We start from the raw sequence: 110286 nt of genomic DNA, 5'->3' as shown, positions 1-110286 counted from the left end.
CATCCGGGGGGCTCCCCCCCCCCCAAACCCCCCAACCCCCCCCCCCGGGGGGGGGGCGCCCCCGGGGGCCCCCCCCCCCCGCACGTCGCTGGTCCCGGGTGAAAGAATCACGCTTAACTATGCATTAATATTATCTAAGTACCTTTTGACGAATGTCGGCTTTAGCGTCATTTCGGCACGACGTCCCGTCGTCGATCGTTGTCTTCCTGATCGCCATTCCGTTGTCGCTCGGCATCGCTGCCGCCTCCGGGGCACCGCTGCTGGCCGGGCTGATCGCCGCAGTCGTGGGTGGAATAGTCGCCGGTACGCTCAGCGGCGCACCGCTCCAGGTCAGCGGGCCAGCGGCCGGGCTCACGGTGATCGTCGCGGGGACCATCGCCGAGTTCGGCTTCGCCGGCACCGCCGCGATCGTGACCGTCGCCGGGCTGCTGCAGATCCTGCTCGGCATCACCCGCCTCGGGCGGGCCGCGCTCGCCCTGTCGCCAACAGTCGTACACGGGATGCTGGCCGGCATCGGCCTGGTCATCGCGCTGAGCCAGGTCCACGTCGCGCTCGGCGGCGCGCCCCAGAGCTCCGCGTGGGCGAATCTCCGTGACCTACCCGGCCAGATCGCCGACTACCACAGCGTGTCCGTGCTGCTCGGTGCGCTGACCATGACGCTGTTGCTGGTCTGGTCACGTCTGGTCAAGACCACGATGCTGCCCGCGACCCTGGTGGCGGTGGTGGTCACCACCGTGGTCGCGACGGCCCTCAATGCCGACGTGGATCGGGTGGATCTGCCGGCCGATCCCCTGGGCGCGATCACCTTCGCCCGCTGGCCCGACTCACCGCCGTGGGAGGTTCTTCCGGCCGTCCTCACCATCGCCCTGGTGGCGAGCGTGGAATCTCTTCTCTCGGCGGTGGCCGTCGGCCGGATGCACCACGGCCCACGGGCGAACCTCGATCGTGAACTCATCGCCCAGGGCGCCGCGAACGCCGTGTCCGGCACGCTCGGCGGTCTCCCGGTCACCGGCGTCATCGTGCGCAGCTCGGCCAACGTCGCGGCCGGCGCACGCACCCGCGCCTCGGCCATCCTGCACGGGGTCTGGATCGCCGGGTTCGTGATGGCCGGCGCCGTACTGCTGGAGATGATCCCGATGGCCGCGCTCGCCGCGGTCCTCGTGGTGGTCGGCGTACGGCTGGTGAGCCTCGCGCAGATCCGCACCTACGCCCGGCACCGGGAGCTGCCCATCTACGTGGTCACCGCGGTCGGCGTGGCCGCCACGGACCTGCTCATCGGGGTCGGGCTGGGCATGGCGACGGCGGTGCTGTTCATGTTGTGGCGGTTGGCCCGGTGCGAGATCCACGTCACCGAGCCGAATCCCGGTAGCTGGCTCGTGTCGATCATCGGCACACTCGCCTTCGTCGCCTCCGGACGGCTCACCCGCCGACTCGCCGCCCTGCCCCCGCGGCAGCACGTCGAACTCGAGCTGCACCTGGACTATCTCGACCACGGCGCGTACGAGACCATCCGCGACTGGCAGGCGTCCTACACACGGGCCGGTGGCACCGTCCACGTCGACGAGGTACACGGCTCCTGGCTTCATCGTGCAGGCACCGACGGGCTCGGCACCGGCAAACGCACCTCCCCGTGCCTGACACGGGATCGTCGGTCTGCGGATGCGCAGGGGCCGACCCGTCACGAGTTGCCGCCACCCCGGTCCACTCCGATCCCGTGAGGTCGGGGCATCTCGCGCCGGGGACACCCCGACTTCCGGGAAGTCGAGTCGATCAAGACGGGGCGGGGCGCGTCACCCCGGGGCGGGGCGGGTCACGCCGGGTCAAACCCGGGTGAGGCGTACGGCGTCGGCGATGACCAGGCCGGTGGTGTTGCTCCACCGGCTCACGCCGACCCGGTTGGCGTCGCCCGCCGGCAGCGTGAACGTGCCGAGGACCCGCCACTGCCCGCCGGTGGCCCGTTGGTCGACCCGGACGGTCTGGTTGCCGGCGCCGGTGGCGACGATGTACGGGGCAGCGCTGTTGTAACCCGCGTTCGCGGGCCACCATGCCTCGACCCGGTAGTTGGCGGTGGCCGGGACGTTGAACCGGTACCACGCGACGTCACTGGCGGCGACCGGGTCCGCGTAGCGGTAGTCGGCGCCGTAGCGCTGACTGGAGTACGACGACACGCCCCAGTTGGCGCTGGCGGTGAACCGACCGCTGGTGGTGTTGTCGACTGTGGAGGACCACGCCGTGCCACCGCCGGCCATTCTCGCCGCCACGTCGGCGCGCATGACGTTCAGGTCGATGAAGGATGGGTCGATCTTGCCGGTGGTGCTGGTCTCCCGGTGGCCTCGGGCGTAGCTGCTGTCCCGTCCGAGCCGGGTGAGCACGGCGGCGGTGGCGGCGAGCGACGCGTTGTACTGCGCGGCGGTCATTTCCTGGTTGACGCCGTTGTAGTCGATCTCCCACCCGATCATCAGGGTGTTGCCGTCCCCGGCCGGGATCGGTCCGCTGCCGCCGCTGACTCCGGCGTGGTTGCACCGGCCGGCGGAGATGACGTGGAAGACACCGTTGTAGTCGACGAGCGCCTGGCACAGCGGGCCCGGCAGGTCGGACCGGCCGTTGATGCAGATGCCGAGCGCCGGGTGCGGGTTGCTGGCGCTGGAGGTCGAGGCGGTGTGGTGCCAGAGCACTCCGATGGGGTCGAACGAGCCGGGCCGCATCCGGTTGAGCCAGTCGCCCTCGACCACCACCTGGACCCCGGCTGCGCGCAGCACGTCCACCAGCCAGGGAATCGTCGCCATCAGGCGTCCTGAAGCAGGTCGGCGAGGCACTCGGCCTTCGGCGCGGCGCTCGCGGCGGCGGGTCGGGTGACGACTGTCAGCGCGGCGACCACCAGGGCGGGGATGCCGAGCACCCCACGGCGGGGCAGACGGATGGACGGGGTTCGGGCCATGGCGATCCTCCAGCGACGGCGGGTACGAACGGATCGACGAACGTGATGACGGGACGCTATACCGTCACGTACGTCGATGTCGATACCCTTCATTGCTGGGCCCCGCGCTGAAGGAATTCGCCGATTCAGACCTCGCCGAGCGCGTCGATGTCGCGCATCTCCTCCGCCGTGAGCGAGAAGTGGAAGACGTCGAAGTTCGCGGTGATCCGCTCCGGGGTCACCGACTTCGGGATCACCACGATCTCGTGGTCGATGTGCCACCGCAGCACCACCTGCGCCGGGGAGACGCCGTGCGCGCCGGCGATCCTGGTCAGCACCGGGTCACTGAGGTCGCTGGTCTTGAACGGGCTGTACCCCTCCAGCACCACGCCCCGGTCCCGGTGCTCGGTGTGTCGCTGCCGGTCGTACAGCGACGGGCTCCACCGGATCTGGTTGACGGCCGGGTTCTCCTCGGTGGACTGGATCAACTCGTCGATCTCCGCGGTGCTGTAGTTGCTCACCCCGACCGCCCGGGCCAGGTTCTCGTCGCGGGCGGCGAGCAGCTCGCGCCAGAGCGGGATGCTGTCCCCCGGCGACGACGGCGGCCAGTGGATCAGCCAGAGGTCGACGTACTCGACGCCGAGCGCCTCCAGGCTGGCCTCCAGCGTCGCGCGCTCCCGGCCCACCCGGTCCGGCGGGAGCTTGGTGGTGATGAAGAGGTCCTCCCGCCGCAGCCCGCTCTCCCGTACCGCCCGGCCGACCTCCCGCTCGTTGCCGTACACGGTGGCGGTGTCGAGGTGCCGGTAGCCGGTGTCGAGCGCGGCCAGCACGGCGTCGTAACCGGCCTGGCCGGTGGCCTGCCAGGTGCCGAAGCCGAGCAGGGGCATCCGCACGTCACCGGGGAGCAGGGCGGTGGGCTGGTCGGTGAGGTCCATGAGGTCCGTTCTACCCCGCCGCGCCCCCGGCCGCCGAGCGAACCGGACACTCCGACGTCCAGCGCACCGGTCCGGTCTGCCGGACAATGCGTGTGTGACCGACCGGCTGGACGAGTACCGGCGACGGCGGGACGCGGCCCGCACACCCGAGCCGGTGCCGTCGGAGAGCCCGTCGCCGGCCAACTCCGACGCGGCCCGCTTCGTCATCCAGCAGCACCACGCCCGCAGCCTGCACTGGGACCTGCGCCTGGAGCACGAGGGGGTGCTCGCGTCCTGGGCGGTGCCCCGCGGCCTGCCCCGCGATCCGGGTCGCAACCACCTCGCCGTGCACACCGAGGACCACCCGATGGAGTATCTCGACTTCGCCGGTGAGATCCCGGCCGGTGAGTACGGCGGCGGCCGGATGCTGATTCACGACCGGGGCACCTACCGCTGCGAGAAGTGGCGCGACGACGAGGTGATCGTGACGCTCTCCGGTGAGCGGACCGCCGGCCGCTACGTCCTCTTCGCCACCGGCGGACGGGACTGGATGGTCCGCCGCACCGACCCCGCGCCGCCGGGCTGGACGCCGATGCCGGAGCTGGTCCGGCCGATGCACACCACGCCCGCGGCCGGGCTCCCCCGCGACCGCGCCGCCTGGGGGTACGAGCTGCGCTGGGACGGTGTCCGGGCGATGGCGTACGTCTCCGGTGGGCGACTGCGGCTGCTCTCCGAGACCGATGAGGAGATCACCGGCGGGTATCCGTGGCTGCGGGCGATGGCCGAGGCGCTCGCGCCCACCGAGGCGGTGCTCGACGGTGTGCTGGTCCGCATCGACGGTGCCGGGCGGGTCCGCCCGGTTCGGCCGGCCAGCGGCAGCCGGGTCCCCGCCGGCGCCCAGTACCTGATCGTCGACCTGCTGTGGTTGGAGGGCGTGAGCAGCGTCGACGTGCCGTACGCGCAACGCCGGGAGCTGCTCGATGGGCTGGTCTTGTCCGGTACGCACTGGCAGACTCCGCCGTGGTTCCCGGGCGCGGGCGACGAGGCCCTGCGTGCCGGGCGGGAACAGGGCCTGCCGGGCGTGGTCGCCAAACGACTGGACTCGGTCTACCAGCCGGGGCGGCGCAGCCGACACTGGCTGAGCATCGACGCGGTGTGACGGCGAGGAGCGACGTGTACCTGACTCACCTGGACTGCCCGCGCTGCGGCAGGGAGTACGCCGCCGACCGGTTACAGAATCTCTGCGAGTGCGGATCGCCGCTGCTGGTCCGCTACGACCTGCCGGCCGTGGCGAAGGTGGTCACCCCGGAACGCTTTCCGCTGCGCCCTGCCGACCTGTGGCGCTACCGGGAGCTTCTGCCGGTCGCCGACCCTCGGCACGTCACCACGCTGGGTGAGGGCTGGACGCCGCTGTTGCGGGCTCCGGCGTACGGCACCGAGATCGGCGTCGCGGACCTGATGGTCAAGGACGAGGGGCTGATCCCGACCGGCTCGTTCAAGGCCCGGGGCGCCGCGGTCGGGGTGAGCCGGGCCCGCGAGCTGGGCGTCGAGCGGATCGCGATGCCGACGAACGGCAACGCCGGGTCGGCCTGGGCCACGTACGCCGCGCGGGCCGGAATGCGCGCGACCATCGTCATGCCGCTGGAGGCGCCGAGCATCTGCCGGCGCGAGTGCGTCGCCGCCGGTGCCGACCTGCGCCTGATCGACGGGCTGATCGGGGACGCCGGTCGGCGGGTGGCCGAGCTGATCGCGGAGTCGAACGGGGCGATCTTCGACGCCGGCACGCTGCGCGAGCCCTACCGGTTGGAGGGCAAGAAGACGATGGGGTACGAGATCGTCGAGCAGCTCGGCTGGCAGACGCCGGACGTGATCATCTATCCGACCGGCGGCGGGGTCGGCCTGATCGGCATCCACAAGGCGCTGCACGAGCTGCGTGAGCTGGGCTGGATCGGCGACAAGCTGCCCCGGCTGGTGGCGGTGCAGTCCACCGGTTGCGCGCCGATCGTGCGGGCCTTCGCCGCCGGCGAGGATCGGGCGCAGCCGTGGGCGGGCGCGCACACTGTGGCGTTCGGCATCACGGTGCCGGCCCCGCTGGGCGACGAGTTGATCCTCGCGGCGCTGCGGGAGTCCTCCGGCACCGCGGTCGCCGTCGACGACGCGGACATCCTTGCCGATCTGCGGGACTTCGCCGCCCGGGAGGGGCTGCTGCTGTGCCCGGAGGGAGCGGCCTGCCTCACGGCGGCCCGGCAACTGCGCGCGGGCGGGTGGATCCGGGCCGGCGAACGGGTGGTGGTGCTCAACACCGGCGCCGGGCTGAAGTATCCGGACACCGTCGACGTCTCCGGCGTACCCCTGATGGGGTGAGCTGACGGCGCCCCGCGGACCGTGCGGTCCGCGGGGCGCCGTCGTGCCGGTCTACTGGTAGGTGATGTCGGAGGGCGAGTAGAGGCAGTTGACGCCGTCGGCGCCCTCGCCGATCTCGGTCGGCTCGCTGCCCTTCGGCACGCCCTTGTACTTCACGCAGATCGAGGTCTCGCGGTCCGGGTCGCCGACGATGGTGATCCGGCTGAACCGGGCGGTGTCGCCCCAGTTGGTGTTGATGCCGGCGATCGCGTCGGTGTTCCGGACGATGACGTTGTCGATCACCACGTGCCGCTGGTACGACGTGGAGCAGTTGCCGCAGGCGCGGTAGAGCTTGCCGGCGTTCTCCACCCGGAAGTTCTTGATGTAGACGGTGCCCGAGCCGTTGTGCTGGAAGACCTTGTCGCTGGCGGAGCGGGCCCCACCGCCGTCGACGGTGTACGTGGTGCCGCCGCGGAAGGTCGCCGCGTCCTCGCCGACGTCCTCCCACCAGACGTTGATCAGGGTGCAGTTGCCCTCGCAGTGCACGCCGTCGCCGGCCGGGGCGCCGATGATCACGTTGCGCAGGGTGGCGCCGGCGGCCAGCTCGAACATCGGGTCCTGGCTCTCACTCTGCCCGCCGTCACCGATGCCGTAGTAGCGCTTGAGCCCGCCGTCGAACGAGCCGGAGACCGGGATCGTGGCGTCCACCTTCTGGTTGCCGGTGGGCGTCGGCCAGCCAGCCGGCGGCGGTGTGGTGGTCGGCGGCGGCGTGGTGGTGGGTGGCGGAGTGGTCGTCGGTGGCGGAGTGGTCGGGGTGCCTCCGCCGGACGAGTCGACGAGCACGTCGTCGAAGCCGCCGCTGGCGTACGCGGTGACCAGGCCGATCCGGCCCGCACCGGCGAGGCTGTTGCTGCCGGACGCGATCTGGGTGCCGTTGACGAAGCCGCGGATGGTGCTGCCGCTGGTCTCGATGCGCAGGTTGTACCAGGTGCCGGTGCCGATGCCCAGCGCGGCGGAACCGATCGCCGTGACGGAGCTTCCGTTGACCGCCTGCAGCTCGGCCCGGCCGGAGCCGAGCAGGGCCAGCCGGTACATCTTGGTGCTGCTGGTGGAGCGGGCGGCGAGCCCGACCAGGGCACTGGACGAGGCGAAGCTCGTCGGCCTGACCCGGGCCTGCACTGAGTAGTTGGTCCAGCTGGTCTGGCCGGCGAACTGGCGGGCCAGCTCGCTGCCGGCGTTGGACTGGTTGAGCACGCCCGAGCCGTCGACGGCCCAGGTGCCGCCGGACTTGGACCAGCCGGAGGTGTCGCCGTCGGTGAAGTCGTCGCTGAAGACGGTGGCCGCGAAGGCCGAGGTCATGCCGGCGGCGAGGGCCGCCGCTGTCACCCCGGCGCCCACGGCCAGCAGGAGTGGTCGGCGGCCGGTGAAGCGTCTTTTCTGCACAGGTGTCCTCCTTGACGCATGTGGTGGTGATCCCTCGGCGGCCGTGGCGAGACGTGTCGGCACGGCGTGCTGCGCTGAACGGGATCGGTGTGCGCCCCCGCCGGACGCCCGGATCCGAAGCGGGGTGAAGCGGGATCGAAGCCCTGGGGAAAGGGCTTTCCAGCTCCTTCGAGGCTAGGACCGCCCAAGCACCAGCGTCAATGCCTGGCGCTTGCAGGTCTGTTGCAGGATTCCGACCGGGGCGGCACGCCCACCGATCAGTAGCTGTCCGGCCGGGTGATCCGCCAGGCCGCGTTGATCAGCCCGATGTGCGAGAGCGCCTGCGGCATGTTGCCGAGCTGCATCCCGGTGGACAGGTCGATCTGCTCGCTGAACAGGCCCACGTCGTTGGCGTGCCCGACGACCCGCTCGAAGAGCGCCTCGGCGCGCTGCTGTTCGCCGGTCATCACCAGGCACTCCACCAGCCAGAACGAGCACAGCAGGAAGCCGGCCGGGTCGGTCGTCCAGCGCCGCAGCAGCCCATCCTCGGTGCCCAGCTCGCGCTCGACCATCTCGATCGTCGAGCGCATCCGCGGGTCGGTGGCCGGCAGAAAGTGGGTGACCGGCAGGGCGAGCACCGAGGCGTCCAACTCCGCCGATCCGAACGCGCCGGTGAAGGCCCCGATCCGCTCGTTCCACCCCTCGCGCAGCACCGCGTCGCGGATCTCGTCGCGGACCGTGGCCCAGCGATGTGGGTCGGCCCGGTCGCCGAGCCGGTCGGCGAGCCCCACCGCCCGGTCCATGGCGAGCCAGCAGGCCACCTTCGACGAAACGTAGTGGCGCTCCTCGTCCCGGGTCTCCCAGATGCCCCGGTCCGGCAGACGCCACGTCGCGGCCACCTGCTCGGTCAGCCCGAGCACCATCTCCCGCAACTCGTCCTCGAACGTCGCGCCGAGGTAGTCGCGCAGCCGCCACACCGCCGACATCACCTCACCCGGCACGTCGAGCTGCCGCTGCCGCCAGGCGTCGTTGCCGACCCGCACGGGCCGACTGTCGCGGTAGCCGCGCAGGTGGTTGCAGTGGTGCTCGGAGAGGTCGCGCTCGCCCTCCAGCCCGAAGAGCACCGGCACCGGCTCGTCGCCGAACCGGCCGATCGAGCGGGTCGCCCAGGCGAACAGCCGGGACGTCTCGTCGGGGCAGGCCGCCACCCACAACGCCCGCATCGTCAACGAGAAGTCCCGCAGCCAGGAGTAGCGGTAGTCGTAGTTCCGGTCGCCGCCGATCTGCTCCGGCAGTGAGGAGGTCAGCGCCGCGGCGACCGCGCCACTGCGGGCGTACGTGAGGCCGGTCAGCACCGTGGAGCTGTGAGTGACGAGTTCGGGGTAACGGCCGGAGTATCCGTGCGTCTCCCGGAACGCCTGCCACGCCTGCGTCGTCTCGGCGAGGGTGGTCAACGGGTCCACCTTTGCCGGCGGGTCGCCGTACGCCTCCCCGAACGCGAGGTCCATCCCGATCACCTGACCGGCGGAGACCTCGAACTCGTGGGTCACCCGGTCCCTGCCCGCCCGCAGGTGCAGACCTCCGGCGCGCAACATCAGCACCACCGGGCCAGCACCGGCCAGCACCCCACCGTCGGGCTGCTCGTGCAGGTACGGCGTGAGCAGGCCGTACTCCGGGCGGGGCGCGAAGTCCAACGCCATCCGTACCCGCCCGGAGAGCCCTTCGACCACTCGGATCAGCACGGCGGGTGAATTCTTGCCCAGCTCGTGCGCGCGGGCCCCGACCTCGGCGGCCAGCGCGTCGGTGACCGCCACGCTGCCGTGTGGGGTGTGGTGCACCGTCCGCAGCACCAACGAGTCCGGCAGGTACGCGCGCTCCACCCGGTGACCCGGGCCGCCGACCCCTACCGGCGCCAGCCGGAAGTGACCAGCTCCCGGGTCGAGCAACCGCGCGAACACTGACGACCCGTCGAACCGGTGCGGGCACCACCAGTCGATCGAGCCGTCCTTGCCGACCAGGGCGCCCGAACGAGAGTCCGAGAGGAACCCGTAGTCGGAGATCGGCTGCTGCTCCACCCGCCGGGGGTACCCGCATCGGCCCGGATCAGGCCGGAGGCGATCACTCGGTCGGTGGCTCGTCCTCGCCCGCCGCCTCGGCCGCGTCGGCCTCTTCCTTGGTCTTGTGCACTGCCTTGTCGGCGTGCTCCGGCGGCCCGTAGACCGTGTACAGCACCAGCGGGTTGGGACCGGTGTTGACGAAGTTGTGCTTGGTGCCGGCCGGCACCACCACCAGGTCGCCCGCGACGACCTTCCGCTTCGCGCCGGCGACCCGCGCCTCGCCGACACCGCTCACGAAGGTGAGGATCTGGTCGATGTCCTCGTGCACCTCCTCGCCGATCTCCCCATCGGCGGGGATGGTCATGATTACCAACTGGGTGTGCTCACCGGTCCACAGCACCCGCCGGAAATCCGGGCTCTTCTCGGCGACGGTCGCGATAGTGAAATGCTCCATGTCCACGCTCATACCCCGTCCGGCGGCAACCCACGCCGGGACTCACGAATGGTGGAATTCCCCACGCTGGGAGGGTTTGGATCCACACGGACCGGGGATCGAGGAGCGGACCGGCGCGAACGGCCGGTCGAGCCAGGTCCCCGCCGACGTACCGCCGAACGGCTGCGGTGGTGGGAGACGGCCAGAGCGCGGCGACGTTCCGACCACGGAGCGGCGCCGCGCGCTCTTGTCCGCCTGCGGGCCTAGCGGTGCAGCCAGCTGAGCAGGTCGGGCGGGGCCAGCGCCGCGACCCGTTGCCGGTAGCGGGCGAGGCCGGCCTCGTCCAGCAGGTCACGTCCCTGGCCCGAGCCTCCCCGGCGAAAGAACGCCTGCCGGTCACGCAGCACGCCGAGCGTGTCCGGTGCGAGCCGGTCGGCGCGCTCCCGCATCCGACCGAAGGTGGCCGCTTCGACCAACTCCGGCCCCGGGCTCGGAAGTTTCCACGTGTCGGCCAGCCGGCGCATCTCGCCGCCCAGATCGGCCAGCAGGTCGTCGTAATGCACCAGCTCGACGTTCGGCTCGTGTCGGCGGGCCCACGCGTCAGTGAGGTGCATCAGCACCCCGGGCAGCGAATCCAGCTCGGCGCAGGGGTCCACCTCCCGGTTGACCCAGCTCAGCAACCACTCCCGCACCGGTGGCCGCTCTCTGGGTGGCCCGGTCGGGGCGGGTTGGCCGGTCAGCTCGGCGATGCGTGCCCGGTCCAGGTTGGCGCTCTGGTGGTAGAGGGAGACCGCCATGTCCAGCGGGTGCCGGGCCACCACCACGTAGTGCGCCCGAGGGTCCGACGGCACCCCGTCCAGCGGGGTGTGCGTCTTGATGAACCGCCGATGTGGCTGGGCGGCCAGCCGGTCGTACACAGTGGCCTGCGGCTCACCCAACCAGTCGAGCCACGGCGACAGCACTGTCAGCGGCGCCGGCAACTCCGCGCGACGAAGCACCAGCAGCGCACAGATCATCTGCATCCAGGTGGTGCCGCTCTTGGACCGGGTGCTGATAACGATGTCGCCGTCGCGGAACGGGAAACCGGTCCACCGTGCGCTGTCCTCTTCGTCGGACTGGTAACGGTGAATCGACGTGGGCATCGGTGGATGGTAGTCGCCGAACCGACAGTCGAGCAGCCGAATTCCGGCTTACATTCCTGGGGCACGGGCGTATGCCTGGCTAGATTGAATTATGGTGCCCGCCCACGGGGGCCGGGCGGCGGCACCGGTCTACCGCCCCATCCTCGCCAACCGACGGGGCGAGCTTGAAGCCCTGAGCCACCTCGATCCCGCCCATGCCGCACTGGTCGCCCCGGTCCTGGAGATCGGCGCGATCGGTCGGTCCACGATGGACGCCATTCGCCGGCTGCCGTCCGGGCTGCTGCCCGCCATCGACGTCAGCGCACTGACCGACATCCCCGAGGCGGAGCTGACCCGTTGGGGCGTGCCGGTGGTGCCGGTGATCGGGCTCTCCGAGAGCGACCACCGGCTGGTCGCGCACGGCGCGGCGGCGCGGTCGTACGGCCGGCGCGCGCTCATCCGACTGCGGGCCGGCCAGGACCGGGCCGGGCCGGACGCGAGCACCACCGCCGTGGAACGGATCTGGCGGTTCACCAGCCTCGCCCCGGAGGAGTGCGACCTGCTGGTGGACGCGGGGGACGTCTGCTGCCCGGCGGACGTGCGGACCGCAGAGCCCCGGGTACGCCACCTGCTGGACTGGGCACGCCGACACGCCTGGCGGTCGGTGACTGTGGCGGCGGGCGGTATGCCTCCGACGCTGTCCCGGTTGCCCACCGACGAGCCGGTCCAACTGGACCGCTGGGACTGGCAACTGTGGCGGCGACTGGCCGACACCGGGGTCGACTACGGCGACTACGGTGTCCACCCGGCCGGGCCGGCCGCCGGTGACAGTGGCGACCGGTTGCCGACGGTGCGCTACACCGACGACGGCAGCTGGTGGGTCTACCGCTGGGCGCGACGCGGCGGCCGGGGCGACGACAGGTTCGCCGACCTGTGCCGCACGCTGGTGTCGGCACCGCACTGGCCGACCACCGGTGCGGCCTTCTCCTGGGGTGACCATGAGCTGCTGCGCCGGGCCCGCCGTGGCGCCGGGGCCGGCTCGACCGCCAACTGGGCGGCGTGGAGCACCTCGCACCACCTGGCCCACGTGCTCGGCACGCTGTTGCATCCAGCCGGCGACGGCGCACCACGGTGGCACCCTGGGCAGGGGCCGCCACCGCAGCGGGGACGATCGCCACGCTGAAAGCCGGATCTACTGCTTCTCGGTGAAGCCGAACTGGATGATGCCCTCGTCGTCGACGGTGGCGTCCACCGACGCGTCGCCGAGCAGCTCGGCGGCGTCCTCATCCAGGAAGATCCGCGCGCCCTGGTTGTCGACCACCCGATCGCCCTGCACCGGCTCGGGCACCAGCTCGACGGTGAGCGACCCCGCATCGGTGTCGGCGGCGATACGCACACCGCCGTCCTGGGCGACGTCCTGTTGGTTGGCGAGGTCACGGATGACGAGCACGGCGTTATCGGTCATGGTGAGCATTTGTGGAACTCCTCGTGGATTGTCGGCTCGCTGTCGGATACCGCGCGGACCGGACACTCGGCCCCGCCTACGAGCACACGTGGGAGGCGACAGAGGGGCGAACGATCATCGCCGTCGCATCGAATCGGGGCAGCTGACGGCCCCGTCACTCCCACCGTGCCCGCTGGCCGACCATCCGTCAAATAGAGCCAGGTCAGTGGAGAGCGGCGGCCGGCGCCAGCCAGGCGCGAATCTCGTTGACCGCCGCGCGGCCGGCCCGGTTGGCCCCGATCGTGCTGGCCGAGGGGCCGTACCCGACCAGGTGAATCCGAGCGTCGGCGACCACTCGGGTGCCGTCCATCGTGATACCGCCGCCCGGCGCGCGCAGCCCCAGCGGGGCGAGATGGTCGATGGCCGCCCGGAAGCCGGTGCACCAGAGGATCACGTCCGCCGACACGTTCCTCCCGTCCGTCCAGGCCACCCCGTCGGGCGTGATCCGGTCGAACATGGGTAGCCGGTCGAGGACGCCGCGCTCGCGCAGGTGGCGTACCTCCGGGGTGACCGGAAGCCCGGTCACGCCCACCACACTGCCCGGCGGCCGGCCGGAGCGGACCGCCTGCTCCACCCGGGCCACGGCGGCCCGACCCAGTTCCGGGCCGAACTCCTCCTCGTTGAACGTCGGCGGCCGGCGGGTCACCCAGGTGGTCGCCGCCGCGACGGTGGAGACCTCGCCGAGCAGTTGCACGGCCGAGGTGCCGCCGCCGACCACCACCACGCGCAGGCCGGTGAACTCGGCGGGCCCTCGATAGTCGGCGGTGTGCAACTGGCGTCCCCGGAACGTCGACCGGCCCGGGTAGTGCGGCCAGAACGGTCGCGTCCAGGTGCCGGTGGCGTTGATCAGGGCCCGGGCGGTCCAGGTGCCCCGGTCGGTGCGCACGTCGAGTCGTCCGTCCGGGCGGGAGTGCACCCCTCGGACCCGCACCGGCCGCCGCACCGGCAGGTCGAAGGCTCTCTCGTACGCGGCGAAGTAGGCGCTGACCTGCTCGGAAGCCGGGCGTTGTGGCTCGGTGGGCGGGAGCGGCAGCCCGGGCAGGTCATGGAAGCCGTGCACGCGGTCGAAGACCAGCGTCGGCCAGCGGTGCTGCCAGGCGCCGCCGGGCCCGTTGTCGGCGTCGAGGATGACGAAGCCGCTGTCGGGCGCGAAGCCGGTGCGGTGCAGGTGATAGCCGGCGCTCAGGCCGGCCTGCCCGGCACCGATCACCACGACGTCCGCGGAGTGGGTGTCCACGTGGGGCTACAACGCGCCGGATGCCGCCGCTGTGCCCGTCCTCGACCGTCACGCCGATCACAGACTGCTATTCCGGCTTCGACCACCTGACCTGCGCCTACGCTGAGTTGATGAGCGACTTCCGTCGGTATGCGGGCGAGTTCCTCGGCACCCTGTTGCTGGTGTTCTTCGGGGTGGGCAGCGCGGTCGCCGCACGGGTCCAGGGCGGTGTGGTCGTGGTGGCACTGGCCTTCGGGTTCGTGATGGTGGCCCTCGTCTACACGATCGGCCCACTCTCCGGCAGCCACGTCAACCCAGCGGTGACGCTCGGCGTGCTGCTCTCCGGCAAGATCTCGGTGCTCGGGGCGGTGGCGTACTGGATCGCGCAGTTCGTCGGCGCGACGGTCGCGGGCTTCGTGCTCTGGGCGCTCACCCGCTGGGGTGACGTGGCGGACCAGACCGGGGCCCTGGGCACCAACGGTTACGGCGCGCACATCAACCGGGGCGGCGCGGCGGTGCTGGAGGTCGTGCTGACCTTCCTCTTCGTGCTGGTAGTTCTGGTGGTGACGAGTCGGAGCGAGAATCCGGGCACCGCCGGGCTGGCCATCGGGTTGGCCCTGGCCGTGACCCAACTGGTGGGCGTGACGCTGACCGGCGCGGCGGTCAATCCGGCCCGCGCGTTCGGTCCGGCGGTCTTCGAGGGCGGTGTGGCGCTACGGCAGCTCTGGGTGTTCATCGTCTTCCCGCTGCTCGGTGGGGCACTCGCCGCGCTGGTCGCGCCACTGGTGATGGGGGCGCAGCGGCACTACTGGGGTGGGCACGAGAAGACGGTCGGCGGGCCGAAGTAGCCCAGACGGCAATATCTTTCGCCTGAGACCCTTCTCCGGCGAATATCTCCGTGACAGCATCAGCGGATGCATCGTCGTCACTTTCCCCGGGCCCTCGCGCTGCTCGCGCTGGTCGCGACCGCGGCCACCGCCGCCGCGCCCGGCGCCACGGCCGAGTCGCCCACCCCCGCGACGACCCACCTGCGTGCCACCATCGACACGATCCTCGCCGACACCCGGCTGGCCGGCGCGCAGGCGTCGGTGGTCGTGGTCGACACCAGCACGGGACAGACGCTCTACGACCGCAACGGGGACCGCCGGCTGGTTCCCGCGTCCAACACCAAGCTGCTGACCTCGACGGCCGCCCTTGAGCTGCTCGGCCCGGGCCACCGCTTCAGCACCGACGTCCGAGCCAGCGGCAAGCGCCGTGCGGGCCTGCTCTCCGGCAACCTCTACCTGCACGGCGGAGGCGATCCGACAATGCTCGCCGCCGACTACGACGCGCTCGCCGCGCAGGTCGCCGCCGACGGCGTGCGGGTGGTCACCGGAAACCTGGTCGCCGACGACACCCGCTACGACCGCACCCGACTCGGCCCCGACTGGACCTGGGACGACGAGCCCTACTACTACGCCGCCCAGGTCTCCGCGCTGACAGTTGCCCCGGACACCGACTACGACGCGGGCACCGTGATCGTGCACGCCGCACCGGCCGACCGGGCCGGCGCCCCGCCGGTGGTCACCACCACCCCCGCCACCGGGTACGTCCGCGTCGACAACCGCGCCCAGACGGTCAGCGACGGCGAGACCTCGATCTCGATCGAGCGCGAGCACGGCGGCAACACCGTCGTGGTGACCGGTCAGATCGCCGTCGGCGACGAGCCCGCCAGCGACTGGGTCACCGTCTGGGAACCCACCGGCTACGCGGCGGACGTGTTCCGGGCGGCGCTGCACCGACACGGCGTCCGGGTGCTCGGCCGGACGGTGCTCGGCCAGCCCACCCCGGAGACGGCCCAGCCGGTGGCGCGTCACGACTCGATGAGTCTGGGCGAGTTGATGACGCCATTCTTGAAGCTGTCCAACAACGGGCACGCCGAGGTGTTGACGAAGGAGATTGGCCGGGTGCTCTCCGGTTCGGGCACCTGGACGGCCGGTCTCACAGCGATCAGCGAGTATGTCGCCGACACCGGAATGGACACCGGGAGACTGCGCCAGCGTGACGGCTCAGGGTTGTCCCGGCGCAACCTGATCCCGGCGGCGGAATTCGTCGACCTGTTGAGCGCCGTCCGCGCCGAACCGTGGTTCGCGACCTGGTACGCGGCACTGCCGATCGCCGGTCAACCCGAGCGGTTCGTCGGCGGCACCCTGCGCAGCCGGATGGCCGGCACGCCGGCCGCGGGCAACGTGCACGCCAAGACCGGCAGCCTGACCGGTGTCTCCGGGCTCTCCGGCTACGTCACCAGCGCCGATGGTCGACTGTTGGCGTTCTCCATCCTGCTGAACAACTACCTCACGGCGTCGGTGAAGTCGCTCGAGGACCAGATCGCCGTGGCGCTGGCCGGTTTCCGTGAGGGTGGTGCGTCGACGGCACGGGTGGCCCGGCCGACGGTGCCGGAGACGCCGCGCACCCCGGAGGGCATCGAGTGCTCCTGGGTGAAACCGATCACCTGCTGAGCGACGGCCGGGAGGCGCGAACGCGCCTCCCGGCCGTCCGAGCGCTCAGGCCGGACGGTCCGGTGGGGGGACCACCGCCGTCGGGTCACCGCGTTCGATGAGCGCGTCGATCTCAGCGGCCCGCAGCCCGCGCAGCGCCAGCACCCGGGTGCCCCAGCGGTGCAGGCGGCACGGGTGCGGGCTGGCATCGTTACGGCAGACCACACCCCCGGACCAGCGACGGGGGGCGTGCACCACCACCGCCCGTACGGCGAACTGGGTGTCCTCGCCCGTCACGTACGGCGGCAGGGGGATGTCGCGAAGAACCTCCCCGGACGCTTCACCGGTGCCGGACGAAGCGGCACGACGGACGCGGTGGGCGGTGCTGCTACTCATCTCCGCTGCCTCCACACTGGATGCTCGGATGGGGACAGCAGAAAAGTACGACCCATTCGACAGTCCGCGACGGACAAATTGTCCTGCCGTCCGACGCGCAGCGATCAGTCAGTCAGTCAACGCACCGTCACGGCCTGGAGGCCGACGTTGCCGCAGTGCGACGTGAAGACCTTCTCGACGGTCCAGTTCAGCAGCAGCCGGGCACCCTTCGGCGCTGTGAAGCGGATGGTGAACTGGGCGCTCTGACTGGTGTACGGGTCTTCCAGTCGCGCGGTGCTGGCAGGCCCGCCGGTGGACAGCCGCGCGTCCAGTCGCCCCCGCGCCATCCAGATGCCACCGTAGAGCTGGACCGTGCGCGGCTCACCACTGCCAGCGACGGCAAGGCTGAACCCGTTCCCGGCACCGCAGGCGTAGACGCCGTTGGAGCTGCCGTTCGTCGACCGTTCCGGCGTGCCGTCGGCCCAGCGCACGTACTCCTGGTTGCCGTCCCAACCGACCCGCCGGCCTGGGCCGCCCCCGTCGATGATCTCACCGGAGCCCGACCGCTTGCGGTTCGTCGACCTGCCGCCACGCTCTCCCCAGTGCACCCAGTCCCGGGCGCCCACGGCAGTGAGGTCGACGATGGCGGGCATCTCGCCCCGGCTCACCGTCAGCGCCGGCGAACCGGGCTTCGGCGGTGGCGGGGCGGGCGCGCTGGCCGACGGCGTCGGGTCCGGCGAGGGTGGGCGCTGGCGCGGACGCAGGCCGGGCGTCGCCGGCCCCGCCTCGCCGGTGCGCACGTCGGCGGCCGGGAAACCGGGGGAACGGGCGGGCACTCCGCCCGGACCGGCCTGCTCGTCGTCGGGCGCCGGACCGGACCGGGTGGCGAGGTACGAGATCAACACCACCAGGCAGGCGAGTACGGCGGCTCCCTCCACCGCCCAGCGCCGCCGCTGTCGGGCACGGCCCAGCACACTGCGGATCTTCCCAGCGGTAATGGCACGCGGACGGTGCCTCGGCGGCGCGTTGCCAGCCCTCGAACCAGCCCGCGTGCGGTCTTCGTCCGCCACCGACCCCTCCAACTCCGCCGCCCGGCCGTTTTGGACCGCCGAGGACCACACCATTCACTGTGGGCAGTTTCACGTTTACCCGGGCGTGGACGACACGCTAGATCCGGACTGCCGGATGTGTCCAGCCCACAATGGGACGCTGTCGGACATCCCGGCTGCCCGGACGGGCACTTGGGCAGACCAGGAGCCCCTTTCGGGTCAGCCGATCCGGAAGCCGAGCAGTTGTGCGACGACCACTGCCTGCTCGACGTCGATCACGGCACCGGCCCGTTCGACGACCGTCGGGTCCAGCGCTGTGAGGTCGCTGCCCCGCAGGTCGGCGCCGCCGAGCCGGACATTGGTCAGCTGCGCCCCGGAAAGATCGACACCGGTGACCGTAGCACCGGTGAGATTGGCCCTGGTGAGGTCCACCTCGCGCATGCGCACCCCGGTCAGCCGGACGCCACGCAGGTCGGCGCCGGGCAACGCGACGAAGGACCAGTCACCGCCGTCCACCGTCAACGGACGCAGATCGCACTCGCTGAAGGTGCTGCCGACCAGCTTGCAGCCGGTGAACTCGGCCTCGAAGAAGTTGCACCGCCGAAACACGCAACGGGTGAAGGCGGAGTCGACATGGCGGGAGGCGTTGAACGCCACGTTGCCGAACGTGCACCCGGTGAAGACCGAGCCCCTGCTCACCGCCTCGGTCAGATCCACACCGAAGAACTCACAACCCACGAAGTGCCGGTCGGTCAACTCCTCGCCGTACCAGTCCTCGTTGCGGAAGGTCACGTCCTCGGTCAACTCCGGCATCCGGCCAGGCTAGTGGGCGCCGCCGACAGCCGACAGCCGGCAGGCCGACCCCCTTCCGGCGTCGGTGTACCGGCGAGTACGTTCGGCGGCGTGAGTGTGGCTCGGAGCAAGGACCCGGATCAGATCGGTTTCGACAGGGCGCGGCTGTCGCGGATCGACGAGCACTTCGGCCGGTACGTCGACGACGGCCGGCTGGCCGGCTGGCAGGTGGTGGTCACCCGTCGCGGCGAGGTGGCGCACTCCTCGACGTACGGGCTGCGCGACCGTGAGTCGGGCGCACCGGTCGAGGCCGACACCCTGTGGCGGATCTACTCGATGACAAAGCCGGTCACCTCGGTCGCGGCGATGATGCTGTGGGAGGAGGGCCGGTTCGAGCTGACCGACGAGATCAGCCGCTGGCTGCCCGAGTTCGCCGACCTGCGGGTCTATTCCAAGGGGTCGGCGCTCAAGCCGTACACGGTCCCGGCGGTCGAACCGATCCGGGTCTGGCACCTGCTCACCCACACAGCCGGCCTGACGTACGGCTTCATGCAGACCTCGGTGGTCGACGGGCTCTACCGGGCCGCCGGTTACGACCTGTACCCGCCGGCGGACGTCGACCTGGCCGGCGCCTGCGCGGCGTTCGGCGAGCTGCCGTTGCTGTTTCAGCCCGGCTCGGCGTGGGGCTACTCCGTCGCCACCGACGTGCTGGGCCGACTCGTCGAGGTGGTCTCCGGGCAGAGCCTCGACGCGTTCTTCGCCGACCGGATCTTCGGCCCGCTGGGCATGACCGACACCCGCTGGTGGGTGGAGGGCGACGAGGCCGACCGGCTGGCCGCGCTCTACGTACCGGATCCGCGCAGCGGCAGGGCCGTCCGCTACGACAGCCTGGGGTCGCTCGCGTTCAGCAAGCCGGCGCTGCTCTCCGGCGGTGGTGGCCTGATCTCCAGCGCCGCCGACTACCACCGGTTCACGCAGTTGCTGCTGCGCGGCGGGGAGCTGGACGGCGTCCGGCTCCTGGGGCCGCGCACGGTGCGATTCATGACCCGCAACCACCTGCCCGGCGGCCAGGACCTGGGCACCCTGTCCACCGGTGGTTTCGCCGAGACCACACTGGACGGGATCGGCTTCGGCCTCGGCTTCGCGGTGGTCGACGACCCGATCCCCAGCCGGGTGCCCAGCAGCGTCGGCGAGTACTACTGGGGTGGGGTGGCCAGCACGGCGTTCTGGGTCGACCCGGCCGAGGAGATCACCGCGCTGCTGTTCACCCAGCTGATGCCGTCCAGCACCTACCCACTGCGCTCCCAGCTGCGCCAACTGGTCTACGCCGCGCTGACCGACTGAGCGGTGTGGGGCCCGTCGCCCGCGGCCGACGGACCCCACAGCTCGGGTCAGCGGAGTTGCTGCGCCTCGATCGCCCGGATCTTCGCCGGCTTGGTGGCGGAGAGGTTCGAGATCAGGTACGCGCGCACACTGCCGTCCGGGAACACCGCCCACAGGTCGGCCACGCCGTCGGCGTTCAGGTCGGCGGTGGTGAGGCCGCTGATCGCGACACCGGCGTTCCAGCCCGAGGCGAGCCGGTACTGCGTGTAGGAGAGCGTGCCGGTCCCGTCGCCGTTGTCGGTCATGGTGACGCCCTGCCAGAGGTAGAGGTCACCGGTGGTGGCGTTGCGCAGCACCAGCGCCGCCCCCGAGGCCAGCTCGGTGCTGGCCAGGGTCCAGTTCTGCCAGTCGGTGCCGCCGGTCGGGGTGGCGTTGCTCAGCGGCAGACGAGGGAAGTAGAGGCTGGGCGCCCCGATGTTCGGGTAGTAGGTAAGGCGGTAGCCGTTGGTCGAGTCGCCGACGATGCCCAGCAGATCCGCGATGCCGCTGTCGACGCCGTCGGCCGTGTACCCGTTGACGAGTTGGACCGGAGAGTTGTCGTACTCGTCGACGAAGTATTCGCGGATGAGAGTGACCTGTCCGCTGCCGCGGTACGGGTTCACCATCGTCCCGTCGCCGACGCCCGCGATGAAGCTGCCGCCTCCGGCGTTGACGCCACCCGGGTAGTAGGCCAGGAAGTCCTGGTTCGCGGTGCCGAAGAAGCGGCCGGTGATCACCTGGGCGCCGTCGAAATCCGCGGCCGGGTCGTCGTTGCCGGAGACCCCGTTGCCATACACGCCGATGTTCACCGCCGGGACCTTCACGCGGCCGGTGCCGACTCCGGTGGTCGCGTTGACCCGACCCCGCGCCGCCCACACGCCGGAGTCGAGCCCGGCGGTGCCGCCGACGACCACCAGGTCCGGTACGCCGTCGCCGTTGAGGTCCTTGTCGACCGGGCCGGCCGCAGCCGGGCTCGGGGTGTTGGCCGGTGCGGCCTGGGCCGGCAGGGCCGGGGCGACAAGGGCGAACGCGAGGGTGGCGGGCACCGCCCAGGCGAGCAGCCGGCGAGGAGCAGAAAGGTTGTTCATGGGTCCCCGTTCGGGTCAGTGGATCTTGCCTGGCTCACCGTAGTCGATGCGTACCAGCGGGTGGATCCACCGAACGAGGGTCAGTCGGCGAGGCGGGCCGGGAAGCCACCGGTGGCGATCGGACCCCAGGTGTCGATGGTGACCCGGATCAGCGACTTGCCCTGGCGCACCATGGCCGCCCGGTAGTCGTCCCAGTCCGGGTGCTCACCGGAGATGCTGCGGAAGTACTCGACCAGCGGCTCCAGCGCCTCGGGCAGGTCGAGCACCTCGGCGGTGCCGTCGATCTGCACCCAGGGGCCGTTCCAGTCGTCGCTGAGCACGCAGGCCGACACCCGGGGGTCGCGGCGGATGTTGCTCACCTTGGCCCGCTCCGGGTAGGTGGAGACGACCAGCCTCCCCTGCCCGTCGACCCCGGCGGAGACCGGGGAGGACTGCGGTCGCCCGTCGGCCCGGGTGGTCATCAGCACGACGCGGTGTCGCGGCCGGAGGAAGTCGAGCAGGCCGTCCCGGTCGACACTGGTGTTCCTTGCGATGCTGGGTGCCATTCCCCGTTCCTACCAGGGTGCGGGCGCAGCGCCGGCGGCGGGTCAGCGGGGTCGGGCCGCGGCGCGGTGCACCGCCTGGGTGGGCACCCGGGGGCGGCCGGACGGACGCCAGGCCCGACCGTTGGCGTAGATCACCCGAAAGCCGAGGTACGACGCGAGCGGCGCCCAGTGGGCTGAGCCCATCCGCAGCTCGGCGGCGTTGTGTCGCTGGCCGTTGGCGAGCACATCGAGGAGCACGGTTTCGAAGGCCGCCGATTCGACCCAGTCGACTTCCCGGGTGAAACCGCAGATCAGAGCGGCTCCGGTGACCTCCAGGAACTCGCGCAGCACCGCGTCCGAGGCGCGCAGCACCGAGCAGCTGCCGAAATAGAGTCGCCGCCCCTCCGCGCGGCCGGCCATCAGCTCGGCCACCTCGTTCAACTCCACCGACTGCCAGTCGGTGAGGCAGAGCCGGCTCGGCTCACCGTGCATGGCGAAGAAGCCGACCCGGTGGTCGGCGTACTGCTTGAGTAGCCAACGGTCCAGGAAGTAGAACAACTCGTCGCGGGTGGCCGCGTCCTTGTGGATGAACCGGATCTTGCCCAACCGCTCCAGCAGCTCCAGCGTGGGCAGCACCGAGCCCCGCTCGTTGAGGTCACGGTGCCATTGACCCTCGACACAGAAGACGCCACCGCGTGCCACGCGCACCTCCGCCAGTCCGCCGACCCGGAGGTGACGTTACCGGCCACCATCGCCCCGGGAACATCGCCCTCCGTGTAGCAGATTGCGACGTTCGGTGTTCTTCGCCGTAGGAGGGGCGATCGGTCGGGAATGGCTGTTTCGTAAATCAGCCGAATTCCCAGCCAATACCCAGGGACAGCGGATTGTGAGCACAATTCTCGTTAACCACCGCCAACGGCACCGATCAGTGCGAGGGTGGAAATCACGGGACTTCTCGGTCGATGTCCTGGAGCCACCCCATTCGCTCTCCTATCGGGAGGACTTCTGTGCGCGTAAACACCTTGAAGCGGGTCGCCGTCGCATTCGCCCTGGCACTGCCCGGGGCCGCAATCGCCACGGTGATCGCCGCACCGGCGGCGTACGCGGACGGCTGTTACACCTGGAACCGCACCCTGAGCCAGGGGCGCTCCGGCGACGACGTCCGCCAGTTGCAGATCCGGGTCGCCGGGTGGGCCGGCTACCGGGACATCGTGGAGAACGACGGCCGCTACGGGCCGAAGACCGCCGCCGCGGTCAAGCGGTTCCAGCAGGCGTACGGGCTGCGCGCCGACGGCATCGCCGGCCCGCAGACCTTCGCCAAGCTGTACCAACTCCAGGACAACGACTGCACACCCGCGCACTTCAGCTACAGCGAGCTGGACAACGGGTGCGGCGGAAGCGGGTGGAGCGGTGGCCCGCTGTCGGCGAACCAGACCAAGCAGAACGCGCTGCGCACCATGTGGAAGCTCGAGGCGCTGCGCAAGGGCCTCGGCAACAAGCCGCTCTACGTGTCGAGCGGGTTCCGCAGTCGCGCCTGCAACAACCAGGTCGGCGGCGCGTCCGACAGCCAGCACCTGTACGGCAACGCGGCCGACGTGACCTCACGGACGTCCTCGCTGTGCCAGGTCGCCCGCGGCGCCCGTAACAACGGCTTCAGCGGGATCTACGGGCCGGGCTACCCCGACCACGACGACCACGTGCACGTCGACTCGCGTCGGGAGAACAACAGCGACAACAGCTCGAACACGACGAGCTGGTCCGCCCCGGACTGCGGGGTCGGCAACTGAGCCCACCCGCTCAGAGCGACGTCGGCCCGACGCGGAGGGGGAATCTTCGCGCCGGGCCGACGTCGTGTCGCCCCGGGCCGGGTGGGCGGAGGGGTAGCGCGCTCAGCTCGCCCGGGGCCAGCGCGGCGCGGTGACGGGGGGAGTCACCGGCCGGCCAGCAGCGGTTTGCCGTACCCCCTGGGGGACGACCCGCGCGGCCTGTTGCCGCGACGGCCCGGTTGCCGTGAACGGAAACGGCACGTGCACGAACGGATTGCCATGCCGGATCAACGCCTCGATCTGCCGCTCGTTGAGCCCGTGTGTCTCCAACACCCGACGCCCCCAGCGGTGCAGTCGGCACGGGTAGGAAGCGCCGTCGTTGCGGCACAGCGGCCCGGTGGGCCACTCCTCGGCGGTGTGCACTACCACCGCCCGGACCGCGAGCCGGACATCCTCCGGGGTCAGTGGTGCCGGCATCGGCACCTCACCCAGTACCTGATCGATGGGATCCGTCGACTGCTCACCAACTCGCACGGCAGGCCTCCCGCAGTTCGGCAGCGGTACGGCGGACCTACCGCACCGACATCCTCGGCCATGGATACGGCGGACACCGGACGAAAGTTCAATTCCGGTACGCGGTAAGCAGATCCTCCGCCGACAGCACCCGAACGCCGTCCACTGCGGTGCCGCTGCGCGACACGGCAACGACCGGTACCGACTCGTCGGCGCCGGGAAGCAGAGACCGGTGCAGGAGCAGCCGGCCCAGGTCATGCGCGTCAAAGGGTCGGCTCTCCTGCCACTTGACCGATCCGACGAAGCTGATCCTTTGAGCGACTGGCGCACGGTCGGCGCCGACTATGTCGATCTCCGGGTCGTTGGTCCGGGTCCAGTAGCCGCCGATCGTCGTCGCCTCGGCCGGGAGATGGTCACCGGGCAGCCGGCGCAGCGCCTCCCGGACGACAGGTTCGATGGCCCGCCCCCGCCAGGACGTCCACGACCGGTCGATCCGGTCCAGGGTCAGGTCGCCACGGCCCCGCTCGATCTCGGGGAGGTGCGGCCCCAGGAACGACAACCAGAAGCGCAGATACGGATCGGCCACCGCGTACCGGGTCTCCCGCGACGGCTTGGTCGACAGCGGGACGGCGACCTCCACTGCCCGCTTCTGAATCAGCAGGCGCAGGGCGCGGTTGAGCGACGCCTGCGGAAGGTTCCCTGCCGCGCGGGAGATCAGCGAGAAGGTCCGTTCACCGGAGCCGATCGCCCGCAGCACAAGACCCGCCTGGGACTGGGGCGGGAACTCCGCGGCCAGTGCCCGCTCACCGCTCACCAGCAGGGCAGAGGTCGGATCCCGTACCGCGTCGGCCAGATAATCGTGGACGGATGCACCGTTCGGCCACTCGTCGAGGATCAGCGGCAGACCGCCGGAGACCAGGTAGGCGTCGAAGGCGTCGGCGGCGGACAGGCCGAGCATGTCGCTGACGTCGGCCGGGCTCAGCGGCGGAATGACCATCTCCGTGGCGCGCTGGTGGAACGGCCGGCCGTAATCGTTGAGGGCTTCCATCATGGCCAGGTCCGATCCGACGCAGATCAGGAGGACCGGCCGTCGGGACAACTCGCGATCGAAGACCTTCTGCAGCGTTCCCTCGAAGCCCGGGTCGCCCGCGATGAGGTACGGCATCTCGTCCAGGACGACGACGCTCGGCCGGTCGGACGGCAGCGCGGCCGCGAGCAGGGTCAGCGCGGCGTCCCAGGTCTGTGGTTGCTGTTCACGCAGAATCTGAGCGCCCGGCAGCGTCGAGGCGGCCGCCTCCTCAACGAAGAGGGCGAGCTCGGCGGCGACGGCCGGCTGCGCGGAGGCGGTGAAGAAGAGGTACGGCACCCCGGCCCGCTCCACGAACTCCTCGACCAGGCGGGACTTTCCTACCCGCCGGCGACCTCGCATGAGAAGGGCTCGCCCGGGCCGACCGGCACGGCCACCCTGTTGCACGCGGGACAGCATGGCGCCCAGGAGGTGGAGCTCACGGTCCCGCCCGACAAAGCCGTCCACGGTCACTCCTGACACTACCAACGATGAAACAACCAAAAATGAGTGTAACCTCGTCCGTGTTGTGCGCACGCCAATCTGGCCTGGTGCGACCGCTCGTCAGACCAGGCCGGCGTCGTGCACGAGCAACGCCACCTGGACCCGGTTGTTCAGCTCCAGTCGGGTCAGCAGCCGGGAGACGTACGCCTTCACCGTCGCCACGCTCATGAACAACTCCCCCGCGATCTCCGCGTTGGTGTGCCCCCGCCCCAGCGCGACAGCCACCTGCCGCTCCCGCTCGCTGAGCCCGGTGAGCTGTCGCAGCGCCCGTGCCCGGCGCGGATCCGGGCCGACCGGGCCGGGGGCGGCGGCGGTCACGTGGGCGATCAACGTCCGGGTCACCGTCGGCGAGAGCGTCGCCTCGCCCGCCGCGACCCGGCGTACGGCGTGCACGATCTCCGCCGGTGGGGTGTCCTTGAGCAGGAAACCGGCCGCCCCGGCCCGGAGCGCCCGCAGCACCTGCTCGTCCGCGTCGAAGGTGGTCAGCACCAGCACCTCCGGCGGGTGCGGTTGGGCACGCAGCGCCTCAGTGGCGGTCAGCCCGTCGACCCGGGGCATCCGGATGTCCATCAGCACCACGTCCGGGGCGTACGCGGCGACGGCAGCCGGCACCTCACCACCGTCGGCCGCCTCGCCGACCACCGTCAGGTCCGGCAGACCGCCGAGGATCATCGAGAGCCCCGCCCGGACCAGCGCGTCGTCGTCCACGATCAGCACGCGCACCGGCGGCACATCCGGGCCGGCCGGCCCGGCCGCGTCCGGCGGCCCGGTCACGCCGGCCACGGCAGCCAGGCGGCCAACCGGAAGTCACCGCTGTCGTCACGACCGTAGGCGAGCCGCCCGCCGGCCAGTGTGACCCGTTCGCTGATGCCGACCAGGCCGGTGCCGGCACCCGGCAGTATGCCGCCGGCCTGTGACCCGACCGGCCACCGGTTGCCGATCGCCACTGTCAGCCCGGCGCCCGGACCGCCGGCCACGTCCACCCTGACGGCCGCGCCGGCAGCGTGCTTACGGGCGTTGGTCAGCCCCTCCTGCACGATCCGGTACGCGGCCCGGCCCAGCGCCGCCGGCACCTCCCCCGGGCTGGCGACGCTGTCGCTGACGTTGACCCGCACCCCGGCCGACCGTGATTCCGCGATCAGGGCCGGCAGGTCGGCGAGGGTGGGCTGCGGCGGCTCGGGGGCGTCGCCACCGTCGTCCTCGGCCCGGAGCACCCCGATCACCTCCCGCAGGTCCTGAAGGGCGGCGTGCGCGCTGCCCCGGATCACCCCGGCGGCCCGGGCCACCTCGTCGGCCGGCGCGTCCGGGCGGAACTCCAGCGCACCCGCGTGCAGGCTGAGCAGCGAGATCCGGTGGGCCAGCACGTCGTGCATCTCCCGGGCGATCCGGGTGCGTTCGAGGTGCCGGGCCTGGGAGACCCGCAGTTGCTGCTCCGCCTCGGCCCGCTCGGCCCGCTCCCGCAACGACACGATCAACTGACGGCGCGCCCTGACGAACATCCCCCAGGCCAGCACCGCGAAGCTGAACACCACCCCCCACAACGCGGTGGCCCAGTACGGCATGTTCGGGTCCGGACGTGTCCAACTGAAGACCAGGTTGGTGACGAGACCCGCACCGGTGACCGCGATCGCGATGGCGGTCCGTCGGTGCACCACCACGGTGAAGTAGAAGATCAACAGCGGGATGGCGGCGGCCATCGAGAACATGGTCAGCGGTGTCGTCGCCACCATCAGCCCGAGTGGCCACCGGCGGCGCAACCACAGCAGCCCGCAGCAGACCAGCCCGATCAGGGCATCCGCGCCGGTCATCCAGTCGTGCGGCAGCGGCTCGGCCATCGCCGGGTTGGGCGACAGGGCGTCGGCGGTGACGAAGAGCACCCAGAGCAGCGAGACCAGGAACGCGAGGCTGTCCACGATCCAGTCGCGGGTGGTGCGGCGCGGACGCTTGCGCCCACTGTCGGCCGGCACCACCAGCTCCCCTGGCAGCAGCCAGGGGTGCTCCGGGACGGCGATGCTGGTCACGACGCCATGCTAGGCAGGCGAAGGTCGACACGACCAGCTACCAAAGTCGAGAGCCACCGGTCGACCAAGGTCGACGCGGCACCGACCGCTGGCCGCAGCGGATGGCCGGGTGGCGCGGGCAGGCTCAACCGCATGATCACGGTAGAGAACCTCACCAAGCGATACGGGCCACACCCGGCCGTGGACGACGTGTCGTTCCAGTGCGAGCCAGGCACCGTCACCGGCTTCCTCGGACCCAACGGGGCCGGCAAGTCGACCACCATGCGCATGATCTGCGGGCTGACCGCGCCGACCGCCGGCCGCGCCACCGTCTCCGGGCACCCGTACCGGGAGCTGCCCAACCCGGGGCGGGAGGTCGGGGTGTTGCTGGACGCCTCCGCCCAGCACGCCGGGCGCACCGGCCGCGAGGCGTTGACGCTGTCCGCGTACACGATGGGTCTGGACCGGCGCGAGGTCGCCGCGAAGCTCGACCTGGTCGGGTTGAACGCGGTGGCCGCGAAGCGTCGGGTACGGGCGTACTCGTTGGGCATGCGCCAACGGCTCGGGCTGGCGCACGCGCTGCTCGGCGACCCCCGGGTGTTGATCCTCGACGAGCCGGCCAACGGCCTGGACCCGGAGGGGATCTTCTGGATGCGCGGCCTGCTGCGCGACTTCGCCGACAGGGGCGGCACCGTGCTGCTCTCCTCCCACCTGCTGCGCGAGGTGGAGGCGGTCGCGGACCGGCTGGTGGTTATCGGGGGTGGCCGGATCGTGGCCCAGGGCGACAAGAACGAGTTGCTGGCCGGCGGCGGCACTGTGGTCCGGGCCCGCGACAGTGCGGCGCTGCGCCAGGCGCTGGAGGTGGCCAACCTGAGCGCCGCCGACAGCTCGGAGGGGCTGCTCGTGCAGGCCGACGCCGAGGCGGTCGGCCAGGCCGCCGCCGATGCCGGCGTCGCGTTGGCCGAGCTGCGCCCCGCCAGCGGCGGCGGCCTGGAACAGCTCTTCCTCACCCTGACCGCCGGCGAATCGACCAAGGAGGCCGTCCGATGACCACCACCACCGCGCCCGCCGCCGGTGCCGTCGCACCCCGGCAGCACACTGCGGTACGCCGACCGTCGCTGCTCCGGCTCAGCGCCGTGGAGGTGCGCAAGCTCGTCGACACCCGGGCCGGTCGGTGGCTGATGATCACCATCGGTCTGGTCACCGCCGCGATCGTCACCCTGCAACTGATCTACGCCGGGGACGCCGACCAGACCTTCCTCAACTTCTTCGTCCCCTCGCTGCTACCGGTGTCGGTGCTGCTGCCGGTCCTGGGCATCCTGTCGATCACCAGTGAGTGGTCGCAGCGCACCGCACTCACCACGTACGCCTTGGTGCCCCGCCGGGAGCGGGTGGTCGCCGCGAAGCTGATCGCCGTGTCCCTGACCGCGCTCGCCTCGGTGCTGGCCAGTCTCGCCGTCGCCGCCGTCGGCACGCTGGTGGCGTCCGCCACCGGCGGGGCGGGCACCTGGCAGTTCGACTGGTCGCTGGTCCTGAACGCGGGCATCCTCCAGGTCACCAGCGTGCTGATGGGCGCCGCCTTCGGTCTGCTGCTGCTCAACCCGCCGCTGGCGATCGTCGGCTACCTGCTGCTGCCCACGCTGTGGGGGGTGCTCGGCGAGATGGTCAAGCCGCTGCGCGGTCCGTCCGAATGGCTGGACACCAGCAAGACCATGGAACCGCTGTTCAGCAGCGACGCCGTCACCGGCGAGCAGTGGGGCCGGGTAGCTGTCTCCCTGCTGGTCTGGATGGTCCTCCCGCTGGCCGCCGGCCTGTTCCGGACGCTGCGCCGCGAGGTGTCCTGACCATGGAGATGGCCCGCTACCGTCCGCGCACTGTGGTCAGCGGCGGCCCGCTGGAGCTGGCGGTCCTGTGGGGTGGCTTCCCGCTGCTCGGCGCGGGCGCCGGATGGCTCCTCGCGGCGGCGACGGGCTGGCTCGCCCGGCTGCCCTGGGTGCCGTTCAGCGACCTGATCGAGTGGTTGGACCGGCTGCCCGAGCCACAGGCCACCGCCGCCACCATCGGTGTGGGCGTCCTGGCCGGCCTGGTCATCGCCGGGATCGGCACCGCCGAACGGCTGATCGTCACAGTCGACGGGGCGCAGGTCCAGCTACGCCGCTCCGATGAGAACCGCACCATCGCCCGGGTCGACACCCGGGTGGTCTTCCTCGCCGACAAACATCTGGTGCTCCTGGACGCCGACGGCGCGGAACTGGTCCGGGAGTCGACGGACCTGCCGGCCGCCCAACTGGCCGCGGCGTTCCGGGAACACGGCTGGGGCTGGGCGGACGACGACCCGCACCGGTCGGCGTACCGGCTGTGGGTTCCGGACCTGCCCGGGTTGCCGGCCGGCGCGGACGCGCTGCTGCGCGCCCGGGACCGGGCCATCGAGCGGGACCGCCGCGACGACACCCGGGAGTTGCGCCGCGAGCTGGGTCAGATCGGGGTGGTGCTGCGCGACGAGGGCAAGCGGCAGTACTGGCGGTTGACCACACGAGCCCTCGCCTCCGGGCCGGAGCGGCCGACTTCGGCCGAGCGGGAGGCGGACGGGCGGTAGCGTCTGTCCCAGCAGACAGTGGGAGCCGCGCGATGACCGAACAGCAGCCGTACCGGGTGGTGTCCCGACACCCCGGCTTCGAGCTGCGTCGGTACCCGGCCCACCTGGTGGCCGAGATGCAGATCCAGGCGTCGTTCACCAGGGCGCCGATCGAGGCGTTCCGGCCGCTGGCCGCGTACATCGGCGGTGCCAATCGGGCCCGGCATCCGATCGGCTCCGCCACGCCCGCGATGGCGGCGGCCAGCGGTTCGGAGAAGATCGCCATGACCGTGCCGGTGGTGCAGATCGAGGGTGAGTGGCCGGGCGCGTACCTGATCCAGTTCGTCATGCCGGCCAGCTTCACCGCCGCCACAGTGCCCGAGCCGGTGGACGCGCGGGTGCGGATCCGCGCGGTTCCGGCGCGGCTGGCGGCGGCGATGCGGTTCTCCGGGCGGTGGACGGAGCAGGCGTTCAGCCAGCGGGCCACGATGCTCGGCCGGTCGGTGACCGCGGCCGGGCTGCAACCGACCGGCGCCATCCGGTACGCGCGCTTCGACCCGCCGTGGAAGCCGTGGTTCCTGCGCCGCAACGAGGTGGTGCTGCCGGTCGTCGAGTGAGCTAGCGGAGCAGCCGACGGTCCTCGACCCTCGGCCGAGCCAGCAGCAGGGACATCGCCAGCCCGGAGAGCAGCCCGAACAGGGACAGCAGCACGTCGGAATCCGCGGCGTTGATCGGGCTGTTGCCGGCGAGCGCGGTGAACGTCGCGCCGATCGGCAGCAGGATCATGATGGGTACGGCAATGGCCACCAGGAACACCAGCGGGCCCACCAAGGCGATGAGAGCGGCCAGGGCGTGGTGCCACCAGATCGGCCGACCGCCCGGCCAGTCCCAGGCCAGCAGGGTGACCCCGGTGAGCAGCACCGCCCCGAGAGCGGCCTCCGGCAGCAGTCGTGTGCCGGGTGCGGCGGCACGGACCAGCCCGACGCCGAGCAACGCCACAACGGTGAGACCGAGCGCCAGCCCGACGCGAGCCCGGGTCCGCGCCGGGGCCGCCGCCAGCGCGGCACCGACGGCCGCTGCCACCAGCAGCGCCGCGGTGGCCAGGGCGCCCTGGTTCAGCTCCGGCTCCCGGTCGGTTGGTGACTCGATCCCGACAGCCACCAGCATCAGCACCCCGGCCAGGCAGGCCGTACCGGTCAGCCTCTTCCGATCGGCGGCCAGCGGCCCGCCACGCTCCCGCCACAGCAGAACCGTCGCGAGCACGCCGAGCACGCCGCAACCGGCGACGGCGAGCAGCACGGTCGCCTCGATGCCGGACGGGTCGGCCCGGTCGATCGCTATGTCGGCGGCGACCCAGCAGCCACCGAGCGCCACCGCCGGTTGACTCCAGCGCAACTGCCCCCGGCCGGCCAGCACCAACCCGAGCGGCACCGCCATGATCGCGATGAACCGCAGGTCGCGCGCCCAGTAGGCGTTGTTGCCCGGCAGGCTCTCCGACCACGGGCCGAGCGGCTCGGTCAGCGGCTGCCAGGTGGTCATGCCGTACGCCCAGAGCACGACGGCGGCGGCGGAGAGGAGCAGCCCGACCGGGCGCGCGGATCGCATCAGTGGACGGTAGCGGGCCCTTCGGCCGCGCGGGGGGCACTGTCATCCGACGAGGCTGACCGGTGACCGGGCGGGACGGTGGCGCAACAGCCGCCACGTCGGCAGCACACTGGACAGCACCGCGAGCAGCAGGCACAGCCCCACCACTCCGGCGACCACCGACCACGGCATCACCAGGTCGACGGGGGCACCGACCTGCTCGGCGAGGCCCGCGCTGATGCTGAGCAGGCCGACGAACGCGACAGCCCCGCCCAGCAGCGCGCCGATCAGGACCACCAGGGCGGACTCCGCGGTGACCAGCCAGATGACCTGCCGTCGGGTTGCCCCCGCCAGCCGGATCAGCCGCAGGTCCGCGGCGCGGCCAGCGGCGGCCAGCAGCAGCGTGTTGGCCACCGCGATGGCCCCGTAGCCGGCGGACACCCCGATCAGCAACAGCGTGAAGAGCCAGACGAGGCGGTCCTCGGCGGCGTCCGCCTCGGCCGCCCAGGCCGGGACGTCGAGGATCCGCGCGCCGACCGGGGGATCGATGCGGTCCCGCACGTACACGGTGGACGTCAGCGCGGACGGGTCGTGCGCCCGCACCACGGCCCGGGGCACGAGCAGGTCGCCGGGGATCGAGGTGTCGTCGACCACCGCGACGACGCGCAACGACACAGTCGTCCCGTCGGCGAAGACCACCGGGTACGGCTCGGACGGCAGCCGGTTCGCCGAGGCGGTGACCACCACTGTGTCGCCGCCCCTCAGGTCGTTCAGCGAACCGGCGACGACGGTGAGCACCCGGTTCGCGGCGGCGAAGCCCTCCGGATCCACGCCGAGCGCTGTCATCGGCCGGTCCGGTGGCGACGTTCCGGGGTCGGTGCGGTAGACGGTGGTCGGCAGGAGCGCGGTCCCGCCGGTCGCGGCGACGGCCCGGTCGGACAGGCCGGGTGCGCGGTCCGGCACGACGATCCAGCCGGCGTTCACGTTGTCCGCCCGTCCTGCCGCGTACGCGGCGGTGCTGGTACGCACCATCCCGGACACCAGCACCGCGAATGCGACGGTGAGCAGCACCGGCGCGGCGACGGCGGCGGTCCGGCGGGTCGCGGTCAACGCCCCGCCCCGGACCAGCATGCCGATCGCGCCACCGGGCCGACGCAGCGGAGAACGCAGCAGCCACACCAGCGGACCGACCACCACCGGGGCGAGCACTGTGGTGCCGGCCACCAGCGCCATCACCGCGTAGAGCGCGTACTGCGCCCCCACCCGCGCCTCGTCGGAGGTCGCCGTGGCGAGACTGAGCGCGGCCCCCGCCGTGAGGAGCAGCACCCCGGTGGCGGCGCGCAGCCGCCCGATCGGTCGCTGTTCCACAGCAGCCTCGCGTAACGCCTCCAACGGACGGATTCGCGCCGCCCGGCGGGACGCCGACCAGACGGCCAGCAACGCGATCACCGGCCCGGCGGCGAGCGAGACCGCCACCGGCCAGAGTTCGTAGCGGACCCGGAAGGTCGACGGTTCGTAGCCGACGTCGACCAGCAGCCGACCCAGCAACGGGGCGAGCGCCGCGCCCACCAGCAGGCCGACGAGTCCCGCCGAGACGCCGACGGCGAGCGCCTCGGCGTACACCATGCGACGGACCTGGCGTCCGGTGGCGCCGACGGCGCGCAGCAGGCCCAGCTCACGGCGGCGCTGTGTGATGGTGAACGCGAAGGTGGAGGCGACCACGAACACCGTGACGAAGCCGGCGAGGGCCGCCGTGGCGGTGAGCACCTGCATGCCGATCCACCGGGTACGGGCGTCGCCGCGCGGTTCCAGCGCACCACGGGCGGCGCCGGTGAGCACCTGTCCGCCGTCGCCGACCACTCCGCGAGCCGCAGTGGCGACCCGCTCGGGATCGGCGTCCGGGGCGAGCACCAGGCCGATGGCCCGGACACCGGGCGCGAGCGCGGCGGCGACCTCGTCCGCGACATGGACACCCGGTCCGTCGACCAGACCGGTGACCGTGTACGACTCCGGGCCCACGGCTGTCAGCAGGGTGACCGGTGTGCCGGCGCGCAGTCCGAGCGCGCTGTCGACGACCACCTCGCCGGGCCGGCGGGGTGGCTCGCCAGCCGTGAGGCGCAGCCCACCCAGTTGGGCGCTGGACCAGCCGTGCCCCTGGTGGGCGTCCTCCCGCCGGGTGTCGGCGGCCGAAGGCCGGCCGTCGACGAGCGGTTGCGCGTAGAAGGTGCGGTCCGGCACCGCCGCCACCACGTCCGGCAGACCGGACAGCCTGCCCACCAGCTCCGCCGCCGCGCTGGCGGACCAGGGCCGGGTCGGCAGGAACTCCTCAGCTGACGCACCTGCCTCGGGGCTCTGCACCACGACCGCCGCCCGTGCCAGTCGGTCCGGCACCTGCGGACGGCCGGAGGCGAGCAGCACTGTGGCCGCCGCGACCAGCGTGACCCCGATGACGACGGCCACGAACGCGCTGGCCGACCGCCGGACGCTCAGCACGACGACTCCGCGACGGTCTCGCGCTCGGCGATCCGGGCGGCGACGGCGGCGGCGGTGATCCCGCCGGTCAGCTCATCGACGACGCGGCCGTCGGCGAGCAGGAGGACCCGATCGGCGTACGCGGCGGCGGCGGGATCGTGCGTCACCATCACCACCGTCTGCCCGTGGTCGTCGACGAGCGCCCGCAACAGCCGGAGCACCTGCCGGGAGGACGCGCTGTCCAACGCCCCGGTCGGCTCGTCGGCGAAGACCACCGCCGGACGGGTGAGCAACGCTCGGGCCACGGCGACGCGTTGCTGCTCCCCCCCGGACAGCTCACTCGGCCGGTGCCCGGCCCGGTCGGCGAGGCCGACGGCGTCGAGCGCGGCGGCCACGTCCCCGGCCGACGGACGGCGACGGGCCAGGCGCGACGGCAACTCGACGTTCTGCGCGGCGGTCAACGTGGACACGAGGTTGAACGCCTGGAAGACGAAGCCGATCCGGTCGCGCCGCAGCCGGGTCAGCTCGTCCTCGCCGAGGTCGTTGAGGCTGGTGCCGTCGATGGTGACGATCCCCTCGGTCGGGCGGTCCAGCCCTGCCGCGCAGTGCAGCAGGGTGGACTTCCCCGAGCCGGAGGGGCCCATCACCGCAGTGAACGTGCCGCTCGCGAAGCTGGTGGTCACGCCGTCGAGCGCCGCCACCCGCCGGGTTCCGGTGCCGTACACCGCGCGCAGCCCCGTCAGGGTCACAGTGTCTGTGGTCATGACCGTTACGGTGCCGAATGGGGCGGGTACAGCGCGTCGGGCCGGGGCGGGCACTTTCCGGCCCTCCTCCGGGTGGACTCCGGGGCCCGTAACCGCCAGCGCGTCGTCCTGCGGGATGACCACCCGCAGGCGGACGCGGCGAACCCGGCCCGGCCGTTACCGTTCCACGGGTGACCGCTCTCCTGCTGACCCGACGACTGCGGCCGGTGGACCTGTACACGGTGGACGCCCTGCTGGCTGTTGCCGTCGGTGGACTGCTCTGCCCGTACGCGGCGTTGGAGTCGCCGCAGAACGGCGGCGTACACGAGCCGCTCTGGGTGTCGGTGCTGGTCGGGATGGCCCTCGGGCTGCCGTTGGCCGTCCGGCGACGGTGGCCGATGACGGTGGCCGTCGTGATCAGCTCAATCGCCACCGTCTCCCTGATCACCGCGGTGATACCCAACTTCGCCGCCGCCGCGCCGGCGTTCGCCATCAGCCTGTCCTTCTACACGGTGGCAGTGGCGACGCCGACGCGTCGGTCGCTGCTCTGCGCCGCCGGTTGTCTGGCGCTGGTGAGCGTCGGCCTGGTGCTGACAGCGGGCGACCTCTGGTCGCGGACCGGCGCTGTCGTCTACGCCGCCGTCATTGTCGCGCCGGCCTGGATGCTCGGTTGGCAGATCCGGGAGCGACGCGCCCTCGCCAGCCGGCAGAGTGACCAGTTGGTCCGTCAGGCCGCCACCGAGGAGCGGTTGCGGGTGGCACGCGAGCTGCACGACGTGGTCGCGCACACGCTGAGCCTCATCGTGGTGAAGGCGGCGGTCGCCAACCACGTCGCCGAGGCCGACCCGCGCGAGGCGGGCGCCGCGCTGCGGGTCATCGAGGAGACCGGCCGCACCGCGCTGACCGACGTACGTCGGGTGCTCGGCGTGTTGCGTGAGGACAGCCCGTACGCGCCGACACCCGGACTGGACGAGTTGCCTCTCCTCGCCCGACAGGCGGCGATCGGCGGCGTCGACGTGCAGCTCGACGTGCGGCGGGACGAGCCGGCCGGCGCGGTGCCGGACTCGGTGGGCCTCGCTGTGTACCGGATCGTGCAGGAGGCGGTGACGAACGTGGTGAAGCACGCCGCGCCGGCCGCCTGCCGGGCCACTGTGACAGTTCTGCCCGACGAGGTGCGGGTGGAGGTGACCGACGACGGCCAACGGCCGGTCCTGCTCGGCGGGGAGGGGCACGGGTTGATAGGCATGCGGGAACGGGTGGCGTTGCACGGCGGGGAGTTCCGCGCCGGCCCGCGCTCCGACGGCGGCTTCGCGGTGACGGCCAGCCTCCCCTACCGGGTGGCCGCATGATCCGCGTGCTGATCGCCGACGACCAGGCGTTGCTGCGCGGCAGTTTCCGGCTACTGGTCGATCTCAGCCCGGACTGCACCACCGTCGGTGAGGCGGGCACCGGCGTGGAGGCTGTCGCGTTGACCGAGCAGCACCGGCCCGATGTGGTGCTGATGGACGTCCGGATGCCGGAGATGGACGGCATCGAGGCGACCCGGCGGATCTGCGCCGACCCGGCGACGGCCGGCACCCGGGTCATCATCCTGACCACGTTCGACCTCGACGAGTACGTCTACGGGGCGCTGCGCGCCGGTGCCAGCGGGTTCCTGCTCAAGGACACCCCACCGGCGGACCTGCTGACCGGAATTCGGGTGGTCGCGGCCGGGGAGGGGCTGCTCGCGCCGACGGTGACCCGCCGGCTGATCGACGAGTTCGCCAGGCAGCCGGAGCCGACCCGACCGCTGCCCCGGCAGCTCGACGGGGTGACCGATCGGGAGCGGGAGGTGCTCGCGCTGATCGCCCGGGGCCTGTCCAACGCGGAGTTGGCCGCGCACCTCAACCTCAGCCAGGCCACAGTCAAGACGCACGTCGGGCGGCTGCTGACCAAGCTGGCGGTACGCGACAGGGCGCAACTGGTCATCGTGGCGTACGAGACGGGCCTGGTGGGGCCGGGCCGGTCGGGATAGCTCCGACGGGTGGGCGCGGGAGCACCCGCCAGGGGTGCCCCCGCGCTTACCGCGATCAGCTGACGTACACCGACGCGCTGGTCGCGGATTGGAAGTCGGTCGGAGTGCCCGGGTAGACGACCCGCCAGAAGCCAGCGGTCTTCTTGTAGACCGATGTGGCGAAGTCGTAACTGCCGCCGGCGTAGATGGTGGCCGGGGTGCTCCAGGTGCCGTCGTCACCGGTGGCCGAGAACTGCACCTTCAGCGGCACCGTCCCGGGGGACATACCGCCGGTGAACTCCATCTCGCCGCTGAGCGTCACCGTCGTCGCGTTCTCCCGGACCGCCGAGAAGTTCCGGAACGCGGCCGGCTGCAGCACGGCGACGTTCGTGCTGGCGATCGCGGGGCTGACGAACTCGTCGCCCATCGAGTAGCCGACCTGGAGGCGGCCGCTCTGGTACGGCGAGGCGGTCAGCGAGTATCGACCGTCCGCGTCCGTGGTGGCGGAGCCGAGGTAGGTCTGGCAGTAGTCGACGCTGGAGCAGAGGGAAACCCCTGGCTGGACATTGGGCACCGGCACCCAACCCTCCGGCGTCCGCCAGGTCAGCTGGCCGCTCACAGTGACCGTCTCATCCTTGAGGATCTTGGGTCGATCCGCCCCGATGGTGATCCGCATCGGCCGCTTGTTGATCTCGATGGTGGTCTCGGCCGAACGCGACGAGCCGTGGAAGAGATGGTCGTTGTCATAGTTGTAGGCCGCGTACACCCGCTCGTCCTTGCGGCCGATCTTGACCGTGCCGGTGAAGGAACCGTCGGTCCTGGTGGTGACCGCGTCCCAACTGAAGTCGGCGTTCACCGTCATGGGGAATCTCCCCAGGGACCTGATCTCGCCGCTGCCCGGCCAGCGACCCTTGAGCCATCCCCGCACCGTCACGTTGCGGTTTTCATAGGTCACAGTGGTGCGGTTCAGCGTGACGTTGTCGAAGAACGTGACCACCGAATAGTCCAGGTCGCCGGCATCGGTCTGGGTGACGTGGTGACCGGCCTCGTCGGTGACCTCCACGTCGACCCGGTAGTAGCCGAGCTTGTCGAGGACGATCGGGTTGGATCGCCACACGCCGTCACGCTCGGTGCCGGACTGGAGGTAGAAGTCTTCCTGAACGGCGACCTCCGCCCCGGTGTTGTACTCGCGAATGTGCGCGCGGACGTCGGTGACGTCGCTGGGCGACGTGATGGACACCAGCAGCGTGCCCCGATCGAGGTCGTAGTCGCTGTGCGCGGACGTGACGACCGGAACTTCATCGGCATGTGCGGCCGTGGGAAGCCCCACGACAGCCGTCGCCGCGGCGACGGCGATCGCCACGGCAAAACGGGAACGGATCAAAGCTGACCTCCAGGAAAGGCCGGCGATTCGCTAAGTCGCGGCCGGCATTGGAAGCCTATCGATCCCGTCCGACAGATCCGCCCACACCGCTAGGCTGACGCCGTACCGATGTGGACAGAGGAGGACTTGATGACCCGGTACGTCGCCCTGCTGCGCGGGGTCAACGTCGGCACCACCAGGCTGGCGATGGCCGACCTGCGCCGGATCGTCACCGACCTCGGGCACGAGGACGTCACGACGTACCTGCAGAGCGGCAACGTGGCCTTCGGCAGCACTGTGCGCGACGCGGAGAAGCTGGCCGCCGGCATCGCGCGGGCGCTCACCGACGAGCTGGCGTTGACGGTGCCGGTGCTGGTGCGCAGCGGCCGGGAGTTGGCGGCGATCGCCGGCGGCAACCCGTACGCCGACCGGGAGGACGACCCGACCCGGCTGCTTGTGGCCTTCCTCGCCACCGCACCGAAGAAGTCCGCCGTGGACGCACTGGCCGTGCCTGGTGCCGAGAACGTGGCGTTCACGGTGACCGGTCGGGAGGTGTTCCTGCACTACGTCGACGGCGGTTACGGGCGGTCGAAGTTCACCAACGCGTACCTGGAGAAGAAGCTCGGCGTGGTGGCCACCTCCCGCAACTGGAAGTCGGTGCGGGCGCTGGCCGAGCTGGCCGCCTCCTGAGCCCGCTGGGGGTCGCCGCCCGACGACCCCCAGCGGCGCTGCTCAGAAGTGGTACGCGGTCTCGTACTCGGGCACCAGCACCCGGCTGCGCGGCGAGATCCGGCGCACCGCCGCGATCATCTCGTTCAGGCGGGTGCGGTCGGTCGGGGCGACCGGCGGCGGGTTCCGCAGCTCCGTCTCGAAGTTGTCGTAGTGCACAGGCACCACTACCTTCGGGTAGTCGAGGCCGGCCAGCAGCCGGGGCAGGTAGTCGCCGGTGGTGGTGGCGTTCTGCATGGCCACCATCGCCACGTCGGGCGCGAGGCCGGTGAGGTTCCGCTCGGCGACGTCGCTGGCCCCGGTGAAGTAGACCGACGGGCCGCCGTCGACCCGCAGCAGGTAGCCCAGCGTGTCACCCTCCGGCAGGTCGGCGATGGTGGCCGGCTGCGGCGGCGGGCTCACCCGCACCCCGGGAAAGGCCACCGAGTACGACGGGTTGCGGCTGTGCAGCGAGCCGACCACCTCGACGCTGTGGTCGCCGAAGTCCAGCACCTCCCCACCCTTGACGGCGCTGAGCTGCGCCGACGGCACTCCGTAGGCCAACCCCAGGTGGTACGCGGTCAGCGTGCCGAACACCCGCGCCCCGGTGCGCTTGGCGATGTACGGCACGTCCATGAAGTGGTCCCAGTGGGTGTGCGTGACCAGCACCGTCGTGGCCCGGTCGACCCGCGGGTCGATCATGTCGGTGCGCACCGTCAACGCGGTGTCGGTCCTGAACGGGCCGGTGAACAGCCCGGTGTCGATCCGGCTCAGGAACGGGTCGACGAGGACGGTGCGGTCGCCGATGTCGACGCGCCAGCCGGCCGTACCCCACCAGCGGAAGCTGACCGCGCCCTTGCGGCGAGCGGTCGGCGTGGGCGCGGCGGTCGAGGGCGCGGCCTGGGCCGGGGTGGCGACACCGGCGGCGAGGCCACCGGCGGAGACCAGGGCGGTGGTGGCGGCTGCGTCGCGCAGGAAGCGTCGCCGGTCGAGACTGGGCATGCGGATCTACTCCCCGTGGTCGGGTGATGTGTCGACCACGAGCCAACCAGCGGCACCGGGCAGCGGTCCAAGATCAAGCGCCGTCGGATTCGATACGTCAGCGGATATCGGTACTGCTCAGAAGGGGTGCGGGGACGCTCGAAGTGTCACGAAATCAGTTGCCGCGCAGCGCCTCGACGGCTGTCCGGGCGGCCTCCCCCATCGCCAGGTCCACGTCGATGCGGCGCGGGGTCAACTGTTCGGCGCGGGCGAAGACGGCTATCGCGTACCGGCCGCCGTCGGGGTATTCGGCGACCCCGGCCTCCAGGTGGAACCCGGGCAGGGTGCCGGTCTTTCCGGAGACCCGGACGCCGGGCGGGAAACCGGCGGCCAGCCGGGTCCAGAAGATCTGCTGGGCCATCCAGGTGCGGACCATCGCGCAGGCCGCCGCCGGCCCGGCCTCGTCCCGCCAGATCAGCGTGAGCAGCCGGGTGATCTCCCGGGCGGTGCTGGACGTGGTGTGCGCGGGGTCGAAGACCCGCATCGCCCGGACCCGATCCGCCGGCAGCGTGGGGAAGATCCGGGCGAACTCCGCCTCGGTCCGGGCGCCCACGTCGGCGAGCATCATCTCGACCAGTTCCCGAGGGCCACCGAGGACCCGGGTACGGGCCATCCCCAGCTCGACGGCGAGCATCGGCAGCAGGTCCGGGCCAACCCGGCGCAGCAGCAGGTCGGCGGCCGTGTTGTCGGTGACCGACATGGCGAAGTACGCGAGGTCGCGCAGGGACACCTCGGCGTCGTCGGCGCAGCCGGCCAGACCCCACCCACCGAGCCGGTCGGCGGCGGTGACGACCACCCGCTCGGTCGGGTCAAGCTGACCGGCCTCGACCTGCCGGGCGAACTCCAACACCAGCAGAATCTTGAAGATCGAGGCGATCACCACCTGCTCGTCGGCCCGCACCCCGACCTCCCGAAGACCGCCGCCCGGTCCGCCGCCCTCGACGGCGCTCAGGTCGACGGCGTCCAGGTCCACGACGTGCAGGCTGGCCGTCACCCCGACGGCGGCGAAGATGGCTCCGATGCGTTTCTCCACGTCCACGGCAGCACGGTATCCAGCGCCGCCGTGGCGGCGCTGGCGTAGGGTCCCGGCCGTGGATCTGCTCCGGCACCTGCGGCACTTCGTGGTGGTCGCACACGAACTGCACTTCGGGCGGGCCGCCGAACTGCTCGGGATGGCCCAGCCGCCACTGAGCCAGTCGATTCAGCGGCTGGAACGGGAGCTGACCGTCGAGCTGTTCGACAGGTCCCGCCGCCAGGTACGCCTCACCACCGCCGGTGAGCTGCTGCTCGGCGAGGCTGAGGAGTTGCTCGCCGGCGAGGGTCGACTCCGCAGCCTGATGGGGCAGATCCGCGCCGGTGAGCTGGGCGTACTCCGGGCCGGGGTGCCACCGGAGACCCCCGCCGTGACGCTGCGCTCACTGCTGGACGGGCTCACCACCCGGGCGCCCGGCCTGGACGTGGAGTTGCACGAGCTGACCACCGCCGAGCAGGTGCGGATGCTCACCGAACGGACCCTGGACGTGGGGCTCGTGCATCACCCGGTGACGGCCGACGGACTGCGCTTCGGCGCCCCTGTCGACGTACCCCTGGGGGTGCTGCTGCCGCGCACCTCGCCGCTGGCCCGCGACCGCGAGGTGACGCTGGCGTCGCTGGCCGGTCTGGATCTGGTGGCCGCTCCCCGCGCCACCGCCCCCGGCTGGCACGACCACCTGCTGGCGGTGTGCCGGCAGCACGGGTGGCGCCCGGCCCGGGTGCGTCCGGCCCGCAACCCGGAGTTTCTTTGCGGGCTGGTGCTGGCCGGCGGCGGGGTGGCCGTGGAACCAGCGGCGGTGGCCCGCCGGGAACCCCGGATGGCCTGGCGGCCGATCACCGACGCGCCGCTGGCCAGGCGCACCTCGGCGGCCTGGCCGGACCGGGCGGCGCACCCGGCGGCGGCGATGTTCGGCCAACTCGCCGCGGAGGTGCTGGCCGACGCCGAGCCCGTCACGCCCGCGCCGCCCGCGACGTCGGTACCGGCGGCACGGCCGTGGCCGGTGCTGTTCGACACGACCGGGTGAACCCGTCCGCCGTTGCGTTCGTCACCCCCGGTTGGGCGGTGGATCGTCCACCCACCCGGGTATGGATGACGGGTAACGAAGACGCGAAGGAGCCGCAGTGGCAAACACGATTCCCGACATCAGCCTGAACGACGGCACCACCATTCCGCAGCTCGGCTTCGGGGTGTTCCAGATCGAGCCGAAGGACACCGTCGCGGCGGTGACCACCGCCCTTGAGGTGGGCTACCGGCACATCGACACCGCCGAGATGTACGGCAACGAGGCCGAGGTCGGCGAGGCGGTCCGGATGTCCGGCCTGGACCGGGGCGCGGTCTACGTGACCAGCAAGCTGAGCAACGCCTTCCACCGCCCCGACGACGCCCGCAGGGCGTTCGACTCGACGCTCGCGGCGCTGAAGATGGACTACATCGACCTGTTCCTGATCCACTGGCCGCTGCCGACCCTGTACGACGGCGACTACGTCTCGACCTGGAAGGCGCTGGAGGAGTTCCAGCGCGACGGCCGGGCCCGCTCGATCGGCGTGTCGAACTTCCAGGTGTCACACCTGGAGCGGCTGGCCGCCGAGGCGAGCGTCGTGCCGGCGGTCAACCAGATCGAGGCGCACCCGTACTTCACCAACGACGAGGTCCGCGCCTACGGCCGTGAGCACAACATCCTGACCGAGGCGTGGTCGCCGATCGCCCAGGGCAAGGTGCTCGACGACCCCACGGTCGTCGACATCGCCGGGCAGCTCGACCGGACCCCGGCGCAGGTGGTGCTCCGCTGGCACGTGCAGCGCGGCGACATCATCTTCCCGAAGTCGACCACCCCGAAGCGGATCGAGGAGAACACCCGGATCTTCGACTTCGAGCTGGACGACGCGGCGATGGAGCGGATCACCGTGCTGGACAAGGGCGACGCCGGCCGGCAGGGCCCGAACCCGGACACCTTCGCCTACCTGCCCAACTGACCTCAGCCGCCGGCCTCCCGGCCGACGATGTCCCGAAGAGCGCTGTACCGCACTGTCGATGTCGACGCTGAGGTACAGCGCTCTTCGGCGAGGTCAGGAGCCGACGCGGCCGGCGATCCGGCGGAACACCGCCTGGGTCGGCGAGTCGGGCTCGGGGACGTAGACGATCAGCCGCTGCTCGGTCTCCGGCACCAGCAGCACCCGGCACTCGAACTCCAACGGCCCCAGGCGGGGGTGCGGCACCTTCTTGATCATCGGACGCCGCTCCTCGACGTCGTGTTCGGCCCACAGCTGGGCGAACCGGGGCGAGGTGCCGAGCAGTTCGGTGACCAGCTCACGGATCGCCGGGTCGGCGGGGTAGCGACCGTAGGCGGCGCGCAGGTCCGCCACCGTGCTCTGCACGAAGCAGCGTGCGTCCGCGTCGGTCCAGTGGGCGTCGGTCACCGGCTGCCGGAACGTCCAACGGATCATGTTGCGGTCGGCGTCCGGCACGGCCGCGAGATCACCCACGAAGTACGTGGCAAGGTGGTTCCAGGCCAGCACGTGGTACGCGGCGTCGACGAGGTACGCCGGGCTCTCGGTCATGGCATCGAGCAGGTGCCGCAGTCCGGGCGTCACCTCCCGGCTCGGGCCGACGGTACGCGGCGGGTTCTCCCCGGCGATCCGGAACAGGTACTCGCGCTCGTCCCGGCTCAACATCAGCGCCCGGGCCATCGACGCGAGCACCTGCCGCGACGGGTGCGGTCCGCGGCCCTGCTCCAACCGGATGTAGTAGTCGATCGACATCCCGGCGAGCTGGGCCACCTCCTGCCGGCGCAGCCCGGGGGTCCGTCGGCGTTCACCCTCGGGGAGCCCGACCTCGGCGGGCCGCAACCGGGCGCGGCGGGTGCGCAGGAACGCCGCCAGTTCATCACGCTGCAGCCCGCTGCTCGTCATGTCCCCAGCATGCCCCGGGCCGGGCCGGCGAGGGTGGTACCACCGGTCCCAGCCTCGGCCCGGCTCTCCCCGGGCGCGGCCGGCCCGGCGAGGCTCGACGGCATGACGAACATGATCGCCCTGATCACCGGGGCCAACAAGGGGATCGGCTTCGCCACCGCCCGGCAGCTCGGCGCCCTCGGGATGACAGTGCTGGTGGGGGCGCGCGACGCCGAGCGGGGTCGGGCCGCGGAGCGGGAGCTGCGTGACGGCGGCGCGGACGCGGTGTTCCTGCCACTGGACGTCACCGACGCCGAGTCGGTGGCGGCCGCCGCGAAGCGGGTGGAGGCGGAGTACGGCCGGCTGGACGTGCTGGTCAACAATGCCGGCATCATCCTCGCCGACGGCGCTCGGGGGCTACCCAGCGAGACGGCCGTGGCGACGCTGCGCCGGCTGTACGAGACGAACGTCTTCGGGGTGGTGGCGGTGACCAACGCGCTGCTGCCGCTGCTGCGCCGGGCACCGGCCGCCCGGATCGTCAACGTGTCGAGCGAGGTTGGCTCGATCGCCGTGATGACCGACCCGAACGGTGCGCTGTTCGAGCTGACCTCCGTGCCGTACCCGTCGTCGAAGGCGGCACTGAACATGCTCACCGCCATGTACGCCAAGGAGCTGCGGGACACGCCGATCACTGTGAACGCGGCGAACCCGGGCTACTGCGCCACCGACCTCAACGGCAACAGCGGCTTCCGCACCGCCGAACAGGGCGCCGAGGTCAGCGTGCACCTGGCGACCCTGCCGGCCGACGGGCCGAGCGGGCTGCTCTGGGGCTTCCAGATGGACGCCGGCGGCGGGTACGGCGTACTGCCCTGGTGACCGAGCGCTTGACCTGGAGCGCGCTCCAGCCGGCACTGTGACTCGTGCGCCCACCGGTAGGGCGCACGAGAGGAGATCCCCATGCGGTACCGCACGATCGGCACCGACCCGGCGACCCGGCGCGAGGTCAGCGTGCTCAGCCTGGGCGCGATGCTCTTCGGCAGCGCCACCGACGAGGCCACCTCGTACGCGATCCTCGACCGGTACGTCGAGGCCGGCGGCACGTTCGTCGACACGTCGGACAACTACGCGTTCTGGGTGGACGGCGGGCAGGGCGGGCAGAGTGAGGAGCTGCTCGGCCGGTGGCGGCGCAGCCGCGGCGTCGGCGCCGAGATCGTCATCGCCACCAAGCTGGGCGCCCGACCGCTGGCCCCGGGGACCAGCTACCTGAACAACGCCGAGGGCCTCTCCGCAAAGGTGATCCGCGAGTCCGCGGAGCGCAGCCGGGAACGGCTCGGGGTGCAGCGGCTGGACCTGCTCTACGCGCACATCGAGGACCGGACCGTGCCGCTGCGGGAAACCGTGGAGGGCTTCGCCGAGCTGGTCGCCGAGGGCACCGTGGGTCTGCTGGGCGCCAGCAACCACCGGGCCTGGCGGGTGGAGCGGGCCCGCGCGTTGGCCGCCGCCGCCGGCCTGCCGGGGTACGAGGTGCTCCAGTACCACCGCAGTTACCTGCCGAACCGCACCGACATGGTCAGCGAACTGGACCCGGACGGCGAGCCGGGCGGCGTCAGCGGTGACCTGCTCAGCTACCTGCGTGCCGAACCCGAGCTGACCCTGGTGGCGTACTCGCCGCTGCTCAAGGGCGCGTTCACCCGGGCGGACAAGCCGCTCAGCTCGGCGTACGACCTGCCGAGCGCGCCCCGGCGACTGGCCGCGCTGCGGGAGGTGGCCGGGCAGAGCGGCGCGACAGTCAACCAGGTGGTGCTCGCCTGGCTGCTGGGCGGTGAGCTGCCGTCCATCCCGCTGGTGGGCGCCTCGTCGGTGGCGCAACTGGAGGAGAGCCTGGCGGCGGTCGACCTGGAACTGACCGCCGAGCAGCGGCACCGCCTCGACACCACCTGGTGACAGTCACCGGCCGCCCCGCCGACCTCAGCTCACTGTCGGTGGGGCGGTCAGGTCGAGCTGCCAGTCGTTGGCCCGCATCATCTGCCCCGGCGGGTATTCGAAACCGGTCTCACCGAGCAGCGTGAAGCCGGCCTTTCGGCACACCGCGTTCGAGGCGGGATTGTCCACCGAGGGGTAGGCGTGGGCGTAGTGCCGGTCCCGTCGGGCGCGCGCCACGTCCACCACCGCGCGCACCGCCGCTGTCGCCAGCCCCTGCCCCCGGTACGCGGGCAGCACCGCCCAGCCCAGCTCGTACACCGGCTGGTCGCGCCACTCGCGGGCCCAGTAGCCGACGCTGCCCGCCCGTGCCCCGTCCGGCAGCACCAGCGTGAACATGCAGCCCTGCCCGGTGCCGGAGAAGTGCACGTACCGGTCGTGGCGGGCGAGCACCTGCTCGTCGGTCTCCGGACCGCCGGTGTACTTGCGGGTGTCCGGTGAGTTGAGCTGCCGCAGCAGGTCGAGGTCGTCCTCGTGCCACTGCTCGATGCGTACCTGTGCCATTCCGCTCCTTCATTTGTCGACCCCCAGTCAAACCGATCGCACCGACATTTCGCCCCGAACCGCGCCCGCTAGATCGGATCTAGCGGGCGCCTGTCGTCACCTCGCGCCTTCTGTGTGGAAGGGGGTGGGCCATGACCCAGTTGCGGATCGCGGTGATCGTCGGCAGCACCCGGGAGGGTCGGGTCGGCGACCGGGTCGCCCACTGGTTCGTCGAGCAGGCAGCGCGGCACGACGACCTGGCGGTGACTGTCGTTGACCTGACCGGGTACGACTTCCCGGCCACCTACCCCGCCGAGCCGACCGCGTCCATCCGGGCGTTCGTCAGCGAGGTGGGCCGGGCGGACGCGTTCGTCGTGGTCACCCCCGAGTACAACCACAGCTTCCCGGCACCCTTGAAACAAGCCATCGACTACGCGTACGACGAGTGGCAGGCCAAAGCGGTCGGCTTCGTGTCGTACGGCTGCGGGTCCACCGGACTGCACGCTGTCGACCAGCTACGTACCGTCTTCACCGCACTGCACGCGATGACGGTGCGCGATGTCGTCGGGATCGACCTGCTCGCCGGCGAGCCGACCACCCAGTGCACCGACGAGCTGCAACGCGACGTCGGCGTCCTGCTCGACCAGCTGCGCTGGTGGGGTCTGGCCCTGCGCGACGGCCGGGCGGCTCGATCCTACGTCTCCTGAACACGTCCACCACGAAAGGTAAGGATCATGAGTAGACGCACCACCGGCCTGGCCATCGAGGCCGAGGGGCTCACCCGCTCATTCGGGGACACCCGGGCGCTGGCCGGCATCGACCTCCAGGTGCCCGCCGGCACCGTCTACGGTCTACTCGGCCCGAACGGCGCTGGCAAGACCACAGCAGTCCGGGTGCTCGCCACGTTGCTGCGACCCGACGGAGGCTCGGCCCGGGTCTTCGGGCACGACGTGGTCACCGAGGCCGACAAGGTCCGTTCCCGGGTCAGCCTCACCGGCCAGTACGCCTCCGTCGACGAGGACCTGACCGGTACGGAGAACCTGGTGCTCCTCGCCCGCCTGCTCGGCCTGCCCAAGCCGGCAGCTCGGGAGCGCGCGGCGGCCCTGCTCGCCGCGTTCGGGCTGACCGAGGCGAGTGACCGCCAGGTGAAGAAGTACTCGGGCGGGATGCGGCGACGCATCGACATCGCCGCCAGCATCCTGAACACCCCGGATCTGCTCTTCCTCGACGAACCGACGACGGGCCTCGACCCACGTAGCCGCAACCAGGTGTGGGAGATCGTCCGGGCGGTGGTGTCGCACGGCACGACGGTGCTGCTGACCACCCAGTACCTCGACGAGGCCGACCAGCTCGCCGGGCGGATCGCCGTCGTCGACCACGGGCGGGTCATAGCGGAGGGCACCCCTGGTGAGTTGAAGTCGTCGGTCGGCTCCGGCACCGTCCACCTGCGACTGCGCGACCCCGCTCAGCGCCCCGAGGCGGAGCGGGTGCTCCGGGAGGCGCTCGACGTGCCGGTGCAGCTCGCCGCCGATCCGGTGGCGTTGACAGCCCGCGTCGGCGAGGCCGGCACCGACCTCGACGCCAGCGCCCAGGCCGCTCGCGTACTCAGCGACCTGGCCCGCGCCGGCATCGTGGTCGACAACTTCTCCCTCGGCCAGCCGAGCCTGGACGAGGTCTTCCTGGCCCTGACCGACCACCCCGCCGTGCCGGCCGGCGAGCGCGACGACGAGCTGGAGGCAGCCCGATGAGCGACACCACGACCACCACTACCGAACGGGCGCCGGCCGTGTACGTTCCGTCCGCCGAGGCGTTGGCTACCGTGCTCGCGCCGGGTGCCCGACCGCCCCGGCCGAGCGCGCTGGGCGCGTCGCTCACCTTCGGCTGGCGGGCCATGTTGAAGATCAAGCACGTGCCGGAGCAGCTCTTCGACGTGACCGCGTTCCCGATCATCATGGTGCTGATGTTCACGTACCTGTTCGGTGGCGCCCTGGCCGGAAGCCCGCGTGAGTACCTACAGTTCTTCCTGCCCGGCATCATGGTGACCAGCGTCGTCATGATCACCATGTACACCGGCGTCGGCCTCAACACCGACATCGAGAAGGGCATCTTCGACCGGTTCCGGACGCTGCCCGTCTGGCGTCCGGCCGCCCTGGTCGGCATGATCTTCGGCGACGTGCTGCGCTACATCCTCGCCGCCGTGGTGATCCTGGGTCTCGGGCTGGTGCTCGGGTTCCGCCCCGAAGGCGGTGTGGTCGGGGTTGTCGTCGGGATCGGCCTGCTGGTGGTCTTCTCGTTCGCGTTCTCCTGGGTGTGGACTTTCTTCGGGCTGATCCTGCGCAGCGAGAAGTCGGTGATGGGGGTCAGCATGATGGTGCTGTTCCCGCTGACGTTCCTGAGCAACGTCTTCGTCGAGCCGAGCACCATGCCCGGCTGGCTCCAGGCGTTCGTGAAGGTCAACCCGGTGACGCAACTGGTGGCCGCGATCCGCGGAGCGATGAGCGGCGAGTCGGACCCGTCGGCCACGATGTGGCTGCTGCTGTGGAGCGCCGGCTTCGTCCTGGTCTTCGGCACCCTGACCATGTACAAGTACAACCGCCGCTAACCCCACCCCGCGCCCCGCCCCCGCGCCCCGCCCCCGCTCGACCCCCGCGATCTTGCACTTCCTGTCCCGACAAGGGTGACAAATACCCCTGAATCGACGACCGAAAGTGCAAGATCGCGGGGCTGAGGGGCGGGGCTGAGGGCTGGGGGCGGGGCGGGGGTTAGAGCTGCCAGGGCAGTGGAGCCGGGGGTAGGTAGCGGCAGGTGGTGCCGGTGGAGACGGCTTCGCGTAGGTGGCTCGCGAGTGCCGGGTGTCGGTCGTCGAGCTTGCGGAGCGTGTCGCGGATCCGCGCGGTCACCGTCTTGCGGGCCCGTTCGGCCTCGTCGCCCAGACGACGGCTCCGGCCGGCGAGGCCCGCCGCGGCACGCAGCTCGTCGAGCAACGCGCCCCGCTCGACGTCCAGTTTGGACACCTTCTGGTCGTCGTCGCGGGCGGCTGCCCGGTCGATCTCCTCGTCGAGGCGGGCCAGGTGCTGCCGGTAGCGGGCCTTCGCCTCGTCGTCGAGGACCGGGTCGGCGCCCATCCGGCGGGCGGCCACCAGCTCCGGCCCCGCCGCCGGGTCGAGCAACTCCACAGCGGGCACGTCGCTGCCTGGGCGGCTGAGCAGCAGGTGCAGGTCGTGCAGGCCCTTGGCGTCGGGCAGGTGCACGACGACACCCTCGTACGCGAGCTGCCAGACCGGCCCGTCGCGCCGGAACTCGTACCCCTCGATCGCAGCCGCGACCGGCACGGCCTGGCCGGGCGCGACAACCCGACCCGACCCGACGGCCTGAGCCGGGAGGTCGGCGTCGGCGGCTGTCGGGGCGGCGAGACGGTGGAGCACCTGCGTCATGCCGAGGGCGGTCGCCTCCTGGATGGCGGCGGCGCGCAGCGCTGTCAACGTCGCGGTGTCGCCTGGGTGACCTCGGCCGGCGAGGGCGTTCGCGAGGCCGGTGCGGGCGAGCAGCGACCAGGGTCGGGAGCCCAGCCGGTCGGCGGAGTCCCGAGCGGCGGTGAAACCGGCGATGGCGTCGTCCCAGCGTTCCTGCGCGGCGTCGATCAGCGCCAGCCAGTGGTCGACGGGGCCACTGATGTCGCAGCCGAAGAGCCCTACCGTCCACTCTCCACGGTGCGGGGCGAGGGCGGCCCGCGCGTCGTCGCAGCGCTGCGGGTCGGCGGACGCGGCGGCGGCCTGCGCGCGTAACCGTAGCCAGAGCGGTGACACCGGGCGCGGGTACCGGATGGCGGCGGCCTCGATGCCGGCGGTCAGTCGGACCGCCGTCTCGCCGTCGCCCCGCTCGGCAGCCGTGATCGCCTTCAGCAACTCCCGGTAGGGGTAGTCGATCGGGGCCAGCCCGTCCACCAGCACTGTGGCCTCGGCGACCCGACCCTGCAGCAGCAGTCGGGACCAGCGCAGGTGGTGGCCCATGAACCCGAACTCGGTGTGGCCCGGTTCGGTCTGGTCGGTGAGGATGGCGAACCGCTCGTCGGCCGTGGCGAAGTCACCCTGGAACGCCGCGATGATCCCGCTGTCGACGGCCGCGGCCATCCGGTGCCGGGCGAAGTCACCCTGCCGGTCGGCGTCGACGAAGGTGGTGAACTCCTCGGCGAAGCGAGGGTCGCCCAACTCCAGCAGCGCCACCCAGCGCAGCGAGGTGGCCCACAGCTCGGTCTCCCGGTCGCCCGTCCGACGGGCCACGTCCCGGATCTCGGCGGTGAGCGCGGCTCGGGTCGCGGCGGTGCCGAGCCCCCAGGTCGTGTCGTGACGGGCCCAGAGGCTGAAGGTGAGCGCCTCATCGTCCTGCCCTCGACGGGCGATCGTCTCGCTGGCGGTGATCAGGTCGGCGACCAGGGCGCCGACGGTGGCGGTGGCGTCTGGTTCGCCGATCAACCGGCGGTACGCCTCGCGCACCAGATCGGCCGCCTCGACCGACTGGGCGGTATCGACCTGGCGGGAGCGGTTCACTGTGAGCGCGACCCGGGCCAGCATCACCGGGTCGTCGAGCGAACGGGCCAGCCTGGCGGCCTCGGCCAGCAGTCGCGTGACCTCTTCCCGGCGGGCGTGGTGATAGTGCGACTCGGCGAACTCGACGAGGATCCGCACTCGTTGTGCCGGGTCTTCGACGACCTCAAGGGCTCGGCGGAAGTGCACCGCCGCTTCGTCGCCGGCAAGCCGGGCGAACGCGTCCCGCCCGGCGGCGACCAGCAGCGTGGCCACCCGGGCCCGGTCGAGCGCGGGGCCGGCCAGGTAGGCGTGGCGGGCGAGGTCGGCCGGGATCAGCCGGTCGGTGAGCTCCCGCAGGTCGTCGACCGCCCGGACGACAGCGCCGTGGCGGGCCCGCCTGTCGTCGTCGGTCAGCCCGTCGTAGAGGGTTTCGCGGACCAGGTCGTGGGCGAAGGCGAAGCGGCCACCACCCCGGGCGACCACCAGTCGGGCGGTCACCGCCCGGTCGAGCAGCCGGTCGACCTGCGCCGCCGGTGCTGCCGCGCAGGCCGCGAGGACCTGACGGTGGAACTCGCGACCCAGAACGGCGGCGACGGTCAGCGCCTCCACAACGGCGGCGGGCAGTTGGGCCAGGCGGCGGCGCACCGCCTCCCGTACGCCGGGTGCGATCGTGCCGACCGCGTCGTCGGCGTGCCACAGCCGCGCGGTCTGCTCGACGAAGAACGGGTTGCCGCCGGTGCGCCGGTGCACCTCGTCGACCAGGCTGGCCTCGGGCTCCCGGCCGGCGGTCCGGGTCATCAGTGCGGCCACCTCGTCGCGGGTGAAACCGGTGAGGGTGATCGTGGTGGCCTTCGCGACCAGCGGCATCAGCAGCGGACGCAGCGGATGCTCACCCGACTCGACCTCGGCGTCGCGGTAGGTGCCGATCAGCAGGAGCCGCTCGAACCAGGTGTGCTGGGCGGCGAAGCTCAGCAACCGCAGCGAGGCCGGGTCGGCCCAGTGCAGGTCGTCGAGAACGACCACTACCGGCCGGTGCTGGGAGACGGCGACCAGGGCTGCGGTCACCGCGTCGTACAGCGCGAACGCCTCCTGGTCGGCGGCGTCCGGGCCGGGGTCGACGCCGGCCCAACTGACGAGGCGACCGGCCTGCTCGCCGGCGACGCCGGACTGGCCGAGCAGGGCCGCGAGGGCCGGCTCGGCGGACTGCCGCGCCACCTCCCAGTCGTCGGCGGATCGCCGCAGGGAACGCAGCACCTGCACCCACGGCCAGTAGCCGGGGGCGCTGTCGGAATCCCAGCAGGCGGCGCCGAGCACCAGCGCGCCCCGCTGCCGGGCCTCCCGGGCCGCCGACGTGACGAGGGTGGTCTTGCCGATGCCCGCCTCGCCGGTGACCAGGGCGAGACCGCCGTGACTGGTGGTGGCGCGGTCCAACTCGGCACGCAGCAGACCTGCGGGGTGATCCCGCCCGATGATGGCGTCGCCGAGCGCGTCCATGGTTTCCAGACGGTACTGGACCTGTCCGACAGCGCGAGCGAGTTAGCCGGCCGGACGCCTCGCGGGGTCTCACCGGTCCAGGTGGGTTCGGAGCCTTTGGAGCTGATGTCACAAACGAGTCGGCCTCATCGTTCCCTACACTTCCCTATCCGGGTAGGATAGGGAACGATGACGGAAGACATGTACTCAGTTGAGCAGGTGGCCGAACGACTCAACCTGCATGTGCGCACCGTGCGCGGCTACATCCGCTCGGGCCGGCTGCGCGCGGTGCGGATCGGTAAGCAGTACCGGATCGCCGCCAGCGATCTCGACGCGCTCACCGGCCAGGCCCCTACCGCACCCAGCGTCGCCAGGCAGGCGGAGGTGTCGAGCATCGTCCAGATCGACGGCGTCGGCAGGGCTGCCGCCGACCGGCTCGGCACGCTCGTGCTCACCAGCGCCAACACGGGCCACGACCAGGCCAACCCGTTGCGGGTGCAGACGGTGCACGACGAGGAACGCCATCGCATGAAGATCATCATCCTGGGTGACCCGGCCGCCACCGCCGAGTTGCTGCACCTGCTCGACGCCGTACTCAACGCCGACAACGGCCTGCTCGACCGGGAGGTCCACGATGTCTGACGAGATCCAGGAACGGGCCGGAGTGCCGGTGCTGGTCTGCGACCCGGCGGGGCCGCCGGTGGCCACCGAGCAGGACGCGCTGGACCTGATCGGGGCGGCGTTCCTCGGCGCCCAGGTGGTCGCCGTGCCGGCCAACCGACTCGACGAACGCTTCTTCTCGCTGGGCACCCGCTTCGCTGGCGACGTGATGCAGAAGTTCGTCAACTACCGGGTGCGGCTGGCTGTCGTCGGCGACATCTCGGCACAGCTCGCGGAGAGTTCCGCTTTGCGCGCCCTGGTGCACGAGTCGAACCAGGGTGGACAGATCTGGTTCGTCCCCGACCTCGACGCCCTCGACACCCGCCTACGCTCCGCCCGATAGCCCTCTCACCGGTCGGGCATCACCGCCATCTCCACAGTGTCCGGTTCCACTCCCCTGACCCGGGCCTGCTCGGCCGCCCAACGGAGATAGGCCAGCCACTCCTCCGACAACCACCCGTTGCGACGACCGACGCCCGCCTCGACCGGGAGTTGGCTGGCCACGACCCGGTCGAGGATCAGGGGCTGCACCCCGCCCGCCCCTCGCCGGTAGCCCACGAAGTAGAGGACCTTCGTGCACAGGCCCGGCCCCAACCAGGGCAGACGAGCGTGGTCGGGGTCGCGGAAGCGGCGGTACGCCGTACGCAGCGCGTCCTCGTCGGGCGCTGGCGTGGACACCTCCTCCAGCGCGTACGCCAGGCGTTTGCCGTGCGGATCGGCGTCGAGCGACCTGGCGGTGCGCCACGGGCCGTACCCGATGGGTCCGTAAGCCCAGGCCAGCACGACCGTCAGTAGGTGCCGTGGGCTCGCGGACCCCGCCCGGTAGGCGTCGGCCACCGCGAAGACGTCGCGCCGCCAGAGCCCGCCGGTCGACGGCAGGCCCTCGGGCCACGCGTCGGGCGGTAGCCCCGCCCGCCACCGGTCCATGTTGACCCGGACCGGAGCCCGCTCGCCCGGTAACTCCAGACCCTTGGTCGTCTGCATCGTCGCCTCCCTCGGAGCGCGCGCTCGCGGAACTCCGTGGTTCGGACGCTATGGTCGGGCGCTCCCACACACCGCCCGCCGACGGCAAATCGCGGTATCGACCTTCCGGGCAGCTATCAGAGACACCGCATCTGGCGGGTCGAGAACGTCGCACTGTTGACCTACGGTGCTCCCGTGCTTCCCCGAAACGTGAAGATCCTCGATCAGGTCCGCGCCGAGGCGCTGCGACGCGACATCCCCGCTGCCGACGTGGAGCGCTGGCTGGAGCTCGCCCGCCCGTCCGCCCTGCTGACACAGGGGGGTGACGGGCCGGTCGTGGGCGCCATCCGTGGGCCCGTGATGCTTCCGGCCGACGCCGAGGACCCCGAGTACCCGTTGATCGCCACCATCGACTGCGCTGCTCTTCCGGCAGACGTGACCGACCTTCCCCTGCCGTCCGACGGCCAACTGCTGCTGTTCGGCTGGCCTGAAGAAAGCGGCTACGGCGAAGTCATGTATGTGCCGGCAGGCGTGGCCGTCGAGGAGCGAGAGCAATATCCGCCGGACTTCCCGCCGGACGAGGAGGAGTTCGCCGAGGTCTACGCGGAGATCCAGCCGGGCGACCTGCGCCTCACTGTCGACGTATCTCTGCCCTACGTCAAGACGATCCCGGGGCCCCCGTGGTCTCCGCCGCTGCCGGGAGATCCCCCGTTCGAAGAGATGACCAAGGTGTGGCGGGAGGTCCTGGGCAACGTGCCGGACGGCATGTTCTCCTCTGGAGGCTCGCCGCTGCTGTTGGGCGGCTACGGCACTGACTGCAACGGTTTCAACCCCGCCTGGTTGGGCGCCAACCCCTCGGGTCGGTCCGGCTCCGACGGGTCGGTGCCCGGTGGTGGACCACCCGACCATGGTGACTGGGTGGTGCTGGCCGAGTTCCACGGCGGCAGACAGGGCGGCGCGAGCATCCACTGGGTGATTCAGCGTGCCGACCTGAAGGAGCGACGCTTCGACCAGGCCAGCGTCCTCGTCTACTGGAATCCGTGAGGCCGGACGAGCACGGGCGGAACGGTCTGTCGGGGCCGACCTGCCGCGGGTAGCGACGCGGCGTGGCCACCCCGAGCGCTGGGGTAGCCACGCCGGACGACCTGCCGGTTACGCGGTGGCGCAGATGGCGTACGCCGTGTCGGACCAGTTGCCGGCGAACGCGTCCTCCTCGTACGCACCGGACGCCGCTGATGTCGGGGCGGTCGCGGGGCCGCCGTTGGGGCGGAAGTCGTCCACGATTCCCTCGCCGGTCACCCCGTTCAGCTCGTAGCCGGCGCCGGTCAGCACCTTCCCGACCGGGCAGGTCGCGGTGACGCTGCGGAAGTCGAGGGAGGTGTTGGCTCCCACGGCGGAGGCGCGCACCAGGCCCGCGAGGGGGTTGGCGCAGATCGCGTACGCGGTGGCGGACCAGTTCAGGGCCGTGGCGTCCGACTCGTACGCGCCGACGGTGACCGCGGTGGGCGCGGTGGCGACGCCACCGTTGGGGCGGAAGTCGTCGACGACACCTTCGCCGGTGACGCCGTTGAGTTCGTAGCCGGTGCCGGTGAGCACCTTCCCGACCGGGCACGTCGCGGTGACGCTGCGGAAGTCGGTCGAGTTGCTGACGCTGGTTGTGGCCACCCGGACCAGGCCGGCCAGCGGGTTGGCGCAGATCGCGTACGCCGTCACCGACCAGTTCCCCGCGAACGCCTCGGTCTCGTAGGCGCCGACGGTGACAGCGGTCGGTGCCGTGGCGACGCCACCGTTGGGGCGCAGGTCGTCGACGACGCCCTCGCCGGTGACGCCGTTGAGTTCGTAGCCGGTGCCGGTGAGCACCTTCCCGACCGGGCACGTCGCCGTGACGCTGTGGTAGTCGGCCGAGTCGCTGACGCTGGTCGCGGCGACCCGCACCAGGCCGGGGACCGCGGCGGACGCCGGGCTCGCCGGGACGAGCACCGCCCCGGCCGCGACAAGACCGAGCACGAGTACTGACGCTCGGGCGCCGATCCGCCGGGTTTCGTTCTGAGTACGCATGTGTTTCTCCCGTCTGAGGCCGGACGGGGCGGCAGGTGCGACGCCGACGTCGAGGCCGTTCGTGATGACGGGTTCACGCTAGGTAGCCACCTGACCAGGCATTATCTCCAAGCCGACTACGTCGCGTAACGGATTGGATCCGTCGTCGGCGTCACTGGCCTGATGGACGATGCGCAGGCATCGATGGCCGTGCATATCATTCGGCTATGCCCGCTCGCCGCGTCACCGCCACCATCGCCCTCGCCGCGCTGGCGAGCCTGCTCGCCGTCAACGCCGCCCGCGCCGACGGGCCGGCGATCAGCACCCCGGGCACCCCCACCGTGGTGGTCAACGAACCCCACCAGCTCACGCTCAACTGGACGCCCTCCGCCTGGGTCGAGCCCGGCACGGAGCAGCCGATCAACTACGAGGTGCAGGTGCCGCTGGGGCCGAACACGTACCGCTTCCTCGGCTCCACCACCGACACCACCATCACCCTGACCGACCTGGCACCCGGCACGACGTACCGGATCGGGATCGCCGCCCGCGCGCTCGGCGGCTACTCCGACACCTCGCCCACCACCACAGTGCGCACCGCGGCCGGCCGCGCGACTGTCAGCTACCTCAACCTGGACTGGTCCCCGACGAACAACCAGATCCAGCACCTCCTGAAGGTGACAAACACCGGCACCGCGCCACTCGACCTGAGCACCGTCCAGGTCCGCTACCACCTGCGCTTCGAGGGCGGCAACACCTCGCTCGTGCCGCACTGCGACTGGGCCGCACTGGGCTGCGACCGGATCCGACAGACCGTGCAGTTCTTCGTCCCGCCAGGCGGGCCGCCCGGCGGGCCGTCCGGAGGGCCGCCCGGCGCGATGACGACGCCAGCACCGCCGTACCCGGCCCCGGGAACGCCGGTCCCCGGCTGGGTGGAGCTGACCTTCACCGACGGCACGCTCGCACCGGGCCAGTCGACCGGGCCGATCCAGCTGCGGCACCACCGGCACAGCTGGAGCGACATCGACGAACGCGACGACCCGAGCTGGCTCGCCGCCACCGGCCAGTGGACCGAGAACGACCGGATCACACTGGACGTCGACGGGGTACGCGAGTTCGGCGACACCTACTCCTGACCACTCCCGGGCACGCGCCGGGCGACCGGCGTGCCCCGGGTCTGGGTGGCTTGTCCTGACGGACGTGATGCCTGTGAATCATCATGATGACTCACAGGCATCACGCTTCTCGGGGAACTACTCCCGACCGTCCCGCATCCTTGCTCTGGCGTCCCAACGGCACCGCCTCCTCTGATGATTGAGCGCCTCAGCCCTTGGCTTGACCGGTCACCTTACGATCCGCTCATGCGGCGCGAGGAGATAGACGGAGTTACTGTCATCCAACGCAATGTGCCTGGCACCCTGGCCGCGTCGCTGACGTTTGGCTGCGGTGCCCGCGACGAAGAGATCGACTCAATCGGCCTGACTCATCTCGTACAGCACCTGGTGGACTGGACCGAGGATCACGTCGCGGAGAATTACCAGGACCACGTGTGGATGAACGAAACGCAATTCCTCGCAGGCGGCCCACCGGATCGGGTCGCCGAGCATTTCGCCACTATCTGCTCGGCTATCAGTAATCTTCCGCCGGAGGATCTGTCCGACGCCGTCGTGGGCCTCGATGCGGACAGCCGGTACGTCTCGAACATCGAAGAAGGTCTGCGCGACCCGTGGGGAGCGCTGCTGTCGCGGCGTTTCGGGCCCAGCGGATACGGCCTGTCGCGCTGGCCCGCAGTGGACTACAAGCTCTTCACGGCCGACGAGATCCGACGGCATGTCAAAAGGTTCTTCACCAGCGGCAACGCGGTTCTCACCCTGACTGGCGAACCGCCGCAGGCGATGCGGCTCCCCTTGCCCGTCGGCCCGCGAGTCACCCGCAGCACGGCACTCGTGAACCACGAGATCGGGCCCATCTGGTACGCCGACGAGGTCCGCGGCGTAGCGCTGATAATCAGTGTCGAGCCCAGCGCGGAAGCGGCCTTCCTGATGTGGGCCCTGCGGTCGCGGGTCGCTGAGGCAGTACACCGGGCCGGGGTGGCCCTCGGTGCTGAATTCGTGTGCGAGGTCGTCGACAGTACGCGGCACGAGCTCGGGTTGAGGGTCACGCCGGAGTTCGGCAGGAAGGGCAAGAGTTTCGACGCCACCGTCGCGGCGGAGCTGCTCTGGGCCGAGCTGCGGCGGTTTGTCTCCGACGGAATCGACCGAGTGGAGATCGCTGACCTGATGCCAACGCAGGACGAGGACCCGACGGTCGACGTTGAATGGATCGACGCGATCTCCAGCCTCGAATCCTTGACCCAGCGGGAGCTGCTCGGCACGGCGAAGATCGACTACTCGGAATCGCTCAGCGAACTGGCCGGACTCACTCCGGAATCGGCGCGGGACATCGTATCGGCCTGGCTCTCAAGCGCCATGATCGTCGTGCCGTACGGGTCGACGCCGAACCTTCCTGGCACCACCGACGCTTCCTGCCCGACCACCCGCTTCGTACCGACAGGTGAGGTGGTCAGGCCGACGTTCTCCAAGAGGTTCCGCAACAAGGGCTCGCTGGTCATCGGCATCGACGCCATCTCCACTGTGGATGGTGACGGCAACGTGCACACGGTCCCGTTGTCCCAGGCACTCGTGGTCGAGCGGTTTGGCGTCATCCAGCTCGCCCACCTCGGCCACGGCTGCGTCACCACGATCTCGGACTTCGCTGACGCCGCCGACAAGCTCCGGTCCGTCCTGCCGCCGCGGCGTGTCCGCCAGGCCGCCAGGCAGCTCAGTTCCCATTGGTGAACGAACGTCGAGAATCCTGATCGCCACCTCGGCCGGAGGGGTGCGCGGCCCGGTCAGGGTGTGTCGAGTGCGGCAGGCAAGCCATCAGCAGGTGTAGCTCTCGGGCAGGCGGATGCGCGCGGCGGGGACGCCGAGGGCGAGCAGCCGCGCGCCGGCCAGCATCGCGGGTGGGCCGCAGAGGTAGACGTCCTGGCCGGGCTGGTGGTGGTCGAAGGCGATGGTCAGGGCGTCGCCCCGCTCGGCCGGTTCGGCGCAGGGGTCGTCGGAGAGGGCCGGCACGATGGTCAGCCAGTCGTGGGCGCACTGGAGCTTGTCGAGGGTGATCGCGTCGTACAGGTCGGTGAAGGTGCGCGCGCCGACGATGAGCGTCACCCGCCGGCCGTCCGGTGCGGCGGCGACCTGCTCGACCAGGGCGCGCAGCGGCGCCAGGCCGGTGCCACCTGCGACGAGGAGCAGGTCGTTGGTGCTCGCCGGGTCGAGGCTCAGACCGGTGTCGACGGGTGGGCCGAGCCAGAGCAGCTCGCCGGGGCGTACCTCATGGACCAGGCGGTGGGAGACGGTGCCGGCGGGTACGGCGCGGACGTGCAGCTCGACGGTGCCGTCCGCCCGTGGGGCGTTGGCCGGCGAGAGCCAGCGCCAGTGCCCCGGCAGGCGCGGCGTGCAGACCGGCACGGCCTGACCTGGCTGGAAGGGCAGGCGCCGCCAGGGACGTACCGTCAGGATGGCGATGTCGGACGACGGCCGATTGTGGCCGATCACCTCGACGTGCCACCAGGCCCGGCCGTCGTCGGCCCGGGCGGCGGCGCGGCGGATCGCGTGCGTGGCGCGGCACAGGGCGCGCTCGGCGGCGATGGTGAGCTGCGGCGTCCACAGTGGGCGCACGTGGCGGGCAACCGTGGCGAGCAGCGCGTCGCCGATGGTGGTGGAGTGCGGGAGCAGGCCGAAGTGACGGTACGCGCGGCCGAGCACCCGGAGCAGCGCCGCCCGGCTCGCCGGATCGTCGACGTCGAGCATTAGGCGGCCCAGCGCTGTGAAGAAGAGCGGCGCGTCGCGGTGTGGGAGCAGGCCGGTTCGGCGGTCTTCGACTGTGCACCAGAAGTCGGCGGCGGCCCGCACGTCGACCGACTCCCAGGCAGCGGCCAGGCTCACCCGAGCCGGGTGATCGTCGTCGATCGCGGTGGGCATGCCGGCTCCAAGACGTTGATTCGTGGGCTGGCACCGGGGCGGGCGGGAGGAGCTGCGCCGTTGAGGGCCGGCGCAACCCCGGGACAAGGCACCCGCCCCGGGCCATGCGTCGACTGTCGCGGCTGACCAGGCACAACGGCATGTCACGGTGATCATCGGTGGCATGCGCAATCGGTATGCGCTCGACGCCGCGACTGTCGAATCGGGCAGACTGCGGGCATGACGGAACGCCCGGTGCTGTATCTGGTCGTCTGCGCCGCCGGCCCGGCGGAACACATCGACGAGCTGGTCGACCTCCTGATCGCCGACGGGTGGCGGGTCTGCATGATCGTCAGCCCGACCGCCGCGCCGTGGCTCGACCGGGCCGCGCTGCAAGACAAGACCGGTTATCTGGTACGCGTGGAGTGGCGGATGCCCGGCGACCCGGAGCCGCACCCGCCCGCTGATGTGGTGCTGGCCGCGCCGGTCACGTTCAACACGGTGACGAAGTGGGCGTTGGGCATCAACGACACGCTGGCGCTCGGCGTCCTCAACGAGTCGCTGGGGGCGGGGCTGCCGATCATCGCGTTTCCGCACACCAAGGCGGAGTTGGCTGCCCATCCCGCGCACGCGGGTCACCTGGCGGTGCTGCGGGCTGCCGGCGTGGTCGTGGCTGACGGGAAGCCGCTGGACTCGATGAACGGGCCGGGGCGTTGGGGCGTGGTCGTCGAAGCGGCGCGGACGGTGCGCCCGTCCTGAGCAGTTGCTGTCTGCTCCCTTGTCTGGCGGCCCGTTGACGATATGCGTTGTGCGTATACCAGCGCCCCACGCAGCGTGTTCAATGGATAGGCTCGATGAGGCGAGACGGACGGAGCCGCCGGTGACCCACGCGAACTGCCCTCGGTGCGGCGGACGGCTGGCCCGGGACAACGACAGCGGACGGTGTACGCCATGCCAGGCCGCAGAGCGGGACCGGTTGAGCGCGCCGCCGGTGGTGCCGGTGAGCTTCTGGGAGCACGAGCCGGTGCGACTCGCGCTCGCCGAACGACATCTGGGGCGGGTGATCCGGGCGTACCGCTGCCACCCGTACCACGGGCGGGTCGCCCTGCCGCAGACCGTTGTGGCGGGGTGGCTGGGGATCACGCAGGCGCAACTCAGCCGGGTGGAGAACGGACCACCGCTCGTGCACCTGGACCGACTGGCGCACTGGGCCGAGCTTCTCGGGATACCCGCATCGTGTCTCTGGTTCGTCCTCCCTGGACAGCCTCAGCGAACGATCGAGAAAGCCACTACTCGCGCCTCAACCGACCCAGAGGGTTCTGGGCCGCACGAGGGTCGACGGGCTCTGTTGGCCGGTATCGCCGCTGTCGCTGCGGGCGCGGGTCTGCTCGCCGGCAGCAAGCTTGTGCAGCCCCGCCGGATCGGCACGGCAGATATCGCTCGGCTGAACGCAGTGCTGGAGCTGTACCGGTCGGTGGACCGAGAGTCTGGCGGCGGTCTGCTGTATCAGGAGGTGGCCCGGTTCGCGGAGTCCGTGTACCGAATGCTTGATTGGTCGCATCCGGCCGGGCTCACACCGCCCCTCATCACGGCGGTGGCGACAGCTCGGCAACTGGCCGGCTGGACCGCACTCGACGCCGGAAGGCACGACGACGCGCAGCGACACTTCGTCGCCGGGGAGCGTGCCGCGTTGGCTGCCGAGAACGCGCCACTGGTCGCCATGATTCGGTATGCGCAGGTCAAGCAGCTTCAACACCTCCGACACAACCGGGATGCCCTCGCAACACTGCAACTCACGCTTGCGCAGCTCGGGTCCACTGCAACGCCGGCGGTAAGAGCCCTGCTCTGTGGTGCGCAGGCGGCCTCGACCGCGGCACTCGGTGACCACGAAACCGCCGTGAGAACCCTCGGCAAGGCCAGCGACCAGTTCGAGCGCATCGACAAGGAGCGCGAGCCGGCCTGGATGGGCTTCTACGACCGCGGCGAGTTGTTCGCTCAGTACGGGCGGGTGTACCGGGACATGGCACGGCGAGACCGCAGGCACGCGTCCGAGGCGGTGCGCTGGGGCAGGGATTCCATCGCGGCGTTCGGCGCGGCGAACGTGCGCAGCACTGTGCTCAACGAGGTCGGACTGTGCAGCGCGCTGTTCCTCGCTGATGAGCCCGAGCAGGCGCTTGCGGTGGGCGCGCGGGTGCTGAAGCAGGAACAGGCAATGAGCTCTAGGCGGGTATTCGACCGGGTGGTCAATCTGCGTCGTGATCTCGCTCGGTGTCGGGAGCTTCCCAAGGTAGCCGCATTCGAGCGGGCCATCACCGCTCGGGCTGCGATGGCCGCGTGAGCGGGCGGTTCTCCGAGGAAACGATGACGGCGGCCATGCGGGACATCGCGGCAGCCCTGGACGTCTCTGCGGAGGGCGCTCGGCTGCTGCAATTGACTAACAACGCCGTCTTCGCATTGCCTCGATCTGGAATCGTCATCAGAATCGCGCGAACCCATCAGCTCCTGGACCGGGTGACCAAGGTAGTTCAGCTTGGGCGTTGGTTTGCGCGGATCGACGCACCGGTGATCCGGCTCGCACCCGATGTCGAGCAGCCGGTGCGGGTCGGCGACCTCGTCGCCTCAGTCTGGTCCTACGTTCAACCGTCAACGCCTGCTCCGACGGTGGAGGATCTCGGCCTTGTGCTGCGCGAGTTCCACTCTCTCGACGTGGGTCCCCTTGCACTCCCAGCCTGGGATCCGGTCGGGGATGCCCGGCGACGCCTGGCTGACGCAGAGGATCTCGATCCGAATGACCGCGACTTCCTGCTGAAGTGGTGCGATCGCTTGGAACCGCGGCTCGTTGCGCTCAGCCACCGGCAGGAGCCGAAACTCGTTCATGGGGATGCCCATGTCGGCAACCTGCTGCGAGAGGCGTCGGGCCGGACGGTGATGTGTGACTTCGACGCCACATGCATCGGACCATGGCAGGTTGACCTGGCAGCGGTGGCGGTAGGCGAGGCGCGGTTCGGAGGCACGGGCCTACACCGAGGGTTGGCTAGCGCCTACGGCTACGACGTGACCTCGGACCAGTCATGGACAGTCTTGCGAGAAGCCCGTGAGCTCAAAATGATCGCTGCCGCCGTGCCGCTCATTAGCAGCTCACCCAATGTCGCGGGGGAATTCGCAGACCGTCTCCAATCAGTGCGAAGAAATGACCCGGAAGCCCGTTGGAAGCCCTTCGCCCATCTCGTGTCAAGCCGTCATCAAATGCGCCTGCCGGCAAACCGACACACGTGAAGAGACATGAGCCAGGGGCGGTCTCGAAGCGTCACGACCGATTAGATTGCGTGGATGACGGATCTTGAGCGGGGTGTTTACGAGCACCTGATCACCCGTGAGCTGGCAGATCGCCTCCAGCATGTCGATCCCGCCCTGATCCAGCACCAGAAGCTCGACCCCGCCGACGCGCACACCACCCTCGCGCGCCACATCGCCACCCTGGCCGCCCGCGCCCTCCAGGCCGTCCCCAGCGGCGAGGACAAGCTCCACCACCAGGTCGAGATGGCGAACCAGATCGCCGACGCCATCGCCGCCCTGAGCCCAAAGGCTGCGACCGATCAGGATCAGGTAACCGACGCCAAGCACCTGCTCCACGCCATCGCCGCCCCACCAACCCCACCGGCGCTGCCAGCCTTCCCGCAGCGCCCCACCACCCCCCTCTCCACCGGCGCGCTACTCGTCAACGGCCGTCACCAGCCCCGCATCGGTCACGAGGTCAACCACGAGATGGCGTCGGCCGAGAGCGTCGATCTGCTCTGCGCATTCATCAAGTGGTACGGCCTGCGCATCGTCGAGCCGGCCATCCGCGAGCTGATTGCCCGAGGTGGCAAGGTTCGGGTCATCACCACCACCTACCTAGGCGCGACGGATCAGCGAGCGCTGGACCGGCTCGCGGAGCTGGGCGCTGAGGTCAAGGTGTCTTACGAGACGCGGACCATCCGGCTGCACGCCAAGGCATGGCTGTTCCGCCGCAACAACGGCACCACCACCGCGTACGTCGGCTCGTCGAACCTGTCGAAGACCGCGCTGGTAGACGGCGTGGAGTGGAACGTGCGCATCTCGAACCTGGAGCAGCCGCACGTCATCGACACCTTCACGGCGACGTTCGAGGACTACTGGAACGATCCGGCGTTCGAGGCGTACGACGCGACCAGGGATGCCGACCGGCTACGGCACGCGTTGAGCGGCGAGCGCCGTGACGAAGCACCGACCGAGATCTCGAACATCGACGTACGTCCCTACCCATACCAGGCAGAAATCCTTGCCGACCTGGACGCCGAGCGCCTGGTCCACGGCCGCTGGCGCAACCTGGTGGTGATGGCCACCGGCACCGGCAAGACCGTGGTCGCCGCCCTCGACTACCGCCGGCTGCACAAGGCGGGCAGGGCCGACTCGTTGCTCTTCGTCGCTCATCAGGAGCAGATCCTGCGGCAGAGCCTGTCGACGTTCCGGCAGGTCATGGGCGACGGCAGCTTCGGCGAGACGCTGGTCGCGGGCGAGAAGCCGAACGGTTGGAAGCACGTCTTCGCCTCCATCCAGTCGCTGCACCGCCGGGAGGTCGACCCCGAGGCGTACGACATGGTGATCGTGGACGAGTTCCACCACGCCGAGGCACCGACGTACGCGCGACTGTTGGAGCGGTTGCGTCCCCGCGTACTCCTGGGGCTGACGGCGACCCCCGACCGGGCCGACGGCGGCGACGTGCGTCGGTGGTTCGACGGCCGGGCGGCCGTTGAGCTGCACCTGTGGGAAGCGTTGGAGCGGCAGTTGTTGTCGCCGTTCCAGTACTTCGGACTACACGACAACGAGGACCTCTCGCACCTCACCTGGAAACGCGGCCAGGGCTACGACCCGACGCAGCTGAGCACGATCTACACCGGCAACGATGCGCGGGCGCGGACGGTGCTGCGGGCGGTCCGCGAGAAGGTGGACGTCGGGCGGATGCGCGCGCTCGGGTTCTGCGTCAGCATCGGGCACGCCGAGTTCATGGCCAACTCGTTCAGGGAGCACGGTGTCGAGGCGGCGGCGGTGACCTCGCGAGCGGGCACCGATCGGGCCGCGCTGCTGCGGGACTTCAAGACCGGCAAGCTGCGGGTGCTCTTCACAGTGGATCTGTTCAACGAGGGCGTCGACCTGCCGATGGTCGACACGATCCTGATGCTGCGACCCACCGAGAGCGCCACGATCTTCCTGCAACAGCTCGGCCGTGGCCTGCGCCTCGACGATGACAAGCCCTGCCTCACGGTGCTCGACTTCATCGGCGGTCAAAACGCCAACTTCCGCTTTGACCTGCGCTGGCGCGCCCTGACCGGGGTGAGCCGGCGGGCGATCACCGAAGCCGTCCGCGACGACTTCCCGAGCTTGCCGAGCGGCTGCCATGTCGAGCTGGACCGGGTGGCGAAGGAGATCGTGCTCGCCAACCTGCGATCGGCACTGCCCACCTCGAAGGCCGGACTCGTGTCCGAGCTGCGGCAACTCGGCGACGTCAGCCTCGCCACGTTCCTGCGCGAGACCGGCTTGGAGGTCGAAGACGTGTACCGGTCGGCCAGCATCGGCGGCTGGACCGGACTGCGGCGGCTCGCCGGTATCGAGACGTCCGCACCCGGCCCCGATGACCGGGAGTTGGGCCGTGCCATTGGCCGCATGTTGCACACCGACGACGCCGACCGGCTGGAACTGCTGACCCGGGTCGCGGCCGGACCGCCCGCGCCAGGTCAGCAGGTGTACGCGGGCAACAGCCGACTGCTGGACATGCTGCACTTCAGCCTCTGGGGACCGAACGCACCACTCGCGACGCGAGACGAACGGCTGGCACGACTGTGGAAGGAACCGGCGCGCTGCGCGGAGTTGCGGCAGGTCGCCGAGGTGCTGCGGGACCGCATCCACCGGGTGACGCCGACCGCAGCTCCGGGTGCGGTGCCGCTGCGGGTGCACGCCCGCTACAGCCGCAACGAGGCATGCGCCGCCTTCGGGATGACGAACCCGGGGTCGCTGCGCGAGGGGGTGAAGTGGCTGCCCGACGCCCAGGCCGACCTGTTCTTCGTCACCCTGGTCAAGTCGGAGGCGCACTACTCCCCCACCACCATGTACGCCGACCGCGCCATCACCGACACCCTGTTCCAGTGGGAGTCGCAGAGCACCACGTCTGCGGCGTCGGCGACCGGGCAGCGTTACACCTCGGGCGGCTCGACAGTGCACCTCTTCGTGCGGGAAACCCGCATCGCCGACCGCGACCTGGGCGCACCGCCGTACCTGTACGCCGGCACCATGACGTACGAGAGGCACACCGGCGACCGACCCATGCGCGTCCTGTGGCAGCTCCACCACGCCCTACCCGCCGACGTGTACGCCACCGCCCGAACGATCGCGGCTTGATGCTCCTCGCGAGCTCGACCCACCTTCCTGCTCACGGGCAGGGCTGAAACTCGCCCGGCTCAATGGAGCTCGGACAGGAAGGCTGCGACCGCAGCCGCGAACTGCGCTTGCGCATCGTGATGTACGACGTGACCCGCTGGCAGCTCAGCGAGCCGGGCCTGGCCGGGGCGACTGGCGATCATCTCGCGAGCGTGATCGGCCGCCAGCTCGTCGCTGCGCGTCCCGCGGATCAGAAGGGTCGGGCAGGTCACCGCTACCCAGTCCTTCCAGTGGTCGCCGTTGAGCGCTTTCTGGGACGCCACAGTGTCATCGATATCAAACGAGAAGCCCCAGCCGTCCTTCGACTGGCGGAAGGAGCACTCCAGGTAGGGAGCCGCCGCACCCAGGGCCGAGGCCAGCGCATGGCGGGATGCCGCCTGGCGAGGGAGGCTTGTGGTGAACGACCAGTCGCAGTCCACGACCGCGCCGATGTCCTCGACGATCAGCGCGGTGACCAGATTCGGGTGCCGGCTGGCGTACTGGTAGGCGTTCACCCCGCCGAGTGAGTGGCCCAGCACCGCAGCGGGACCGATCTTCAGATGCTGGTGGAGCGCAGCGACGTCAGCAACGTAGTCGTCCCGCTCATAGCTCTCGGCAGGGTCGGACTCTCCATGCCCACGCTGATCGAGCGCGATCACCCGCCATCGCGGTGCCAACGCCTCCGCCAGCGGCGCGAAAGCCGACGCTTCGTTGTAGTGCCCGTGCAAAGCCAGGAGCGGGTCACCGGGACCGCCGAAGTCCAGATACGAAAGCCTCCGACCACCAACCGTGAAGAACTCCCGCATGACCTGGAATCCTAGATCAACGACCGCCGGCTTCCGTTGCGCGAACGCTATGGGAGGGATGCGGGAGTACTCCTGGCGTTAGGTTGAAGGGATGGAGCAGCGGATCAGCCTCGTCACCCTCGGAGTCGCGGACGTATCCCGCGCGAAAGCGTTCTACGAGCAGCTCGGCTGGCAGGGCCAGGAGGTCGAGGAGACGGTCTTCATCCAGGCCGGCGGCCTGGCTCTCGTCCTGTGGGGCCGCGACAAGCTGGCCGAAGACGCGGGCATCGACGACCCGGGCAGCGCTGGCTTCGGTGGGATGACCCTCGCCCAGAACGTCCGCTCCCGGGCCGAGGTAGACGAGGTGATCGCCACGGCGACCAGGGCCGGTGCCACGGTGACCAAGCCGGCCGCTGAGACCTTCTACGGCGGCTACGCCGGCTACTTCGCCGACCCGGACGGCCACCTGTGGGAGATCGCCTGGAACCCCGGCTTCACCCTCGCGGAGGACGGCTCCCTCACTGTCCCCGACTTCAGCGCCATGAGCTGAGCAAACGCCAGGCCGTCAGGCACGATCGCTGATCAGGGCGCCGGAGTCGGGCAGAGCAGCGGGTCCAGCAACGGCAGTTGAAGAGGGTCCAGACAGATCGTCAGCAGCCCCGGATCCGCTGAGGGCGTCGCCGTAACAGCCGGGCTCGGCGTCGGCGAGGCCGACACGACGGGCGGCGTCGGCAAGGCCGACGCGGGCGGGTCGGTAGTGGGGACCGGACCAGGCGTAGGCACCGAACTGGCCGACGGTGCGGGATCGACGGACGGCGCAACTGTCGGCGGCAGGGCCACCACGACAGCGGCTTCCGCCACTGTGGAGACAGCCGACGGCCGGACAGCCGGGACGTGCGGCGGGATCCATACGGCACTGTCGGCCAGGCCGACCCGTGACCTGGGTGCCGCCGGCCCGACGGGACCGATCGGAACGAGGCCCACCCCTGCCCTTGGCAGGTCCAAGGCGACGATCTCCGCCGAGGGCACCGGCCCGCGAGCCCCCCACGCGCCAGGTCCCAGAGCACCTGGGCCGAGCGTCACGAAGACCACGGCCGCGACGGCGGCAGCGCCGAGCGCCCGCCGGTCGGGGCGTACCGCCGTCAGCGGCGCGTCGTCGGGGTCCACCAACACAACTGGCGCAGGCGGGGCGGCCCGGTGTGCGGCCAGCAACGCGTCGACCTGCGCGATGACGGCAGCGCGATCGTCGGCAGCCGCGAGGGTGAGATAGAAGCGGAAGTTCACCACGGCACCCGCCGGGACCAGCAACCCATCAAGTCGACTGCGGTCGGGCAGCAGGGTGACCGGGACGTCGGGGTGGTGGGCAGGGCCGACCAGGTCGGCGTACCGCCATTCGCGCCGGTGTTCCCGACCGCCGAAGGCCACCCGTCGGCTGGTCACGACGGCCATGCCGGTGTCGACGGCCCGTAGGCCCGCCGGCAGGGCCTCGGAAGAAGCCTCGGCGAAGGAACAGAAGCCGTCCGGCCTGGGTAGGCCGGGGATGTGCCGCGCTTCGGCCTCGACGAGCGTGGCGACGGGGAGGACGCGGAAGACGAGTTCGTCGTCGTCGAGGTCCACCGGTAGGCCGGCGCGGGGCTGCGTACACCCGAGGAAGCTGGCGGCTTCGATGCGGAGCCGGGCCAGGTGGTCGTCGCGGCGCCGCCAGGCGTCGGTGGCGTCGCGGTACGCGCGCTGCCGGCGCTCGTTCTCGCGCTCGGCCCAGGCGATCCGCCAGGGGGCACAGGACACAGACGTCACGGTCACACGCGGTACAACCGCTCACGTACGTGACAGGCAACGCGACCCGGATCGATGCATCCCGTTGCGTCCGAAAGGAGAGAATTTCCGGCAGCGGCGGAGCCGACCACGCTGGGCTCGGCTCCGCCGCCGCGCATCGCCCTACAGCGAGGTGAAGAACTGCCTCATTTCAGTGGCCAGCAGATCCGGCTCCTCCAGCGGCATGAAGTGCCCGCCCCGGCCCGGCTCGCTCCAGTGCCGGATGTCGAGGCAGGCCCGCTCCGCGATCGAGCGAGGGAAGTTGGCCTGCGCGGGTTCGGTGCTCACCGTGAACGCGGCCGGCACGGTGATGTCGGGTCGTGGTGTGTTGTGGTCGAAGTCGGCGTACTGCCGGAACGACGAGCCGATGGTGCCCGACACCCAGTAGAGCGTGATGATGGTGAGCAGGGTGTCCCGGTCGACGCTGTTCGCCAGGTCACCGTGGTTGTCGCTCCAGTCGCGGTACTTGTCGACGATCCACGCGGCCAGCCCGGCGGGTGAGTCGGCGAGCGCCGCCGCGAGAGTGTCCGGGCGGGTGCCCATGATGGCGCTGTAGCCGCCGTCGGTCTCGTCGTACGCGGCTTCGGCGTCCAGGTACGCCTGCTCGGCCGCCGACAGTGGGCGGGCGTCGAAGCTGGCCGGAAACGGTGGATGGATCATGTGGATGCCGGCCACCTGCTCCGGATAGAGGGCGCCCAGCCAGCCCGTGACCACTCCCCCGACGTCGCCGCCGAAGGCGCCGTACCGCTCGTAGCCGAGCACGTCGGTCATCAGTTCGTGCAGGGTCCGAGCCAGCAGCGCCCGGGTCACCGGCTCGTTCGGGACCTCCGAGAAGCCGAAGCCGGGCAGTGACGGCACCACCACGTCGAAGCCGCCGCCGGCAGGGCTGGTCAACCGGTCGACCAGGGGCAGCATCTCGATGAAGCTGCTGGGCCAGCCGTGGCTGAGGATCAACGGCAACGGCGCGGGCGTACCCGCCGGGCGCGCGGCCCGGACGTGCAGGAAGTGCAACTTCCGGCCGCCGACGACGGCCAGGTGCTGGGGGTACGCGTTGAGCTCGGCTTCGCGAGCGCGCCAGTCGTACCCGTCGTGCCAGTAGGACACCAGGTCCCGCAGGTAGTCGGGGTCGACGCCGCCCTGCCACGGCTGGTTGCCGCTGCGGTCGGTGAATCGGGTACGGGCCAGTCGGGCCCGTAGGTCGTCGAGAACCGCATCGGGGACGTCGATGCGGAACGAAGAGACAGACATTGGTCCTCCGGAAAAGGAGGGCGCTCCTCGACGCGAGAGGTCAGCTGAGGGGGACGGCGGAGAGGAGCGCCCAGGAATGACGGTGGATGGTCACCGGGCTCACCTCCTCTCGTGGCTGACGACGATCACCGTACCTGACGGTGATCAGCCGGCTCGCCGCCGGTACGGCTGCGGGCCGTGGGCCGGGAACCTCGACTGGGTACGCGGTGGGTATGCCTCGCAGTGCTCGGCCCAGTGTTCGGCGGCGGTGGCGAGGGCGTCAGCGGACACGGTGAGGATCAGCGGGTAGATCGCGCTGGACGGGCGGCGCATCCACGGTGGCAGTGACTCGGCGGAGAACTCCACGATCAGCTCCAGCCGGCGGCGGCGCAGCACCCGGCTGCGCAGGGCCAGGTTGGGTTCGGTGAAGCGGACCATCGCCGGTGGCGCGCTCAGCCCGAGGGCGGCGGTGGCCTGCCCGTGCAGCCAGCCGCCGAGCGCGCGGGCCTCCTCCACCATGAGGCTCGGGTAGTGGTGCGACCAGGTCTGGCCGTCGGCGGTGCGGGCGTCCACCTCGATGAGCAGCCAGTCGTGCCAGCCGGACGTGGCCCCGTCGAGGTCGTCGGGCGGGTCGATGCCGGGCTGGTAGCCGACGGGGCGTACCCGCACCCGAGCGCCATCGTCAGACCGGATCTCCACTCGATCATTCTGGCCGAGCGAAGCGGACTTCAGGCCCCGAATCGGTCACTTTGTGATGGTTCTCCGCACGCCCTGGTGCTCGGCGCAGGCGTGGGACCGGCCGCCGGCCAGGCTGACCGAACCGTCGCGGCACTGCACGAGGTAACCGCGACCGGCCCAGAACTGGGGTACGCAGTCGAACCAGTCGCACACCTCGGCGGCCGGCTTGCGGATCCGGGTGCCGCCGCAGAAGCCGTACCCCAGTGGGTTCTCCGGTCCCCCGCAGCGCGATCGCTGGGTGGCGCTGGGCGACGGGCGTGGTGACTGTGTCGGCTTGGGCGGCGGGGTCTTCAGCGCGAGCGCCGGGCCGGCCTGGCGGATCCGCGCGGGCGCCGCGCTGGTGGTGGGCGCCGGGGTGGCGGCGACGGCGACCTCCGCGCCACCGGTCGGGTCGGACGGGTCCGACTCGATCAGCGCCGCCGGCACCAGCAGCGCGATGGCCGCCGCCACCGCGATGGTCCTGCGGCCACCGGGCACCAACGACGACAGCCGGGCCTGCCCGGGGGTGGCCGCGGCCGGCCGGAACGGCTTGAGCTGGGCGTGCTCGGCGATCAGCTCGTCGAGTTGGGCGATCACCGCGGCGCGCTGCTCGATCGCGTCGGCGAAGGCCAGTGTGAGCTTGAACCGGAAGTCCGGTGTCGCGTCGGTGGGCAGCAACAACCCGGAGGTGCTCCGTCGGTCCAGCACCTGGATCAGGGTGACGGGCGCCGCCGGGTCGTGGGCCAGGCCGGTAATCCGGCCGTACGCCCAGTCGCGCCGGCCCCGCCCGCCGAGCAGCACGAGCCGACGGCTGGTGATCACGGCCATGCCGGCGTCGGTGACGCGTACGCCGTCCGGGCGGCGCGGGCGCAGTTGCCCGGTTCGCGGGGCGACAGTGAGGTCCGGCGCGGGCAGCACGGTGCTGTGCCGCACCTCGACCAGTTGCGCGGCGGGTAGCGCCCAGAGCACCACCTCGTCGGCGGCCAGCTCCAATGCCAGCCCCGCGCCGGCGGCCGCCGAGCCCTGGAAGTCGGCGGCCAGGGCGCGTAGCCGCCGTAACTCGTCGTCGCGTCGCCGCCACGCCGCCTCAGCGCCGCGGTACGTGCTGACCCGCCGCACGTTCTGCCGGTGCGCCCACCGGTACCGCCAGGTGGAACCCGTCGAATCAGTCTTCGCCACGCCGACTCCTTCGCCGCGCTGGCCACCAATCTGGGGTGTCACGAGGTTTAACAGGTCCGGCGCGCCGCACGGAAACGCCGAAACGGGCGAAGTACCCGATCGGCGGAGCAACCAGCACGATAGGGGGATACTGATGCCGACGTTCATGTTTCCGAGGGGGTGACGGTCGTGCCGCGTGTCACGCTGCCCGGGGTCGTGATCGGGGTCGACATCGGCACCACGAGCACCAAGGCCGTCGCGTACGACACCGACGGGCGGCAGCTCGGCAGTCACCTGGCCGACTACCCGCTGAACAACCCGCAACCCGGCTACGCCGAGCAGGACCCGCAGCTCATCCTCGACGCGGTGCTCAAGTCGATCAGCATCGTCGTGGCCGAGTTGGTCCAGCCGGTGGCCGGGCTGTCGTTCGGCTCCGCCATGCACAGCCTGATCGGGTTGGACCGGGACGGCAATCCGCTGACTCCGTCGGTGACCTGGGCCGACTCGCGGTCCACCCGGCAGGCCGAGCGGTTACGGGCGGTGCCGTCGGGGCTGGCCCTGCACCGGCGTACCGGCACGCCGATGCATCCGATGTCGCCGCTGCCCAAGCTGCTCTGGTTCGCCGAGCAGGAGCCGAAACTCTTCGAGCGGGTGGCGCACTGGGTGGGCATCAAGGACTGGGTGCTGCTGCGGCTCTGCGGCGCGCTGGTCACCGACCACTCGATCGCCTCGGCCACCGGCCTGCTCGACATCCACAAGCTGGAGTGGGACCGCGAGGCGCTGACCATCGCCGGCATCACCACGGAACAGCTCCCACAGCTTGTCGCCACCACCGCCGTGCTGCCCACACTGACCCCGCAGGCCGCGGCCGAGACCGGCCTACCGGAACGCACGCCGGTGGTGGTCGGCGCGGGCGACGGGCCGCTCGCGAACCTGGGCCTGGGCGCGGTGCACCCCGGCATGGTGGCCTGCTCGATCGGCACCAGCGGGGCGATGCGGGTGATGGTTGAGCGGCCCGGAGTGGACCCGCTCGGCGGGGTGTTCTGCTACGCGCTGACCGAGCATCGCTGGGCTGTCGGTGGCGCGATAAACAACGGCGGCATCGTGCTCAAGTGGGCCGGCGCGGCGCTCGCACCGGACCTGGGCGAGCACTCCGAGGAGGAACTGGTGGCTGTGGCGGCCCGCGCGCCGGTCGGTTCGGGTGGGCTCATCATGCTGCCGTACCTGCACAGCGAACGGGCACCACACTGGAGCGCCCTGCCGCGCGGCGCGTACGTGGGGTTGACCCACGCACACCGCCGCGAGCATCTGGTGCGGGCCGCGTTGGAGGGCGTCTGCCAGCAGCTCGCGCTGGTGCTCAGCTCGGTGCGCGCGGCAGGCAACGAGGTCCGGGAGGTCCGGGCCGGTGGCGGCTTCGCCCGCAGCGGCCTGTGGCGGCAGATGCTGGCCGACGCCCTCGGCCTGCCGGTGAGTTTCCCGGCCGCGCACGAGGGGTCGAGCTTCGGTGCGGCGCTGCTCGGTATGGAGGCGCTCGGGCTGATCCCCAGCATCGACGTCGCCGCGGACCTGGTGCGAATCGAGGAGACGGTCCGCCCCGACCCGGCCGCCGCCGCCACCTACGCGGCGTTGCTGCCGCTCTTCGCCGAGCTGTACGAGGCCCTCACGCCCACCTTCACCTCGATCCGCCGGATGGCACCCGGCCTGCCCACCGGCCCCGAACCGCAGGAGTGAGCGGTGCCGGCTCGCCGGGTCAGGGCGCTTCGACGGCGGCGATCAGGTAGCGCTGCACGTCGGCGTCGAGGATGGCCACTTCCTGCGCGTCGTCCGGCCCGGAGCCACGGAACGCGGCCAACTGCTCCGGTGACTCCCAGCGTTCGTAGACGTGGATCCGGCCGGGCTCCAACGGGTCGGCCGCCAGCAGGAAATCGAGGCAGCCGGCGGTGGCGCGCGCCCGCGCGATGACCTGTTCGCAGTCGGACAGGTACGCCTCGCGGGTGCCCGGTTCGACCTGCAGACTGCCGGCGATGATCAACATGATGGACCTCCAGAGATGGGGGTTGCTGATGAGCATGATGCCTGTGCGTCATCGTGATGTCTCTGTGTCATCACGCTCGTCAGGACATCCCCGCCCAGACGGGTGACACCGGTCCCGTCGGCCTCACCAGCCCCCGGCGCTTCATATCGTGCAAACGTGAAAAAAAGCGACAAGAGGCGCTCATCTTCCCTGCTGGGGAACTCTGCCCGCGTACCACTGAAGGTGCTGACGGCGGCGGTCGCGCTCGCGGTGCTCGCGACGACCGGGCCGGCCACCGCGGACGGTCCAGGCCAAGCGCCCGTCGCGGAGAGCCACGAGCCCGGGGTGGACCCCACACCGGAGCGCCCACCGACCAGCGAGGTGTCCTGGCTGTCGTTTCCCGGCGGGGTGTTCGCTGTGGACTCACTCGGGCACACGGTGCGCTACCGCGCCTGCGACGGCGACACCGGCCGGGTCGCCGACCCGACGATGCGGGTCGCCGCCGGGGTGGCCAGCGGGGCTGTCGTGGTCGGAGGAACGGCCTACCGCTACCGGGTGCCGCTGGTGGGGCGCAGTGAGGGCACGCTGGAGGTGATCCAACGGCACCGCCCGCCGACGACGCTGACCGGCGTGGTGGTCACCAGCCCGCAGCCGCCCACCGACCCGGTCGCCGGGGCCCGGCTGTTCCCGCTCAGCGGGCAGCTCGCCCGGGTGGTCGCCGACGCGAGCCTCAACCCGGCCGGAGTCACCGTCCGCGACCTGTCCGGCCGCTACGGCGACCAGCAGATCGCCGTCAACGGATCGCTGCGCCCCAAGGCGGCCAGCGTCATCAAGCTGTGGATCCTCGTCGAACTGCTGCGTCGGGTCGACTGTGGACAGGTCTTCCTCGACGACGGTGTGCTGGTCACCCCGGAGGACGTGGTCGGCGGCACCGGCCAGTTGCAGTTCGAGACGTTCCCGCAGGTGGTCACAGTGCACCGGCTCGCCCAGTATCTGATCAAGTACAGCGACAACGTGGCCGCGAACGTGCTGATCACCTACCTGGGTGGGTTCGCCCCCGTCAACGCGCTGATCGACTCGATGAACCAACGGTCCACCATCCTGGCCCGCCGGATGCTCGACAGCGCGGCGGCCCAGCGCGGCGAGGAGAACTACACCAGCCCCGACGACGTGGTGTCACTGCTCGGCGCGGTCTGGGACGGCGAGATTCTCACCCCCGCAACCCGCGACCTGATGATCGGGTTCATGCGGGAGCAGACACTGAACACGAAGATCCCGGCGGCGTTGCCGCCCGGGGTGCCGGTGGCCCACAAGACCGGTGACCTGCCGGACGCCTCACACGACGTCGGCTACTACCTGATCCCCGGCACCGAGACCGCCGTCGCGTTCCTCACCGCCGGTCCCATGGCCACGGGCGACGAGACGGTCCGGCGGATGGCCCGCACCGTCTACGACTTCCTGGTCACCCCGGTCGCCGGGGCGGTCGAGGAGTGAGCCGACCTCAGGCGCCGGGAATGTTCGCCGGCGGGTCCTCGCCGACCAGGTCGGCCGCCGGCGGGTCCGCCGACACCGGCAGCCCGAAATCCGAGTACGTCAGGTCGAGCTGGGCGACCTCCGACTGCTGGCTGGCCAACTCGATGCGGTAGCGGACCAGCCGACCCTGCTCGTCGACGGCAGCGGTGAACGGCACCGCGGCGGCCCGGTCACCGAGCACACCGCCGACCCCGTTGCCCAGCACCGCGCCGCTCTGGCGCAGGTCCAGTGTGCCCGCGTACTCACGCGCACCGGTCTGCCGGACGGCGGTCGCCGTGCTGAGGGTGCTGGCCAGTCTGGTGTTGTCCAGGCCCTGCTGGGCGGGGGGTGAACCCGGAGCGCCGACATGCCACCACGTCTTGCCGTCCCAGACCGGAACGCGCCGGTCCGGGGCGCTGATCCGCACGTAGACGTCCGGTCCGGTGGTCAACCGTTCGATCTTCACCTCGCCGGTGGGCACCTTCAGGGAGGTGGTCTCCAGACCACGCTTCGCCTTCGGGTCCCAGAGGACCAGCGTGGCGTCCCCGCCCGTCGTCCCGCCGCTGCTCAACGCCAGCCTGTAGGTCTGCTGGTCGACCTTCCCGGCGGCGGCCCTGAGCACACCGATCGCCTCGGTCGGGCCCGCCGACGCCGCCGGCCGACCCTCATCGGGTTCGTCTCCGGTGGTCACGAACGCCCACACCCCGGCGGCGACGGCCACGGCGAGGATGACGCCAGCGGCGATCAGCTTCGGTTTCTGCACTGTCATCTCCCCCGGGCGGTGCGGTCCGGCCAGACTAGCCGGACCGCCCCCCGTCACGCCCGGCTGATCGCGTTGGCGTGGATCGCCTCGTGCAGATACGCGGCCAGCCCCGGCGCGATGTTCTCGTAGTGCGCGGTGAACCGCTCGTCGGCCAGGTACATGTCGGCCAACCCGGTCTGCATCTCGTACGAGCACTCGTAGAACCAGCGGCTGATGAGCTGCCGGTGCTCCTCGGCCAACTCCATCGCCTCCGGGCTGTCCGCCGGTGCCCCCGAGGCCATCAGCGCGACGATCCGCCGACCCCAGTCCTCGTTCTCCGCCTTGTTCCGCAGCCAGTCGTCCTTGCTGTAACGGGCGACCCGCCGGTTCGACTCCCGGTACGCGTCGGTGTCACCCCAGCGCTGCTCCGCCTCGGCCTGGTGCTCCTCCGGGTCGAAGTCACCGAAGACCTCGAACCGCTCCTCCGGCGTGAGTTGGATGTTCATCTTGCTCGCCTCCATCGCGAACTCGATCGCCGTGACCATCTCCTGCAACCGCTTGAGCCGTACCGTCAGCAGTTCGTGCTGCCGGCGCAGGTGCGCGGCCGGATCGGCCGCCGGGTCGTCGATGATCGCGGTGATCTCCTCAAGCGGGAAACCCAGCTCCCGGTAGTACAGGACGAGTTGCAGCCGTTGCAGGTCCGCGTCGTCGTAGCGGCGGTAACCGGCCGAGGTGCGCCCGCTGGGCGAGAGCAACCCGATCTCGTCGTAGTGGTGCAGCGTCCGCACCGTCACGCCGGCCACCTTCGCGACCTGACCCACCGTGTACGCCATGGTCCCCCTCCCTTCCGGGAACCAGGCTCCTGCCTGCCGTTACGTGAGAGTCAACTCCGATTCTGGCCCACCATTGCGGGGCCGTCCGGCCGCCCGTACAGATAGCCCTGGCCTCGTGGGCAGCCGATCGCGGTGACCGCCTCGTGCTGACGCTCGGTCTCCACCCCCTCGGCGACCACCGCCAAATCGAACGCGCCGGCCAGGCGGGTGACCATCTCGACAGTGGCGTACGCCCGGTCGTCGGTGCCCAGCCGAGCCACGAACGACCTGTCGATCTTCAACTCGGTGGCCGGGATGCGGTGCAGGTAGCTCAGCGACGAGTAGCCGGTGCCGAAGTCGTCGATGGCGATCCGGATGCCCAACTCCCGGAGTTGGTGCAGCCGCTCCAACACCGCCTCGGTGCCCTCGATCAGCGCCGACTCGGTCAACTCCAGTGTCAACGCCCGTGGCGCCAGCCCGGCGGCGCTGGTCGCCGCGGTGACAGTGGCGATCAGGTCCGGGCGGCGCAGATGCGCGGCGGCGATGTTCACAGCGACTGTCGCGTCCGGCGCTCGACCCCGCCAGGTCGCGGCGGCCCGGCACGCCTCGTGGATCACCCACCGGTCGATCGGCAGGATCAGCCCGGTCTCCTCGGCCAACGGCAGGAACTTCGCCGGCGGCAACATCCCCAGCCGGGGGTGCCGCCAGCGCACCAACGCCTCGGCGCTGCGTACCGCGCCGGTGGTCAGGTCGACGATGGGTTGGAACTCCAGGTGCAGCTGGTCCTCGTCGACAGCGCGACGCAGGTCGGCGATCAACTCGGCGCGGGAGACAGCCGACTCGCGCAACGTCGCCGTGCACGTACGGTACGCGGACTTCCCGGCCGCCTTGGCCGCGTACATGGCGATGTCGGCGTCACGCAGCAGGTCGCTGTGCGAGGCGTGCTGGGGGCCGTACTCGGCGATGCCGATGCTCGCCGACGGGTGCACCCCGACGTCCTCCTCGTCGTCGGAGGGCCGCAACGCGTCCAGCAGCCGCTCGGCGAGCCGTTCGGGTGACACCGGCCGGTCGCCGTCGACCAGCACGGCGAACTCGTCACCGCCGAGCCGGGCGATGGTGCCGTCGCCGTTCACGGCGGTGTGCATCCGGGCCGCGAGCCCGGTCAGCAGGGTGTCACCGGTGGCGTGCCCGAACCTGTCGTTCACCTGCTTGAACCCGTCCAGGTCGAGCAGCAGCACCGCCACCGGCCGCCCGTGGCGCAGGGCCAGGCGCAGCCGCCGGTTGAACAACAGCCGGTTGGGCAGCCCGGTGAGCTGGTCGCCGTACGCGAGCCGGCGCAGCCGGGCCACCAACCGGAGGTTCTCGTTGGCCGCCAGCCCCTGCCGGACGGCGAGGGCGGCCAGCAACACCATCATGGTCACGAACACCAGCTGCGGGGTCTGCCCGGTGGGCCGGCGGGCCAGCACCACAGCGATGATCGCCCCACCCACCGGCAGGTACGGCAACGCCACCCGCCACCAGGGCGGCAGCGGCGACTCGGCGGTGTCGTCGGTGCCGTCGCAGTCCGGTGGCGGCGGGTTCCGGGTGGCCAGGCCGATCAGCAGGTAGCTCAACGGCCAGCACAGGTCGATCGGGTGACCGGCGGTGTAGTCGGCGCGGGCGACGAGCGACACATAGACGACGTCGGCGACGACCCGCAGGGTGAGGCTCGCCGCCAGGACTGTCATCGGCCGCCACATCGGCCGGGCCGGCCCGGAGACCGCGACCAGGATGGTGAGCTGCATCAGGTCGAACATCGGGAAGAGCAGCCCCAGCGTGCGCGCCGGGTCGGCCAGCTCGGCGGCGGCGACCCCACGGAAGACCAGCACCCAACCGATCGGCACCAGGGCCAGGGCGACGATCACCCCGTCCAGCAACGTACGCGCCCGCCCGACGGTGGTCCTCGGTGCGGACGGCGAGCTGAGCAGCGCGGCAGTGCCGGTGAGGATGCCGGCGGTGAAGACCACCCCGACCGCCGGCGTGTGCGGCAGGTCGCCGCCGACGAGCCGCTGCACGGTCCAGATCGCCCGGCCGGTCGCGGCGAGCGCCATGGTGAGGGCGAGCAGCACCCAGAACCGGCGCAGCGGCGCCGGATGTCGACGGGCCACCCCGACGCACGCGAGCGTCGCCCAACCGGCGACAAGCATCGCGCCGATGTCGCTGACCAGCGCCGCGCCGGGCAACGCGGCGACCAACCAGCCCGCCTCCAGCAGGATGACAGCAGCCGCGACGAACACGCCGACGGGGTTGAGCGTCCCCGCAGCCTGCTTTCCGTCCTGTCGGGACACGGTCGCTCCGGCTCTTTCGTCGTGCGTGCACCCTCGGCGGCGCCGGTCCACGGCAAACCCCGAAAGCCTAACCAGCGCTCAGAAACGCCGCCAGGGCCGAACGTGCACCCCCGCTGCGGCTCGCGCCTCTGGTCAGCGGCCCGCGGACCGGTTCCAGGGTGAACGGGGCAGCGCGGTGCCGGCCACCGGACGGCGTGCGCGGCGGCGTCTGCGTCGGCCAGGGGTGCAGGGCGGGCGGGCAACGGTGTGCACTGCCACGTCGGCGGAGGGCGTCGGCCGGCCGATCAGCCAGCAGAGGAAGCGTTCCATCGTCGGATCAGCCGACCGGGAGGCGCTCGGCGTCGGACTTGGCAATCTCGTACTCCGCCCCGCAGAACGTGCACTGCTGCGCGTACCGGGTGCGGATCGGAATGAGGGGGATGAAGAAGAGTGTGAATTTCGTCGAGCGGCGGGTGATCACCTGCGCGGCCTGGTTGCCGCAGTGGCGGCAGACCTGCTGCACGACGCCGGACCGGTCGACCTTGGTACGCAGACCAAAGATGAAGAACATCGCCCGCCAGTACCCACTCGACAGCGAAAAGTCACCAGATCCCGCCACCGGATCTCCGACGATCGGGCCCGCATGCACAAGATCGTGCTCGATCCAGGATGTAGTGGCCTCCTGGGTGAACGAGGCCACTACATCCCTGATCGAGCACGATCAAGGCGAGGTGATCAAGGCGAGGTGATCAAGGCGTCAGCTGGACGTTGCGGGCTCCAGGCCGGGGATCTCCTCGGAGAGCCAGATCGGCTGCCAGTTCGGCACCTCGTGGAAGCGACGCAGCTCGAACAGCCCGGCGACCGACCCGCTCCACGCCCCGTACGGGGGGTTGGCCTCGTCGAAGCCGCTCTGCACGAAGGTCAGCGTGGTCCGGCCACCGGACTCGGCCAGCTCCCAGCTCGTCACGCCGGTCGGCCCCCAGTCGACGGACATCCGGCGGCCGGGCTCCAGGTCGACGACCTTGGCCGCGTAACCGGTCTCGAAGCCGCCCATGGCGTACCGGCCGCCGACCCAGGGCTCGATGCCGATCGGGTAGCCGAACCAGGCGCTGGCCTGCTCGGAGTCGGTCAGCGACTCCCACACCTTGTCGGCGGGGGCGGCGATGACCAGCTCACCGCGCAGGTCGGCGGAGGTGAAGTCGGTGCGGGGCAGCAGTGGCTTGCCCTCCAGGTGGGCGGCCAGGTTGGCGATGGACAGCGCCCAGAACGTCTGGAGGACGCCACGGATGGTGGAGCCGCTCATCGCCTCGGCGAAGTCGAAGTGGCTCTGGATCAGCGTCAGCACCGTGCTGTCGGTGCCCTCGGCGGTGAGCTGGAACTCGGTGGTGGTCTCCACGCCGTCGAGCAGCCAGCCGAAGCGCAGCGTGTCGTCGTCGGCGTGCAGCAGCCGCTGGTGCGGGGCGTCGCCCTCGGGCGTGTAGCGACCCCAGAACTCGTACCGCTGGGGCAGCTCGACCTCGGCGTGCTCGGCCAGCCAGAGACGCAGCTCGGCCGGGTCGGTCAGAGCCTGGCGGACGCGCCCGACGGGCGCGGAGAGACGGGCCTTGACCTTCATCGGCTCACTCATTGTCGTTCCCTTTCGGATAGCAGGCGACGGCCAGCTTGAAGGCATCTCCTTCGCTGCCGCCGTAGCGGGTGAACAGGTCCTGAAGTGCGGTTTGCAGGTCGTGCAGGAACTGCTGTCGTTGCTCTGCCGGCACCCGGATCTCGCCGGAGACCCCGATCGAGGGCAGCTCGGGCGCCGCCCGGTCCAGGCCGGCGATGTCGGCCTGGACCTCCTCCATCAGGTCGAGCAGGTAGCCCAGGCTCAGTTCGTCGCGGGCACGGCGCAGGCCGATCCGGCCGACGAGTCGCGGGGAGAGCCAGTAGGACCGGGCTGCGGCCTGGTAGATGCCTTCGGTGATGCCGCGGACCTTGCGTTCGTTCACCAGCTCGACGAGGCCGGCCGCGACGAGCTGCTTGACGTGGTAGTAGACGCGCTGTGGCGTCTGGTCGAGTCGGGCCGCGACCTCGGTGCAGGTGCGCGGCTCGGCCAGTTGCCGCAGCACTTCGACGCGCTGCGGCTTGAGCAGGACTTCGGCCTGCTCGATCTGTTCCAGGTACAGGACATCTCTCATGGCAAAATCAGTTTGTACGTACAAAACTTCTTTGTCAATCGCTTCGCGAGAAGCCGCGCCGACTTTTTCGGCGCGGCTTCAGGCGGCGGTCAGCAGGTGATCAGGGCAACCAGTCCGGTCGCAACGGGTAGCCACTCACGCCGTTCGGGCCGTTGTGCGTGGCCAACACCTGGTGCAGTTGGATGCCGTTGCGCTCGAACGCCATCCGCGACCCGGCCATGTAGAGCCCCCACACCCGAGCGGTGCCCGCGCCCACCTCCGAGACGCAGTAGTCCCAGTGCTCAACCAGGTTGCGGCACCAGGCGGCCAGCGTCAGCGCGTAGTGCTGACGCAGGTTCTCCTCGTGGTGCACCTCGAACCCGGCGTCGTGCACCTCACTGATCAACCGGCCCGGACCGGCCAGCTCACCGTCCGGGAAGACATACCGGTCGATGAACGCGCCCGAGCGGTGCGGCGCGCGATTGTCCGCCCGGGTGATGCAGTGGTTGAGCAGGCGCCCGCCCTGCCGCAGCCGGCTACGCAGCGCCCCGAAGTAGGCAGGGTAGTTGCGCACCCCGATGTGCTCGGTCAACCCGATCGAGGAGATGGCGTCGAACTGCTCGGCCGGCGCGTCCCGGTAGTCCAGGTATCGCACCTCCGCCAGCTCGGTCAACCCCTCCCGCTCGATCGCGGCCTGCGCCCACTGCGCCTGCGCCTTCGACAGGGTCACCCCGAGGGCCTTGACGCCGTACTCGCGGGCGGCGTGGCGCACCATGCCACCCCAGCCGCACCCGACATCCAGCAGCCGCATCCCCTTCTTCAGCGCCAGCTTGCCGGCGACCAGGTCGTACTTCGCCGCCTGGGCCTGCTCCAGCGTGTCGTCGGGAGACCGGAAAACCGCGCAGGTGTACGTCATCGACGGGCCGAGCACCTTCTCGTAGAAGGCGTTGGAGACGTCGTAGTGGTGCGAGATGGCGGTGCTGTCCCGCACCCGCGAGTGCCGCAGCCCGTTCATCACCCGCTTCCAGCGGGGCTGCGCCTCCTGCGGCGGCGCCGGTGGCGGCATCAGCCGCTCCCAGCCCAGCCCACGAACCAGCGCCAGCCCCTCGGCGAGCGACGGTGGGCGTAACCGCAACTCGTCCTTGAGCACCCGCAACGCCTCGTACGGATCACCCGGGTGCACGCCCTGCAACGCCAGGTCGCCACTGACGTACGCCCGGGCCATGCCCAGGTCACCCGGTGCGGTGAGCAGGTACGACAGCCCACGCTCGGATTGGATCGCCAGGGTGATGCCGGCGTCGGACGGGCCGACGGCGCTGCCGTCGTACCCGGTGATCCGCACCGGCAACGGCCCAGTGGTGACAGCGCGGACGACATCCGCGACTGTCGGACCCGTGTGCCGGCCCCCCGCCGGCGGGGTGGCGGGAACGCTCGCCGCCCCCTGATCTCTGTCGGTCAGGCTCATGCTCGTGCTACCGCCTTTTCGTACAGTCCCGTCAGCCGGTGGTCCGGGTCGTAGCGGTCTTTCACCGCGCGCCACGTGTCGCCGCCGTAGAGGCGATCGAAGGCGTCCCGGTCGTAGTACGCGTCGGAGTAGAGCGACTTGTGCCCGCCCGACTCCGACACCCTGCGTTCGATCGTGCGGTTGACGTCGCCGTCGGCGGCGCCCGGCGCGATCGGCACGCTCCCCCAGAACCCGATGTTGACGTAGTCCTGCCCGGGCCGCAGCGGATACAGCGGCCAGGACCGCGCCGAACCGGGCCCCGCCGGCTCACGCAGTCGCAACGGACACAGCCACACCGGGTTCATTCCCACTGCGCCGGCGAACCAACGCAGGAAGTCCGCAGTACGGTCCAGCGGGATCTCCACGTCCTGCACGACCCGCTCCCGGGCCGGTTGCCCGCGCAGCCGGTCGATCCGGGCCGCCACCTGATGGCGATGCTCCAGCCGGACCAGTCGGTGGTAGAAGTCGCTACGCCGGTAACGCGCCGGCCAGAGCCTGCGCACGACAGGGTGCTGCGCACCGAACGCCGACGAGCACCAGAACCAGTCGGTGTCCCAGCGCCACAGATAGTCGTACGCGGTGAGCACGTCGCGGGTGCGCTGGCGCAGCGACCTGTAGTAGATCGCCTGACCGGTGTAGTCGCTGGGCGGGTCGGCCACGTCGGTGAACGTGGCGAGGACCAGGTACGCCTCGCCGGGGCTGAACATCACCCCGTCCATCGCGTCCACCGGTTCGCCGGCCCAGGACCGGGTGGCGGTCACCTCCGCTATCGCGTCGGTCAACGCCTCGAGTTGGGTGAACCGGACGTTGCGCAACGCCACGTACCGGCCGACCGGTTGCAGCTCGATGCGTAGCCGGGTGGCGTAACCGAGGCTGCCCAGCGAGTTGGGGAACGCGGTGAACAGGTCGGCGTGCTCGCCGTCGGGCCGGGCGGTGATGATCTCGCCGGAGCCGGTGAGCACGTCCAACTCCTGGACGGACTCGTGTGGCAGGCCGTTGCGGAACGAGGTCGACTCGATCCCGAGGCCGGTTACCGCGCCACCGAGCGTGATGGTGCGCAACTGCGGCACCACGAGCGGCATCAGGCCGTGCGGCAGCGTCGCGTCGACCAGGTCCTCGTAGGTGCACATGCCCTGCACGTCGGCGGTACGGCCAGCCGGGTCGACCGACAGCACGCCGTTCAGGCCACTCACGTCGAGCCCCGGAGTCCGGGGAGCGGACCGGGGACGGAACAGGTTGGAGGTGCGTTTGGCCAGCCGGACAGGCTCGCCCGTGGGCACCGCGGCGTACGACCGCCGCAGCGTGTCCACCGCTTGATCATGGTCAATCGGTTGATCCACACGCTCAGCGCGCATGTGATCACCTTACGCTCGCCGTTTGGAAACCGTGGGATGTCGGCCGTGGCAGTTTCCCGTCCGGTGGCAGGCCCGACGGCTACCGTGGCGGGCATGCCATCGCCAGCGATCACCGCCCTGGACGCCGCCCAACTGCCGTATCGGCTGGTCAGCCACGGTGCGGTCGGCAGTCTCGCGGAGGCCGCCGCCGCCCGGGGCGTGGCCGTCCCCGACGTGGTCAAGACGATCGTGGTCCGGCGCGGTGAAAACGATCACCTGTTCGTGCTCACCCCCGGCGACCGGGTCATCTCCTGGCCCAAGCTGCGCGCTCTGCTCGGTGTGCACCGGCTCTCCATGCCGGACGCGGCCGGTGCCCTGGCCGCCACCGGCTACGAACGCGGCACCATCACCCCGTTCGGCGCGAGCACCGCCTGGCCCGTGGTCGCCGACGAGCGACTACGCGGCCGGGAGATCACCCTCGGTGCTGGCGAGCGCGGTCTCGCCATCGCGCTCGACGCCGACGCCGCGATAGCCGCCCTCGATGCCACAGTGGCCGACGTCACCGACGCGCAGCCCACCCGCTGAACGCTGCCGGGGCGGCGGCGCGGCCTACTGTGGGGACATGCCAAAAGCCGTGTGGAACGACCTGGTCGTCGCCGAGAGCGACGACACCGTGCTGGTGGAGGGCAACCACTACTTTCCCCGCTCCGCCCTGCGCGAGGACCTGATCCGCGAGTCCGCCACGCACACCGTCTGCCCGTGGAAGGGCACCGCCTCCTACTACTCCCTCGAACACGAGGGCAGCACCAGCAAGGACGCGGTCTGGTATTACCCGGAGCCCAAGCCGGACGCCGAGATGGTGCGTGACCGGGTGGCGTTCTGGAAGGACGTCCGGGTCGTCGACTGACCGCCGGGCTGGCTCCGGCGCGACGTCGTGGGTGAGGATGGCGCGTATGTCCGCGCCCGAGGAACGCCCCGACCCCGCCGGCACCGTCTACGGCGGCCACCGGGCACCGCGCTCCGGGCCGCTGGCCGATCCGTTGCTGCGGGTCGCGGTGGCGGTCGGGGCCGTCGGCGTACTCCTGGGGGTCGTCTTCGCCACCGGGCTGCTCGACGGTGACGACGAGCCGTCGGTGCCGGCGTCGGTCGGTACGCCGTCCAGCGCGCCGCAGCCCAGCGCACCGGCGGGCGAGCCGAGCCCGGCCGCACCGACCGAGCCGTCACCGACCCCGTCGACCAGCACGCCGGCCGCCCCGCCCACCGGGCCCCGGGTGCTGCGCGCCGCCTCGGGCCTCTGCCTGGGGCTCGACGGTGACGGTAAGGAGGCCAAGGCCGAGTTGGCCGTGTGCACCGGCGCTCCGGAGCAGCAGTGGGTGGTCAGCCCGGCCGGCGCGGGCGTGCTGACGGTGACCAACGCCGCGTACGGGCAGTGCCTCGACGTCGAGGGTGGCAGTCGGGACGACGGCGCGCGGTTGCTCCAGTTCCCCTGCCACGGTGGAGCCAACCAGCAGTGGCGGTTCGGCGGTACCGGCACCAGCGCGGTGCTGCTCATCGCCGCGCACAGCAACAAGTGCGCCCAGGCCGACGACGACGCCGTCGAGGCCGGCGATGACATCCGGCAGCGACAGTGCGACGGCCGGCCGGCCCAGCAGTGGGCACTGAGCTGACCGGCCGACGCGTCGCGTTTCAGCCGCGGAAGCTCCACGCCCTGGGCGCGGTGGCGGCGGCCAGCACGGCCTCCGGTACTCCTCGGCCCGGTCGGCGGCGCAGCAGCAAAGACAGCCCGGCGGCGCCGATCGACAGCGCACCCGCCACGTACCAGGCCATCGCGTAGTCGCCCAGCCGGTCCCGGACCAGGCCCGCGCCGGTCGCGGCGACAGCAGCGCCGAGCTGGTGCGCGGCGAACACCCAGCCGAACACCACAGCCCCGGCGCTACCGAAGTACTCCCGGCACAGCGCCACCGTCGGCGGCACGGTGGCCACCCAGTCCAGGCCGTAGAAGACGATGAACACCAGCATGCTCGGCTCGGCGGTGCCGGAGAAGAGGCTCGGCAGCACCAGCAGGGACAACCCGCGCAGCGCGTAGTACGCGCCGAGCAGCAACCGGCTGTCCACCCGATCGGTGAGCCAGCCGGAGGCGATCGTGCCGACGATGTCGAAGAGCCCCACCAGGGCGAGCAACCCGGCCGCTGTGGTCTGAGCCATGCCGTGGTCGTGCGCGGCCGGCACGAAGTGCGTACCGACCAGGCCGTTGGTGGTCGCGCCGCAGATCGCGAAGCCGCCGGCCAGTAGCCAGAACGGTCGGGTCCGGGCCGCGGTGGCCAGCGCGCCGAGCGCCCGGGTCGCCGCGCCGCCGGTCGGCGGCGGGGCCGCGACGACCTCGGTCGCCCCGTAGGCGGGCAGGCCGAGATCCGCCGGGTGCTCGCGCAGCAGCCACACCACAAGGGGTACGACAGCCAGCGCCGCCCCTGCCACAACGAGCGCGGCGGTACGCCAGCCGTGGTCGCGCACCAGGATGGCGATCAGTGGCAGGAACACCAGTTGCCCGGCCGCCCCGCCCGCGGTCAGCACTCCGGTGACCAGGCCCCGTCGGTGGACGAACCAACGGCCGGTGACGGTGGCCACGAACGCCAGCGCCATCGAGCCGGTGCCCAGCCCCACCAGCACACCCCAGCAGAGCAGGAGCTGCCAGCTGGCGGTCATGAAGACCGTCAACCCGCTGCCCGCGGCGACCAGCAGCAGCGCGACCGAGACCACCCGGCGAATGCCGAACCGGTCCATCAGAGCGGCGGCGAACGGCGCGGTGAGCCCGTAGAGCAGCAGGTTGACCGAGACGGCCGCGGAGATCGTGGCCAGGGGCCAGCCGAACTCCTCGTGCAGCGGGTGCAGCAGCACCGACGGGGTGGCGCGGAAGCCGGCCGCGCCGACCAACGCCACGAAGGCGACGGCGGCGACCAGCCAGGCGGGATGCAGACGGCGGTTCTTGGTCACCTGACAAGTCTGAGCCGGGCCACCCACCTCGACGAGTGGCCGGAAAGCCATCATGCGCAATAATCGGGCCATGAGCGCTCGCCCGCACCGGATCGCCGTACTCGCGCTGCACCAGGTCGTCGGCCTGGACCTCGGCACCCCGTCGCAGGTCTTCAGCACGGCCCGGGCCGCCGACGGAACCCCCTTCTACGACGTCCGGGTGTGCACCCCGGGCGGGCAGCCGGTGCGCAGCACCGCCGGCTTCCAGGTGGTCCCCGACCACGGTCTGGAGCTGCTCGACACAGCGGAAACGGTGATCGTCCCGGGCATCCACGACGGGACCGCGTTGACAACGGGCATCGCCGACCCGGAGGTGACCGGGGCGCTGCGCGCGGCGTACGAGCGGGGCGCCCGGATCATGTCGATCTGCACCGGAGCGTTCGTGCTCGCCGCCGCCGGGCTCCTCGACGGGCGGCGGGCGACCACCCACTGGGCGTACGCCGAGCGGTTCCGCCGCCTGCACGACCGGGTGGACCTCGATCCGGGTGTGCTCTTCATCGCCGACGACAGGGTGCTCACCTCGGCCGGAGTCGCCGCCGGCATCGACCTCTGCCTGCACGTCATCCGCCTCGATCACGGCAGCGAGGTGGCCAACAGGGCGGCCCGCCGCTGTGTGGTGCCACCGTGGCGCGACGGCGGTCAGGCGCAGTACATCGAGCAGCCGGTGCCGAAGGCGACCGACACCAGCACGGCGGGAGCCCGGGAGTGGGCGCGGCAACGGCTGCACGAGCCGATCGCACTGCGCGATCTGGCCGAGCAGGCGCGGATGAGCGTGCGCACCTTCACCCGACGCTTCCGGTCGGAGACCGGCCTGAGCCCGGCGCAGTGGCTGCTGCAACAGCGCACCGACCACGCGAGACTGCTGCTGGAGACGACCGACCTCACAGTCGACCAGATCGCCCACCGCTGCGGGTTCGGCACCACCGCCGCCCTACGCCAGCAACTCCACCAACGCATCGGCGTGGCCCCGTCCACCTACCGCCGCACCTTCCACCCCCGCCCCGCCCTAGCCAAACCCTGACCCACCCGCACACCCGCGCACCCGCGCACCCGCGCACCCGCGCACCCGCGCACCCGCGCACCCGCGCACCCGCGCACCCGCGCACCCGCGCACCCGCGCACCCGCGATCTTGCATTTACTGTCGCCCAAACATCCACTTATGCCGCTTTTGCCGGGACAGTATGTGCAAGATCGACGGAGAGCTTGGGGTGAGGTCGGGTAGGTCAACAAGCGTGATGTCTGTGAGTCATCACGATGACTCACCGACATCACGCTCAACGTGGCAACAGCCTCGACACTCTGCGCCACACCGCCACACCGCCACGCCGCCACGCCGCCACGCCGGCCGGCCGACGGCTTCTCGGGGCCATTTGGGCCGAGTGTCTTTGGCGCTCAGGACCGGAGCCGGTGCAGTTGGGACTGGTGTTTGGGCAGGTGCACCCTCGTGTGCAGGTCCAGGGTGCGGGACCAGGGCAGCGGCTCGTCGACGATGAGGTCGAAGCCCTCGCGTAGGTGCGTCTCGACCGGGGTCTCCGCTGCCAGGCCGAGTTGGTCGACCAGCCCGCACAACCGGTCGCTGGTGCCGTGCAGCAGCGCGGTGAGGCCACGCAGACCACAGTGCTCGGCGGCGAGCGCGTCGAGCTGTGGGCGGTGCATGTCCTCCGCCAACTCGTAGTAGGCGAACGGCGACCCGGCCAGCAACGCCTCGGTGGCCTGGATCATCAGCTCATCGTTGGCTACCAGATGCGCGACGATCTGCTCGGCACTGAGCTGCCCCTCCGGAGCCGGACCGAACCCGCCAGCGTCGACCTCCGCGAACAGGGCACCGTAAGCCCGCCGCAATCCCCCGCTCTCCATCCCCCCAGTCAACCCGCAGCGGCGGGAGTTAGCGGCGGGATTGGCGGGAGCGGAGGTAGTCACTGACCACGTACTCGCCCAGGTCTCCGGTGTCCGGCGTGAACATGCGACCCCGGCTGCGGCGGGCCACCGCGTCGACGAAGCGCCGCAGACCCGGGTCGTCGCCGAGCATGAACAGATTGAGCGTGGCACCGTAACGGCTCAGACGGTCCACCTCGCGGACCGTCGCCTCGATCGTCTCCGGCAGCGACGGCCAGTGGAACAGCGCCTCCCCGTCGTCCGGGTCCAGGTGCGCGGTCGGCTCGCCGTCGGTGACCACCAGCACGATCGGTTCGGCGTCCGGGTGTCGCCGCAGGTGCCGGCCCGCCAACCGCAGCGCGTGCTGGAGGTTGGTGCCCTGCTCCATGTCCGGCTCCACGGCCGCCAACTCCTGCTGGGTGAGCGTCATCGCCTCCCGGCCGAAGCCCACTATCTGCAGGGCGTCCTGTGGGAAGCGCGTCTCCATCAGGTGTGCCAACGCCAGCGCCGTCTGCTTCATCGGCCCCCAACGACCCTGAGAGATCATCGAGTACGACAGGTCGACGCAGAGCACCACAGCGGCCGAGGCACGCCTCTCGGTCTCCACCACCTCGAAGTCGTCCACCGCGAGCTGCACCGGGACCGTCGGCCCGGCCCGACTGACCGCCCGGGTCAACGTCCGGACCACGTCCAACGGTTGCTCATCGCCGTACTGCCAGGGCCTGGACGCGCCACTGACCTCGCCCGCCGCACCGGCCGAGCGCAGGTCGTGCTGCCCGCGCGGCCCGGCGGTCAGCTCCGCGAAGACCTGCCGCAGCGCGGTCCCGCCGAGCCGGCGCAGCGCCTTCGGGCTCAGCGTGAGCCCCTCCGCGTCCCGGCTGACCCAACCCTGGCGGCGTAGCTCCCGCTCCAGATCGCGCAGCCGGCGAACGTCGTCGGCCGCGTCCCGGCCCAGCGTGCGCGCCACCGCGTCGACGTCCACGTCGTCGAGGGTCGCCCCCGGGTGTTCCTGGTCGAGCTGGTCCAGCAGGTCGTCCAGGTCGCCGATCTCACCCAGCGCGCCGGCCGCGTCGGCGTAGTCCAGCGGCTGGTCGCCGCGGACCCGCTCGCCGCGCCCCCAGCGCAGATCGGGCCGCAGCGCGCGCAGGTTCGCGTCGAGCGCCGACAACTCCCCCGCGAGGCGGTCGCCGAGCGACTGCTGCATGAGGCCGGCCAGCTCGGCGCGCTGCCGCTCGGAGAGCGAGTTCATCAGCCGCTCACCGGCCGCCGCCCGACGGGCCAACACGTCGATCAACTCGTCGACGTTCTCCGGCTTCTCCGGGAAGAAGTCGCCATGTCGGCGCATGAACTCGGCGAAGGCGTCGGTGGTGTCCTCCGCGCGACCGTGCCGGGCGAGCAGGTCGTTCAGGTCGCCCATCATCTCGGCGAGCCGCTGCTGGGCGGCCGGGTCGGCGGAGGCGCGCACCGCCTCGCTCAGCCCGGCGAAGCGCTGGCCGAGCACGTCGTCGCGGAGTTGGTCGAGGATCTGCTGGTACGAGCGGCGGGCATCGTCGCTGGCCCACTGGTAGCCGGACAGCTCCTCCACCGCCCGCGCCGTCGAGCGGGGCAGATTGTCCAGCACTGCCTCGGCGAACCGCGCGGCGTCGTCGTCGCGACCCCGCAGCTCGTCCCGCTCGGCGGCGAGTGCCTGGTCGAGCAGGGCCTGGGCCCGGGTCACCGCCCCGTCCAGGTCGCCCCTGCGCAGCGCCTCCCGGCGCAACCGCCGAGCCCGGGCGGCCAGGTCGTCCAGGCCACCCCGTCCCTGCGGGCCACGGCGCAGCAGGTCACGCAGCGCCTCCCGCAGGCTGCCGCCGGCCAGCACCTCGGCGCCGACCGCGTCCACCGCCTCACGCACGTCGTACGGGGGTGCGAGCGGGTCGGGCCCGCCGTTCCACTGCCCGTAACGGAACCGGTTGCCGGCCACTGTCAGCCCCGGCCGCCGTAGACGGTGCGCCCCGAGTCGGTGACGTCCTTGCCGAGCCGGCGGGTCAGGTGCAGCCCTTCCAGCACGAACTCGACGGCGGCGGCGGCCTCCTCGGAGGTGGGCGCGTCGCCCAGGTCGAGCCGGTCCAGGACCTTTGCCAACCCGGGTACGGTGCCGACCTGGCGCAGCAGCTCGGCGGCGCTGACCAACTCGCCGGTCTCGATCGCGGCACCGTCCTCGACCAGGGCGGTGAACCCGGACAGGTCGAGCCCGGCCAGGTGGGCCCGGAACGTCTCGGCGGTCGCGGTACGCAGCAGGTGCGCGAGGATCTCGGTCTCCCGGCCCTCCTCGCCGCTCTCGAACTCGACCTTGCCGCGCAGCGTGCTGGTCACCGACACCGCGTCGCCGACGCGGGCAACGGCGGCCTCGGGGCGTCCCTCCGGGGTGTCGGAGGCGGCGAGCAGACCGGCGCGACGCAGCGCGGCACCGGCGACCGTCTCGGCGGCGGCGATGGCGAATCGGGCGGAGACGCCGGAGCGCGGGTCCACCGACGGCGACTCCCGGACGGCGCGGGCGAAGCGGGCCAGCACCTCCAGCACGTGCTCAGGCACCTCGGCGACCAGGTCAGCCTCCTGGCGGATCAGCGCCAGCTCCAGCTCCAGGTCGACCGGGTAGTGGGTGCGGATCTCCGCGCCGAACCGGTCCTTGAGGGGGGTGATGATCCGGCCCCGGTTGGTGTAGTCCTCCGGGTTGGCGCTGGCCACCAGGAGCAGATCCAGCGGCAGGCGCAGCTGGTAGCCGCGAACCTGGATGTCCCGCTCCTCCAGCACGTTGAGCAGTGCCACCTGGATGCGTTCGGCCAGGTCGGGCAGCTCGTTCACGGCGAAGATGCCCCGGTTGGTGCGCGGCACCAACCCGAAGTGGATGGTCTCCGGGTCGCCGAGGGTACGGCCCTGGGCGATCCGGATCGGGTCGACGTCACCGATCAGGTCGCCGACGCTGGTGTCCGGGGTGGCCAACTTCTCGCCGTACCGCATCGAGCGGTGCAGCCAGCCGATCGGCAGGTCGTCGCCCGCCTCGGCGACCTGGGCGCGGGACGCCGGGGTGAGCGGGTGCATCGGGTGCTCGTTGAGCACCGAGCCGGGCAGTACGGGGGTCCACTCGTCGAGCAACGCGCCCAGGGAGCGGATCAGCCGGGTCTTGCCCTGGCCGCGCTCGCCGAGCAGCACCATGTCGTGCCCGGCGAGCAGGGCCCGCTCGACCTCGGGCAGCACCGTGTCGTCGTAGCCGACGATGCCGGGGAAACGGGTCTCGCCGGAGCGCATCCGGGCGAGGAGGTTGTCGCGGAGTTCCTGCTTGACGGTGCGGTACTGGTGACCGGCCGCCCGTAGCGCGCCGAGCGTGCCGGGCAGGTCGGCCGGTGGAACCGGGATTACCGGGGTAGGCGCAGTCACCCGACCCACGCTAGCTCACATTCGCAGGGGCGCCCCGGGCATCAGGGGCACCCCCACTCCCGCCCTCAGCCCCGATCACATCGCCGGCAGGTGCCACGGCGGCGCAGGTGGTACGCGTAGGTGGCCGCGCCGAGCGCCACGCCCCACACCGGCCAGAGCAGCATCGGCGCCCCGGTGATGCTGAGCCCGCCGGTGAGTTCCCAGAACTTCGGGTTGCTGAGCAGCCCCAGCGAGGCCGCGGTCACGGAGATGGCAACCAGGGTGGCCGGTACCACGGCCAGCTTCACCGGCACCCGACGGCCGGCGAGCCCGAGCATCCAGTGCGGGAACCGCTCACCCCAGCGCTGCACCAGGCCCAGGGTGAGGATCGCGCCGACGGTGGCGAAGGCGGCCAGCCCGAACCCGGCCCAGACCAGCCCGGTGTCCTGCATCTCGGTCAGGAACTCGCGGGAGATGCCGAGCGGGATGCCGGCCGCCCAGGCGAACCGGGTCAGCGCGTACGTGATCGGGATGCCCGCGGCGATGCCGGCGGCCCACCGGCCCCAGCGGGTGGCGGCGGCCGGGGTGGTCCATCGCTGGCCGGTGTCGGCGCGGCCGCAGCCGACGCAGGCCCCGGCGGTACGCCGCTGCCAGGCGAGCACCGCTCCGACCAGCAGCAGCCCGCCGGCCAGCGCCGCGAACCGGCCGAACAGCGCCCAGTTGAAGACGTCGGAGTAGTCGATCGGTGGCCAGCCGAACGGCGCCCCGACTATCAGTATCGGCAGGTAACCGAGAACGATCAGCACTCGGACATCCGGCACGACCAGGACGAGCACGAACGCGACAGCCCAGCCGTAGCCGGCGAGCAGCGCCCGCAGCGGGCCGGGTGGGCGCGCCGCCGGGCGGCTCATGGCCAGGGCGGCCACCGCGGCGGTGAGCAGTACGCCGGCGAAGAGCGGGGCGGCCACCTCCACCGGTACCAGGCGCAGCAGGCTGACGTCGCCGCCGTGGGGGTCGTTCGGGCCGAACGGGTAGCCGGCACCGGTGAGCGTGCCGATCAGGGCGAGCACTCCCCACAGGCCCAACCAACCGGCGGCCAGTGGGGCGAACCGGTCGGGCCAACGGGAGGCGGTACGGGGCGGGGAAGCAGTGATCGTTGTCATGCTCTCAGCCTCGACTGATGACCGCCCGGTTCCCTCCCGGCCAGCGGTGAACCCGCTCCCCCGGTCGAGGGAACGATCAGCCGGACGGGGTGACGAAGCCGGACTCGTAGGCGGCGATGACCGCCTGCGTACGGTCGCGGACCCCCAACTTGGCCAGCACGTTGCCGACGTGCGTCTTCACCGTCTCCACCCCCACCACCAGGTGCGCGGCGATTTCCGGGTTGGACCGGCCGGTGGTCATCAGCCGCAGCACCTCGGCCTCCCGTTCGGTGAGCCGGGCGGCGCTCAACCGGTCGCCACCCGCCGGCCCGTACGCTCCGACCAGTTGGCGGATCGCGGCCGGGAAGAGCAGCGACTCGCCGGCCGCGACCACCCGGACCGCCTCCACCACCTCGGCGGGCCGGGCCCGTTTGAGCAGGAACCCTGAGGCGCCGGCGCGCAGCGCCTCGTAGACGTACTCGTCGTTGGCGAAGGTGGTGACCACCAGCACCCGGGGCGGGTCGGCGGAGGTGGCAAGCAGGTGCCGGGTGGCCTGGATGCCGTCGATACCGGGCATCCGCACGTCCATCAGCACCACGTCGGGCCGGTGCCGGGCGACCAGCGGCGGCACCTCCGCGCCGTCCGCGGCCTCGGCGAGCACGTGCAGGTCGGGTTGAGCGTCGATGATGGCCCGCAGCCCGATCCGGATCAGTTCGTCGTCGTCGACGATCAGCACCCCGGTGGTCATGTCGTCGTCTCCTCGTAGGGCAGGCGGGCGCGGATCAGCCACCGGTCGCCGTCCGGGCCCACTGTGAGCCGGCCGCCGAGCAGCAGCACCCGCTCCCGCATGCCGTCCAGGCCTCGGCCGCCCCGCCCCCGCAGGCCCCGGTCGGGGTGGCGCACCGCGTTGACCAGCTCCAGCTCCAGCGCGTCACTGTGCAGGTCCAGGCGTACCGTCACCGGCCCGTGGCCGTGCCGGGCGGCGTTGGTCAGTCCTTCCTGGACGATGCGGTAGCCCTCCCGGGAGACCACCGCTGGCACCCGGGCCGGGTCGCCGGCGCGTTGCGCGTGCACGGCCAGGCCGGCCGCGCGGGCGTCGTTGACCAGTCGGTCCAGGTCGGCGAGGGTACGCTGCGGCGCCACCACGGGCCTGTCGCGTCCGTTCTCCCGGAGCAGCCCGAGCACGTGGTCGAGGTCGTCCATGGCGGTCCGCCCGACGTCCTCGATCGCGGTGAGTGCCCGTCGGACGAACTCGGGGTCGGTGTCGAGGACCTCGCGGGCGGCCCCGGCCTGGAGCGTGGCCACTGTCAGCGCGTGGCCGATCGAGTCGTGCAGTTCCCGGGCCAGTCGGTTGCGTTCGGCGAGCCGGGTGGCCCGCGCCTCCAGGGCGGCGATCCGCTCCGCCTGGGCCGGGCCGAGCAGCACCGGTGCCATCAGACCGGCGAGCGCGCCGAGCCCGGCGACGACGTAGCCGAGGCCGACCAGCAGGAGCACCCCGGCCACCGTCAGCCAGCCGCTGTCCCGCCCGTCCAACGGCCCGAACCGTTCCTGGCTGGTCAGCTCGGTGCCGACGCCGAACTGTTGGGCGATGAAGGCCAGCGCCATCGGCAGGGCGCTGAACAGCGCGATCATCACCACAGCGCCGACGATGAGGTGGGTGGCGATCCAGAGCGCGCTGCGCAGCCGGGTTTCCCGGTCGCCGCGATGCCCCAGCTCGGGCTCGGGCAGGTCGACGCCGAGCAACCTCCGCACGGCGGCGATCTCCAGGGCCCGGCTGCCGTCCAGCAGCAACGGGACGACGGCGATCAGCACCGCGATGAGCAGCAGGACGTAGACCAGTGGGCGCGGGATCTCCGAGTCGGCGAGCAGTTGGCCGAAGGTCACCGCGAGCAGCCCGTACGGCAGCGCCAGCACTCCGCCGAGCAGCAGGAACACGCCGCGTCGCCAGGTGGTGCCGGCGACCAGCGGGGCCAGCGCCGCTCGGAGGTTCACCTCGCCATTCTGCTGCCCGGACGGGTTCCGCCGACTCCCCCGCGTCGGGGAGATGTCAGCGGTGGTCGGCCACGTACTGCTGCGGGTCCTTGTCGCGGAAGGGCAGGTTGCGGCCGTTCTTGTGCTCGCCGTAGAAGGTCAGCCAGCGTTGGCCCAGCTCGGCGCGGAGTTCGGTGCTGGCGTGCCGGCGAAAGTCGGGCAGCGCCTCGTCCTCCTCCTCGGCCAGGTGTTCGCTGTTCTCCCGGCGGGCGGTGCCGACCGCCTCCCACCACTGGTCCGAGCCGACCGGGTGCAGCTTCGCCTCGGCGATGGCGTCGCGGATCTTGTTGTGGTCGCCGATCGCGTCGGCGGTCTCGTCCTCGCCGTCGTCGCCGTGCTTGACCAGGTGCGGGTAGAGGATCGCCTCTTCCGCCTCGGCGTGGATGTCCAGGTGCAGGGCGAGGGCGTCCCAGATGGCGAGCATCTCCTGCTCGTCGCGGGCGTCGTCGAGGCGGGCGAAGCCACGCCGGAAGGCGGCGTGATCGTCCAGGATCAGCGCGGTGATGTCGTCCACTGTGCTCACTTTCTGGTTGGTGTGCCGAACCGGGCACGCAGCATCGCCGGCATCGCGGCGAGTCCGGTGATCGGGCGGAAGCGTTTCGCTGCCTCGGCCAGCGCCGTGTACTCGTCGTCGGCGAGGTCGATGTCGGCGGCGGCGGCGTTGCGTTCCATCTGCTCGACGCCGGACGCCCCGGGGATGGCGAGCACGTTCGGGTGGCGCAGCAGGTAGGCCAGCGCGATCTGGCTGGCTGTGGCGTCGTGGGCGTCGGCGACCTGGCGCACTGTGTCGATCAGGGCCGCGCCGCGCTCCAGGTTCTCGGGCAGGAAGTACGGGTTGGCGCGCCGGACCGCACCGTTCGGCGGGTTCTTGGCGTCGTAGCGGCCGGAGAGGAAGCCCTGTGCCAGCGGGCTGTACGCGATGACCACCCGACCGGCCTGCCGCGCGTACGGCAGCAGGTCCTGCTCGGGCGCGCGGTCGAGCATGCTGTAGCGGACCTGGTTGCTGAGCACCCGCCGGCCGAGCGCCGCTTCGGCGACCTGCCAGCGGCGCAGGCCGTAGTTGCTCACGCCGACCTCGCCGACCAGCCCGACATCCTGCAGGGTCCGCATGCCGCGCATCGTGGTGTGGTCGGCGACCAGCGGGTTGGGTTGGTGCACCTGGTAGAGGTCGATGCTGGTGACGCCGAGCCGGGCCGCCGAGGCGACCGCCCGCTGCTGCACCACTGCGGCCACCGGCAGCACCGGCAGGATCTTGCTGGCGATCACGACCTTCGGCCGGTCGTCGCCGAGGGCCGCGCCGAGGATGCGTTCGCTGCGTCCGAAGCCGTAGATCTCCGCGCTGTCGAAGACCGTCACGCCCAGCTCGATGGCCCGCCGGACGATCTGCGCCGCCTGCCGCTCGAAGTCCGGGCCGTACCCCCATTCCCGGGAGCCGAACTGCCAGGTGCCCAAGCCGATCCTGGACAGCGGTTTGGGGGTGTCGAGCGCAATGAAACGCATGGCGTCGAAACTACCCCGATGTCCCGGTTTCCACGCCCAAGCCGCGCTACTGGGGGCCGGAGCTAGGCTCATGATCGTGACCTACCTCGCTGCGGATGACCGCTACGACACCATGACCTACCGGCGCAGCGGACGCAGTGGCCTGCGACTGCCTGCCGTTTCGCTCGGCCTGTGGCACAACTTCGGTCCGGACCGCCCGTTCGAACGGCAGCGCGACATCGTCCGCCGCGCCTTCGACCTGGGTGTCACCCACTTCGACCTGGCCAACAACTACGGCCCGCCGCCCGGTTCGGCGGAGGAGAACTTCGGCCGGATGCTCGCCACCGACCTGAAGCCGTACCGGGACGAGTTGGTCATCTCCAGCAAGGCCGGGTATCTGATGTGGCCCGGCCCGTACGGCGAGTGGGGCTCGCGCAAGAACCTGATCTCGTCGCTGGACCAGTCGCTGGGCCGGATGGGACTGGACTACGTCGACATCTTCTACTCGCACCGGTTCGACCCGGACACCCCTCTTGAGGAGACGATGGGGGCGCTCGACGCCATCGTCCGCTCCGGCAAGGCGCTCTACGTCGGCATCTCGAACTACAACTCGGAGCAGACCACGCGGGCCGCCGCGATCCTGCGCGAGCTGGGTACGCCGCTGCTGATCAACCAGCCGTCGTACTCGATGCTCAACCGCTGGACCGAGTCCGACGGCCTGCTCGACACGCTGGAGCAGGTGGGTGCGGGCTGCATCGCGTACAGCCCGTTGGCGCAGGGCCTGTTGACCGACCGTTACCTGGGTGGCATCCCGGCCGACTCGCGGGTTCGCACCAGCGTCTTCCTCAACGAAAGCGATCTCAGCGAGGAGAAGATGGCCACCATCCGTGGGCTCGGCGCGGTCGCCGAGCGGCGCGGTCAGTCCCTCGCTCAGCTCGCGTTGGCCTGGGCGCTGCGTGACCCGCGGATGACCAGCCTGATCATCGGGGCGAGCAGCGTCGAGCAGTTGGAGACGAACATCGCCGCGCTGGACAACCTCGAGTTCACCGCCGACGAGTTGGCCGAGATCGAGCGCCACCTGGGCTGAACGCCGTCGGGTCCCGGGCGGCTCGGATCACCAGATCCGGCGCCGCCCGGCCCGGTGGTTGCGCACCTCGCACTGCCGGCCCGCGGGTGCGGCGGCGCTGCGACGTCGCCGTCCGGCACCGATCAGCAGCAGCGCCAGGACCAGCACGCCGGCGGCACCGGCCAGCACCGGCCACCGGCCGCCGAGGTTGGTCACCGACGCCACCGGCACGCCCGGGTCGGCCGCCGCCGCCACCGCCGTCTCGGTGGCGGACGGCCCACTCACTGCGGTACGCGGTGAGCTCTTCGGTGCGGCGGCCTTCGCCGGGGTGGGACTGGCCTTGGCACCCCGGAACACCACGTCCGAGCAGGAGTAGTAGGTGTCCGGGGTGTTGGAGTTCTGCCAGATCGTGTAGATCAGGTGTCGGCCGCTGCGGCCCGCCGGCAGCCGACCCGCCAACTGGTACGCCCCGGCCCGCACCGGCGGGTCGGTCAGCGTCAGAAACGGGCGCGATTCCAGATCCGCCCAGGTCAGTTTCTTGCGGGGGTCGTAGGCCGGCGTGGTGACGTAGAGCCGGAAGGTGCCCCGGTGTTCGATGGTGGTCCGGTACCGGAAGGTGAACGTCGCGCCGCTGGTCAGCGTGGTGCTGGGCCAGTCGGTGCGGGGCAGGTCCAGTCCCCGGTACGCGGACAGTCCGCCGCTGCACAGCTCACCGTCCGGGATCCGTTCCCGATCTCGCCCGTTGATCGTGGAAACGCGTACGTTGTCCCATTCGCGGACCGCCGCGCCCGCCTGGATCGCCGCCCGGCAGGCGCTGGTGGCCGCGTACCGGCCCTCGGGGCCGCAGGCCGCCGCGCGGCTGATCGGGTCGGTCGGAGCGCCGTGGGCGGCGGCGGGCGTTGCGGCCAGTGGCACTGTCGCGGCAGCGACCAGCACCGTGGCGAGGAGCCGGCGTACGGGCATGAGGATGACCTCCGCCCACTGGTACGGCCGGGAGACGGCAAAGGTTCGACGCTGACCGGCCGGGAATCCCGCGGGTGGGTGCGGCGTTTCGATACTCGGAACCGCTAGCACCGAGGAGGCAGACATGAAGGTACGTAGCTCGTTGCGTGCGCTGAAGCAGAAGCCGGGTTCGGTGGTGGTCCGCCGTCGCGGCCGCGTGGTCGTGGTGAACCGCGCCAACCCGCAGTGGAAGAGCCGTCAGGGCTGACCCAGCCCTTACCGGACATCTAGTCGCCAACGCCCTGACCGGGTCTTCCGGTCGGGGCGTTTTGCGTGCCCGGGCATGACCGCCGGGCTCGGACAATGAAAAGGGCAAGCCCTTTTCGGGAGCGCTTTTCCTGACCCGCAACCGCGGGGCTCGGGTGCCCGGTGACGGTGACTCAATCACGCCTGTTCATTGTCGCTGCAACAGCCCTGTGGACCGCTTTGGCAATTGTCGGGTCAGAGAATTTGGCACTCGCGACGCGTTCGGCGCGACGCAGTTCCGAACCGATTCGGAGTGGGTGCGTCGATTGCAGGATATCTCGTATCCATCGCTCAAGATCCGCTTCGTCCGCCGGAGGACTCCCGGACCGCGCGGCACCCCCGGTCGAAGATAGACGCCAACTGGCCTCATCGCCACTCATTAATCCCCCATGCCCGTCACAGCCGATCTGACCTGCTCATATGCCGCCCGAGACACCGCTTCGGTGATCGGGCTCGACACCAACCCTGGCAGCCGACAGCGCTAAGTTACCAACTCGTAACGCGGGAATTTCAGATGACGGAAAATCCATATCCCATCAGACCTATGGGCATTGCGGCATCTCAGAGAGGGCTCTCGGCAACCCCTTCCTGGCCCGACGTGGGCAACCATCTACATCGAGCAACACCACTCCCCTTGGTGCAGCTCGGGGGCTCGCTGATCGGTGTCGGCAAGGATCGGGGGGTTGACTTGCCGACAGAACATCGATAGGAATTTTGGGTCGCCAAAAATGGGGGGAAGCATCTATGCGTATTACGTGCGGAGTAAAGCTCACTCAGAGCGGGGGCGTCGCCCTCTTCCACGACGACGTGTTGGAGTTCAACGTCGAGGCGCAGAAGCTGGAGAACAACCGTCGATACAGCGACGTGGACGATCTCACGCTGATCGCCCGGATCCTGGGCGACTTCGGGTACAAGACCTCCGACGTCGACCAGTGGGCACTGGACGGCTGGGACGGCGCCGTCCACGGGCAGGCCCACCGGCTCAACAACGGCAGCCCGGTCGACGTCCGCCTCGCGCCCTACCGGGAGACCGAGCGGGTGCCGAATCCGGCACAGCCGGGTCACAGTGGCGAGTTGCCCATCGGCGACGCCACAGTGCCGTACGTCAGTCACGTCCACGTGGCGAGCCACCTCGCCGCCGCGTACAGCACCAGCCCCTTCGCGCGACGGGGCGAGCCGAGCCTCGTCCTGGTCTGGGACGGCGGTTGCTTCCCCCGGCTCTACTCGGTGGACAAGGACGGCCGCATCGAGCCCGGCGGCGAGGTCTTCCCGCTGATCGGGCACTTCTACTCGATGGCCTCGCAGCACTTCGGGCCGTACCGCCGCGACAAGCTGTCCCGCAACGTCGACGACCTCTCGGTGGCCGGGAAGCTGATGGCCTACATCGCCTTCGGCACCGCCCGGGAGCCGATCAAGCAGGTCCTCGGGGAGCTGTTCCACGAGCACTTCGAGGCCAACAGCCCGGCCGTCCGCAAGTACCGCGAGGAGATCATCGGCTGCGGCAGCACCGGCGAGCCCTCGCACGCCTACGTCCACGCCTACCTGGAGGACGTCCGTCGGCGCACCGACCAACTGGGCGTCTCCGACGACGACGTGCTCGCCAGCGTGCACGAGTTCATCGAGGAGCTGCTCGTCGAGCGACTGGTGGCCAAGGCCGAGTCCTGGAAGGGCGACGGCCCCTGGAACCTCTGCTTCGCCGGCGGCTGCGCCCTGAACATCAAATGGAACAGCGCCATGCGGGCGCACCCGGCGATCCGTGAGATGTGGGTGCCGCCCTTCCCGGACGACTCGGGTTCGGCCGTCGGCACCGGCGCCATCCTGGTCAGCGGGGAGCAGCGGCTGGCGCCGATCTCGTGGAACGTCTTCGCCGGCCCCGACCTCGTGCACAACTCGCACGTTCCGGCGGGCTGGACGGTGGCGCCATGCCGACCGGAGGAACTGGCCCGGCTGCTGCACCGCACCGGTAAGCCGGTGGTGGTCCTGCACGGCCGCGCCGAGCTGGGCCCCCGCGCACTAGGGGCGCGCAGCATCCTCGCCCCGGCGGTGGACCCGGCGATGAAGGACGAACTCAACCGGATGAAGCGTCGGGAGAGCTTCCGGCCGGTCGCGCCGATCTGCCTGACCGATCAGGCGCCGACGGTCTTCGACCCCGGCACCCCTGACCCGTACATGCTCTTCGACCACCGGGTGCGCCCCGACTGGGTGGACCGGATCCCGGCGGCGATCCACCTCGACGGGACCGCCCGCTTGCAGACGGTCAGCGCCGAGGACAACCCGATGCTCGCGGCAGTCCTTCGCGAGTACCACAAGTGGAGCGGAATCCCGGTGCTCTGCAACACCAGCGCGAACTACAACGGCCGCAGCTTCTTCCCCGACGTGATGTCGGCGATGGAGTGGGGCCAGGTCGACCTCGTCTGGAGTGAGAACGCGCTGTACCGCAGAGTCACCTCATCGGACGCGTCAGCGAGCGTCACCGGCACCGGCACCGGTGTCAGCTGACATCCGGCGCCCGCCGGAGGGTACGAACGCCACAGCGCTACCGCGCCCCCCGCTGCGGGAGCCGGCGTTCCGTACCCTCTGGCTGGGCGACCTGGCCGCCCGGTCGGCACACCAGATCACCGCCTTCGGGTTGCCCCTGCTGGTGGTGACGTTGCTGGCCGGCACCGGCACCCAGGTGGGGTTGGTCGGCGCGGCCCAGTTCGTGCCGGTGCTGGCGTTCTCCCTGCTGGTGGGCACCTGGACCGCCCGTACCTCGCTGCGCTGGATCCTGGTCACCGGCAACGCGGCACGCGGCGTCGTGCTGTTCGGCATCGGGGCCCTGGCCGCCACCGACCGACTGGTCTTCCCGGCGCTGTTGGTGGGCGCGTTCCTGATCGGCTCGGCGGCAGTGCTGCACGACATCGGGTCCCAGGTCACCGCGCCCCGGTTGCTGGACGGCGGCCGGCTGGTCGCCGGCAACGGTCTGTTGCAGGCCACCACGTCGGTGACCCAGATGGCCGGGCCGGCGGCGGCGGGATTCATCGTGCAGTCCGCCGGCGCCTCCTGGGCCGCGGTGGTCACCGGGGCACTGTTCTGCGCGGCGGCGATGGCGATGGCGGCCCTCCCGGCGCGGGTGCTGCGGCCGGCGACCGACCGGGGCGACGCGCCGACGATCCGGGCCGGGCTGGCCTACGTCTGGCAGAGCCGACCGATCCGGGACCTGTGCGTGCAGTCGGCCCTCTTCAACCTGCACGAGCAGGCCTTCGCGACGGTCTTCCTGGTGTACGGCGTGCGTACGCTCGGGCTCTCCGGTGGCCTGATCGGCCTGGTCATCGGGCTCGGCAGCGTCGGGGCCCTGGTCGGCTCGCTCGTCGCCGGGCGGGTCGGTGCCCGCCTGCACCTCGGTCGGGCGCTCACCGTCTCGATCACGGTCGCCGCGCTCGGGTTGCTGCTGGTGCCCGGGCTCGCCGCGGCCGGCACGGCGACAGTCCTGCTCGGCGCGGGCTTCGTGATCAACGGGGCGGCTCTGGCGGTCTACAACGTCCTGGCGGTCACCGTACGGCAGCAGGTCCCCCCTCCCGTCCTGCTCGGCGCTGTGACAGCGAGCTACCGCATCGCGGCCTTCGGTTCGCTGCCGGTCGGGGCGCTGATCGGCGGGGTGTTGACCGACCTGGCCGGGACGACCACGGCGGTCTGGGTGGTGGCCGTCTCGCTCACCGTCTCGTCGCTGCTGCTGTACGCCTCTCCGCTGCGCAGCGCGGCCCAGATCTCCGAGGTGCGGGCCCTCGCGGACACGACGACGACGACTCGGAAGGAACGGTCCATCCAGCATGGCGACTGACGTGACCGACGGCATCGGCGCCGTCGACGAGGAGACCTGGGCCCGGCTGGCCGCCGACGCCGAACCCGACGCGGCCCACGGCTACCTGCTGTTCCGGGAACGGCTGGAGCCAGGCAACGCGCTGCTGGTCACCGCCGACGACGACCGGGGGCCGGTGGCCGCGATCCACGCGGTCACCGCAGTGGCCGGGACGAGCCTGTTCAGCCACCCGTGGAAACTCCTCACCGAGGAGCAGTTCCTCCGGCTCACCCCGGACGACGACGCGACAGCGATCCGTACCGAGCACCGGGCCCTGCTCGGCGCGCTCGGCCCGGACGCACCCGGGTCGGGCGATCTCGCCGACTGGCTCACCACCACCGTCGGAGAGCCGCTCGTCGTCCGCACCTACGACCGCAGTCCCCTGTTCACCGCCCCCGACGTCGACATCACCTGGCGGCGGCAGGCCGGCCGGGAGGTGGTGGCGACCCTCCAGGACCTGGTCCGGCAGGGTCACGCGGGAGCTGTGGTCCTGCCGTACGTGGCCACCGACGACGAGCTGCTGCGTGGCCTGCTGGAGGCCGCCGGATTCGTCCGGGGCTCGGTCACCGCCGCATCCGCGCTGCACCTGGCCGGCTACCCCACCTACCAGGCGTTCCTGGACGGGCAGAACGCCGAGACGCGCCGCAACTACCGACTGGCCGAGCGCGAGGTGACCCGAGCCGGGCTCCAGGTCCGCGAGGTGCCGCTGGCCGAGCACGTCGACCGGATCGTGGACCTTGAGGCCCGCACCGGCGAGCGCAACGGCGCGACACCCAACCGGCCCCAGCTGCGGGCGGCCCGCGCGTACCTGGCGGCGGTGCTCCCCGGGGCGATCCGGGTGGCCGTGGCAGGCCGGTCCGACGCCGAAGTCCTCGCCTGCACAGTGCAGATGTACGGCCGGCACGGCTGCTGCACCCTCGGCTACGGCAGCGACTACGACGTCACCGGTACCAGCGTCGCCTACCACCACCTGGTGTTCGGGCAGCCTGTCGAGTCCTGCATCCGGGCCGGCGTGCCCCGGTACCGCCTCGGGTTCGAGGCGTTCGCTCCGAAGTTCCGCCGAGGCGCCCGGGTCGCCAAACGGGAGTTGTGGCTGTGGACGCCCGATGAGCGACGGCGGGAGTCGTTCGCCAGGCTCCTGCGCTTCCTCGACGAGCGCACCACCGGCCACCTAGCTGCCTACGTCCGCTGATTCCCCTTCACTCCGCGTCGCATCCGACGCACTACCACCGGGAGACCGACATGCCGCTGGCCCCTCGTGCCATGGTGATCTCGCTGCAGAAGACCGGCACCCACCTCATGCAGGGTCTGATGACCAACCTGGGGTACAAGATGGCCGGGGTGCCCCGGCCGACCCCCCGCAACACCCCGGAATTCACCGCCGCGCAGCAACGTCAGATCGCCGCGCTCACCCTGTCGAAGTCCGACTACGACGAGCTGCTGGAGCTGGAGGGCACTGAGGAGTACCAGCTCCGCACCCAGGAAGCCTGGTCCGCCCTTGGCTGGCATTGGCAACGCAGACTGGGCCAGCACGTCGTCAACCGGTACGGGCAGACCCGCTTCGACTTCGCCGACTCGGTGATCACCAACCCGCACCTGCCGTACTCCCGGTTCGCGGACACCCCGGCCGGGCTCTGCTGGATCTTTCACGAGCTGGACATCAGCAAGGTGGACGGCTCCTTCTTCGCCGAGTGGGTGGAGACCGCCAGCCCGCCGCTGGTCTACAACTACCGCGACCCGCGCGACGCCCTCGTGTCGATGGTCAACTTCCTGGAGGGGCGGACCCGCGAGGGGTACGGCAACTTCTACGAGTTCGACATCTTCCACCGCATCCTGACCTCCCTGCCGACCTGGGAGGAGAAGCTCGACTACGCGATGCGCGACACGTCCTTCCTCGGCCGCGACCAGTTCGAGAGGGGGTTGTGGCTGCTCCGTCACCCCGACGTGTGCAAGGTCAGCTACGAGGATCTGGTCGGGGAGCGCGGCGGCGGGTCCCGGCAACGCCAACTCGAGGCAGTGGACCGGTTGCTGAAGCACGTCGGGTCCACAGCGGACGCCGAGGAGGTCGCCGGCAAGGTCTACGACCAGAGTTCCTGGAGTTTCTTCCGGGGCACCACAGGCACGTGGCGGGAGCGGTTCACCAAGCGCAACGAGGCTCGTTTCACCGAGCTGTTCGGCGACATCCTGGAGCAGTACGGCTATGAGTGAGGCTCGCGCCTTCCTGCTGCTCGGCGGCTACCGGGTCATCGCCCGCAACTGGGGTTTCCTCGCCGACCTCGCCGGTCGAGGGCTGCGGATCCTGTTGATCACCTCGGAACAGTGGCGGGCCGACACGACGGCCGCCATGGCCCGGGGCGAGGGTCCCGGGACGTACCTCACGGACGCGGCCTTCGTCACCGGCGAGGTCGGCATCGAGGGCAGTTTCACCTCAGGTGTGGTCGCCCACGTCCAGCGCTGGCAGCAGGAGTACGACATCGTCGGGGTCTACGCCGCGGGCGAGATGCTCGTCGAGCAGACCGGGATCGTGGCGGATGCGCTCGGCCTGCCCGGGCCGGGCGTACGCGCGGCCCGGGTGTGTCGCAACAAGTACCTGCAACGGTTCTACCTGCCGCAGTGGAGCCCCCGGCTGGTCGTCGTGCCACCCCAGGGGCGCACCGGGCTCGACGTGGGCTCGCTGCGGTTCCCGGTGGTGCTGAAGCCCTCGGGTCGACGGTCGAGTTCCGGGGTCCAGGCGGTGCGCGACCCCGAAACCCTGCCCGCGCTGCTCACCGGGTACCCGGCGGCGGAGACCCTGCTGATCGAGGAGTACGTCACCGGCGCCGAGTACTCGGTGGAGGCGGTCGTCCAACACGGTCGGATCATCTTCGAGTCGGTGACCCTGAAGCGCACCACCGAGGACGGCTCGGACTGGTTCGTCGAAATGGCCCACACTGTGCCCGCGCCTCCCGGTGCGGAGCACGACAGGCTGCTCGCCGCCAACCGCGACATCGTGGGCCGGCTCGGTCTGGTCGCCGGCATCGTGCACACCGAACTCCGCCTCGACCGGGACGGCCGGCCGGTCCTGATGGAGGTCGCCGCCCGTACTCCCGGCGATGGCATCATGCCGCTCTACCACCTGGCGACCGGTCGGGCGCTGGAGCAGACGATCATGGAGGTGGTGCTCGACGAGCCGGCGGCGCATCCCCCACCCCGGCGCTACGCCCGCCAGGTCTACCTGCCCCAGCCGAGGGGAACGTTGCAGGACGTGAAGCTGCGCTGGCCGGGCGTGGAGCCGCAGTGGGTGCCGGAGGGGCAACCGTGGCCGGTCATCGCACCGGGCGAAGCCGACGACCCGCCCGCCCTGCGGCACGTCATCGTGCTCAAGGAACGCGGGGCACGCCTCGGTGAGCTGCGCGAATCCGGTGACCGCGCTGTGACGTTCCTGATCGACGCCCCGACCCTCGACGACCTCGACGAGCTGGAGCAGCAGGTGAGCGCGGCGATCGACATCATCGTCGATCCCTGACCACCACGTCCACTACTGAACGGTGGTGGCACGCCGGATCGACTAGGGTGCTTCGAAAGATCGCCCCGATGAGGAGGAACCGGTGTTCATCTTGGAGCTGACCTTCGGCGACGAACCCGACCGGCTCGCCGCCCGACCGGCGCACCGGGAGCGTCTCCAGGCCCTGCGCCAGGAGGGCCGGCTGGTCATGGCCGGGCCGTTCGCCGACGACTCCGGAGCACTGCTGATCTTCGACGTCCCGGACGCCGAGGCGTTCGCGGCGGTCGTCGCCGAGGACCCCTACTACCGGACCCCCGGGGTGACGATCACCAGCCAGCGGGAGTGGTCACCGATCGTCCGGTAGCGAGGGCTTCGGCGGCGCAGCGGCTCCCACTGTCCGGGTGGCCGGCTGACTCGCTGCTCGTCGTCCACGGCGAGCCCAGCACAGCAAAACGCCCTGGTCGGATTATCCCGACCAGGGCGTTTTCAAGGGTGGAGCCGAGGGGACTCGAACCCCTGACCCCCACACTGCCAGTGTGGTGCGCTACCAGCTGCGCCACGGCCCCTTGCTGTTGTCCCGGTCGCCCGGGCACTGGGAAACTATACACAGACGGGCCCGCATGGTCATCTCGCGGGGTCCCCCGCCGGGCCGGGTCAGTTGAGCGCCACGTCCGGCGGGAAGTGTGCGACGGCTGCCATCATCCCGCCCTGCCGACGCAGCACCATCGGCCACAGGTCGTCGGGCCGGTCGACGAAGGCGTCCCCGGGTAGCCCGTCCAGCACGAACCAGGACCCGTCGGCGATCTCCTGCTCCAACTGGCCGCTGCCCCAGCCGGAGTAGCCGGCGAAGACCCGGATGCCGCCGATGCTCTCCCGCAGCCGCTCCGGGTCGACCGAGAGGTCGATGGTGCCGACCGCCCCGGAAACCTGGTGGAAGCCCTTCACCCGGCGCATCGGGTGCCGCATCCGGGCGAGGCAGATGGCCGAGTCGGGCTGCACCGGGCCACCCTCGAAGAGCACCGCCGGGTGGCGGGCCAGGTCGCTCCAGTCACCGAGCACCTCGGCCACCGGCACCTCGGTGGCCCGGTTGAGCACCACACCGAGCGCGCCGCCCGGCTCGTGGGCGACCAGCAGCACCACGGTTCGGTCGAAGTTCGGGTCCTTGAGCGCCGGAGTCGCGACCAGCAGCCGCCCGGTCATCGACTCCATCGCTCGTCCGCCGATCGCCTGGCCCTCTCCCTGCATGCCACACACCCGTCAACCGTGAGCCCGCGCCGGGCGCCGGTCATCGACCGGATCCGCCCGCCGCATCGGGTTCAGCCGCGCTGTCAACGCCATGCCTGGCACCATAGCCTGCGTGCTGGGTGCTGGCTAAGGTCTGACCGGCGGGTGATCGGACAGTTAAGACGAAGGGCCGCCGCACCCGACGGCGGAGCTCCCGGTGATCGACCGATCGGGACCACCGACGGCCGAGAAACGCCCGAAAGGTCCGTCACATCCCGATAGATTCGGCTGATCGGGAGGGCGACCGCGGTTGCCCCTGCCCGCGACACGGAGGCGGGTGCGATGGCAACTGTCCGGCACGCGACGTACGACGTGCTCCGCACCCTCGGTATGACCACTGTCTTCGGCAACCCCGGTTCCACCGAGGAGCCGTTCCTCCAGGACTTCCCCGCCGACTTCCACTACGTCCACGCGCTGCACGAGGCGACGGCCGTCGCGATGGCCGACGGCTACGCCCAGGCCAGCGGAGTGCCCGCCCACGTCAACCTGCACACCGCACCGGGCACCGGCAACGGCATGGGCAACCTGGTCACCGCCTGGCACAACAAGACCCCGCTGATCGTCACCGCCGGCCAGCAGACCCGGGAGATGCTGCTCCTGGAACCCCGGCTGACCAGCCGCCGATCCACGGAGCTTCCGCAGCCCTACGTGAAGTGGGCCTACGAGCCGGCCCGGGCGCAGGACATCCCCGCGGCGATGCTGCGGGCGTACGCGACGGCGGTGCAGCCACCGGCCGGGCCGGTCTTCCTCTCCCTGCCGATGGACGACTGGGCCCAGCCAGCCGACCCGCCGCCCGCGCCGCGAACGGTGGCCACCCGGTTCGCGCCGGACCCGCAGCGGTTGGCGGAGTTCGTCAGGGTGCTGGCCGGCAGCCGCAACCCGGTGCTCGTGTACGGGCCGGGAGTGGACCGCTCCGCTAGCTGGCCGACAGCCGTCGCCCTGGCGGAGCGGCTGGCCGCGCCGGTCTGGTCTGCTCCCGCCCCCGAGCGGGCGGTGTTCCCCGAGGACCACCAGCACTTCCGCGGCGTGCTGCCGTACGCGATCGGTCCGCTCGCCGAGGCGCTGCGTGGACACGACACGGTGCTGGTTGTCGGCGCCCCGGTGTTCCGCTACTACCCGTACGTGCCGGGCGGGCACCTGCCCGACGGTGCCCGCCTGCTGCACATCACTGACGACCCCGACGAGGCCGCCCGAGCCCCGGTCGGTGACAGCCTGCTCAGCGACCCGGGGCTGGCCCTGGCCGCGCTGGTCGAAGGGGTGCCGCCGAGCGACCGGCCGGCACCCACCCGACGGGACGCACTGTCCCCGCCGGAGGTCGGCACCCCGCTGAGCGCCGACGCCCTGTTCGCCGCGCTGGCCGCACACTGGCCGACCGACGGCGTGCTGGTCCAGGAGTCACCATCCAACCTGTCCGCGCTACGTCGTCAGCTACGGGTCACCCGCCCGGCGTCGTACTTCACGATGGCCAGCGGCGGCCTCGGCTACGGCCTGCCGGCAGCGATCGGCATCGCGCTGGCCGAGCGGGACACCGGGCGCGGTCGCCCGGTGGTGGCGGTGATCGGCGACGGCTCCTTCCACTATTCGGTACAGGCGCTCTGGACGGCCGCGCGCCTGGCACTGCCGGTGGTGGTCGTCGTGCCGGTCAACCAGCAGTACGCGATCCTCAAGGCGTTCGCCGAGCTGAAGCACACTCCCGGGGTGCCCGGCCTGGACCTGCCGGGGTTGGACGTCACGGCGATCGCGGCCGGCTACGGCTGCGCCACGCAGGTGGTGGAGAACCCCGATCAGTTCGGCGCGGCGCTCTCCGCCGGGCTGCGCGCCGACCGGCCCACCGTGTTGCCGGTGCCGATCAGCACCGACGTGCCCAGCATCCTGTGAAACCGGATCAGCGCGGTGCGATCGCCAGCGGGGCGCCGGTGAAGACGTCCAGCACCG

General features: G+C 71.1%; 104 protein-coding genes and 1 tRNA gene (1 of these 105 running past the window's edge). 47 read left to right on the top strand and 58 right to left on the bottom strand.

All coding sequences use genetic code 11. The features are described from left to right. Window positions 1-152: 152 nt before the first annotated feature. Complete coding sequence (locus tag AB0B98_RS18200; RefSeq protein WP_357363921.1) at window positions 153-1718, top strand: SulP family inorganic anion transporter; 1566 nt, start codon at window positions 153-155, stop codon at window positions 1716-1718. A gap of 102 nt (window positions 1719-1820) precedes the next feature. On the opposite strand, the gene AB0B98_RS18195 is transcribed toward AB0B98_RS18200, so the two are convergent. From AB0B98_RS18195 to AB0B98_RS18185, 3 genes are all read right to left on the bottom strand, one after another. Beyond that, a complete protein-coding gene (locus AB0B98_RS18195; RefSeq protein WP_357363919.1) occupies window positions 1821-2786 on the bottom strand; it encodes an N-acetylmuramoyl-L-alanine amidase in 966 nt (321 codons plus the stop codon). After that, window positions 2786-2938 carry a hypothetical protein gene (locus tag AB0B98_RS18190; protein ID WP_238666485.1) on the bottom strand — a complete coding sequence of 51 codons (153 nt, stop codon included), beginning with the start codon at window positions 2936-2938 and terminating at the stop codon, window positions 2786-2788. The genes AB0B98_RS18195 and AB0B98_RS18190 overlap by 1 nt, the downstream gene beginning before the upstream one ends. A 125-nt stretch (window positions 2939-3063) precedes the next feature. After that, window positions 3064-3852: an aldo/keto reductase gene (locus AB0B98_RS18185; RefSeq protein ID WP_357363917.1), complete on the bottom strand. Its 789-nt coding sequence runs from the start codon at window positions 3850-3852 to the stop codon at window positions 3064-3066. A gap of 94 nt (window positions 3853-3946) precedes the next feature. On the opposite strand from AB0B98_RS18185, the gene AB0B98_RS18180 reads away from it, so the two are divergent. After that, window positions 3947-4990 (top strand): DNA polymerase ligase N-terminal domain-containing protein, encoded by a 1044-nt coding sequence (locus AB0B98_RS18180; RefSeq protein WP_357363915.1) that lies wholly within the window; start codon window positions 3947-3949, stop codon window positions 4988-4990. A 14-nt stretch (window positions 4991-5004) separates the two neighbouring features. Beyond that, window positions 5005-6195, top strand: a complete 1191-nt coding sequence (locus AB0B98_RS18175; protein WP_357363913.1) for a threonine synthase — start codon at window positions 5005-5007, stop codon at window positions 6193-6195. A 51-nt stretch (window positions 6196-6246) separates the two neighbouring features. Here AB0B98_RS18175 and AB0B98_RS18170 read toward each other — a convergent pair whose 3' ends face one another. The 4 genes from AB0B98_RS18170 to AB0B98_RS18155 form a co-directional block, all read right to left on the bottom strand. After that, window positions 6247-7617 carry a pectate lyase gene (locus tag AB0B98_RS18170; protein ID WP_357363911.1) on the bottom strand — a complete coding sequence of 457 codons (1371 nt, stop codon included), beginning with the start codon at window positions 7615-7617 and terminating at the stop codon, window positions 6247-6249. Between the two features lie 257 nt (window positions 7618-7874). Next, window positions 7875-9671 (bottom strand): glycoside hydrolase family 15 protein, encoded by a 1797-nt coding sequence (locus AB0B98_RS18165; protein ID WP_357363909.1) that lies wholly within the window; start codon window positions 9669-9671, stop codon window positions 7875-7877. A gap of 43 nt (window positions 9672-9714) precedes the next feature. Next, the gene (locus AB0B98_RS18160) at window positions 9715-10107 is read right to left on the bottom strand and encodes a cupin domain-containing protein (protein ID WP_091397116.1); all 393 of its coding nucleotides are present in this window, start codon (window positions 10105-10107) and stop codon (window positions 9715-9717) included. Between the two features lie 242 nt (window positions 10108-10349). Further along, window positions 10350-11228, bottom strand: a complete 879-nt coding sequence (locus tag AB0B98_RS18155; RefSeq protein ID WP_357363908.1) for a sulfotransferase domain-containing protein — start codon at window positions 11226-11228, stop codon at window positions 10350-10352. Between the two features lie 91 nt (window positions 11229-11319). Here AB0B98_RS18155 and AB0B98_RS18150 point away from each other — a divergent pair, with 91 nt between their 5' ends. Then, window positions 11320-12390, top strand: coding sequence for a beta family protein (locus AB0B98_RS18150; RefSeq protein WP_357363906.1), 1071 nt, complete (start codon window positions 11320-11322; stop codon window positions 12388-12390). A 9-nt stretch (window positions 12391-12399) separates the two neighbouring features. Here the strand turns inward: AB0B98_RS18150 and AB0B98_RS18145 are convergent, their stop codons facing one another. Together AB0B98_RS18145 and AB0B98_RS18140 are read right to left on the bottom strand one after the other, a co-directional pair. After that, on the bottom strand, window positions 12400-12681 hold the full coding sequence (locus AB0B98_RS18145) for an adhesin (protein ID WP_238666493.1): 282 nt from the start codon (window positions 12679-12681) through the stop codon (window positions 12400-12402). 193 nt (window positions 12682-12874) lie between these two features. Beyond that, window positions 12875-13948 (bottom strand): NAD(P)-binding domain-containing protein, encoded by a 1074-nt coding sequence (locus AB0B98_RS18140; RefSeq protein WP_357363904.1) that lies wholly within the window; start codon window positions 13946-13948, stop codon window positions 12875-12877. Between the two features lie 110 nt (window positions 13949-14058). Here AB0B98_RS18140 and AB0B98_RS18135 point away from each other — a divergent pair, with 110 nt between their 5' ends. Then, a complete protein-coding gene (locus AB0B98_RS18135) occupies window positions 14059-14775 on the top strand; it encodes an aquaporin (RefSeq protein ID WP_091393624.1) in 717 nt (238 codons plus the stop codon). A gap of 66 nt (window positions 14776-14841) precedes the next feature. After that, on the top strand, window positions 14842-16425 hold the full coding sequence (gene dacB / locus AB0B98_RS18130) for a D-alanyl-D-alanine carboxypeptidase/D-alanyl-D-alanine-endopeptidase (protein WP_357363902.1): 1584 nt from the start codon (window positions 14842-14844) through the stop codon (window positions 16423-16425). Between the two features lie 45 nt (window positions 16426-16470). On the opposite strand, the gene AB0B98_RS18125 is transcribed toward dacB, so the two are convergent. The 3 genes from AB0B98_RS18125 to AB0B98_RS18115 all read right to left on the bottom strand — a co-directional run bounded on the left by AB0B98_RS18125 (window position 16471) and on the right by AB0B98_RS18115 (window position 18641). After that, the gene (locus AB0B98_RS18125) at window positions 16471-16800 is read right to left on the bottom strand and encodes a hypothetical protein (RefSeq protein ID WP_357363900.1); all 330 of its coding nucleotides are present in this window, start codon (window positions 16798-16800) and stop codon (window positions 16471-16473) included. Window positions 16801-16916: 116 nt separating this feature from the next. Continuing rightward, window positions 16917-17753: a hypothetical protein gene (locus AB0B98_RS18120; RefSeq protein WP_357363898.1), complete on the bottom strand. Its 837-nt coding sequence runs from the start codon at window positions 17751-17753 to the stop codon at window positions 16917-16919. Window positions 17754-18047: 294 nt separating this feature from the next. Beyond that, window positions 18048-18641: a pentapeptide repeat-containing protein gene (locus AB0B98_RS18115; protein ID WP_238666497.1), complete on the bottom strand. Its 594-nt coding sequence runs from the start codon at window positions 18639-18641 to the stop codon at window positions 18048-18050. 90 nt (window positions 18642-18731) lie between these two features. Here AB0B98_RS18115 and AB0B98_RS18110 point away from each other — a divergent pair, with 90 nt between their 5' ends. After that, complete coding sequence (locus AB0B98_RS18110; protein WP_238666498.1) at window positions 18732-19964, top strand: serine hydrolase domain-containing protein; 1233 nt, start codon at window positions 18732-18734, stop codon at window positions 19962-19964. 47 nt (window positions 19965-20011) lie between these two features. Here the strand turns inward: AB0B98_RS18110 and AB0B98_RS18105 are convergent, their stop codons facing one another. The 3 genes from AB0B98_RS18105 to AB0B98_RS18095 form a co-directional block, all read right to left on the bottom strand. Continuing rightward, complete coding sequence (locus AB0B98_RS18105; protein ID WP_357363896.1) at window positions 20012-21070, bottom strand: hypothetical protein; 1059 nt, start codon at window positions 21068-21070, stop codon at window positions 20012-20014. A gap of 80 nt (window positions 21071-21150) precedes the next feature. After that, window positions 21151-21615, bottom strand: coding sequence for a PPOX class F420-dependent oxidoreductase (locus AB0B98_RS18100; protein WP_357363894.1), 465 nt, complete (start codon window positions 21613-21615; stop codon window positions 21151-21153). A 42-nt stretch (window positions 21616-21657) separates the two neighbouring features. Then, a complete protein-coding gene (locus AB0B98_RS18095; protein ID WP_091393643.1) occupies window positions 21658-22296 on the bottom strand; it encodes a DUF6642 family protein in 639 nt (212 codons plus the stop codon). A 305-nt stretch (window positions 22297-22601) separates the two neighbouring features. Here AB0B98_RS18095 and AB0B98_RS18090 point away from each other — a divergent pair, with 305 nt between their 5' ends. Further along, a complete protein-coding gene (locus AB0B98_RS18090; RefSeq protein WP_357363892.1) occupies window positions 22602-23381 on the top strand; it encodes a D-Ala-D-Ala carboxypeptidase family metallohydrolase in 780 nt (259 codons plus the stop codon). A gap of 102 nt (window positions 23382-23483) precedes the next feature. Here the strand turns inward: AB0B98_RS18090 and AB0B98_RS18085 are convergent, their stop codons facing one another. The 4 genes from AB0B98_RS18085 to AB0B98_RS18070 all read right to left on the bottom strand — a co-directional run bounded on the left by AB0B98_RS18085 (window position 23484) and on the right by AB0B98_RS18070 (window position 27464). After that, entirely contained in the window at window positions 23484-23894 is a 411-nt protein-coding gene (locus AB0B98_RS18085; RefSeq protein WP_357363890.1) for a hypothetical protein, read from the bottom strand. Between the two features lie 88 nt (window positions 23895-23982). Continuing rightward, window positions 23983-25302, bottom strand: a complete 1320-nt coding sequence (locus tag AB0B98_RS18080) for a DUF234 domain-containing protein (RefSeq protein ID WP_357363888.1) — start codon at window positions 25300-25302, stop codon at window positions 23983-23985. 201 nt (window positions 25303-25503) lie between these two features. Continuing rightward, window positions 25504-26226, bottom strand: coding sequence for a response regulator transcription factor (locus AB0B98_RS18075; RefSeq protein ID WP_308193377.1), 723 nt, complete (start codon window positions 26224-26226; stop codon window positions 25504-25506). After that, a complete protein-coding gene (locus AB0B98_RS18070) occupies window positions 26214-27464 on the bottom strand; it encodes a histidine kinase (RefSeq protein ID WP_357363886.1) in 1251 nt (416 codons plus the stop codon). Before AB0B98_RS18070 ends, AB0B98_RS18075 begins: the two co-directional genes overlap by 13 nt. Before the next feature lie 132 nt (window positions 27465-27596). On the opposite strand from AB0B98_RS18070, the gene AB0B98_RS18065 reads away from it, so the two are divergent. Genes AB0B98_RS18065 through AB0B98_RS18050 form a run of 4 tightly spaced genes read left to right on the top strand, consistent with a single transcriptional unit; the run spans window position 27597 to window position 30635 of the window. Next, the gene (locus AB0B98_RS18065) at window positions 27597-28493 is read left to right on the top strand and encodes an ATP-binding cassette domain-containing protein (RefSeq protein WP_357363884.1); all 897 of its coding nucleotides are present in this window, start codon (window positions 27597-27599) and stop codon (window positions 28491-28493) included. After that, a complete protein-coding gene (locus AB0B98_RS18060; RefSeq protein WP_357363882.1) occupies window positions 28490-29287 on the top strand; it encodes an ABC transporter permease in 798 nt (265 codons plus the stop codon). Before AB0B98_RS18065 ends, AB0B98_RS18060 begins: the two co-directional genes overlap by 4 nt. Window positions 29288-29289: 2 nt before the next feature. Beyond that, the gene (locus AB0B98_RS18055; RefSeq protein ID WP_357363881.1) at window positions 29290-30039 is read left to right on the top strand and encodes a hypothetical protein; all 750 of its coding nucleotides are present in this window, start codon (window positions 29290-29292) and stop codon (window positions 30037-30039) included. A gap of 32 nt (window positions 30040-30071) precedes the next feature. Continuing rightward, a complete protein-coding gene (locus AB0B98_RS18050; protein WP_357363879.1) occupies window positions 30072-30635 on the top strand; it encodes a heme-binding protein in 564 nt (187 codons plus the stop codon). Between the two features lies 1 nt (window position 30636). On the opposite strand, the gene AB0B98_RS18045 is transcribed toward AB0B98_RS18050, so the two are convergent. The 3 genes from AB0B98_RS18045 to AB0B98_RS18035 are packed head-to-tail and all read right to left on the bottom strand — an operon-like array spanning window position 30637 to window position 34838. Next, window positions 30637-31623 carry a hypothetical protein gene (locus AB0B98_RS18045; protein ID WP_357363877.1) on the bottom strand — a complete coding sequence of 329 codons (987 nt, stop codon included), beginning with the start codon at window positions 31621-31623 and terminating at the stop codon, window positions 30637-30639. Window positions 31624-31665: 42 nt separating this feature from the next. Further along, on the bottom strand, window positions 31666-34095 hold the full coding sequence (locus tag AB0B98_RS18040) for an ABC transporter permease (protein ID WP_357363875.1): 2430 nt from the start codon (window positions 34093-34095) through the stop codon (window positions 31666-31668). Beyond that, window positions 34089-34838: an ABC transporter ATP-binding protein gene (locus tag AB0B98_RS18035; RefSeq protein ID WP_357363873.1), complete on the bottom strand. Its 750-nt coding sequence runs from the start codon at window positions 34836-34838 to the stop codon at window positions 34089-34091. Before AB0B98_RS18035 ends, AB0B98_RS18040 begins: the two co-directional genes overlap by 7 nt. A gap of 170 nt (window positions 34839-35008) precedes the next feature. Here AB0B98_RS18035 and AB0B98_RS18030 point away from each other — a divergent pair, with 170 nt between their 5' ends. Next, the gene (locus AB0B98_RS18030) at window positions 35009-36166 is read left to right on the top strand and encodes a sensor histidine kinase (RefSeq protein WP_357363871.1); all 1158 of its coding nucleotides are present in this window, start codon (window positions 35009-35011) and stop codon (window positions 36164-36166) included. Continuing rightward, on the top strand, window positions 36163-36831 hold the full coding sequence (locus AB0B98_RS18025; RefSeq protein ID WP_238666513.1) for a response regulator transcription factor: 669 nt from the start codon (window positions 36163-36165) through the stop codon (window positions 36829-36831). The genes AB0B98_RS18030 and AB0B98_RS18025 overlap by 4 nt, the downstream gene beginning before the upstream one ends. Window positions 36832-36886: 55 nt before the next feature. On the opposite strand, the gene AB0B98_RS18020 is transcribed toward AB0B98_RS18025, so the two are convergent. Further along, on the bottom strand, window positions 36887-38173 hold the full coding sequence (locus AB0B98_RS18020) for a hypothetical protein (RefSeq protein WP_357363869.1): 1287 nt from the start codon (window positions 38171-38173) through the stop codon (window positions 36887-36889). A gap of 150 nt (window positions 38174-38323) precedes the next feature. On the opposite strand from AB0B98_RS18020, the gene AB0B98_RS18015 reads away from it, so the two are divergent. Continuing rightward, window positions 38324-38863 carry a DUF1697 domain-containing protein gene (locus tag AB0B98_RS18015; protein ID WP_357363867.1) on the top strand — a complete coding sequence of 180 codons (540 nt, stop codon included), beginning with the start codon at window positions 38324-38326 and terminating at the stop codon, window positions 38861-38863. Between the two features lie 42 nt (window positions 38864-38905). Here AB0B98_RS18015 and AB0B98_RS18010 read toward each other — a convergent pair whose 3' ends face one another. Both AB0B98_RS18010 and AB0B98_RS18005 read right to left on the bottom strand, forming a co-directional pair. Beyond that, on the bottom strand, window positions 38906-39883 hold the full coding sequence (locus AB0B98_RS18010) for an MBL fold metallo-hydrolase (RefSeq protein ID WP_357363865.1): 978 nt from the start codon (window positions 39881-39883) through the stop codon (window positions 38906-38908). Between the two features lie 154 nt (window positions 39884-40037). Continuing rightward, window positions 40038-40961: a serine hydrolase gene (locus AB0B98_RS18005; RefSeq protein ID WP_357363863.1), complete on the bottom strand. Its 924-nt coding sequence runs from the start codon at window positions 40959-40961 to the stop codon at window positions 40038-40040. Between the two features lie 52 nt (window positions 40962-41013). On the opposite strand from AB0B98_RS18005, the gene AB0B98_RS18000 reads away from it, so the two are divergent. Beyond that, window positions 41014-41979, top strand: coding sequence for a LysR family transcriptional regulator (locus AB0B98_RS18000; RefSeq protein ID WP_238666518.1), 966 nt, complete (start codon window positions 41014-41016; stop codon window positions 41977-41979). Between the two features lie 97 nt (window positions 41980-42076). Next, on the top strand, window positions 42077-42928 hold the full coding sequence (locus AB0B98_RS17995; protein ID WP_357363861.1) for an aldo/keto reductase: 852 nt from the start codon (window positions 42077-42079) through the stop codon (window positions 42926-42928). 93 nt (window positions 42929-43021) lie between these two features. Here the strand turns inward: AB0B98_RS17995 and AB0B98_RS17990 are convergent, their stop codons facing one another. After that, window positions 43022-43864: a helix-turn-helix transcriptional regulator gene (locus tag AB0B98_RS17990; RefSeq protein ID WP_357363859.1), complete on the bottom strand. Its 843-nt coding sequence runs from the start codon at window positions 43862-43864 to the stop codon at window positions 43022-43024. Window positions 43865-43966: 102 nt separating this feature from the next. On the opposite strand from AB0B98_RS17990, the gene AB0B98_RS17985 reads away from it, so the two are divergent. Continuing rightward, a complete protein-coding gene (locus tag AB0B98_RS17985) occupies window positions 43967-44719 on the top strand; it encodes an SDR family oxidoreductase (RefSeq protein WP_357363857.1) in 753 nt (250 codons plus the stop codon). 81 nt (window positions 44720-44800) lie between these two features. After that, window positions 44801-45787: an aldo/keto reductase gene (locus AB0B98_RS17980; RefSeq protein ID WP_357363855.1), complete on the top strand. Its 987-nt coding sequence runs from the start codon at window positions 44801-44803 to the stop codon at window positions 45785-45787. A gap of 24 nt (window positions 45788-45811) precedes the next feature. Here AB0B98_RS17980 and AB0B98_RS17975 read toward each other — a convergent pair whose 3' ends face one another. Next, complete coding sequence (locus AB0B98_RS17975) at window positions 45812-46327, bottom strand: GNAT family N-acetyltransferase (RefSeq protein ID WP_357363853.1); 516 nt, start codon at window positions 46325-46327, stop codon at window positions 45812-45814. Window positions 46328-46458: 131 nt separating this feature from the next. Here AB0B98_RS17975 and AB0B98_RS17970 point away from each other — a divergent pair, with 131 nt between their 5' ends. The 3 genes from AB0B98_RS17970 to AB0B98_RS17960 are packed head-to-tail and all read left to right on the top strand — an operon-like array spanning window position 46459 to window position 48908. Continuing rightward, on the top strand, window positions 46459-47013 hold the full coding sequence (locus tag AB0B98_RS17970) for an NAD(P)H-dependent oxidoreductase (protein WP_357363851.1): 555 nt from the start codon (window positions 46459-46461) through the stop codon (window positions 47011-47013). A 27-nt stretch (window positions 47014-47040) separates the two neighbouring features. Beyond that, window positions 47041-48054 carry an ATP-binding cassette domain-containing protein gene (locus tag AB0B98_RS17965; RefSeq protein ID WP_238666525.1) on the top strand — a complete coding sequence of 338 codons (1014 nt, stop codon included), beginning with the start codon at window positions 47041-47043 and terminating at the stop codon, window positions 48052-48054. Next, window positions 48051-48908 (top strand): ABC transporter permease, encoded by an 858-nt coding sequence (locus tag AB0B98_RS17960; protein WP_238666526.1) that lies wholly within the window; start codon window positions 48051-48053, stop codon window positions 48906-48908. Before AB0B98_RS17965 ends, AB0B98_RS17960 begins: the two co-directional genes overlap by 4 nt. 160 nt (window positions 48909-49068) lie before the next feature. On the opposite strand, the gene AB0B98_RS17955 is transcribed toward AB0B98_RS17960, so the two are convergent. Next, the gene (locus AB0B98_RS17955; protein ID WP_357363849.1) at window positions 49069-52326 is read right to left on the bottom strand and encodes an AAA family ATPase; all 3258 of its coding nucleotides are present in this window, start codon (window positions 52324-52326) and stop codon (window positions 49069-49071) included. A gap of 168 nt (window positions 52327-52494) precedes the next feature. Between AB0B98_RS17955 and AB0B98_RS17950 the strand changes: the two genes are divergently transcribed. Both AB0B98_RS17950 and AB0B98_RS17945 read left to right on the top strand, forming a co-directional pair. Beyond that, on the top strand, window positions 52495-52947 hold the full coding sequence (locus tag AB0B98_RS17950; RefSeq protein WP_357363847.1) for a helix-turn-helix domain-containing protein: 453 nt from the start codon (window positions 52495-52497) through the stop codon (window positions 52945-52947). Then, window positions 52940-53308, top strand: coding sequence for a DUF4180 domain-containing protein (locus tag AB0B98_RS17945; protein WP_357363845.1), 369 nt, complete (start codon window positions 52940-52942; stop codon window positions 53306-53308). The genes AB0B98_RS17950 and AB0B98_RS17945 overlap by 8 nt, the downstream gene beginning before the upstream one ends. 5 nt (window positions 53309-53313) lie before the next feature. On the opposite strand, the gene AB0B98_RS17940 is transcribed toward AB0B98_RS17945, so the two are convergent. Further along, entirely contained in the window at window positions 53314-53949 is a 636-nt protein-coding gene (locus AB0B98_RS17940) for a hypothetical protein (RefSeq protein WP_357363843.1), read from the bottom strand. Between the two features lie 174 nt (window positions 53950-54123). Between AB0B98_RS17940 and AB0B98_RS17935 the strand changes: the two genes are divergently transcribed. Beyond that, window positions 54124-54972: a hypothetical protein gene (locus AB0B98_RS17935; RefSeq protein ID WP_357363841.1), complete on the top strand. Its 849-nt coding sequence runs from the start codon at window positions 54124-54126 to the stop codon at window positions 54970-54972. 108 nt (window positions 54973-55080) lie between these two features. Here the strand turns inward: AB0B98_RS17935 and AB0B98_RS17930 are convergent, their stop codons facing one another. Continuing rightward, window positions 55081-55986 (bottom strand): hypothetical protein, encoded by a 906-nt coding sequence (locus AB0B98_RS17930; protein ID WP_357363839.1) that lies wholly within the window; start codon window positions 55984-55986, stop codon window positions 55081-55083. A 206-nt stretch (window positions 55987-56192) separates the two neighbouring features. Between AB0B98_RS17930 and AB0B98_RS17925 the strand changes: the two genes are divergently transcribed. Both AB0B98_RS17925 and AB0B98_RS17920 read left to right on the top strand, forming a co-directional pair. Beyond that, window positions 56193-57098 (top strand): cellulose binding domain-containing protein, encoded by a 906-nt coding sequence (locus AB0B98_RS17925; RefSeq protein WP_357363838.1) that lies wholly within the window; start codon window positions 56193-56195, stop codon window positions 57096-57098. 225 nt (window positions 57099-57323) lie between these two features. Next, window positions 57324-58799 (top strand): hypothetical protein, encoded by a 1476-nt coding sequence (locus AB0B98_RS17920; protein ID WP_357363837.1) that lies wholly within the window; start codon window positions 57324-57326, stop codon window positions 58797-58799. Window positions 58800-58883: 84 nt separating this feature from the next. On the opposite strand, the gene AB0B98_RS17915 is transcribed toward AB0B98_RS17920, so the two are convergent. Next, window positions 58884-59984 carry an FAD-binding oxidoreductase gene (locus AB0B98_RS17915; RefSeq protein ID WP_357363836.1) on the bottom strand — a complete coding sequence of 367 codons (1101 nt, stop codon included), beginning with the start codon at window positions 59982-59984 and terminating at the stop codon, window positions 58884-58886. A 219-nt stretch (window positions 59985-60203) separates the two neighbouring features. On the opposite strand from AB0B98_RS17915, the gene AB0B98_RS17910 reads away from it, so the two are divergent. From AB0B98_RS17910 to AB0B98_RS17895, 4 genes are all read left to right on the top strand, one after another. Then, window positions 60204-60722: a flavoprotein gene (locus AB0B98_RS17910; RefSeq protein ID WP_357363834.1), complete on the top strand. Its 519-nt coding sequence runs from the start codon at window positions 60204-60206 to the stop codon at window positions 60720-60722. A gap of 589 nt (window positions 60723-61311) precedes the next feature. Then, window positions 61312-62301 (top strand): hypothetical protein, encoded by a 990-nt coding sequence (locus AB0B98_RS17905; RefSeq protein ID WP_357363833.1) that lies wholly within the window; start codon window positions 61312-61314, stop codon window positions 62299-62301. Window positions 62302-62324: 23 nt separating this feature from the next. Continuing rightward, window positions 62325-63239, top strand: a complete 915-nt coding sequence (locus AB0B98_RS17900; RefSeq protein WP_357363934.1) for a phosphotransferase — start codon at window positions 62325-62327, stop codon at window positions 63237-63239. 54 nt (window positions 63240-63293) lie between these two features. Next, window positions 63294-66377 (top strand): DUF3427 domain-containing protein, encoded by a 3084-nt coding sequence (locus AB0B98_RS17895; protein WP_357363831.1) that lies wholly within the window; start codon window positions 63294-63296, stop codon window positions 66375-66377. Window positions 66378-66436: 59 nt separating this feature from the next. On the opposite strand, the gene AB0B98_RS17890 is transcribed toward AB0B98_RS17895, so the two are convergent. Then, on the bottom strand, window positions 66437-67201 hold the full coding sequence (locus tag AB0B98_RS17890; RefSeq protein WP_357363829.1) for an alpha/beta hydrolase: 765 nt from the start codon (window positions 67199-67201) through the stop codon (window positions 66437-66439). Window positions 67202-67292: 91 nt separating this feature from the next. On the opposite strand from AB0B98_RS17890, the gene AB0B98_RS17885 reads away from it, so the two are divergent. Continuing rightward, complete coding sequence (locus tag AB0B98_RS17885; protein WP_357363827.1) at window positions 67293-67730, top strand: VOC family protein; 438 nt, start codon at window positions 67293-67295, stop codon at window positions 67728-67730. Between the two features lie 32 nt (window positions 67731-67762). Here the strand turns inward: AB0B98_RS17885 and AB0B98_RS17880 are convergent, their stop codons facing one another. The 4 genes from AB0B98_RS17880 to AB0B98_RS17865 all read right to left on the bottom strand — a co-directional run bounded on the left by AB0B98_RS17880 (window position 67763) and on the right by AB0B98_RS17865 (window position 72118). Further along, a complete protein-coding gene (locus tag AB0B98_RS17880) occupies window positions 67763-68968 on the bottom strand; it encodes a hypothetical protein (RefSeq protein ID WP_357363825.1) in 1206 nt (401 codons plus the stop codon). A 150-nt stretch (window positions 68969-69118) separates the two neighbouring features. Further along, window positions 69119-70243, bottom strand: a complete 1125-nt coding sequence (locus AB0B98_RS17875; RefSeq protein ID WP_357363824.1) for an epoxide hydrolase family protein — start codon at window positions 70241-70243, stop codon at window positions 69119-69121. A gap of 144 nt (window positions 70244-70387) precedes the next feature. Then, the gene (locus AB0B98_RS17870; protein WP_357363822.1) at window positions 70388-70921 is read right to left on the bottom strand and encodes a hypothetical protein; all 534 of its coding nucleotides are present in this window, start codon (window positions 70919-70921) and stop codon (window positions 70388-70390) included. Between the two features lie 45 nt (window positions 70922-70966). Further along, window positions 70967-72118, bottom strand: coding sequence for a hypothetical protein (locus AB0B98_RS17865; protein ID WP_357363820.1), 1152 nt, complete (start codon window positions 72116-72118; stop codon window positions 70967-70969). Between the two features lie 168 nt (window positions 72119-72286). Here AB0B98_RS17865 and AB0B98_RS17860 point away from each other — a divergent pair, with 168 nt between their 5' ends. Then, the gene (locus AB0B98_RS17860; protein ID WP_357363818.1) at window positions 72287-73828 is read left to right on the top strand and encodes a gluconokinase; all 1542 of its coding nucleotides are present in this window, start codon (window positions 72287-72289) and stop codon (window positions 73826-73828) included. Between the two features lie 19 nt (window positions 73829-73847). On the opposite strand, the gene AB0B98_RS17855 is transcribed toward AB0B98_RS17860, so the two are convergent. Next, a complete protein-coding gene (locus AB0B98_RS17855) occupies window positions 73848-74132 on the bottom strand; it encodes an antibiotic biosynthesis monooxygenase (RefSeq protein ID WP_238666549.1) in 285 nt (94 codons plus the stop codon). Window positions 74133-74288: 156 nt separating this feature from the next. Between AB0B98_RS17855 and AB0B98_RS17850 the strand changes: the two genes are divergently transcribed. Continuing rightward, window positions 74289-75605, top strand: a complete 1317-nt coding sequence (locus AB0B98_RS17850) for a serine hydrolase (protein ID WP_357363815.1) — start codon at window positions 74289-74291, stop codon at window positions 75603-75605. Between the two features lie 7 nt (window positions 75606-75612). Here the strand turns inward: AB0B98_RS17850 and AB0B98_RS17845 are convergent, their stop codons facing one another. The 8 genes from AB0B98_RS17845 to AB0B98_RS17810 all read right to left on the bottom strand — a co-directional run bounded on the left by AB0B98_RS17845 (window position 75613) and on the right by AB0B98_RS17810 (window position 84498). Further along, entirely contained in the window at window positions 75613-76386 is a 774-nt protein-coding gene (locus AB0B98_RS17845) for a hypothetical protein (RefSeq protein WP_238666551.1), read from the bottom strand. 53 nt (window positions 76387-76439) lie between these two features. Then, the gene (locus AB0B98_RS17840) at window positions 76440-77198 is read right to left on the bottom strand and encodes a MerR family transcriptional regulator (RefSeq protein ID WP_238666552.1); all 759 of its coding nucleotides are present in this window, start codon (window positions 77196-77198) and stop codon (window positions 76440-76442) included. Window positions 77199-77248: 50 nt separating this feature from the next. Beyond that, window positions 77249-79504: an EAL domain-containing protein gene (locus AB0B98_RS17835; protein WP_357363813.1), complete on the bottom strand. Its 2256-nt coding sequence runs from the start codon at window positions 79502-79504 to the stop codon at window positions 77249-77251. 316 nt (window positions 79505-79820) lie between these two features. Further along, a complete protein-coding gene (locus tag AB0B98_RS17830; RefSeq protein WP_357363811.1) occupies window positions 79821-80183 on the bottom strand; it encodes a zinc-ribbon domain-containing protein in 363 nt (120 codons plus the stop codon). 57 nt (window positions 80184-80240) lie between these two features. Further along, window positions 80241-81110 (bottom strand): SRPBCC family protein, encoded by an 870-nt coding sequence (locus tag AB0B98_RS17825; RefSeq protein ID WP_238666555.1) that lies wholly within the window; start codon window positions 81108-81110, stop codon window positions 80241-80243. Beyond that, window positions 81103-81660 (bottom strand): helix-turn-helix domain-containing protein, encoded by a 558-nt coding sequence (locus tag AB0B98_RS17820; RefSeq protein WP_030490876.1) that lies wholly within the window; start codon window positions 81658-81660, stop codon window positions 81103-81105. Before AB0B98_RS17820 ends, AB0B98_RS17825 begins: the two co-directional genes overlap by 8 nt. 100 nt (window positions 81661-81760) lie before the next feature. Further along, on the bottom strand, window positions 81761-83104 hold the full coding sequence (locus AB0B98_RS17815) for a class I SAM-dependent methyltransferase (protein ID WP_238666557.1): 1344 nt from the start codon (window positions 83102-83104) through the stop codon (window positions 81761-81763). Next, the gene (locus AB0B98_RS17810; protein WP_357363809.1) at window positions 83101-84498 is read right to left on the bottom strand and encodes an FAD-binding oxidoreductase; all 1398 of its coding nucleotides are present in this window, start codon (window positions 84496-84498) and stop codon (window positions 83101-83103) included. Before AB0B98_RS17810 ends, AB0B98_RS17815 begins: the two co-directional genes overlap by 4 nt. 93 nt (window positions 84499-84591) lie before the next feature. Here AB0B98_RS17810 and AB0B98_RS17805 point away from each other — a divergent pair, with 93 nt between their 5' ends. Genes AB0B98_RS17805 through AB0B98_RS17795 form a run of 3 tightly spaced genes read left to right on the top strand, consistent with a single transcriptional unit; the run spans window position 84592 to window position 86144 of the window. Next, a complete protein-coding gene (locus tag AB0B98_RS17805) occupies window positions 84592-85062 on the top strand; it encodes a YbaK/EbsC family protein (RefSeq protein ID WP_357270631.1) in 471 nt (156 codons plus the stop codon). 37 nt (window positions 85063-85099) lie between these two features. Next, on the top strand, window positions 85100-85384 hold the full coding sequence (locus tag AB0B98_RS17800) for a DUF427 domain-containing protein (protein WP_357363807.1): 285 nt from the start codon (window positions 85100-85102) through the stop codon (window positions 85382-85384). A 46-nt stretch (window positions 85385-85430) separates the two neighbouring features. Further along, entirely contained in the window at window positions 85431-86144 is a 714-nt protein-coding gene (locus AB0B98_RS17795; RefSeq protein ID WP_357363806.1) for an RICIN domain-containing protein, read from the top strand. A gap of 19 nt (window positions 86145-86163) precedes the next feature. On the opposite strand, the gene AB0B98_RS17790 is transcribed toward AB0B98_RS17795, so the two are convergent. After that, entirely contained in the window at window positions 86164-87468 is a 1305-nt protein-coding gene (locus AB0B98_RS17790) for an MFS transporter (protein ID WP_357363804.1), read from the bottom strand. 52 nt (window positions 87469-87520) lie between these two features. Here AB0B98_RS17790 and AB0B98_RS17785 point away from each other — a divergent pair, with 52 nt between their 5' ends. Then, window positions 87521-88528, top strand: coding sequence for a helix-turn-helix domain-containing protein (locus tag AB0B98_RS17785; RefSeq protein WP_357363802.1), 1008 nt, complete (start codon window positions 87521-87523; stop codon window positions 88526-88528). A 372-nt stretch (window positions 88529-88900) separates the two neighbouring features. On the opposite strand, the gene AB0B98_RS17780 is transcribed toward AB0B98_RS17785, so the two are convergent. The 8 genes from AB0B98_RS17780 to AB0B98_RS17745 form a co-directional block, all read right to left on the bottom strand. Beyond that, entirely contained in the window at window positions 88901-89365 is a 465-nt protein-coding gene (locus AB0B98_RS17780) for a hypothetical protein (RefSeq protein ID WP_238666564.1), read from the bottom strand. Window positions 89366-89393: 28 nt separating this feature from the next. After that, window positions 89394-91346 (bottom strand): VWA domain-containing protein, encoded by a 1953-nt coding sequence (locus AB0B98_RS17775; protein WP_357363800.1) that lies wholly within the window; start codon window positions 91344-91346, stop codon window positions 89394-89396. Window positions 91347-91348: 2 nt separating this feature from the next. Beyond that, a complete protein-coding gene (locus tag AB0B98_RS17770; protein ID WP_357363799.1) occupies window positions 91349-92809 on the bottom strand; it encodes a sigma 54-interacting transcriptional regulator in 1461 nt (486 codons plus the stop codon). Between the two features lie 56 nt (window positions 92810-92865). Continuing rightward, window positions 92866-93942, bottom strand: coding sequence for a hypothetical protein (locus AB0B98_RS17765; RefSeq protein WP_357363797.1), 1077 nt, complete (start codon window positions 93940-93942; stop codon window positions 92866-92868). Window positions 93943-94018: 76 nt separating this feature from the next. After that, entirely contained in the window at window positions 94019-94669 is a 651-nt protein-coding gene (locus AB0B98_RS17760) for a response regulator transcription factor (RefSeq protein ID WP_238662242.1), read from the bottom strand. Further along, complete coding sequence (locus AB0B98_RS17755; RefSeq protein ID WP_357363794.1) at window positions 94666-95913, bottom strand: histidine kinase; 1248 nt, start codon at window positions 95911-95913, stop codon at window positions 94666-94668. Before AB0B98_RS17755 ends, AB0B98_RS17760 begins: the two co-directional genes overlap by 4 nt. Window positions 95914-95968: 55 nt before the next feature. After that, on the bottom strand, window positions 95969-96475 hold the full coding sequence (locus AB0B98_RS17750) for a hemerythrin domain-containing protein (RefSeq protein ID WP_112582361.1): 507 nt from the start codon (window positions 96473-96475) through the stop codon (window positions 95969-95971). Next, window positions 96472-97452: an aldo/keto reductase gene (locus AB0B98_RS17745; RefSeq protein ID WP_357363792.1), complete on the bottom strand. Its 981-nt coding sequence runs from the start codon at window positions 97450-97452 to the stop codon at window positions 96472-96474. Before AB0B98_RS17745 ends, AB0B98_RS17750 begins: the two co-directional genes overlap by 4 nt. A gap of 70 nt (window positions 97453-97522) precedes the next feature. Here AB0B98_RS17745 and mgrA point away from each other — a divergent pair, with 70 nt between their 5' ends. After that, on the top strand, window positions 97523-98518 hold the full coding sequence (gene mgrA, locus AB0B98_RS17740; RefSeq protein ID WP_357363790.1) for an L-glyceraldehyde 3-phosphate reductase: 996 nt from the start codon (window positions 97523-97525) through the stop codon (window positions 98516-98518). Window positions 98519-98545: 27 nt separating this feature from the next. Here mgrA and AB0B98_RS17735 read toward each other — a convergent pair whose 3' ends face one another. Further along, window positions 98546-99460 (bottom strand): lytic polysaccharide monooxygenase, encoded by a 915-nt coding sequence (locus tag AB0B98_RS17735; protein WP_357363788.1) that lies wholly within the window; start codon window positions 99458-99460, stop codon window positions 98546-98548. A gap of 124 nt (window positions 99461-99584) precedes the next feature. Between AB0B98_RS17735 and AB0B98_RS17730 the strand changes: the two genes are divergently transcribed. The 7 genes from AB0B98_RS17730 (at window position 99585) to AB0B98_RS17700 (ending at window position 107431) form a co-directional block, all read left to right on the top strand. Beyond that, window positions 99585-99707: a 50S ribosomal protein L36 gene (locus AB0B98_RS17730; protein ID WP_030490864.1), complete on the top strand. Its 123-nt coding sequence runs from the start codon at window positions 99585-99587 to the stop codon at window positions 99705-99707. 782 nt (window positions 99708-100489) lie between these two features. Next, window positions 100490-102244, top strand: coding sequence for a carbamoyltransferase N-terminal domain-containing protein (locus AB0B98_RS17725; protein WP_357363786.1), 1755 nt, complete (start codon window positions 100490-100492; stop codon window positions 102242-102244). Beyond that, on the top strand, window positions 102234-103565 hold the full coding sequence (locus tag AB0B98_RS17720; protein ID WP_357363784.1) for an MFS transporter: 1332 nt from the start codon (window positions 102234-102236) through the stop codon (window positions 103563-103565). The genes AB0B98_RS17725 and AB0B98_RS17720 overlap by 11 nt, the downstream gene beginning before the upstream one ends. Further along, the gene (locus tag AB0B98_RS17715; protein WP_357363782.1) at window positions 103555-104775 is read left to right on the top strand and encodes a hypothetical protein; all 1221 of its coding nucleotides are present in this window, start codon (window positions 103555-103557) and stop codon (window positions 104773-104775) included. Before AB0B98_RS17720 ends, AB0B98_RS17715 begins: the two co-directional genes overlap by 11 nt. A gap of 50 nt (window positions 104776-104825) precedes the next feature. Continuing rightward, complete coding sequence (locus AB0B98_RS17710; protein WP_357363780.1) at window positions 104826-105791, top strand: hypothetical protein; 966 nt, start codon at window positions 104826-104828, stop codon at window positions 105789-105791. Continuing rightward, entirely contained in the window at window positions 105784-107088 is a 1305-nt protein-coding gene (locus AB0B98_RS17705) for an ATP-grasp domain-containing protein (protein ID WP_357363778.1), read from the top strand. The genes AB0B98_RS17710 and AB0B98_RS17705 overlap by 8 nt, the downstream gene beginning before the upstream one ends. 82 nt (window positions 107089-107170) lie before the next feature. Continuing rightward, window positions 107171-107431 carry a YciI family protein gene (locus AB0B98_RS17700; RefSeq protein ID WP_357363776.1) on the top strand — a complete coding sequence of 87 codons (261 nt, stop codon included), beginning with the start codon at window positions 107171-107173 and terminating at the stop codon, window positions 107429-107431. Between the two features lie 129 nt (window positions 107432-107560). Here AB0B98_RS17700 and AB0B98_RS17695 read toward each other — a convergent pair. Both AB0B98_RS17695 and AB0B98_RS17690 read right to left on the bottom strand, forming a co-directional pair. Continuing rightward, window positions 107561-107633, bottom strand: a tRNA-Ala gene (locus AB0B98_RS17695). A gap of 88 nt (window positions 107634-107721) precedes the next feature. Continuing rightward, complete coding sequence (locus AB0B98_RS17690) at window positions 107722-108312, bottom strand: YqgE/AlgH family protein (protein WP_112582369.1); 591 nt, start codon at window positions 108310-108312, stop codon at window positions 107722-107724. 321 nt (window positions 108313-108633) lie between these two features. Between AB0B98_RS17690 and mdlC the strand changes: the two genes are divergently transcribed. Beyond that, on the top strand, window positions 108634-110229 hold the full coding sequence (mdlC, locus tag AB0B98_RS17685; protein ID WP_357363774.1) for a benzoylformate decarboxylase: 1596 nt from the start codon (window positions 108634-108636) through the stop codon (window positions 110227-110229). A 7-nt stretch (window positions 110230-110236) separates the two neighbouring features. Here mdlC and AB0B98_RS17680 read toward each other — a convergent pair whose 3' ends face one another. Continuing rightward, a protein-coding gene (locus AB0B98_RS17680) for a hypothetical protein (RefSeq protein WP_357363772.1) crosses the window boundary here: on the bottom strand, window positions 110237-110286 show its 3' end. 904 nt of this gene lie beyond the right edge of the window; only the last 50 of its 954 coding nucleotides appear in the window; its start codon lies beyond the right edge, outside the window — the gene reads right to left on this strand; the stop codon is at window positions 110237-110239.

This window comes from Micromonospora sp. NPDC048947, from assembly GCF_040649495.1.
Taxonomy (GTDB): domain Bacteria; phylum Actinomycetota; class Actinomycetes; order Mycobacteriales; family Micromonosporaceae; genus Micromonospora; species Micromonospora alfalfae.
The sequence above is the reverse complement of the archived record's forward strand: the minus strand, read 5'-3'. Positions and strand labels throughout refer to the sequence as shown.

Coding starts and splice junctions, on each gene's coding strand:
- AB0B98_RS18200 (WP_357363921.1), top strand. CDS start 153: ATGTCGGCTTTAGCGTCATTTCGGCACGACGTCCCGTCGTCGATCGTT.
- AB0B98_RS18195 (WP_357363919.1), bottom strand. CDS start 2,786: ATGGCGACGATTCCCTGGCTGGTGGACGTGCTGCGCGCAGCCGGGGTC.
- AB0B98_RS18190 (WP_238666485.1), bottom strand. CDS start 2,938: ATGGCCCGAACCCCGTCCATCCGTCTGCCCCGCCGTGGGGTGCTCGGC.
- AB0B98_RS18185 (WP_357363917.1), bottom strand. CDS start 3,852: ATGGACCTCACCGACCAGCCCACCGCCCTGCTCCCCGGTGACGTGCGG.
- AB0B98_RS18160 (WP_091397116.1), bottom strand. CDS start 10,107: ATGGAGCATTTCACTATCGCGACCGTCGCCGAGAAGAGCCCGGATTTC.
- AB0B98_RS18155 (WP_357363908.1), bottom strand. CDS start 11,228: ATGCCCACGTCGATTCACCGTTACCAGTCCGACGAAGAGGACAGCGCA.
- AB0B98_RS18150 (WP_357363906.1), top strand. CDS start 11,320: ATGGTGCCCGCCCACGGGGGCCGGGCGGCGGCACCGGTCTACCGCCCC.
- AB0B98_RS18145 (WP_238666493.1), bottom strand. CDS start 12,681: ATGCTCACCATGACCGATAACGCCGTGCTCGTCATCCGTGACCTCGCC.
- AB0B98_RS18135 (WP_091393624.1), top strand. CDS start 14,059: ATGAGCGACTTCCGTCGGTATGCGGGCGAGTTCCTCGGCACCCTGTTG.
- dacB (WP_357363902.1), top strand. CDS start 14,842: ATGCATCGTCGTCACTTTCCCCGGGCCCTCGCGCTGCTCGCGCTGGTC.
- AB0B98_RS18125 (WP_357363900.1), bottom strand. CDS start 16,800: ATGAGTAGCAGCACCGCCCACCGCGTCCGTCGTGCCGCTTCGTCCGGC.
- AB0B98_RS18115 (WP_238666497.1), bottom strand. CDS start 18,641: ATGCCGGAGTTGACCGAGGACGTGACCTTCCGCAACGAGGACTGGTAC.
- AB0B98_RS18105 (WP_357363896.1), bottom strand. CDS start 21,070: ATGAACAACCTTTCTGCTCCTCGCCGGCTGCTCGCCTGGGCGGTGCCC.
- AB0B98_RS18100 (WP_357363894.1), bottom strand. CDS start 21,615: ATGGCACCCAGCATCGCAAGGAACACCAGTGTCGACCGGGACGGCCTG.
- AB0B98_RS18080 (WP_357363888.1), bottom strand. CDS start 25,302: ATGCGAGGTCGCCGGCGGGTAGGAAAGTCCCGCCTGGTCGAGGAGTTC.
- AB0B98_RS18065 (WP_357363884.1), top strand. CDS start 27,597: ATGATCACGGTAGAGAACCTCACCAAGCGATACGGGCCACACCCGGCC.
- AB0B98_RS18060 (WP_357363882.1), top strand. CDS start 28,490: ATGACCACCACCACCGCGCCCGCCGCCGGTGCCGTCGCACCCCGGCAG.
- AB0B98_RS18055 (WP_357363881.1), top strand. CDS start 29,290: ATGGAGATGGCCCGCTACCGTCCGCGCACTGTGGTCAGCGGCGGCCCG.
- AB0B98_RS18050 (WP_357363879.1), top strand. CDS start 30,072: ATGACCGAACAGCAGCCGTACCGGGTGGTGTCCCGACACCCCGGCTTC.
- AB0B98_RS18045 (WP_357363877.1), bottom strand. CDS start 31,623: ATGCGATCCGCGCGCCCGGTCGGGCTGCTCCTCTCCGCCGCCGCCGTC.
- AB0B98_RS18035 (WP_357363873.1), bottom strand. CDS start 34,838: ATGACCACAGACACTGTGACCCTGACGGGGCTGCGCGCGGTGTACGGC.
- AB0B98_RS18025 (WP_238666513.1), top strand. CDS start 36,163: ATGATCCGCGTGCTGATCGCCGACGACCAGGCGTTGCTGCGCGGCAGT.
- AB0B98_RS18015 (WP_357363867.1), top strand. CDS start 38,324: ATGACCCGGTACGTCGCCCTGCTGCGCGGGGTCAACGTCGGCACCACC.
- AB0B98_RS18010 (WP_357363865.1), bottom strand. CDS start 39,883: ATGCCCAGTCTCGACCGGCGACGCTTCCTGCGCGACGCAGCCGCCACC.
- AB0B98_RS17990 (WP_357363859.1), bottom strand. CDS start 43,864: ATGACGAGCAGCGGGCTGCAGCGTGATGAACTGGCGGCGTTCCTGCGC.
- AB0B98_RS17985 (WP_357363857.1), top strand. CDS start 43,967: ATGACGAACATGATCGCCCTGATCACCGGGGCCAACAAGGGGATCGGC.
- AB0B98_RS17980 (WP_357363855.1), top strand. CDS start 44,801: ATGCGGTACCGCACGATCGGCACCGACCCGGCGACCCGGCGCGAGGTC.
- AB0B98_RS17975 (WP_357363853.1), bottom strand. CDS start 46,327: ATGGCACAGGTACGCATCGAGCAGTGGCACGAGGACGACCTCGACCTG.
- AB0B98_RS17970 (WP_357363851.1), top strand. CDS start 46,459: ATGACCCAGTTGCGGATCGCGGTGATCGTCGGCAGCACCCGGGAGGGT.
- AB0B98_RS17965 (WP_238666525.1), top strand. CDS start 47,041: ATGAGTAGACGCACCACCGGCCTGGCCATCGAGGCCGAGGGGCTCACC.
- AB0B98_RS17960 (WP_238666526.1), top strand. CDS start 48,051: ATGAGCGACACCACGACCACCACTACCGAACGGGCGCCGGCCGTGTAC.
- AB0B98_RS17955 (WP_357363849.1), bottom strand. CDS start 52,326: ATGGACGCGCTCGGCGACGCCATCATCGGGCGGGATCACCCCGCAGGT.
- AB0B98_RS17950 (WP_357363847.1), top strand. CDS start 52,495: ATGACGGAAGACATGTACTCAGTTGAGCAGGTGGCCGAACGACTCAAC.
- AB0B98_RS17945 (WP_357363845.1), top strand. CDS start 52,940: ATGTCTGACGAGATCCAGGAACGGGCCGGAGTGCCGGTGCTGGTCTGC.
- AB0B98_RS17940 (WP_357363843.1), bottom strand. CDS start 53,949: ATGCAGACGACCAAGGGTCTGGAGTTACCGGGCGAGCGGGCTCCGGTC.
- AB0B98_RS17930 (WP_357363839.1), bottom strand. CDS start 55,986: ATGCGTACTCAGAACGAAACCCGGCGGATCGGCGCCCGAGCGTCAGTA.
- AB0B98_RS17925 (WP_357363838.1), top strand. CDS start 56,193: ATGCCCGCTCGCCGCGTCACCGCCACCATCGCCCTCGCCGCGCTGGCG.
- AB0B98_RS17920 (WP_357363837.1), top strand. CDS start 57,324: ATGCGGCGCGAGGAGATAGACGGAGTTACTGTCATCCAACGCAATGTG.
- AB0B98_RS17915 (WP_357363836.1), bottom strand. CDS start 59,984: ATGCCCACCGCGATCGACGACGATCACCCGGCTCGGGTGAGCCTGGCC.
- AB0B98_RS17910 (WP_357363834.1), top strand. CDS start 60,204: ATGACGGAACGCCCGGTGCTGTATCTGGTCGTCTGCGCCGCCGGCCCG.
- AB0B98_RS17900 (WP_357363934.1), top strand. CDS start 62,325: ATGACGGCGGCCATGCGGGACATCGCGGCAGCCCTGGACGTCTCTGCG.
- AB0B98_RS17895 (WP_357363831.1), top strand. CDS start 63,294: ATGACGGATCTTGAGCGGGGTGTTTACGAGCACCTGATCACCCGTGAG.
- AB0B98_RS17890 (WP_357363829.1), bottom strand. CDS start 67,201: ATGCGGGAGTTCTTCACGGTTGGTGGTCGGAGGCTTTCGTATCTGGAC.
- AB0B98_RS17885 (WP_357363827.1), top strand. CDS start 67,293: ATGGAGCAGCGGATCAGCCTCGTCACCCTCGGAGTCGCGGACGTATCC.
- AB0B98_RS17875 (WP_357363824.1), bottom strand. CDS start 70,243: ATGTCTGTCTCTTCGTTCCGCATCGACGTCCCCGATGCGGTTCTCGAC.
- AB0B98_RS17855 (WP_238666549.1), bottom strand. CDS start 74,132: ATGTTGATCATCGCCGGCAGTCTGCAGGTCGAACCGGGCACCCGCGAG.
- AB0B98_RS17840 (WP_238666552.1), bottom strand. CDS start 77,198: ATGGCGTACACGGTGGGTCAGGTCGCGAAGGTGGCCGGCGTGACGGTG.
- AB0B98_RS17825 (WP_238666555.1), bottom strand. CDS start 81,110: ATGAGTGAGCCGATGAAGGTCAAGGCCCGTCTCTCCGCGCCCGTCGGG.
- AB0B98_RS17820 (WP_030490876.1), bottom strand. CDS start 81,660: ATGAGAGATGTCCTGTACCTGGAACAGATCGAGCAGGCCGAAGTCCTG.
- AB0B98_RS17815 (WP_238666557.1), bottom strand. CDS start 83,104: ATGAGCCTGACCGACAGAGATCAGGGGGCGGCGAGCGTTCCCGCCACC.
- AB0B98_RS17810 (WP_357363809.1), bottom strand. CDS start 84,498: ATGCGCGCTGAGCGTGTGGATCAACCGATTGACCATGATCAAGCGGTG.
- AB0B98_RS17805 (WP_357270631.1), top strand. CDS start 84,592: ATGCCATCGCCAGCGATCACCGCCCTGGACGCCGCCCAACTGCCGTAT.
- AB0B98_RS17800 (WP_357363807.1), top strand. CDS start 85,100: ATGCCAAAAGCCGTGTGGAACGACCTGGTCGTCGCCGAGAGCGACGAC.
- AB0B98_RS17795 (WP_357363806.1), top strand. CDS start 85,431: ATGTCCGCGCCCGAGGAACGCCCCGACCCCGCCGGCACCGTCTACGGC.
- AB0B98_RS17785 (WP_357363802.1), top strand. CDS start 87,521: ATGCGCAATAATCGGGCCATGAGCGCTCGCCCGCACCGGATCGCCGTA.
- AB0B98_RS17780 (WP_238666564.1), bottom strand. CDS start 89,365: ATGGAGAGCGGGGGATTGCGGCGGGCTTACGGTGCCCTGTTCGCGGAG.
- AB0B98_RS17765 (WP_357363797.1), bottom strand. CDS start 93,942: ATGACAACGATCACTGCTTCCCCGCCCCGTACCGCCTCCCGTTGGCCC.
- AB0B98_RS17760 (WP_238662242.1), bottom strand. CDS start 94,669: ATGACCACCGGGGTGCTGATCGTCGACGACGACGAACTGATCCGGATC.
- AB0B98_RS17745 (WP_357363792.1), bottom strand. CDS start 97,452: ATGCGTTTCATTGCGCTCGACACCCCCAAACCGCTGTCCAGGATCGGC.
- mgrA (WP_357363790.1), top strand. CDS start 97,523: ATGATCGTGACCTACCTCGCTGCGGATGACCGCTACGACACCATGACC.
- AB0B98_RS17735 (WP_357363788.1), bottom strand. CDS start 99,460: ATGCCCGTACGCCGGCTCCTCGCCACGGTGCTGGTCGCTGCCGCGACA.
- AB0B98_RS17730 (WP_030490864.1), top strand. CDS start 99,585: ATGAAGGTACGTAGCTCGTTGCGTGCGCTGAAGCAGAAGCCGGGTTCG.
- AB0B98_RS17725 (WP_357363786.1), top strand. CDS start 100,490: ATGCGTATTACGTGCGGAGTAAAGCTCACTCAGAGCGGGGGCGTCGCC.
- AB0B98_RS17715 (WP_357363782.1), top strand. CDS start 103,555: ATGGCGACTGACGTGACCGACGGCATCGGCGCCGTCGACGAGGAGACC.
- AB0B98_RS17710 (WP_357363780.1), top strand. CDS start 104,826: ATGCCGCTGGCCCCTCGTGCCATGGTGATCTCGCTGCAGAAGACCGGC.
- AB0B98_RS17705 (WP_357363778.1), top strand. CDS start 105,784: ATGAGTGAGGCTCGCGCCTTCCTGCTGCTCGGCGGCTACCGGGTCATC.
- AB0B98_RS17690 (WP_112582369.1), bottom strand. CDS start 108,312: ATGCAGGGAGAGGGCCAGGCGATCGGCGGACGAGCGATGGAGTCGATG.
- mdlC (WP_357363774.1), top strand. CDS start 108,634: ATGGCAACTGTCCGGCACGCGACGTACGACGTGCTCCGCACCCTCGGT.